Source organism: Nocardioides speluncae (assembly GCF_003121585.1).
Taxonomy (GTDB): Bacteria; Actinomycetota; Actinomycetes; order Propionibacteriales; family Nocardioidaceae; genus Nocardioides; species Nocardioides speluncae.
In genome coordinates this window covers 1-115,343 of record NZ_QEOO01000042.1, presented here as the reverse complement: position 1 = coordinate 115,343, position 115,343 = coordinate 1, and the positions used below count along the sequence as shown (strand labels likewise).

Genomic DNA, 115,343 nt, shown 5'->3' with positions numbered 1-115,343 from the left:
ACACCTTCTCGTCGACGTAGATGCGCTCGACGGACAGACACAGCTGGCCCGTGGTCGAGAAGCAGGCGCGCATCGCGCCCCGCGCTGTCTTGTCGAGGTCGGCGTCGTCGAGCACGAGCATCGGGTTCTTGCCGCCGAGCTCGAGCGTGCAGCCGATCAGCCGACGTGCGGCGGCTTCGCCGATGCGTCGTCCGGCGGCGGTCGAGCCGGTGAAGGTCACGTGCTGGGCATGGTCGAGGAGGGCGTCGCCGATCTCTTCGGGCTCACCGATGAGCAGCTCGAACAGGTCGGCCGGCACGCCTGCCTCGATCAGGAGCTCCCGTGCGTACGCCGCGGTGAGCGCGGTCTGGGTATCGGCCTTGACCACGATCGCGTTGCCGGCCAGGAGCGCCGGAATCGCGTCGCAGACGGATAGCGAGAGCGGGTAGTTCCACGGCGCGATGATCGCCACCACACCCTTGGCCTGACGGTGCTCGAAGGCCTTCGTCGCGACCGGGATCGCGCCCTTGCGGCGTCGGGACTTGAGGAACTTCTCGGCGTTGCGTGCGTAGTAGAGGGAGAGTCCGGCGATGTCCAGAGTCTCCTCGAAGGCGCCGTTGCGTGACTTGCCGTTCTCGACCTGGATCAGGTCGATGAGCTGGCTGTTGTTGATGATCAGGTCGTGGTACCGCACGAACGGCTTCGCCCGCTCCTTGACGGGGGTCTCGGCCCAGGCGAGCTGCGCCACCCGGGCGCGGGCGAAAGCGCTTGCCACGTCCTCGGAGGTGGCGGTCCGCATGGTCGCGATGGGAGCGCCGTCGACGGGTCTGTGGGTCGTGACGGTCGGCCCGCCTCCCGCGAGGGTGCCGGAGAGCCGCTTCACGAGTGTGCTGGGCAGCTCGTGGGAGCCTGTCGAGGAAGGATTCAGCAACTTCGCCATTCCCATACCATAGACCATGTTATGGTGTTGGAGTAGAGAGCCGCACCCGAGGAGACCCGATGCCCACCGTTGTCAGCAAGGAGCAGTACTTCGAGGCCGCTCTGGACGTGCTGGGAGAGTCCGGGTTCAAGGCGCTCAACATCCGTGCCTTGTGCCAGACCCTGGGCGTGACGAGCGGCTCGTTCTACCACTATTTCGGCAGCTGGGACGGTTTCGTCGTCCAGCTCCTCGAGTGGTGGCGCGACCGTCAGTGGGTCGCGCTGCGGGACCTCGCGTTCGGGTCCGGCGAGGCGTTGGACGACATGATGCTGATCCGCAAGCTGACGCTGGAGCTGAACCATCCGGCGGAGGCGGCCATCCGAGCGTGGGGGGCGAACAACGAGGCCGTTCGGCTCGCCCAGGCGAGTGTGGATGACGACCGGTACAAGACCGTTCGGAAGACGATCGGCGCCCTCGTCGACGACAAGCAGAAGCTCGACGTCCTCTCGGAGTTCGGGATGACCATGCTGATCGGCTACCAGCAACGGCTGGCCAGTCCGGAGTGCGCCCGCCTCGAAGAGCTGCTCGACCTCTACTTCGACCTCGTCCGGTCCCCTCAGCGCTGACCTATCAGGAGTTCCGATGCAGATTGGCATTGCCGCGGCCTACGACGGCACCTTCCGCGACACGGTCGAGGAGGTCGTCGAGCTCGAGGCGATCGGGCTGGACGTGGTCTACGTCCCCGAGGCCTACAGCTTCGATGCCGTCAGCCAGCTCGGCTATCTGGCGGCGCGGACCTCGCGGGTGCGGCTCGCGTCGGGCATCCTGCCGATCTACTCGCGCACACCTGCGCTCACCGCCATGACCGCTGCCGGACTCGACTTCGTCTCTGACGGCCGGTTCACCCTGGGCCTGGGGGCCTCGGGTCCGCAGGTCATCGAGGGCTTCCATGGCCTCCCGTACGACGCGCCGCTGCAGCGCACCCGTGAGGTCATCGAGATCTGTCGCAAGGTGTGGGCGCGAGAACGAGTCGAGCACGCCGGCAAGAAGTACACGATCCCGCTCCCCGCGGATCAGGGCACCGGCCTCGGCAAGTCGCTGAAGCTCATCAACACACCCGTGCGCAGCCGCATCCCTGTGCTACTGGCCGCGCTCGGGCCCAAGAATGTCGAGCTGGCAGCCGAGGTGGCCGAGGGTTGGGAGCCCGTGTTCTTCCACCCCGAGCGCGCCCACCTGGTCTGGGGCGAGGCCCTGGCCGCCAGCGCGGCCCGGCGCGACCCGGAGCTCGGGCCGCTCGACGTCGCCGTCAACGTACCCGTCGCGGTGGGAGAGGGCGCGGAGGCGCTGCTCGACCGCGCGCGGCCGAACATGGCGCTCTACATCGGGGGCATGGGAGCTCGGGGCAAGAACTTCTACAACAACCTCGCAACCCGGTACGGCTACGGGGACGAGGCAGCGAAGATCCAGGACCTGTATCTGGCGGGGCGGAAGGCCGAGGCGGAGGCGGCGGTACCGGAGGAGCTGCTGCGGTCCACCACGCTGATCGGTTCGGAGGCCGATGTCTCCGAACGGCTCAGAGCCTTCGCCGCGGCCGGGGTGACCACCATCAACGTGGCTGCGGTTGAGGACTCACGCGAAGGGCGACTCGCCAGCGTCGAGGCGCTGCTGAAGCTCGCTCGCTAGCAGCCTCGGGATCAGCACTCGCAAGGGAGATCTCGTTCGCTATCATAACATGATCTATGTTATGATAGATCGACCGACGGGAAGGAACATCTCGTGAATGCACCTCTGGAGGACCTGGACGCCGAGGGCGACGCACTCGATGCGCTGGTTGACCCCCTGACGGCTGAGCAGCTCGCGTTGCCCACACCGGCAGCTGGTTGGACCATCGGCCACCAGCTCGGTCACCTCGCCTGGACCGACGAGGTGGCGCTGATCGCGCTCCGCGACGCGGACGCGTTCCAGGCGGAGATCGCCGCGGCCATGGCGAATCCCGACACCCACACCGACAGCACCGCTGCCGAGCGGGCCGCCCTCCCGTCTGACGAGCTGCTCGCCCGTTGGCGTGCCGGTCGGGCCGAGCTGTCGGAGGCACTGCGTGCTCTGCCGCGCGGGGCCCGGATCCCGTGGTTCGGACCCTCGATGGGTGCCGCCTCGATGGCCACCGCCCGCCTGATGGAGACCTGGGCCCATGGAGAGGACGTGGCGGAAGCGCTCGGCGTACGCCGGGAGCCGACGGCGCGGCTGAAGAACGTCGTGCACCTCGGCGTGATCACCCTCGGCTTCGCCTACGTCGCCAACGGTCTCGAGCCCCCGACCGTCGACATTCACGTGGAGCTGACCGCACCCGATGGCGACACCTGGACCTGGGGTGACGCCGACGCCGAGCAGCGGGTCACCGGCCCGGCGCTGGACTTCTGTCTCCGCGTCACCCAGCGTCGTCACCTCGACGACCTCAGGCTCGAGGCTGTCGGCCCCGACGCCGAAACTTGGCTCTCGATCGCGCAGGCGTTCGCCGGCCCGCCAGGAGGCGGCCAGCACCCGCGTCGGGAGGTGTCGGCATGACCGGGCGGCCTCCTGCGCCGCTGCGCATCGGCAACGCGTCGGGCTTCTACGGAGACCGGTTCTCCGCGATGCACGAGATGCTGACCCTGGGCGACGTCGACGTCGTCACCGGCGACTACCTGGCCGAGCTGACCATGCTGATCCTGGCCAAGGACCGCGCCAAGGACCCCGCCGGCGGCTACGCCAAGACCTTCGTGCGTCAGCTCGAGCAGTGCCTCGGGCTCGCGATCGAGAAGGGCGTCACGATCGTCGCGAACGCCGGCGGCCTGAATCCCGCGGGGCTTGCCGCCAGGCTGGACGAGCTCGCCGTCGGTCTCGGCATCGATGCCAGGATCGGCTACGTCGAGGGTGACGATCTGTTGCCGCGTGCGGCCGAGCTCGGCTTCGGGACCCCGCTGGCGGCCAACGCCTACCTCGGCGGGTGGGGCATCGCGGAGTGCATCAAGGGTGGTGCCCAGGTCGTGGTGACCGGCCGGGTCACGGACGCCTCGCTCGTGGTCGGCCCGGCTGCCGCGCACTTCGGCTGGGCTCGCGACGACTATGACGCTCTCGCCGGGGCGGTCGTCGCCGGACACATCATCGAGTGTGGTGCCCAGGCCACCGGCGGCAACTTCGCGTTCTTCCAGGAGGTTCCCGACTTCCGTGCAGTCGGCTTTCCGACTGCGGAGATCGGCGTCGACGGGTCGAGCGTGATCACCAAGCCTGCGGGCACGGGCGGCATGGTGACCAAGGAGACCGTTACCGCCCAGCTGCTCTACGAGATCACCGGCGCGCGCTACGCCGGGCCGGACGTCACCACGCGCATCGACTCAGTGCGCCTCGAGGACGACGGCCCGGACCGCGTCCTGGTCCACGGAGTGCGCGGAGAGGCGCCACCGCCCACCCTGAAGGTCGGCCTCAACTCGCTCGGCGGCTTCCGCAACGAGATGGTCTTCGTGCTCACCGGCCTCGCGATCGAGCAGAAGGCCGAGCTGATCAAGAGCCAGCTGGCCGGCTTCGATGCCACGTGGACCCTCGCCCGCACCGACCACGTCGATGCCGATACCGAGCAGACGGCCAGCGCGCTGCTGCAGTGCGTCGTCCGCGGCCCGGACCCGACCAAGATCGGCCGGGCGTTCTCGAGTGCTGCCGTCGAGGTGGGACTGGCAAGCTACCCCGGCTTCCACATCACGGCCCCGCCCGGCGACGCGTCGCCGTACGGCGTCTTCACTGCGGGCTACGTCGCCGCCGCTCTGGTCGACCAGATCGCCGTGTTGCCTTCGGGCGACCGCGTCGCGATCCCGCCCGCCACGGAAACCCAGGTGCTTGCCCCGGCTGACGACCCGGTGATGGTCGAAGCGGCCGTCACCGGACCTACTCGTCGCGTTCCGCTCGGCGAGATCATCGGTGCTCGTAGTGGGGACAAGGGCGGCAGCGCGAACGTCAGCGTGTGGGCCCGCGACGACGAGGGTTGGGGCTGGCTCGCCGAGACGCTCACGGTCGAGGAGCTCCAGCGACTGCTGCCTGAGACCGCCGACCTACAGGTCACGCGCCACGTGTTCCCCCACCTGCGCTCCCTGAACTTCGTCATCGAGGACCTGCTCGGCGAGGGCGTCGCCTCCAACGCGCGCTTCGACGCGCAAGCCAAGGCGGTCGGCGAGTGGCTGCGGGCCCGCCACGTCGACGTACCCAAAGCCCTGCTCCCCCTCAGCAACGGAAAGGAAGACCTGCCATGACCGTCTTGAAGACAGCACTGGACGTTCGCTCGGACGAGTTCGCCTCCAACAGGGACGCGATGCTCGAGAAGCTGGCCGACATCGACTCGTTGCACGCAAAGGCCGTGCTGGGTGGTGGTCAGAAGTACATCGACCGGCACCACCAGCGCGGCAAGCTGCTCGCCCGCGAGCGCATCGAGCTTTTGATCGACGAGGACTCACCTTTCCTGGAGCTGTCGCCGCTGACCGGCTACGGCAGCCAGTTCGCCCTGGGCGGCAGCCTGGTCACCGGCATCGGGGTCATCGAGGGCGTCGAGTGCATGCTCATCGCCAACGACCCCACCGAGAAGGGCGGCGCCAGCAACCCGTGGACCGTGCGCAGGCTGCTGCGAGCGCACACCATCGCCAAGGAGAATCGCTTGCCGCTGGTGGCGCTGGTCGAGTCGGGGGGCGCCGACCTGCCCACGCAGAAGGAGATCTTCGTCCCGGGTGGCGTGATGTTCGCAAACATGACCCGGCTCTCTGCCGCCGGCGTTCCCGTGATCTCGCTGGTCTTCGGCAACTCGACCGCGGGGGGTGCCTATGTGCCAGGCATGTCCGACTACGTGGTGATGATCAAGGACCGCTCGAAGGTCTTCCTGGCTGGGCCACCGCTGGTCAAGATGGCGACGGGCGAGGAGTCCGACGACGAGTCACTGGGTGGTGCCGACATGCATGCCCGGACCTCGGGCCTGGCCGACTTCTACGCGGTCGACGAACCGGACGCGATCCGGATCGGACGCGACATCGTTAAGCGGCTGAACTGGAAGAAGCTCGGTCCGGAGCCTCGGGTCGACGTACGCCCGCCGCGGCTTGACGAGGAGGACCTGCTGGGCATCGTGCAGCCTGACCTCAAGGCACCCTTCGATCCGCATGAGGTGATCGGACGCATCGTCGACGGCTCCGACTTCGACGAGTTCAAGCCTCTCTACGGGTCGTCCCTGGTGACCGGCTGGGCCAGGATCCACGGCTACCCGATCGGCATCCTGGCCAACGCTCGAGGGGTGCTGTTCAGCCCGGAGGCGCACAAGGCCACGCAGTTCATCCAGCTCGCCAACCAGACCAACACCCCGCTGCTCTTCCTGCAGAACACGACCGGCTACATGGTCGGCAAGGAGTACGAGCAGGGCGGCATCATCAAGCACGGCGCGATGATGATCAACGCGGTCTCCAACTCCAGCGTGCCGCACCTGACGGTCACCCTTGGTGGGTCGTACGGCGCCGGCCAGTACGGCATGTGCGGGCGGGCCTACGGTCCGCGCTTCCTCTTCACCTGGCCTACGGCGAAGAACGCGGTGATGGGGCCTGAGCAGATGGCCGGGGTCCTCTCGATCGTCGCGCGCCAGGCCGCCGAGGGCCGAGGTCAGGTGTACGACGAGGCGGCGGACGCCGCGATGCGTGCTGCGGTCGAGGGCCAGATCGATGCGGACCAGGACGTCCGAGTGACCTCGGGCCTGGTGTACGACGACGGCGTCATCGACCCACGGGACACCAGGACCGTGCTCGGGATCTCCTTGTCCGTCATCCACAACGCTCCGGTCGAGAGCACGAGACTGTTCGGTGTGTTCCGGCCATGACGACGTCCAAGCACCTCGCGTCCATCCTGGTCGCCAACCGCGGCGAGATCGCCCGCCGCGTCTTCCGGACCGCCCGCGACCTCGGGCTGTCGACGGTGGCGCTCTACTCAGACGCCGACGAGGCTTCCCCGCATGTCACCGAGGCGGACGCAGCAGTGCACCTGCCCGGCAACGCCCCCTCGGACACCTACCTGCGTTCCGACCTGGTCATCGAGGCCGCGCTCAGGGCCGGCGCCGACGCGATCCACCCCGGCTACGGCTTCCTGTCCGAGAACGCCGCCTTCGCGCGCGCGGTCGAGGCGGCCGGCCTGACCTGGATCGGCCCGCCCCCCGAGTCCATCGACTCGATGGGCTCGAAGATCGAGTCCAAACGGCTCATGGCCGCCGCCGGCGTACCCGTGCTGACCGAGCTCGACCCGGCACAGGTGACCGAGGCCGACCTGCCCGTGCTGATCAAGGCATCGGCCGGCGGTGGCGGTCGCGGCATGCGCATCGTGCGACACCTGGCCGACATCGAGCAGGAAGCCGAGCTGGCGCGAGCCGAAGCCGCCTCCGCGTTCGGCGACCCGACGGTCTTCTGCGAGCCCTACCTCGCCACCGGTCGGCACATCGAGGTCCAGATCATGGCCGACCAACACGGCACCGTGTGGGCCGTCGGGGAACGCGAGTGCTCCATCCAGCGCCGCCACCAGAAGGTCGTCGAGGAGGCCCCGTCGCCGCTCGTCGAGCGCATCGACGGGATGCGGGAGAAGCTGTTCGAGGCATCCCGCGCAGCCGCCTCCGCGATCGGCTACACCGGCGCCGGCACCGTTGAGTTCCTTGCCGACGAGTCGGGCAAGTTCTTCTTCCTGGAGATGAACACGCGCCTCCAGGTCGAGCATCCGGTCACCGAGTGCACCACCGGCCTGGACCTCGTGGCCCTGCAAGTGCTTGTCGCCAACGGGGGCCGGCTAGACCCCGAGCCGCCGCCGTCGGTCGGCCACTCCATCGAGGTGCGCCTGTACGCCGAGGACCCGGCCGCCAACTGGCAGCCACAGAGCGGCCTGGTGCACGCATTCGAGGTGCCCGGTGTCCGCTCGACCTTCGACCTGCTGCCTGCTGGCATCCGGCTGGACAGTGGTATCGAGTCGGGATCCCTGGTCGGAATCCACTACGACCCGATGCTGGCAAAGGTGATCAGCTACGCACCGACGCGCGACGAGGCGTCGCTACGTCTCGCGGCCGCTCTGGAGCGGACCAAGCTGCACGGCCTCGTCACCAACCGCGACCTCCTGGTCCGCGTCCTGCGCCACGAGGCGTTCTTGGCGGGGGACACTGACACGGCCTTCTTCGACCGTCACGGACTCGACGTACTCAGCGAGCCACTGGCCGACAAGGACACCGTCGCCCTGTCAGCCCTCGCGGCGGCGCTCGCGGATGCCGCCAGCAACCGCGCGTCGGCGCGGGTCCAGGGCGGGCTGCCCAGCGGCTGGCGAAGCGTGACCTCGCAGCCGATCCGCAAGCGCTACCTGGCCGGCGATGACGAGCTCGAGGTCGCCTACGCCCTGACCCGCAGCGGGTTGGCCGCAGAAGGATACGAGGACGTCTCGCTGGTCAGCTCAACGCCGAGCCAAGTCGTGCTCACAGTCGACGGCGTCCGGCGCACCTTCGACGTGGCGGCGTACGGCGATGTGGTCGCCGTGGACTCGCCGCTCGGCGCCGTGGCCCTGAAGACCGTGGCCCGCTACCCGGACCCGCTGGGCTCGGCCGCCCCGGGCTCGTTGCTCGCACCGATGCCCGGCTCGGTGGTCCGCATCGCGGCCAAGGTCGGCGACACCGTCACCGAAGGACAGGCGTTGCTCTGGCTCGAGGCGATGAAGATGCAGCACCAGATCAGCGCCCCCACTGACGGGGTGGTCTCCGAGCTGCCAGTCCAGGAAGGACAGCAGGTCGACCTCGGCGCCGTGCTGGCCGTCGTCACCACCCACGAAGAGGAGAACAGCTGATGGACTTCGAGGAATCCCCCGAGCACCGGGCGCTCCGTGCAGCCGTCGCAGAGCTCGGCGCGAAGTACGGCCACGACTACGCAAGTGCGAAGGCGAAGGCCAAAGAACCGATGAGCGAGCTCTGGGACGAGGCCGGCAGTCTCGGCTACCTCGGCGTGAACCTCCCGGAGGAGTACGGCGGCGGGGGCGCGGGGATGTACGAGCTGAGTCTTGTCCTGGAGGAGCTCAGCGCAGTCGGCTGCGGTCTGCTAATGATGGTCGTGTCACCGGCAATCGCGGGCACGATCCTCACGCGCTTCGGCACGGAGCGGCAACAGCAGGCCTGGCTGCCAGGGCTGGCGGACGGGACCAAGAAGATCGCCTTCGGCATCACCGAACCCGACGCCGGCTCCAACTCGCACGAGCTGACCACGACCGCCCGTCGCGATGGTGACGACTATGTCCTCAACGGCCGCAAGACCTTCATCTCCGGCGTCTCCGAGGCTGACGCCGTACTCGTGGTCGGTCGGTTGGAGAGTGCCAAGACCGGCAAGCTGCAGCCGGCTCTCTTCCTCGTCCCGACCGATACCCCCGGCTTCGAGTACCAGCCCATCGAAATGGACCTGGTCATGCCCGAGCACCAGTACCAGGTCTTCCTCGACGATGTCCGAGTGCCCGCAGCGGCACTGGTTGGGGAGTCCGAGGAGGAGACGGCGCTGTGGCAGCTCTTCGCGGGCCTCAACCCCGAGCGCATCATGGGTGCGGCGATGGCGCTGGGCAACGCCCGCTATGCCCTGGACAAGGCCGTCGCCTACGCCAAGGAGCGCAAGGTCTGGGGCGCGCCGATCGGCGCCCACCAAGGCCTGTCGCACCCGCTCGCCCAGATCAAGGTGGAGTACGAATGTGCTCGGCTCATGTACCTCAAGGCCGCGACGATCTACGACAGCGGCGACGACGAGGCAGCGGGCGAGGGGGCCAACATGGCGAAGTACGCCTGCGCCGAGGTCGCCGCCAAGGCAGCCGACCAAGCAGTCCAGACACACGGCGGCAACGGCCTCGCCAGCGAGTACGGCCTCGGCAACCTGCTCGCCATCACCCGCGTGGCGAGGATCGCGCCCGTCAGCCGGGAGATGGTCCTCAACTACGTCGCCCAGAACAGCCTGGGCCTTCCAAAGTCCTACTAGGAGACCGCCATGACCACCCTCGTCAAGTACGCCGTTGAGCGCGGCATCGCTCGGATCACCCTAGACTCGCCGCACAACCGCAATGCGCTCTCCAGCCTGCTGGTGCAACAGCTCATCGACTCGCTGGCAGCGGCCGCGGCCGAGGACGGCGTGCGTGCGGTGGTGCTGACCCACACCGGCACGACGTTCTGTGCCGGCGCCGATCTCGGCGAAGCTGCTGCCGCGGGCGGCCTCAAAAGGGGCACCGCCGAGCTCCTGGCCATCCTCAACGGCATCGTGGAGATGCCCAAGCCGGTCGTCGGCGTCATCGACGGCAATGTCCGAGCCGGCGGGATGGGGCTGGTCGGCGCGTGCGACATTGTGGTGGCCAGCAGCACCTCGTCGTTCGGCTTCACCGAGGTCCGGCTCGGCCTTGCCCCGGCGATCATCTCGCTCACCACGCTGGGCAGGATGACCGAGCGTTCCGCATCGCGGTACTACCTCACGGGTGAGACCTTCTCTGCCGCCACCGCGGAGCGGAACGGCCTGATCAGCGAGGCGGTGCCGGATATCGCGGCCGCCGAAGACGCGCTGCTCGCGGCGCTGCGGCTGTGCTCTCCCCAAGGGCTGGCGGAGAGCAAGCCGATCGTCACCCGTGACACCCGGGCGGCCATCGCGGCGTACGGTGACGAGGTCATGGCGATGTCGGCACGCCTGTTCGGTAGTGACGAGGTGAAGGAGGGGATGGCGTCGTTCCTCGAGAAGCGGCCGCCCCGGTGGGCAGAGGTGTGAGCTACGCCGAGTCGTTCGAGCGCAGCCTGAACTCCCCCGAGGAGTTCTGGCTGGAGGCAGCCGAGTCCGTCGACTGGGTGCAGGCCCCGACGCAGGCCCTCGACGACAGCGGAGGCCCGCTCTACCGCTGGTTCCCCGACGGCGTGCTCAACACGTCGTACAACGCGTTGGACCGGCACGTCGGGGCCGGTCGGGGTGACCAGGTCGCGTTGATCTGGGACTCACCGGTGACCGGGTCACTGCGGACCTACACCTACCGCCAGCTGACCGACGAGGTCTCTCGCTTCGCGGGCGGTCTGGCCAGCCTTGGTGTCGTGAAGGGCGACCGGGTCCTGATCTACCTGCCCATGGTGCCCGAGGCCGCGATCGCGATGCTCGCGTGTGCTCGACTCGGTGCGGTGCACTCGGTAGTCTTCGGCGGCTTCGCCCCCAAGGAGCTGGCGGCCCGTGTCGACGACGCCAAGCCCAAGGTCATCGTGGCCGCCTCGTGCGGCATCGAGCCGACCAGGGTCGTCGACTACAAGGCCATCATCGACGAGGCGCTGGACGAAGCGGAGCACGCACCGTCGCGGCTGGTGATGCTCCAACGGGCGGTCTCTCCTGCCGAGCTGGGTGAGAACGACATCGACTGGGCGGACCTCGTCGCGGATGCCGAGGCTGTCGGCCCCGAGCCCGTGGCGGCCACGGACCCTCTCTACATCCTCTACACCTCTGGCACGACCGGGCGGCCCAAGGGCGTCGTCCGTGACAACGGCGGGCATGCGGTCGCACTGACCTGGTCCATGGCCAACGTGTACGACGTACACGCCGGTGACGTCTGGTGGTCCGCCTCCGACGTCGGCTGGGTCGTCGGGCACACCTACATCGTCTACGCCCCTCTCCTGGTCGGCGCGACAACGGTGATGTACGAAGGCAAGCCGGTCGGCACCCCCGACGCGGGTGCCTTCTGGCGGGTCATCTCCGCCCACGGGGTCAAGGCGCTCTTCACCGCTCCGACCGCCCTGCGCGCGATCAAGAAGGTCGACCCCGAGGGACGCCTGCTCGCCGACTACGACCTGTCCCGCTTCGAGACGCTGTTCCTCGCGGGCGAGCGGCTCGACCCCGAGACGCTCAGCTGGGCGTCGCAGCTCCTGAACGTCCCCGTGGTCGACCACTGGTGGCAGACAGAGACGGGTTGGCCGATCGCGGCGAACCTGCGTGGGCTGGAGCCGATGCCGGTCAAGCCCGGGTCAGCCACCGTCGCGGTGCCGGGCTACGACGTACGCATCCTCGATGCCGACGGCAACGACCTGCCCAAGGGCACCGAGGGCGATATCGCGATCCGGCTTCCGCTGCCGCCGGGCTCGCTGCCGACACTGTGGAACGACGACGAGCGCTACCGCGAGGAGTACCTCACCGCGCACCCCGGGTTCTACGCAACCGGTGACGGCGGGTACCTCGACGAGGATGGCTACCTCTTCGTGCTGGGCCGCACCGATGACGTCATCAACGTGGCGGGTCACCGACTCGCGACGGGAACGATCGAGTCCGTGCTTGCTGCCCATCCGGCCGTTGCCGAATGCGCCGTCATCGGCGTACAGGACAAGCTTAAGGGCCAGCTGCCGCTGGGCCTGGTGGTCCTCAAGGCCGGTGTCGAGATCGCGGGCGAGCAGCTCAGGGACGACCTGGTCGCCGCTGTACGCCGTGACATCGGGCCGGTCGCGGCCTTCCGTGACGTCCTGGTCGTCGCGGCGCTGCCGAAGACCCGGTCCGGCAAGATCCTGCGCAAGGCCATGCGCGGGATCGCCGACGGGCGCGACGTCCCAGCACCATCGACGATCGAGGACTCTCAGGTGCTCGACGACATTGCGCTCCTGTTGCGAGCGGCTCGGTAGTCCCCTCGTTGCGCGACCGCTAGCGTGAGGATCGCCCAACTGTCGAGCAGAGATGGGGATCCGATGCCGAAGTATCTATGGCAGGTCAACTACACCGCTGAAGGTGCCGACGGACTACTCGCCGAAGGCGGATCGGGCCGGCGGGACGCCGTGCAGCGAATGCTCGAGAGCGTCGGCGGCAAGCTCGAAGTCTTCTACTACGCCCTTGGTTCCGATGACCTGGTGGTGATCGGCGAGCTCCCGGACAACGTGTCTGCGGCAGCCCTCAGCCTGGTGACCTCGGCCGGAGGTGCGGCTCGGTCACGGACCACCGTGCTGCTCGCGCCTGAGGACATCGACGAGGCCAGCCGTCGCAGCGTCGAGTATCGCCGCCCCGGGGCTGACGCCTGACAGCAGCCTTGACGGACCTCTCGGGCCTGCTACCGTAACGTAGCGAGTGTTATGGTGCAGGACCTGAAAGGCCGCCACGTGCCAGGAAGTCCACGGACATGGGTCAGGAACGCGCACGACGATCTCGACCTGCTCGCCAGGGCCATCCTCGGCGCACGACAAGTCCAGCGCTCACACCAGCTCAGCGGCCGACTCTCGCTGCCGCACCATGACGTGCTGCTCAGTGATGGCCGTTCCCTATCGGCGCGACGGATCGAGGGTCCCCAGGGGGCGTTGCCAGTCCTCCTGCTCCACGGCTGGACGTTGACGGCGGATGTGAACTTCTCCCGCATCTACGACGACCTCGCGGCCCACCACACCGTCATTGCCTACGACTGTCACAGCCATGGCCAGGGGCTGCGCGGCGGTGCCTTCTCCATCACCGCGATGGCCGACGAAGCCGCGGATGTCCTCGACGCCCTCGGCGTCGACCGCGCGATCGTCGTCGGGTACTCGCTTGGTGGCATGGCCACCATCGAGCTCGCACTGCGCTACCCCCACAGGGTCGCCGGGATGGTCGTTCAAGCCGCCGCCTTGAAGGCCGGCACGATGCCTCGGGACCTCGCCCTCTACTGGGCGCTTCGACTGCTCCGTCCGCTCGCTAGGACGGGCCTGCTGGACTCGCTGCCGTGGCGGTACTGGGTGCGCACAGCTCAGCGGAATCCGGATCTGAGGCACCACTGGCACTGGCTGCGAAGCGAGCTCTCGCAGATGAACGGCGCCGAGGCGATCGGCGTCCTCGATGACGTCTTCCGGCAGGACTACGGTCCCCGCGTGGCGGCCAGCCCGGGCCTACCCCATGCCGCCTACGTCCTGCTGACCGGAGATCGCCTGTGCCGGCCGCCGCTCCAACGGGCAGCTGCCCGGGCGCTCGGCGCCACTGTCGTCGAGGTCGAGGCGGACCACAACCTCCCCTTGGCCGACCCATCGACATACGCCGCTGCCACGTTGGCGGCAATCAAGGCCGTTCAGGCATGACGTCTCAGCGGGGTTCCTGAATTTGTCGCAGCCGAGGTGCCGAGTAGCCGCAGGCTGCTCAGACGCGCGTCGCGACAGGTGCCCGACGCTGCTCGAGTAGCGCGGCCCAGGGCTGGCCAGCCTTGGGTCGTTGCCGGCAACCACCTCGGCTCGCGACGTCCTGCCGTCTGGGCCAGATTGAATGCAAGTCAGTGAAAGCCGGTGATAGACAGTGAACGCTGTTTGGCCAGGTCAGAGGCCCCTTCGGTTTGGCCTGGTACCCGATTCACGTCTCTTTCGAGGCCCGACGACGTCGTGCGTAGATCAGCCCTGCGGCGAGTCCTACGACGACGCCGGCGATCGGTGCGCCGCCGCCGACCAGCGGCATGACGCCCACGGTGATGACCGCAGCGACGAGTAGTCCGAGTCCGAGCGGAGGAAGGGCGGCCGGAACGCGTTCCATGGGATCTCCTGTGAGTAGTTCGGCCCGCCAAGCGGTGTCGGCGGCCAGGCCGCGGACCATCCGCGACAGGATGCTGAGGGCGATGCGCCGATCGCTGACACCTCGGGCGCGTTCGTGCGCGATGTGGTCTTGTAGGTCGGCGCCGAGCTCGTCGGCCCGGCGCTGGGCGACTGACGGCGGCAGCCCCCGGGTATACGCCCGCACCCACCGCTCGACCACCTTGACCACGCGCTCGAGTGTCATGCGGACCCCGGAGCAAGCCTGGGGAACGGCCGCGCGGCTTTGTCTGCGATAGACCGCCTGGCCACTTGGGCACCTTGGCCGGTGAGCTCGTAAAGGCGCCGGCGCGGCCTCCCCTCAACCGCGGCCGGATCCTCCCAGCGGGAGGTGAGCAGTCCGAACTCCTCGAGCCGGCCCAGTGCCTTGTAGAGGGTTCCATGAGCCGTTAGTGAACGTGACCCGGTCTGCTCCCGGATGACCTTGGCAAGACCGAATCCGTGGAAGGTGGTCTCGCCGGAACCGGCCATGGACAGCGCCGCCTCAAGGATCTCGGTCTCGAGAGGGAGCAGGGTTCCGGGCTTGCGTCGTGCCACGAAGCCACTATAGGAAGATATCTTCTTATTAATCAAGGCTGGGGCCAGCCGCGGATTGCAGTCCCTTGACCTGGACGAACGCCCAACTCTACGGTGATGCGACCATGTCGCACGCTCGCCGGGCCTTGCTCGCCCTCATCGCCGCCAGCATCGTCGTACTCGGTATCGCCGCGCCTTCCCTGGCGCACGAGGAGCGGCCGGTGGAGTTCCCCGATGGGTCGGGGAGCGTGCCGAAGTACCGGCAAGGCGACCCCGATCTGATCGTCTGCAAGACCGACCGGGCGGACTTTCAGCAGCGCATCGCCGAGTTTCCGGCCGCGCTGCAGCAGCGAAACCTGGCGCTGTTCGACCGCTGCCAGAAGGATGGCTTCCGCGACCTGCAGGCGGCGGTCGATGCCGTCGACAAGCCCGGGATGAACATCGCGATCCTGCCGGGCCTCTATCTCGAGGAGCCCACGCAGCCGAAGCCGACCGGCGTCTGTGCCAACCTCGACGCGCCCGACTCGTCGTTCGGCTACCAGGTCCTGTCGTGGGAGCAGCAGAACCAGTGCCCGAACAACGACAACCTGGTCGCCATCCTCGACAAGCAGGACCTGCAGATCGAAGGCACCGGCGCCAGCCGCGACGATGTCATCATCGACGGGCAGTACGGCAAGCTGAACGTGATCCGCTCAGACATGTCCGACGGCATCTACTTCCGGAACTTCACCGTCCAGCGGTCCACCTTCAACTCGCTCTACATCCTGGCCACGGACGGGTTCGTGATCGACGACGTCCTGAGCCGCTGGAACGACGAGTACGGCTTCCTCACCTTCGCCAGCGACCACGGGCTCTACACCGACTGCGAGTCCTACGGCAACGGCGACTCCGGGCTCTACCCCGGCAGCGCCTCCGACATCAACAGCGACCGTGAGTACGACGTACCCCGGTATGCCATCGAGATCACCGGCTGCCGCAGCCACCACAACATGGTCGGCTACTCGGGTACGGCGGGGAACTCGGTGTGGGTGCACGACAACGAGTTCGACCACAACATGGCCGGCGCCACCATGGACAGCGCGTTCCCCGACCATCCCGGCCTTCCGCAGGATCACGCGAAGTTCGAGCGGAACCTGGTCCACGACAACAACGCCGACTACTACAAGCACATCAAAGACGGGACCTGCGCCAAGCCGCCCGCCGAACGCGGCTACGAGGATGGCGTGGTCTGCCCGCAGATCTCGGTTCCCGTGGGGTCGGGCTTCATCACCGCCGGCGGCAACTACAACGTCTTCGAGGACAACTGGGTCTACGGCCACGACCGCGCGGCGTTCGTGCTGCATTCGGTCCCGGCGTTCATCCGCAGCGAGAGCTCGCTCGCCAAGCAGGCCGACACCTCTCACCACAACCGGTACGTCGGCAACCACCTGGGCGTGGACCAGGCCGGCAAGTCCCGGCCCAACGAGCTCGACACCTGGTGGGACGGCCAGGGAGAGGGCAACTGCTGGTCTGGCCAGGACGGCCGCAGCAATCCGCCGGTGCTGCCCTCCTGCGGCGACAAGGCCGGCGAGGTCTCGGGCGGCAGCGACCGGGTTGTGGGTGAGCCGGTGAAGCTGGCCGCGCTGATGGTCTGCGCCGAGTACTCCGCGCAGGACCGCAGACTGCCTGCTGGCTGCGACTGGTACGGCGCGACCGGCCTGGAGCGGGTCGAGACCCAGATCAGCCTGGCGGTCGCAGCGGTGCTGGCCCTGGTGGGCGGCGTGCTCTGGTTTCGCACCCTTCGCCGAGTGCCCCTCGGAACCATCGTGTACGCCGCCGGCCTGGCGGGTCTGGTGCTCAGCATCGTCGGCTCGACCACGGCGTACGCCGGCACCGGCGTCCCTGCCGTGAGCCTGCTGCTCCTCGGTGCTTGGTGGGTCGTGACCGGCCTCCTGCTGCGATCTCGGTGGCGGGGCTTTGGCTGGGTCACCATCGTGCTCGGCGTGGTCACGCTGCTCGACGCCTTCGACAAGAGCGTGATGATGCTCCCGTGGACGCCGATCAGCCCTGCGTGGCTGCGGACCCTGCTCGGCATCGTCTGGGTCGTGTGGGCCGTGACCGCCGCAGCCCGCAGCCGCGAGCAGGTTCGCGCCGCCCTCGCATGAGGAGACACGCTCTGGTCGCCCTGGTGCTGCTGGTGGTCGCGACCGGGTGCTCGCGGCCGACCACTCACCACCCGCCGGGTACCTCGCACGACACCGCAACGGGGCCGGTCGCACCGGCGACCCAGCCACCGGACAACGCGGGCAGCGACCTGCCTGACGTGACCCTGCGGATCGCCATCACCGCTGGGAAGGTCAGCCCGCCCGCAGGTCGCGTCGAGGTGGCGGCAGGCGACCGGGTGGCGGTGGTGGTGACCAGCGATGTGGCCGACGAGTTGCGCGCGCCCGGGCTCGTGCGGCCGACCCGGCTCGCGGCCCACCGGGCCACCCAGGTGAGCTTCGTCGTCGCCGGCCCGGGCAGCTTCACCGTGGCGACCGCCCACGCCGGCCAGGTCCTGACCGAGCTCGTCGTCCGGTGATCCGGGTCGAGGACGGGCTGAGCCTCGCCCATGGGATCGGCGGCCGGCAGGACCTGCCGATCCCCGCCCTCTACGCGTACGCCGGTGCCTTCGCCGCGCTGTTCGTCTCCTTCCTCGCGCTGGGCCTGCTGTGGCCGCGATCCCGGTTCTCGGGCGACACCGCCGGGCGGCCGTTGCCCGCGGCCGTTGAGCGGCTCGCGGACGGGCCGGCCGTGCGGCACACGCTCCGCGCTCTGGGCCTGGCGGCCGCGGTGTTCGTGGTCGCCCACCTGATCCTCGGCCCCGACGACCCGGACCGGAACCCGGCGGCGGGCGCCGTCTTCGTCCTGCTCTGGGTCGGCCTGGTGCCGGCGTCCCTGCTGCTCGGCCCGGTCTGGCGCCTGCTCAACCCGCTGCGGACCGTCCATGCGCTGGCCTGCCGGGCGCTGCGCCGGTCGCCGCGGCAGGGCCGTCCGCTGCCCGCCCGGCTCGGCTACTGGCCGGCCGCCCTGGGCCTGTTCGCCTTCACCTGGCTCGAGCTCGCCGCGCCCGAGCCGTCCGCCCGCTCCAGCCTCCTCGCCTTCCTCACGGCGTACGCGGTCGCCCAGCTTGCAGCGGCGGCGGTCTATGGGAGTGCGTGGTTCGAGCGAGGCGACGCCTTCGAGGCCTACTCCGCACTGCTGGGACACCTCTCGCCGCTCGGCCGCAGACCTGCTGACGGGCGCCTGGTCCTGCGCAGCCCACTGAACAGCCTGGACGCTGTGCCGTCGGCGCCTGGCCTGGCGGCCGCCGTCTGCGTCCTACTCGGCAGCACGGCGTACGACGGGCTTTCCAGGTCGCCGGGCTGGATCGAGACCTTGGAGACCTCCACCCTCGGCCGGACGGGCGCCGGAACCCTCGGCCTCACCGCCGCCTGCCTCGTGGTTGCGGGCCTCTACGCGTCATGCGCGGGCCTGTCCCAGGTCATCGCCGGCCGCACCTCACGGGCGCCCGGTCCGGTCACCGCCTTCGCCCACAGCCTGCTGCCGATCGCCGTCGGCTACCTGGTTGCCCACTACTTCTCGCTCTTCACTCTGGAAGCCCCGAGGATCGTCGCCATCGCGCTGGGCGCCGACAACCCGGCCGCGCCGGCCCTGCTCCTCGGCGCGTCCGGTACGGCGACCCTCCAGGTCGGCGCGATCGTGCTCGGCCATGTGCTCGGCGTGGTCGCCGCCCACGACCGCTCGGTCCGGCTGTTCCCGGCAGCCCGGGCCGTCCCGGCTCAGGTGCCGCTGCTGGCCCTGATGGTCGTCTACACCACCGGCGGCCTCGCCATCCTGCTGCGCTCCTGACCCGCCCCGTACGATGACCTGCCGTGCTTGCCAACATCCTGCCGGGCTTTCGGCATACCCGAACACCACTGATCGCTGGATCCCTATGGTTCTTGATCGGTTGGATCGCACTCGGCGAGGATGCGTTGCCCAGCAGCGATGGCGGCCTGGTATCTCGCCGGCTGCACGCCCTGACCGACTTCGCGGGCGTCCACCTGGTGCTGGCTGCCTTGGGGGTCGCAGCCATCTTGCTGGGAAGCCTCGTCCCGTCGGTTCGGCTACGAGCGATCGCGGACCGGCTGAAGATCAACTCGGGACACCGACGGGACCGGTTGTTGAACTCGGCCTTTGGCCTGAGCGGTGAGCTCCAGGCACGGGACGGCGGCTTCGACCACTGGTTGTACCGGGTGACGGCCGCTGTTCCGGAGACCATTGACTGGCAGGTGTTCGATCGTTCCGAGTGTCCGCCGTCGATGCAGACCTGGGCGCGTGATGTACGGGAGGCAACCGATGAGAACTCGTCGCTCGCCGTACCTGTGAAGATCCGCCGCAAGGTCGTCCGCGCCACCGACCTCGCGGACGCGAGCGCACACTCGTGGCTGCTGTTCTATCTGGCGCCGGAGTCGGTCAGGGAGGAGCTGTACTCCGAGCTGCCCATGCGGCTGCAGATCGAGCGGGATGCGCTGTACAACGACTGGGACCGCGTGCAGTCCGAGGGCTCCCTGCGCGCTGCGATCATCGTGCCGACGCTGATCCTGACCGGCCTGCTCGCCACGACGTCGCTGTGGTGGCTGATGGCTGCGGCAGTTCCGGCCTGGATGCTGCGCCAGGGTGTGCGAGCCCGGGTCGAGGCCGACCAGATTCTCCACGATGCGGTGCGGTACGGCGCCATCACATCGTCGACCGTCGAGTTCGTCAGGTCGCTCTACCGGACCCGACGCAGTGACGACCCCACCGACGATTCCACCGACGAGGATTCGCCACGTCGCAGGGTGGACCGGGGCGAAGCACTTGCCGGTCACTGAATCCATCGACCGGTTCTAGGTCGACGGGAACGACAAGGGCCTCTGACCTGCATCGATGCAGGTCAGAGGCCCTTGTTCGTCGTCTGTGTGGTCGACATCGCAGCTGCCGCTGCGACCGCGCACTCATCAGGCCGCGAAGCGCTGAATCAGGCGGGTGCTGGCACGGTGCCGGCGTACCTTCTGCTCGTTGGAACGGCGGTTCGCCTTCACCTCGCGGACCAGGGCCCGCTGGCGGGCCTCGCGGAGGTGGTCCTGCTGGTCGAGGACGGCGCGGTCGGTCAGGGTGATCAGGTTGCTCACTTCAATCTCCTTGTTCTGGCTGTTGGTAAGGAGATTGCTTCTATGAGGTAGGCCCCCACATCGGGCGACTGCCCTATTCCTGGCCGCCTGAGGCGGCCCTAGGTACCTTAGGCGACCCGTCCCGTCTTCACCCGACAGAGCGCTGACCCGGCCGCTCTTCACCTGACAGAGCGCCGAACCGGCCCGTCTTCACCTGACAGAGCGCCGAACCGGCCTGTACTCACGGCACGGATGTCAACAGCGGCCGGGTCACGTGTCGTACAGGTGAAGAGCGGCCGGGTCAGGCGTCGTACGGGTGAAGAGCGGCCGGGTCACGCGTCGTACAGGTGAAGAGCGGCCGGGTCACGCGTCGTACGTGTGAAGACGGGCCGGGTCGGCGGATGCTAGCTGGCGGTCACGGCTGCTCCGAAGCGTGCCGCGACCTCGGGCAGGGGGCGGGTGATGCGTGACGGGACCGGGCGGTCGGGTACGACATCGATGTGCAGCATCACGGGGCCGGCGGGGTCGGGGCCCGCCGCGTGCTTGAGGGCGGCCGACAGGACTGCCGGGAGGTCGTCGCCGACCTCGATACGGCGGACGTCTGGGTAGCCGGCGGCCTCCGCCAGCGCGGGCAGCACGCCCGGTGCGACGCCGGTGGGCTGGCCGCCGGTGGAGTCGTAGGCGGCATCGTCGAGGACGACGTGCACGACGGGGGCGCGTACCTGTGCGGCGGTGACGAGCGCCGCGGGGTTCATGGCGAGCGCGCCGTCGCCGTCGACGACGAGAGTCGGCCGGCCGGTGGCGAGGGCGATGCCCGCACCGAGCGGCAGTGCCATGCCCATCGAGCCCACCATGTAGAAGTGGTGCGGCGGGTCGGCCACGGCGCAGGCGAACCGGGAGATGAACCCGGTGGTGAAGACGGTGGGTACCGCGCCGGCGCGGACGGTGTCGACCAGGACCTCCACGGTCGCGGCCTTGCCGCGGCTCACGGGACCCACGCGAACTGGTCCGGAGCCACGAGCAGGGCGCAGGGTTCTCCGCCGCTGATGACCCGGTCGGCGGCGGCCGCGACCTGCGCTTCCTCCTCGCCGTGCTCGAGCGAAATGTGCGGGACGCCGAGGACGTCTAGAACGGCGGTGGTGAGGTGGCCCATGCCAAGATTCTCGGCCGTCGTATCGGGTGGTGTGCCGCGCATGCTGACGACCATCAGCAGTGGGATGCGGTAGGGGACCACCAGCGAGGCGAGCACGTTGACCGCCTGCCCGAACCCGGAGTTCTGCATCAGCGCGACCGCGCGGCGGCCGGCCAGTGCGGCCCCTGCCGCGAGGGCGAGCGCGTTGTCCTCACGGCTGACGACGTGGTAGTCGTCGCCGTCGGCGAGCCGCGCGAGTAATGGCGCGAGCACACCGCACGGCGTACCGAAGAACGGCCCGAAACCCAGGCCGACCAGTGCCTTGTGGGCAGCGTCGGCCGAGGTGACGGATGGGCTGGAAACGACCATCGCGTGCTCCCTCAAGTCATGCCCGAAACGACGGAGAGCGCGAGCGATCGCCACCCGTGACCGAGTGCCGCGGCGCGGCACGATCCTCCCCCGGGATCGGAGCAGTAGGCACCTGATGGCGGTGCCGAGGCTGCCCAGGATAGCGACTCATGGAAGAGGTGGCCCGCCCTCTTTCTGGACATGGCCAGTGGAACTTTCTGGACGTTTTTGGATGTGTTTTCTCCCCTTGACCCAGGGGGTACTGTGACCCCACCCGCGCGATCCGCGGGCACAGTGGAGGTCTCGGGAGGATCTCGGGAGGGGGGCGCTTGTCGTTGTACGACAGCGTTGATGCTTGGCTTCTGCAGCGCCTTTGGGCTGCGGTCGCAGCTTTTGAATTCAACTCGTGACCGACCTGTTCTGCCTACCGTTCGCAGGTGCCGGTTCGACGATCTTCCGGCCGCTCGCGAGCGCGCTGGGCGAGCGGGTCCGAGTGCGGCCGGTGGCCCTTCCCGGACGCGGCAGCCGGTTCGGCGAGCCGCCGGAGTTCACGCTGGCAGGCGTCGCGGCTGAGGTCGCCGAACAGGTCGACGGCCCTTACGCGCTCTACGGCCACAGCATGGGTGCGCGCCTCGCCTACGAGCTCTGTCACCTGCTGCCGAGGCTCGGTGTCCGTCCGCCGGCCGGCCTCGCCGTGGGTGCCGCTGGCCCGCCCGATGTCACCGACCCGCTCGTCGAGCGGTATCGCTCCGATCCCGACGCCGTGCTCGAGGGACTGCGCGAGATCGGCGGCATGGACGACGGCGTCCTGGACCACCCGGAGCTCGCCGAGCTGCTGCTGCCGATCCTGCACGCGGACCTGGCCTGGCTACGCGACCAGCCACGCACCGCGCGGCCCGCGCTCGACCTGCCGCTGCTGGTCGTGCTCGGTCAGCGGGACCGCAGCGCCGGACCCTGGCGGGGGGCCGGCTGGAGCCGGATGACCACCGGGTCGATGCGCCTTCGGCTCGTCGACGACGACCACTTCTTCGTGCACCGGCCAGGCGGCGGGCTCGCGGGTGCACTCATGGAGTTCCTGGCCCCGCACGCCACCGCCCCCGTTCCCGACCTGCCGCTTGTGCGCGTCGACCCAGCCGGGCTGTGCGAGGTGTACGGCGACCTGGCCGTGACCGTCGAGCCCCTCGACCCCGCCGGTGTGCAGCCGGCCGCCGACCTGACCCGGTTCGCCGCCTCCGAGGCCGCCGAGCTGCGAGCGATGGCCGAGCCCGACCGGACCTGGCACGCCGCCCGGCTGCTGAGCGCCCGGCGGGCGGCCCGGACCGTGGCCGGGCAGGGGACCCCCGACTTCTCGGGCCAGGCGGGGGAGCCGACCTGGCGCGCACGCGGCCCCGGCTACGAGGACGTCGCGGTGTGGCACATACCGGTCAGCGACACGGTCGTGGCGGTGGCCCGGCATGGGAGCGGGCCGCTGGCCCTGGACATTCGACGGAGGGAGAACAGTCGTGTCTGAGCGAACGGCAGTCGTCAGCACTGTCGGCGACGACCCGGGTTTTTCGACAGCCGGCGGGCAGGGGTGGGCAGCCTGGCGCGATGTCGTCGTGCGGAGCACCGGCTTCCCGGTCGAGGGGCTGCTGCGACTCGGGGTGCCCGAGGCGGCGGCGGTCGCGGACGCCTTCCTGGCCGGCAAGGCGAGCCGCGCGGAGGTCGACGCCGCGATCGAGGTCGCGGCGGAGGAGATCCGTGCCAGCCTCGCCGAGATCGCGAGTGACCCCGCCTTCCGTGCTGCCGTCACCTGGCAGAGCCCGGAGGCCCGGATGGTCCTCGACCACGTCGCCGGGCCGGCCCCCGAGGTTCGCCTCAACACCCGCCAGCGCCACAAAGTGCGCCGCCGTCAGGCGCTGGTCGAGCGCTACTGGTACCGCTACTGCGGCAAGAACGACACGATCGGCTTCTTCGGCCCCGCGGTGTGGGCGCGGATCGGCGACGGCGACCAGCCGGTCGACGTACGGCCGGGACCGGTCGTGGCCCGTGACCGTCGCACCTATCTCGAGCACCGCTGCGTCGCACTGCTGGCCGCCGAGGTGGAGCGCGACGAGTCCGTCCGGCTGTGGGCGCCGGTATCCCTGGCTCCGCACGTGACGCTGCGGGACGGCGCGATCGTGCGGCCGCCGCTTCCGCCGCTGAACCTGTCGGAGATCGAGCACGCCGTGCTGCGGCACGCGAGTGGCGCGGTGCCTGCGCACGACCTGCTGCTCGCCGTACGCCGGACTCCGAGCGGGCGCGACCTGGACCGCTCCGGGTTCGTCACCGTCCTCAGCGGGCTGGTGAACAGCGGCCTGGTGCGCTGGGGCTGGGACCCGCCGATGCGGCCCGGCGTCGAGCACTGGCTGCGCGAGCAGGTCGCGGCGATCCCGGAGACCGGGCCGCGCACGCTGGCGCTCGGCGTCCTCGACCCGGTGCTCGAGCTGCTGCGCGAGCTCGACGGGCAGGCACCCGACGCCGACCCGGGCCCGGTCCTCGACCGGCTCGACGAGCTGTTCACCGCACTGCCCGGCGCCCAGCTGCGCAACCGCCCGGGTGAGAACTACGCCGGCCGCACCCTCGCCTACATGGACACGACGCGCGACGTTCAGGTCACCCTCGGCCGCCCGCTGCTCGAGGTCTGCGCCACGCCACTCGAGCTCTTCCTGAACAGCTTGCGGTGGGTGACCTGGCACGCCGCCCGCACGACCCTGCAGGCACTCGAGGAGGTCTACGACCAGCTCGCCGAGGAGCAGGACCACGCCGGGCAGGGGGTGCCGCTGAGCGAGGTCTGGTTCCTGGCGCAGCCGCTGCTCGCGGGCGACGACCGACCGCTCGACGACGTACTCACCAGCTTCACCGAGCGCTGGGAGGCGATGCTCGGGATCGCCGAGGCTGCGGACGTGCCGCGGCTCCGGGTCGACAGCACCGCCCTGGCCGCCGAGGTGGAGCGGGCCTTCGCGGCGCCGGCACCGGGCTGGTCGGCGGCGCGGGTGCACAGTCCCGACCTGCTGCTGTGCGCCGACCCGGCCACGCTGGCCGACCCGGGCGGGGGTGACGCGCTCGTGCTCGGCGACCTGCACGTGGCCTGGTCCACCTTCGACTGCACGGTCTTCCTCGACTCTCATCCCGACCCGGATCGGCTTGCGGGCGAGTTCGAGCGAGTGATCGGCGGCAACCGGGTCCGGCCGCTGCTGCCCGAGGGCTGGCCGTGGTTCACCGCGCGAGTCAGCCCGGTGCTGACCCTCCCGGGTGACAGCCGGCTCGGGTTCACCGACGCGCCCGCCGGCGACACCGCGCTGCTCCGGCTGCCCGATCTGTCGGTCGTCCGCGGCACCGCCGGACTGGTTGTGCACGCCCCCGACGGCCGCACCTGGCCGCTGCTCGAGGTGCTCGCGGACTTCCTCGCCGAGGCGGTGGTGCACGTCCGGCCGGTCGGCGGGACCGGCCGCCCCCACACGCCGCGGGTCAGCATCGACCGGCTCGTGGTCTCGCGCGAGACCTGGGAGCAGCCGGTGGCCGAGAGCGGGCTCGCGACCGCGCTCGGCGGAATCGATCGGCTGGTGGCGACCCGCCGCTGGCGGGCCGCCCTCGGCCTCCCCGAGCGGGCGTTCGTGCGGCTCAGCACCGAGCTCAAGCCGTTCTTCGCCGACTTCACCAACCCGCTGTCGGCGGACTCGCTGTGCACGATGGCGCGCAGCGCGCTGCAGACCGATCCCGGGGCTCGGCTCGTCGTCACCGAGTTGCTGCCCGGGCCCGAGCACGCCTGGCTCACCGACGCCGAGGGCCGGCGGTACGCCGCGGAGCTGCGGCTGCAGTACGTCGACCCGGAGACCGCGATCGAGGGGGTGCTCGATGTCGACCGCTGAGCAGGTCCCCGGTATCGCCCGGGGCACCGTCCTGACCGGTCCCGCCGTCCCATGGCCGGCGTCCACGGTGCCCGAGCAGATTCGGCTGCGGGCGACCGAGCGGCCCGATGCGGTGGCCATCGCCCACGACGACCACGACTTCACCTACGCCGAGCTCGTCGCCACCGCCGACCGGGTGGCCGATGCGTTGCGGCGGATGGGCGTCGCGCCCGGCGACCGGGTCCTCTGCCTGCCCGACCGCACTCCTCGGTCGATCGCCGCGCTGCTCGGCGTGATGACCGCGGGTGCGGCGTACGTCCCGGTCGAGCCCGGTACGCCGGCCGGCCGGCTGCAGCAGGCCGTGGCCGCGTGCGGCGCCCGGGTGGTGCTCGCCGCGGAGCCGACGGCTGCCGACCAGATCTCGCTGGACGACCTCCTCGCCGGGACCTCGGACGCCGAGGTCACGGCCGCCCCGCCGGCGGCCCCGGACGGCCCCGGAGACGCGGCGTACGTCATCTTCACGTCGGGTTCCACCGGCACCCCGCGCGCGGTCATGGTCGAGCACGGCAGCGTGTGTGCTCTCGCCGCCGGCACCGCCCACGACCTGGGCCTGTCGGCCGCCGACGTCGTGCTCGGCTTTGCGTCGTTCGCCTTCGATGTCTCCGTCCTCGACGTCTGGGTGCCGCTCATGCTGGGCGCCCGGGTCGCGGTCGTCGACGAGCGCGACCGGCGGGACGCGGACCGGATGCAGTCCTTCCTCCGCCGGCACGCGGTGACCTTCGGGTCGCTGCCGCGAGTCCTGGTCGCGCTGCTCGATCCCGACCGGCTGCCGGCGTTCACCACCGTCATGACCGGCGACGAAGCCCCCGACCACGAGCAGGTCGAGCGGTGGACGGCCGGATCGGTACGACGCCGCTTCCTCAACTGCTACGGCCCGACCGAGGCCACCGTGCAGGTGCTGGCCTTCGAGGCGGCGGGCCGCTGGACCACTCCGCTGCCGATCGGCCGACCGCTGGCCAACCACCAGGTGGCCGTCGTCGACGAGCAGTTGCTGCCGGTGCCCGACGGCGCCGAGGGCGAGCTCCTTGTGCTCGGCCCCGGCCTGGCCCGCGGCTACCTCGGTGATCCGGAGGCGACCGCGGAGCGATGGGTGGCCGCACCGCTCGGGCTGGAAGGCCGGGCCTATCGGACCGGCGACCTGGTCCGGCTCCAGCCGGACGGCACGCTGATGTTCCTCGGCCGGCTCGACCGGCAGCAGAAGATCCGCGGCCAGCGGGTCGACCTGGACGAGGTGGAGCGCGTCGCCGCCGGAGTGCGCGGTGTCGACGAGGCGCATGCGGTCGTGCTCGACCAGGGTCTGGTCGGGCTTGCGGTGATGCCGGCGACCGCGGCGATCGAGGCCGTGCTCGAGCGCTGCCGGGACCGACTGCCCACCGCCGCCGTACCGGCCGTCGTCTCCGCTCTCGACATCCTCGCCCGCGGGCCCAGCGGCAAGGTGGACACGCCTGCGCTGCGCCGGGCGCTCGCCCCTGCCCGGACGTCGTCCGAGCCGCCGCGCGGGCCTGATGAGGAGGCCCTCGCGCCGCTGTGGGCCGAGGCCCTCGGCACGGCGGCTCCCGGTCGCGACGACGACTTCTTCGACTGTGGCGGCGACTCGATCTCGGCGATGCACCTGGTCGCCACGATCCGGACCCGGCTGCGTCGCGACGTCACCTTCGAGGACGTGCTCAGCCAGCGCACCTTCGCTGCCCTCGCCGCCTGCGTCGCGGGTCGCGGCGAGCCCGAGGCGTGGGACGACGTACCGACCGGCTCGCCGCGCGAGCCCTCGGCCGCCCAGCGGCGGCTCTGGTTCGTCGACCAGCTCTCGGACCAGCCGGGTGCCTACAACATCGCGATCGTCGAGAGGATCGAGGGCGACCTCGATCCCGTGGCGCTGCACGCGGCGCTGCTGCGGGTGCAGCGCGACCACGAGGTGCTGCGCTGGCGCTTCCCCGACGCACACGGCACGCCCACGGTCAGCGTCGGCGCCGCCGACGCCCTCGACTGGCGGCAGGCCGACGCCGTACCCGCTGAGGTCGACGCCCTCGTCGCGGCGTTCTGCGGCGAGCCGTTCCGGCTCGCGGCCGGACCTTTGTGGCGCGCCCTCCTGCTGGCCACGGGCGCGGGGGAGTGGACGCTCGCGCTGTCGGTGCACCACGCGGTGTTCGACGGCTGGTCGCAGGACGTGCTGTACACCGACCTCGCCCGCCACTACGCCGACATCGTGCAGGGAGCCGGCGACCGGGCCGACGCCGAGGCCGTCGAGCACACCTTCGCCGACTACGTGGCCTGGCGGTCCGCCCGTGACGCGCGGCGCGGTGCTGCCGACCAGGAGTGGTGGGACAGCCACCTCGAGGGTGCGCCGTCGATGGTCGACCTGCCCCGCGACCGGGAGCGGGGGCGAGTGCAGAGCTGGACCGGGCAGCGCGCCTCCATCGCGCTGCCCGCCGAGGTGGCGCAGGCGGTCGAGCGCGACTCCCGGCGGCTGGGGGTGACCGAGGCGACGGTCCTGCTCGCGGGCTTCGCCGAGGCGGTCTTCCGGCTGGTGGGCCGCACCGACGTCGTGATCGGTACGCCGGTGGCCGACCGCCGCAACCTCGCCTTCGAGGCGATGGTCGGCTTCTTCGTCGAGATCCTGCCGCTGCGGCTGCGCCGTACCGCCGACACCAGCGTCGACGCGCTGGTCCTCGCCTGCCGCGACGCGCTGGTGTCGTCGGCCGCCCACCCGTCGACCACGCTCGACCAGGTGGTGGCGCGGTTCCGGCCCACCCGCGAGATCGGCACCAGCCCGCTGGTGCAGGTCGTCTTCAACGTCTTCAACTTCCGCCGGCCGAAGCTGGACCTGCTCGGTGTGCGGACCACGACCGTGCGCCCGCCGGTCACCGGGTCGCTCTTCGATCTGACCCTGTACGTCGTCGAGACCGACGCCGGCATCGAGCTGGAGGCCACCTACAACAGCGACCTCTACGAGGCGGACCGGGTGGAGGTGCTGCTCTCGGCGGTCACCCGGCTGCTCGCCGACATGCTGAACCAGCCGGATGCGCCAGCAGCGGCGGCCGTGATGCCCGGCCAGGCCGTGCTCGCCGCCGGCCTGCAGGTCCCCGACCCGGCGCCGCTGCATCTGGCCAGGCCCCGGCGTCCTAGCGTCGGCCAGGCGCCGGGCAGCCGCACCGAGGAGGTGGTCGCCCGGGCGTGGGCGGCCGCCATCGGGTCGGCCGACTTCGGCATCGACGACAACTTCTTCGACGTCGGCGGGTCCTCGCTCGACCTGCTCCGGGTCCGCGCCGACCTGAGCGGCGCCTTCGACCGGCAGATCGCCGTCGTCGACCTGTTCCTCCACCCGACCGTGCGAACCCTGGCTGCCCACCTCGACGGAGGACAGCTCGAGAAACGCGGGTCCGCCCTGGATCGGGCCCAGCGAAGGCGAGCCGCAGCTCGCCAGCGCAGTACTCGAGCACCTCGTCCCGCCGCCCCCACCACAGGAGAACGCTGATGACCGAATCCGCAACCGTCCGCCGGCCCGCTGACGCCGACTCCGCCGACTCCGCCGCGGAGCCCGCCGTCGAGCCGATTGCCATCATCGGAATGGCCTGCCGGGTCCCCGGCGCAGCCGACGTCGAGGAGTTCTGGCGCAACCTCGTTGACGGTGTCGAGTCGATGGTCTTCACCGATAAGGAGGAGCACCGCGCGGCGGGTGCGCCGGACGAGGAGGTTGACGACCCCGGATTCGTCCCGGTCATCGCGGAGGCAGCCGACCTGGACAGCTTCGACGCCGGCTACTTCGGGATGACACCGCGCGAGGCGCAGGTGACCGATCCCCAGCACCGGCTGTTCCTGGAGCTCGCGGCCTCGGCCCTGCAGGACGCCGGCTATGACCCGGAGCGCTACCCCGGCGACATCGGTGTGTACGGCGGGTCGGGGGATCCGCTCTACGCCTACAACTACATCGAGCGGAACAAGCGGATCCTGGAGCTGACGCCCAAAGGCACGATCCACATCGGCAACGGCGCCGACTATCTCGCCACCTCGGCGTCGTACCTGCTCGGGCTGCGCGGCCCGAGCATGAGCGTGTACGCCGCCTGCTCGACCTCGGGCGTCGCGATGCACCTCGCGTGCGAGGCACTGCGGGGCGGGGAGTGCGACATGGCGCTCGCCGGCGGCGCCAGCATGGAGTTCCCACCGCGCACCGGCCATGTCGCCATCGACGGGGCACCGGAGTCCTCCGACGGACACGTGCGCTCCTTCGACGCCGAGGCCTCCGGCACGGTGTGGTCGAGCGGCGGCGGGATGGTGCTGCTCAAGCGGCTGTCCGATGCCCTCGCCGACGGTGACGACGTCCGCGCGGTCGTCGTCGGCAACGCCATCAACAACGACGGCTCGGCGAAGATGTCGTTCACGGCGCCGAGCCCGGAGGGGCAGGTTCACGTCATCCGGCAGGCCCTCGCCGTGGCCGACGTCGACCCCCGCACGATCGGCCTGGTCGAAGCCCACGGGACGGCTACCAAGCTGGGTGACCCGATCGAGGTCTCGGCTCTGATCGAGGCGTTCACCGGCACCAAGGCGTCGGTCGCGCCGACCACCGGCGCGTCGGTCGAGGAGGACGACGAGTCCGCCTGGTGCGCGATCGGATCGGTCAAGAGCAACCTCGGCCACCTCAGCCAGGCGGCAGCCGTGGTCGGCATGATCAAGGCGGTGCTCTGCCTGCAGAACGCCACGATCGTGCAGACCCTGAACTTCAAGCAGCCCAACCCGGAGATCCCGTTCGCCGGCAGCCCGTTCCGGGTGGCCACCGACCTCACCGCGTGGCCGGACCCCGGCCACCCGCGCCGGGCCGGCGTCAGTTCCTTCGGCTTCGGCGGCACCAACGCGCACTTCGTGCTCGAGGCCGCCCCCGCACCCGACGCCGAGCCGGCCGAGGCCGCATCCGAGCCGGCACACCTCTACCTGTCCGCGCGCGACGAGACCGCGCTCGACGAGTCCGCCGCGCGCCTGGCCGACCACCTCGAGGCGTACCCGTCCCTGGCACTAAGCGACGTCGCCCACACCCTGCGTCACGGCCGTCGCGAGCTGCGGCATCGCCGGGTCCTCGAGGCGAGCAGCGTGGAGAGTGCGGTTGCCGCGCTCCGCTCGGGCGAGGGCAGCCGTGCCCAGGTCGACCCGGCCGTCCGGCTCGCCTTCCTCTACCCCGGGCAGGGGTCGCAGCACGTCGGGATGGGTGCCGCGCTCTACGAGCGGGAGCCGGTCTTCCGGTCCGTGATCGACGAGTGCGCCGAGGTGCTACGCCCCGAGCTGGACGCCGATCTGCGTGAGGTGATGTTCCGCGGGGCCGCCGAGGAGATCCGGCAGACCCAGCTCACCCAGCCGCTGCTGTTCGTGGTCGAGCACGCGCTGGCGGAGCAGTGGGCCAGCTGGGGACTGCGCCCGCACGCTGCCATCGGCCACTCGGTGGGGGAGTACGTCGCCGCCGTCCAGGCCGGCGTGTTCGCGCTGCCCGACGCGCTCCGGCTGGTCGCCGCGCGGGGTCGGATGATGCAGGGCCTCCCGCCGGGATCGATGCTCGCCGTTCAGCTTCCCGAAGACGCCGTACGCGAGCACCTCTCCGCGCCCGAGCTGCTCGACCTCGACGTCGCGCCGGAGATCGCGGCGGTCAACGGCGCGAGCTCGTGCGTCGTGTCGGGGCCGACGCCGGCGGTCGACCTGCTGGTGGAGCGGCTCGAGTCGCTCGACGTGCCGCACGTGCCGCTGGCCACCTCGCACGCCTTCCACTCCGCGATGATGGACGACATCGTCGACGAGTTCGCCGAGCTCGTCGAGGGCGTGGACCGGTCGGCCCCGCAGACGCCGTACATCTCCAACGTCTCCGGTGACTGGATCACCTCCGCCGAGGCGACCTCGCCGAGCTACTGGGCCGCACACCTGCGGCGGCCGGTCCGCTTCCACGACTGCCTCACCACGCTGCTCGACGACGGCCCGACGGTCATCCTCGAATGCGGTCCCGGGCAGGCGCTCTCCGGGATGGCCCGCGGCTCCGGCGCGGTCGCCGCGATACCCGGGCTGCGCCGCGACGAGGACGAGCTCGCCGAGCTGCGCTCGGCCGCCGCGCGGCTGTGGACGGTGGGCCTCGGCGATGCCGACGCTGCCCACCCGGCCGGCAGCCGGGTCTCGCTGCCGCACTACCCCTACCAGCGCGCGCGTCACTGGGTCGATCCCGACCCGGAGCCGATTGCCCAGGTCGCGGCGCCGGTCGCCGCGGCGGTCGCGACTCCCGTGGCTGCGCCGGCCGCGCCTTCGCCCATGGTCGACGGATGGTTCTCGGTACCCGGCTGGCGTCAGGCGCCGCGCGGCACCACGCCGCGCTCCACGTCCGGCACCGGCTGGCTGGTGCTCGCGGACGGGCCGTACGGCGAGCGGATGGCCGAGCGGCTGCAGGCGTTCGGCGAGGTCAGCGTGCTGCGCCGCGCCGACGTAGCGGACGCCGCGGCGTTCGCCGCCCACCTTGAGCGACTCGGCGCCGTACCCGAGCGGGTGGTGCACGCCTGGGGGCTGGACGCCTGGGCCGACCCCACCGGCGCCGACGACCTCGCCGGTGTCACCGAGCTCGGCTTCCACGCCCTGCTCGAGCTGTTCCGCCGCCTCGCCGAATACGGCCAGGAGGGCGTGGTCGTCGACGTGGTCACCCGCGGCACCTGGGACGTCACCGGGGAAGGGGTCCACCGGCCCCAGCTCGCGCTGCTCGACGGCATCTCCGCGGTCGCCGCCCACGAGACGGGCGGCGTGCAGGTCCGCCGGATCGACGTCACCGACGAGCCCGACAGCGCCGCTGCCGACGCGCTGCTGGCCGAGCTCCGGACCGCTCCGAGTGAGCCGGTGGTCGCCCTGCGCGGCCGGCTGCGCTGGACCCGCGACGTACAGCCGGTCGAGGTCGCTCCGCTGGCCGACCGGCTGGACGCGGTCCGCTCGCGCGGCGTGTACGTCGTGCTCGGCGGCTCCGGCGGCATCGGCATCTCGCTGGCCGAGGACCTTGCCCGGACCGCGCAGGCCCGGCTGGTGCTGGCGTTCCGTAGTCCGCTGCCGCCGCGTGTCCAGTGGCAGGACGCCGCCGCGCTGAGCGAGCCCCGCGTCGAGCGCACCGTGCGTGCGATCGAGCGGATGGAGGCCGCGGGCGCCGAGGTCCTCGTGGTCCAGGCCGACCTTTCCAGTGAGACGGACCTGCGGCGGGTGCGCGATGTCGGGCTCGACCGGTTCGGCCGCATCGACGGCATCGTCCACGCCGCCGGCGTGCCGGGCGGTGGGCTGATCGAGGTCAAGGACCGCGCCGTCGCCGACGCCGTACTCGCTCCGAAGGTCGCCGGCACGCTCGCGATGTACCGAGCCTTCGGCGACCTCGACCTGGACCTGGTGGTGCTCTGCACCAGCGTCTCGTTCTTCGGTGGCGATGTCGGGCAGGTCGACTACTGCGCGGCGAACGGATACCAGGACGCCTTCGCCCGGTGGGCCGGCGGCTGGGCGCGCAGCGTGCGCAGCATCAGCTGGGGCGCCTGGAACGGCGTCGGCATGGCCGTGGAGACCGAGGATCTCGCGGCCAAGGTTCCGGGCCGGCAGGAGCCGTTCGACCACCCGATCCTCACCTCTAAGCGGGTCACCGTCAACTCCACGACGTACGCCGCCACGGTCGCGCCGGAGACCCACTGGTTCCTGGACGAGCACCGGTCCGGGGGCCGCCCGGTCGTCCCGGGCGCCACCTATCTCGAGCTGGTCAGGGCGGGCTTCGAGGACTCGGTGCCCCGACCGTCCGCGGACGCGGTCGTCGAGCTGTCCGAGGTCTTCTTCACCCGCCCGCTCTCCCTGGACGAGGGAGAGCAGGCCGAGCTGGAGGTGGTGCTGACCCGCGGTGGCGAGGGCCGGGCGTTCGAGACCCGCACCGGTGACACCGTGCACGCCCACGGCCGGGTCGCGTGGGTGAGCGCACCGGCCGAGCCGCCGGTGGATCTCGACCAGGTGCGCGACCGCTGTGGGTCTGAGAAGAACGGCTTCAATGAGGAGGAGCTCGCCGGTGCCGGCTGGTTCCGGCTCGGCGCGCACTGGCGCAGCCTCGCCGGCATCCGGGAAGGCGACGGCGAGCGACTGGGCACCTTCGAGCCGCCCTCTGTCGTCGTCGACGAGCTTGCCGGGCTGCCGCTGCACCCGGCGGTTATCGATGAGATCACCGCCTTCGGCGGCAGCAGCGGCCACGTGCCGGTCGGCTACGGCCGGCTGCGGATCCACGCCCCGCTCGCGCCGCGGATGTTCAGCTACGTCCAGTACGACGGCACCCGTCTCTACAACGCCGACATCCAGCTCTGCGACGAGCAGGGCAAGGTCCTGGTCAGCATCCGTGACTTCGTGATGAGCAGGGTCGACGGCGACACGATGGGCGCCGCCCTGGAGCCGGTGGATGCCGCCGCCGAGCCCGTCCGCCTGAGCACCGGCATGGACCCCGGTGATGCGGTCGACGCGTTCTACCGGGCCGTCGTACTCGACGGTGCGCCGCACGTGATCGTCAGTGCCACGCCGTTGGCACGGATTCTCCGCAGCGGCGCGGACGAGGGTGCCGAGCTGCGCGGCGAACCGGTTCCCGCGCCGGCGCCGATCAGCGTGCCTGCCACCCCGACCGTCGCTGCGCCGGCGCCTGAGCAGGTCGCCGCCCCGGCGCCCGTCAGCGCGGATCCGCCGGCCGCGACCGGTGGCGACGGACTGCTGGTGACCGTCGCCCAGCTGTGGAGCGACGTCCTCGGCGTCGAAGGCATCCAGCCCGACGACGACTTCTTCGAGCTCGGCGGGAACTCCCTGGTCGGCGTGAAGCTGGTCGCCGAGGTCCGCAAGGCAACCGGCGTGAAGCTGCCGATGCGCGCCCTGTTCGAGTCGTCGACCGTGCGGGACATGGTCGCCGCTATCGAGAAGCTGAAGTGAGGAGCCGATGACTGACACCAAGGCCTGGACCTATCTGGTCGTCGTCAACGACGAGGAGCAGTACTCCATCTGGCGTGAGGGTTTCCCGCTGCCCGAGGGGTGGCGCGAGGCCGGGTTCACCGGGTCCGAGCAGGCCTGCATGGATCACATCGACACCGTCTGGACCGACCTGCGCCCGCGCAGCCTGCGCGAGGCCCAGGACGGGTGACCATGCGACAGTACCCGGCCTCGCCGGCCCAGCAGCGCCTCTGGATCGTGCAGCAGGAGGAGCCGGACAGTCCGGCGTACAACCTGTCGATGACGTTCAACGTCGACCCGGCCGTGACTCTGCCTGAGGTCGAGGCCGCGTTCGCCGCGGTCGTCGCGCGGCACGATTCGCTGCGCACGAGCTTCACCGGCGACGGCGATCCGCGGCAGGCCGTGCATCCCGAGGTGCCCGTGCGCCTCGACGACTGGGACCTGCGCGGGCTGCCCGTCGCTGCCCGCTCTGCGGAGCGCGAGAGTCGCCTCGCGGACCAGCGCCGTACGCCGATCCGGCTGGATGCCGCGCCGCTGTGGCGCGCCGCCCTGCTGCGCGAGGACGACGCCACCGCCGTTCTATGCCTGGTGATCCATCACTCCGTCTGCGACGCCTGGTCGCTCGGCGTGATCCAGGAGGAGCTGCTGGCCTGCCTGGCTGGCGACGCTGCCGAGCTACCGGACCCGGTGCCCTACCGGGTCCACGCTCAACGCCAGCTCGAGTGGCTGGCCGGGCCGGAGGGCAAGGAATCGATCGCCTACTGGGCCGACCATCTGGCCGGTGCCCCGGTCGAGACCACGCTGCCCAGCGACCGAGCGCGACCCGAGACCCCGACCGGCCGCGGCGAGGTCCGCACCTTCACGTTCCCGGCGCGCCTGCACGAGCAGGCCCGCGCGCTGGCCCGACAGCATCGCGCCTCGGCCCACCATGTGCTCTTCGCCGGCCTGGCGGCGCTCGTGCACCGCTGCACCGGCGCCGAGGACCTGGTGCTCGGCTCGTCCGTCTCGGGTCGCGGAGTCGACGGCACCGACCGCGCCGTCGGCATGTTCGTCAACGCGCTCGCGGTGCGGCTGCGCCCGACCGCGGCGACGCCGTTCTCGGTGCTCCTCGGGCAGGCCCGTGACGCCGTACTCGACGGGCTCGAGCACCAGCAGGTGCCCTTCGACCGGGTGGTCGCCGAGGTCGCACCGCCGCGCGAGTCCGGGCGCAACCCGCTGTACCAGATCGGCTTCAACCAGGTGCCGGTCTCGGGCGTGCAGGCCTCGACCGGCACCGCGAAGTTCGACCTGCTCTTCGAGGTCGGCGACGACCTGTCCGGTCGCGTCGAGTACTCCGCCGAGCTGTACGACGAGGGCACCGTCGAGGCCTTCGTCGCGGTGTGGTTCGCGGTGCTCGAGGACGCGGTCGCCCACCCCGACCGAGCGCTCGGCGTACTCCGCACCACGACCGGCTCCTCCATCAGCCAGGCCGTGGCCGTCGCCGACCCGGCGCCGTCGGTGCTCGAGCGGGTCCGCCGCTGGGCGGCGCAGACCCCCGACGCCGTCGCGGTCGAGGACCCCGCCGGCAACCAGCTGAGCTACCGCACGCTGTGGCAGCGCGCGGGTGCGCTGGCGGCCGACCTGAAGGCCCGCGGCGCCGGACCTGATGACCGGGTCCTGCTCCTCACCACACCCACCGTCGAGACAGCGGTGGCGGTCCTGGGGGTCCTCCGCGCCGGGGCGGCGTACGTCTGCTTGGACCCGGCCGCGCCGATGGCGCGCCTGAGCACAGTCGCCGAGGACAGCGGCGCCTTCCTCGCGGTCTGCAGCGCCGAGCACCGTCGCCTGGTCGAGGCGCTCGACGTCGCGGTCCTCGACGTGCCGGCCGAGGCCGGCCGGGACGCGGGAGACGCGGTGCCGGCTGGCAGCGCGCTCGCCTACGTCGTCTACACCTCCGGCTCGACCGGCCGGCCCAAGGGGGTCGGCGTCACCCACGCCAACCTCGCGGCCTATCTCCACGGGCTGGAGGAGCTGCTCGACCAGCGGCCGGGGGAGGCGTACCTGCTCGCCCAGCCGCTCACCTTCGACTTCGGGCTCACGATGTTCTTCGGTGCTCTGGCCAGCGGCTCGCGGCTGGTCTTCGCCGACCTGGAGCGGGTGCTCGAGGCCGGCTACCTGGAGGACGTCGTGGCGCGCTGCGCCATCGACCACCTCAAGCTCACCCCGTCCCACCTCGGCTCGCTGATCGCGGAGGAGCCCGAGCGGCTGTCTCGGCTGGCGCCGCGGCGGACGCTGGTGCTCGGCGGCGAGGCTTCGTCGTACGACGACGTGCGGGCCTGGCGGGCCGCGCTGCCCGGCCGCGCGGTCGTCAATCACTACGGCCCGACCGAGACCACCGTCGGCGTCGTCGCCCTTGCCGGCGACTCGTCGCCGGCATCCGGCGGCCGGACCACTCCCATCGGGTACCCCCTCGCCGGGGTCACCGCCGAGGTACTCGACGACGCGCTCAACCCGGTCGCGCCGGGCGTGATCGGCCAGCTCGTCATCGGCGGTCCGCAGGTGGCCCGCGGCTACCTCGGCGACTCCGAGGCAACCGAGGCTGCGTTCGTACCCGACCCCGCCGCCCCCGACGCTCGCCGCTACCTCACCGGAGACCGGGCCCGCCGGCTGCCCGGATCGGGTGCGCTGGAGTTCCTCGGCCGCACCGACGACCAGGTCAAGGTCCGTGGCTACCGCGTCGAGACCAACGAGGTCCGCTCCGCCCTGGTGGCCGCGCCCGAGGTCTCCGATGCCGCCGTCGTGGTCGGTGACGACGGTGCCCTGCACGGCTTCGTCGTCGGCGGCTCGCCCGACAGCGCACCCGACAGCAACCGGCTGAGGAGCCTGCTGCTGCGGTCCCTGCCCGACTACATGGTGCCCACCACGCTCCATGTCATCGCCGCGCTGCCGCTCGCCGGGCACGGAAAGGTCGACCGTCGGGCGCTGCTCGACGGCCTCAACGCCGAGACCGCCTCCGCACCGGTGACGCCCGGGGCCACCGGCGCCGGCGTCATCGACGTGGTGACGGCGGCGTTCGCGCAGATCCTTGAGCGGGACCGGATCGCGCCCGACGACGACTTCTTCGCGGCCGGCGGCCATTCACTGCTGGCGATCCGGCTGGTGGCGCTGCTGCGCAAGTCCCTCGAGGTCGCGCTGCCGGTCCGGGCCGCCTTCGAGCACTCGACGCCGCAGGCCCTTTCCCGGCGGATCTCCGAGCTCCGCGGCGCCGGAGCGATCGAACCGCTTCGGCCACGCGCGGACGACGGCCCGGCGCGGGCGTCGTTCGGGCAGGAGCGGCTGTGGCTCATGGAGCGCACCGAAGGGGGCGACGGCTCCTACAACACCCACTTCCGGCTGACGCTCACCGGCCCGCTCGCGGTCAGCGCCCTGCGCGGCGCGCTCGACGAGGTGGCGGCCCGCCATGACGCCCTCCGCACCGGGCTGGAGCTCACCGACGACGGCATCGTCCAGGTGGTGGCCGGGCGGGTCACCGTGCCCGTCGAGCGCGTCGACCTGCGCGAGATCGATGCTGACGCTCGCGACGAGCACCTCGCCCGCCTGCTCGAGCAGCACGCCCAGGCCCGGTTCGACCTCACTGCGCCGCCGCTGCTGAGGGTGCTGCTCGCCCGGACCGACGACTCCGTCCACGAGGCCCTGTTCAGCGCCCACCACGCCGTCTTCGACGGCTCCTCGGTGGACCGGTTCGTCGACGACCTGCTGACGGCGTACGCCGCGCTGCGCCGCGGTCAGCCGGCGACGCTGGCGCCGTTGCCCGTGCAGTACGCCGACTTCGCCGACTGGCAGCGGACGGTCGTCGGCGACGCCGGCGGCCCGCTGCAGGCCTACTGGCGTGAGCACCTCGACGGGTTCGCCGGCCAGCTGTCCATGCCCACCGACCGGGTGCCGGCGGCCAGGCGTGACTCCGCGGGCGCGCACGCGCTCTTCGACCTCGACAGCGACCTCACCGAGCGGCTGCGCGAGCTTGCCCGCGAGGAGACGGCGACGCTGACGATGGTGCTGCTTGCGGCCTACTACGCCGCGCTGTGGCTGCACTCCGGCGACGACGACCTGGCCGTGGGGCTGCCCCACACCGCCCGCGACGACAGTGACCTCGAGGGGCTCATCGGCTTCTTCGTCAACACCCTCGTCGTCCGCTGTCAGCTGTCGCCGGAGCTGACCTTCCGCTCACTGGTCAGCCAGGTCCGCGGTGCCACCGTGGGCGCCTACGAGCACGCCGCGCTTCCGTTCGAGGCGCTGGTCACCTCCCGCGACGAACGCCGCGACCCGTCCTCGACCGCGCTGGTGCAGGCCACCTTCATGCTGGCCGAGGACGCGCGCGCCGACGCCCGTGAGGTGGAGGGGCTGCGGGTCGAGTTCGCGCCGTACGCGCCGCCGCTCGCACGCTACGACCTCAGCACCTGGATGTGGCTGCGCGACGGCGGCATGCACGGCGCCGTCCAGTACCGCAGCGATCTGTTCGACGCAGCCCGGCTCGAGGCGTTCACGGCGTCGTACGCCGAGGTGCTGGCCGCTGCCGTCGCAGATCCCGATGCGGTACTCGGCTCACTGGTCGCTGTGCCCGCCACGCCGGCGACACCATCCGACGTCGCCGCCATCTCGTGGAAGCCGGGCCCGATTGCCGACGCCACCACCGAGCTCACTGCCGACGACGTGACTGAGCTCCTCGACGAGCTTGCCGCGGCGGCAGCAGCCGGCCCGGCCGAGGTCGTGGTCGACCTCGAGGCCGGGTGGGCCCGCGCCGTGGCGGTGGCGGCCGTGCTGGACGCCGGCCGCTGGGCGCTGCTCGACGGTGCGCCCGCGTCGATCGCAGATCCCGCGCGGATCGGCGCGGACGCGGCCGGTCGGCCGGTCTCGACGCCCTGGTCCGGCGAGGCCGGTGACGGCGGTGACGGCGGTGGGGTGGTCTGGGCCGACGGCACCCGGGTGCCGTCCTCGCTCCTGGCCGCGATGATCGCCGCGGCCGTGGGCCGGCACGCCCACCACGCTGGACCACACGCCGTCGTCGCCTCGACCGGAACGGCCGGCCTGGTGGCGAGCATGTGGCCGCTGACCGCCGGGGTCGCCTCGGTCCACGTGTCGGAGGCGGCGGGACTGGCTGGCATCGGCGCCGCGACGGCGTACCTTCCCGCGACCGTGGCCGAGCGGGTCACCGGCCTCGACAGCGAGCTGCGCAGCCTCGACATCGAGGTCGATCCCGACGGTGCTGGCCTGGGCGACGCCTGGCGCTCGGCGGTGCCGGGAGCGGAGATCCACGAGCTGCTCGGCACCGGCGTACTCACCGGAGTCGTGGCCCGGACCGACCTCGGTCGGCCCACGGCGCCGGCCGAGGTAGCCGGCCCGGAGGGTGCCGTCGGCGAGCTCGTGGTCGGCGGGCTGTCGACCGGGCTGGCCGCCAGCCGACTCGGCGCCGATGTCCGGGTACTCGGTCGAGTCGCGACGGCAGGTCGTCGCGGCGGTCGACGGGTGCACCTCGGTGAGGTGGCGACAGCAGTCGCCAAGTACGTCGGCGCCTGCCGGGTCGAGCTGCGCGGCGCCGAGGTCGTCGCCCACGTCGACGGCGCGCTCGACCTCGTGGCCCTGCGCGCGACCCTGCTCGACAACGTCGCGGCACCCTGGGTGCCCGACGGGTTCGCGCTCACGACCGCGCCGGCGACAGAGGCGCCGACTGCGACCGGCGAATCTGCCAACGACCTCACCGCGCGGCTCCTGGCGATCTGGGCCGAGGTGCTGGAGCGCGACGACATCGGACCCGACGACGACTTCTTCGCGCTCGGCGGACATTCGCTGCTCGCGATCCGGATCGCCTCGCGGGTCGAGACGATGCTCGACGACGAGTTCGACGTCACCTTGGTCTTCGAGCACCCGACGGTCGCCGGGCTGGCCGCGGCACTCGAGTCCGCGGGTCACGGCGACGCGAGCCCGCCCGAGACCCCCCAGCCAGCGACCGAGCTGGAAGGCCCGGCGTCGTTCGGGCAGGCCAGGTTCTGGGTGCTGGACGAGGTCACCCCCAGCAGCGCTCACAACTGCGCGCTGGTGCTCGAGCTGGACCAGGAGCTGGGCGTGGAGGTGCTGCGCGCGGCCCTGGCCGACGTCGTACGCCGCCATCCCGCCCTGCGGACCCGGCTCGAGGTCCGCGCCGGCGAGGTGGTGCAGGTCGTGCAGCCGCACGCCGAGCTGCCGCTGGAGGTGGCCACCGTCGCCTCGTCCGAGGCCAAGGCCGACCTGCTCGACGAGTACCTGGCTCGCCCCGTGCCGTTGAGCCAGGCGCCCCATGGGCGCGCGCTGCTGGTCACCGGTGCCCCGGGTGCCCTGAGTGGCACTGCCGTGCTCGCGCTCTGCATCCATCACGCCGCCACCGATGCGTGGTCGATGAACCTGATCACCAGGGACCTGCTCGCCGCGCTCGACGCGCGCCGGCGCGGCATCGAGCTACCGGCGCGGCTCACCGAGGAGCCACCGACCACCTACCTCCAGCATGCTGCTCGCCAGCGCGCCGAGGCAGGCGACGAGGCCTCCGCGGAAGGCCCCGACTGGAAGTACTGGTCCGAGCGCCTCACCGATGTCGAGCCCGTCAACCTGCCGACGGACCTGACCCGGCCGGAGACGCGCACGACCGCCGGTGATCACGTGCCGCTGGAGGTGCCTGCCGGGCTCACCTCCCGGCTGCGGGCATTTGCTGCCGAGGAGCGGCTCAGTGCGTTCATGGTCGGGCTGGCGGCGTACGCCGTGCTGCTCAGCCGCTGCGGCGGCGGCCGCGAGCTGGTCATCGGGGTGCCTGCCTCCGGCCGCAACCGTCGCGAGCTGGAGGGAGAGGTCGGCTACTACCTCAACACCCTGCCCATCCGCGTCACCTGGCCCGAGGGCGCCGCATTCCGCGACATCGTGACCCTGGTCCGGCGCGAGGTACTGGGCGCCCTCGCGCATGCGCAGCTGCCGTTTGAGGCCCTGGCCGCGCGGTTCGCGCCAAATCGCGAGCTCGGCGTGACGCCGTTGGTGCAGACGCTGTTCTCGCTCGACGAGGACGCGTTCGCTGGCTCGACGAGCGCCGACGGCGGAGTCCGCCGGGTGAGCTGGGCCAACGGTGGCGCGAAGTTCGATCTCAGCATGCTGCTCGCCGCCGACGGCGACGTACTGCGAGGCAGCCTGGAGTACCGAAGCGACATCTGTTCACCGGCGCGCGCCGAGGAGATCGGTGCCTGGTGGCTCAGCCTGCTGGACCACTGCCTCGCAACCCCCGACCGCCCGGTCGAGCTGCTCCCGACCACCACGACCGCCGCCAGCGACCCGACCCTGCCCACCGTGGCGGCTGGGGTGTCGGTAGGTGGTGGGGGTGTGGTGGATGTGGGTGGTTTGGGTGAGGTGGTTGGTCGGGTGTGGGAGCCGGTGCGTGCGGGGTTGGCGGGTCGGTTGCGTGGGGCTGGTGTGGGGCCGGCTGGGGCTGGTTCGGGTGAGTGTGTGGTGGGGGTGTTGATGGAGCGTGGGCCGGGGTTGGTGGAGGCGGTCCATGCGGTGGTGGGCGCCGGTGGCGTGTACCTGCCGTTGGAACCGGACTTCCCCGATGATCACCTGGGCTTCCTCCTGGCGGATGCCGGATGTACGACCCTGGTAACCGAGCCTGGTTTGGAGTCCCGGGTTCGCAACTTGGTGGAGCAGCGTTGTCCGGATGCGGCGGTGGTGGTCCATGCGGCCGGCGAGGTGCCGGGTGATGCCGAGCCGGTGTCGGAACCTGTGGTCGAGCCGGTCTCGGTCGATGGCGAAGAGTTGGCGTATGTGATTCACACGTCGGGGTCGACGGGTCGGCCGAAGGGCGTCGGGGTCAGCCACCGGGCGGTGGCCAACCGGTTGTGGTGGATGCGGGATCTGGTGGGGATCACGGCGGACGATCGGGTCTTGCTGAAGACGCCGTTCTCCTTCGATGTGTCGGTGTGGGAGTTGTTCCTGCCCGCGTATGTGGGCGCGGTGCAGGTGGTTGCTGGTGCGGGGGTGCATCGGGACTCGGCTGCGTTGGTGGAGCTGGTCGCGGCTGAGCGGGTGAGCGTGGTCCACTTCGTGCCCTCGATGCTGGATGCGTTCCTGGCTGAGCCCGCGCTGACCGCAGCTACCGAGCAGGAGCGGTCGGCGCGGTGGGGTGAGCTGCGGGTGGTGGTCTGTTCGGGGGAGGCGCTGACGCCTGGGTTGGTGGCTCGGGTGGCTGAGTTGTTGCCGTGGGTGGAGGTGGTCAATCTCTATGGCCCGACGGAGGCTGCGGTGGATGTGACGTGGCATCGGGTGCGGGCTGGTGAGTCGCCGGTGCCGATCGGGGTGGCGGTGCCGCACACCCGGATCGAGGTGCTGGATGAGGGCTTGCAGCGGGTGCCGGTGGGCGTGGCCGGTGAGCTGTGCATCGCCGGGGTCCAGGTCGCGCGTGGGTACGTCGGGCGGCCGGGGTTGACCGCTCGGTCGTTCGTGCCCGACCCGTACGGAACGACGGGTGCGCGGATGTACCGCACCGGTGACCGGGCCCGGATCACCAGCGTCGGGACCGTGGAGTTCCTTGGTCGTAGCGATGGTCAGGTGAAGGTCCGGGGGGTGCGGGTCGAGCTGGGTGAGGTGCGCGCCGGTCTGGAGCGTGATCCCTGGGTGCGTGCCGCCTGGGTGGTACACCAGTCCGGTGGTGATGGTGGGTCGCTGACCGGATACGTCGTTCCCGATGGTGTCGGGCAGCCGCGGTCACCGCAGGTGTGGCGTGATCATCTGGCCGAGCGGTTGCCGGCGCACATGGTGCCGACCCGAATCGTGGAGCTGGACCAGTTGCCGGTCACGGTGAACGGAAAGCTGGACACCGCAGCGTTGGCCGAACTGGAGACCACCACAGGCGACGGTCCCACCCAGGGTGGGCCGCCACAGACCCCGACCGAGATCGCGGTCGCCACCGTGTGGGCCGACCTGCTCGACCCCGGCCGCCCCCTCACCGTGACCGACAACTTCTTCGACCTCGGCGGCCACTCCATCCTCGCCCTGAAGGTGGTCGCGCGGCTGCGGGCAAGCGGGTACGCGCTCACACTGCGCCAGGTATTCGAGCACCAGCGGCTCGGCGTGCTGGCCGCCCGGCTCGAGCCGGGCGAGTCCCCGGCAGCCAACTCCGCAGCCGCAGTGGCAGGAGCGGCCGACGAGGCGCCGTTCGAGCTGCTGTCGACCGCCGACCGTGACCTCTTGTCCGCCCTGTTCCCGTCCGAGGAGGACACGCAGTGACCACCACCACGACGACTCCCGCCACTGGCAGCACGGGCAGCACCGACAGCACCAGCCGTACGCCGGCGCGCCCGGTCGACGCCTACCCGATGACCTCGCTGCAGGCCGGGATGCTCTACCACTCGTCCCTGCACACGCGCTCGGCGACGTACCACGACCAGGTGACGCTCGAGCTGTCCGGCCACCTCGACGAGCAGGCGCTGCGTGCGGCCGCCGCTGACGTCGTAGCGGCGCACGCCGTACTGCGGACCAGCTTCGACCTACAGCGCTTCAGCGAGCCGATGCAGCTGGTCTGGGACCACGTCGAGGTACCCATCGAGGTCGTGGACCTGGCCGGCCGGGACCTGGTCGTCGCCCGGGCGGGCATCCGTCGCCGGCTGGAGGAGGAGCGCACCGTCGGCTTCGACTGGAGCCGGCCACCCCTGCTGCGCATCCTCGCCTACCGCTTGCCCCGCGCGGCGAACACCTCGGTGACGCTCACCTTCCATCACGCGATCCTCGACGGCTGGAGCCTCTCGCTCCTCCTCGACGAGCTGATGCGGCGCTACCGCGCCGCTGGCGGCGGCGAGCGACTGGACCTCCCGGCGCCGCGCGGCAGCTTCCGCGAGGTCGTCGCGCTCGAGCGGCAGGCGGAGGCGAACCCGGAGAGCCAGGCGTACTGGCGCGAGGCGATGCACGATGCGCCCCTGTGTCGGTTCCCGCGGCACGCCACCGCCGAGAAGGTCGAAGAGGTGGCCGCCGTCCGCGAGTCCCTGCCGGCCGACGTGGTCGAGGGACTGACCGAGCTCGCGCGGGCCGCGTCGGTGCCGCTGCGCACCGTGTTCCTTGCGGTCCACCTGCGTCTGGTCGCGCTGTGGTCGGGTACGCGGGAAGCGGTCTCCGGCGTGGTCACCCACAACCGCACCGAGATCGAGGACTGCGATCGCATCCTCGGCCTCTTTCTTGCCGCGCTCCCGCTGCGGGTGGACGTCTCGCTCGACGACAGCTGGCGGGCGCTGGTGCAGCGGGTCTTCCGGGCCGAGCTGGACCTGATGCCGCACCGCGGCGTACCCCTGGCGACCATCCAGCGCTGGGTCGAGCGCGGCGAGCTGTACGACGTGCTCTTCGACTTCCGGAGCTTCGGCACCTACTACGACTCCGACGAGGGCCTGCCGTCGCTCGGGGTCGACGAGGTTGAGGGGTTCGAGCAGACCAACCTGCCGCTGGCGGTCAATGTCATCGGCGCCGGCAACGACGTCGTGCTCGAGGCCCGCTACGACAGCGCACAGTTCCTGCCCGAGGAGATCGAGGCCCTGCTGGCGACCTACCGCGCCGCGTTGCGCCACTGTGCCATCACCCCGGACGCCGACCCACGCCCCACCACGCACCTCGGTGTGGTGGGTGGGGTTTCGGTGGGTGGTGGGGGTGTGGTGGATGTGGGTGGTTTGGGTGAGGTGGTTGGTCGGGTGTGGGAGCCGGTGCGTGCGGGGTTGGCGGGTCGGTTGCGTGGGGCTGGTGTGGGGCCGGCTGGGGCTGGTTCGGGTGAGTGTGTGGTGGGGGTGTTGATGGAGCGTGGGCCGGGGTTGGTGGAGGCGGTCCATGCGGTGGTGGGCGCCGGTGGCGTGTACCTGCCGTTGGAACCGGACTTCCCCGATGATCACCTGGGCTTCCTCCTGGCGGATGCCGGATGTACGACCCTGGTAACCGAGCCTGGTTTGGAGTCCCGGGTTCGCAACTTGGTGGAGCAGCGTTGTCCGGATGCGGCGGTGGTGGTCCATGCGGCCGGCGAGGTGCCGGGTGATGCCGAGCCGGTGTCGGAACCTGTGGTCGAGCCGGTCTCGGTCGATGGCGAAGAGTTGGCGTATGTGATTCACACGTCGGGGTCGACGGGTCGGCCGAAGGGCGTCGGGGTCAGCCACCGGGCGGTGGCCAACCGGTTGTGGTGGATGCGGGATCTGGTGGGGATCACGGCGGACGATCGGGTCTTGCTGAAGACGCCGTTCTCCTTCGATGTGTCGGTGTGGGAGTTGTTCCTGCCCGCGTATGTGGGCGCGGTGCAGGTGGTTGCTGGTGCGGGGGTGCATCGGGACTCGGCTGCGTTGGTGGAGCTGGTCGCGGCTGAGCGGGTGAGCGTGGTCCACTTCGTGCCCTCGATGCTGGATGCGTTCCTGGCTGAGCCCGCGCTGACCGCAGCTACCGAGCAGGAGCGGTCGGCGCGGTGGGGTGAGCTGCGGGTGGTGGTCTGTTCGGGGGAGGCGCTGACGCCTGCGTTGGTGGCTCGGGCTGGTGAGCTGTTGCCGTGGGTGGAGGTGATCAACCTCTATGGCCCGACGGAGGCTGCGGTGGATGTGACGTGGCATCGGGTGCGGGCTGGTGAGTCGCCGGTGCCGATCGGGGTGGCGGTGCCGCACACCCGGATCGAGGTGCTGGATGAGGGCTTGCAGCGGGTGCCGGTGGGCGTGGCCGGTGAGCTGTGCATCGCCGGGGTCCAGGTCGCGCGTGGGTACGTCGGGCGGCCGGGGTTGACCGCTCGGTCGTTCGTGCCCGACCCGTACGGAACGACGGGTGCGCGGATGTACCGCACCGGTGACCGGGCCCGGATCACCAGCGTCGGGACCGTGGAGTTCCTTGGTCGTAGCGATGGTCAGGTGAAGGTCCGGGGGGTGCGGGTCGAGCTGGGTGAGGTCCGGGCGGGACTGGAGCGCGATCCGTGGGTTCGGGCGGCGTGGGTGACTCATGCGGCTGGGGCTGATGGTGGGTCGCTGACCGGCTACCTCGTCCCCGAGTCAGGTGCGGACAGCGCGGCGCGGTCGCCGCAGGTGTGGCGTGATCACCTGGCCGAGCGGATGCCGGCCCATATGGTGCCGACCCGGATCGTGGAGCTGACCGAGTTGCCGGTCACCGTCAACGGGAAGCTGGACACCACCGCCCTAGCCCAGCTCGAGTCCTCCACGGTGGTCGAGGGTGTGTCCGAAGGTGGGCCGCCACGGACCCCGACCGAGGTCGCGGTCGCCCAGGTGTGGTCCGACCTGCTCGACCCCGGCCGCCCCCTGAGCGTGACCGACAACTTCTTCGACCTGGGCGGCCACTCCATCCTCGCCCTGCGGATGGCTGCGTCACTGCGCACCCGGCTCGAGGTCGAGGTGCCGATCGCAATCCTGCTGTCGGCGCCGACGGTCGGGCAGTTCGCGGCCGAGCTCGACCGCGGGAGCGAGGGCACTCGCGAGGACCGGATCGTTGCTCTACGCCGTACCGGCGACCGCCCGCCGATGATCTTCATGCACGCGCTGGGCGGCCAGATCTTCCGCTACGAGCCGGTGGCTAAGCATCTCGGCGAGGACCAGCCGGTCTGGGCGATCCCGGCGGCCGGGCTCACCAAGGGTGTGGCGCCACAGACCGACCTCGACACCATGGCGAGGGAGTACGCCGAGCTCATCCGCGAGGCCGTGCCGTCGACCGCGTACGTCCTCGGCGGGTTCTGCATCGGCGGCAACATCGCCATGGAGGTGGCGCGGCATCTGACCGCCGCGGGCGCGACCGTCCACGCCGTGCTGCCGGTGTGGTCCTCGATCGACGAGCCCGTCGCGCGGGCCAGCCTGGAGGACGACGTCGTGATGATGAACCATGCGCTGGCCGGTGGCTTCGCCGACGTCGAGCCGGCCGACCTGATCGGGCTCTCGCCGGAGGAGCAGCTGCTCGCCGTGGTCAAGGGGGCCGCCGAGAACAACGCTCTTCAGGTCACCAGCACCGACGTCGACGAGGTACGCAGCTACCTCGACGTCTTCCGGGCCAATGCGCACGCCGTCGGCCACTACCAGCACGCGTCGTGGGCGGGCCGGGTCGTGCTGTTCCTGCCCAAGGACGACGAGTACATCGACCTCGGCGACGACCAGGGCTGGTCCGGGGTGGCTCCGGACACCACCGTCCAGGCGATTCCCGGGTCCCGCCATACCGCCGTACAGGAGCCGCACGCCATCGCGCTCGCCGCACTCATGCGGCAGCGCATCGATGAGGCGATGCGCCTCACAGCTGAGCCTTCGGATGAGGAGAACCAATGAGTGACCAGACAGAAGACAAGCTCGAGGCTTCGGCGGCCGCGGTGGCTGCTGAACAGGAGGCCGAGCAGGAGGCCGAACAGCTAGACCCGAAGGCGGCGAAGAAGGCGGCGAAGAAGGAGTCCAGCCGGTCGCTCAACCGCGACCGTGACTTCATGGCCTTCTGGGCCGGCGAGACGACGGCGCTGATCGGCGCCGAGGTCACGCTGGTCGCCCTGCCGCTGGTGGCGATCACGATGCTGGACGCCTCGGCGTTCCAGCTGGGTCTGCTCGGCGCGATGCTGCGGCTGCCGGCGATCCTCTACCTCGTGGTCGGCGTGCTGCTCGACACCCGCCGGCGCCGGCCGGTGATGATCACCTCCGACCTGGCGCGCGTGGTGGTGCTGCTGGCCATCCCGGTGCTGGCGTTCATGGACGGGCTCAACTTCGCCGCGCTGTGTGTCGCTGCGGTCATCCTGGGTACGGCGACCGTCTTCTTCGACATCGCCTATCAGGCGTACCTGCCCTCCCTCGTGGGACGGGACCGGATCGCGCACGCCAACGGGCGACTGCAGACCTCGCACTCGACGGCGCAGGTCCTCGGGCCGTCGCTGGCCGGTGGCCTGGTCACGATCGTGTCGGCCGCCTCCGCGCTGCTCTTCAGCGCCGTCACCTGCCTGATCTCGGCGCTGTTCTGCCTGAGCATCCGGCGCCCGGAGCCGAAGCCGGTCGCCGACGACCCGGACGCCGGGCTGTGGGTCAGGATGCGCGAGGGGCTGCGCTATGTCACCGGCAACGAGTACCTGCGGCCGATGATCCTCTCGACCGGCTTCTTCATGTTCTTCTGGTCCGGCATCCAGGCCCTCTATGTGCTGTACGTCGTGCGCGTCCTCGACCTCTCGACCGGCGTACTGGGTCTGCTGCTCGCCCTGGGCGGTATCGGCTCGGTGGTCGGGGCGGCGTTCTCGATCAGCATCCTGCTGCGCTTCGGGCCCGGAAGGACCGCGATCGTCTGCACGATCATCTGCAACCCGGCGTTCCTGCTGATCCCGCTGGCCGACGGCCCGAAGCCGCTGGTCATCGCCACCCTTGCCGTCGCGCAGGTGCTGGCCGGGGTCACGATGCCGATCGCCGGAGTCAGCATGGGCTCGGTGCGGCAGGCGCTGACGCCGGGCAACATGCAGTCGCGAGTCGCCTCGGCGTTCCGGGCCCTGTCGCTGGGGCTGGCCCCGGTCGGCGCCCTGCTCGCGGGCGTCCTCGCCGCCACCTTCGACACCCGTACCGCCCTGGTCGTCTTCGGCATCGGTCTGCTCGCGCCGATCTACCTCTACATCGCCTCGCCCATCCGTAACCTCCACTCCGTGCCCGGCTGGGACGACGAGGACGAGGAAGAGGAAGGTGCCACCACCGCCGAGACGCAGGAGGAGACCAGGTGAGCATCACGTTCGAGGAGGTCACCAGCCCGTCCGGTGGCTCCACCGCCGGGCTGGCGACCGTGCCCAGCAACGCCGGGCCGCTGGAGGCTGTCGTCGCCGAGCTTCTCGCTCCGGGCGGGGTGGACGGCGTCGACTTCGACAAGCGGCTGACGACGTACGGCGCGGTGTTCCTCCGCGGGCTGCAGGTCAGCGAGCCGGAGCACTTCCGGGCCGTGGTCGAGGCCGTCGGGACGCCGCTGCCCGACTACCGGCACGGCAACTCCCCGCGCAGTGCCGTGGTCGACGGCGTCTTCACCTCGACCGACTATCCGCCGGAGTACGAGATCTCGCTCCACAATGAGCTCTCGTACGCCGCGTCCTGGCCGAGCCGGCTGTTCTTCTCCTGCCTGCAGGAGCCGGCCGAGGGCGGGCAGACCCACCTGTGCGACGGCCGCGCGATCGTCGAGGACCTGGACGCCGGCCTGCTCGAGAAGTTCGACCGCGCCGGGGTGACCTACCGGCAGACCCTCCACGGCGGGTTCGGCATCGGCAAGTCGTGGCAGCAGACCTACGCCACCGACGACCGCGCCGAGGTCGAGGAGCTCTTGGTGGAGGCCGGCGTCGACTTCGAGTGGGACGCCGACGACGGGCTGCGCACCAGCCAGACCCGGGCCGGCCTGCACACCCACCCGGACACCGGCGAGAGGCACTGGTTCAACCAGGCCGAGCAGTGGCACCACAGCAGCCTCCCGGAGCAGGAGCGCGAGGCGCTCCTGGCGGTGGTCGACAGCCCCGACGACCTGCCGCTGTCGGTCGCGTTCGGCGACGGCACCCCGATCGAGCAGGACGCACTCGACCACGTCCGCGAGATCTCCCGGCGGCACGCCCTCGACGTCGACTGGCGGCTCGGTGACGTCCTGGTCGTCGACAACATCCGGATGCAGCACGGCCGACGGGCCTTCCGGGGCGAACGCCGCATTGTCGTGGGCATGACATGAGTGCTCACCGGAACCTGATCGAGGCATTCGACGCCCAGGTCGCCGCCCGGCCCGATGCGGTTGCGGTGTCCACGAAGGCGGGGGACACGACGTACGGCGTGCTCGCGGAGCGGAGCCGTCGGGTCGCGGCCCACCTGTACGCCGCGGGCGTCCGCCCCGGTGACCGGGTGGGCGTGCTGACCGCGGACCTCGATGCCCATGCGGTGGCGGTGCTCGCCGTACTCCGCAACGGCGCCGCCTACGTCCCGCTGCTGCCGACCGACCCGGCCCAGCGCCGCGAGCAGCTGCTGTCCCTTGCCGATATCCGCCTGGTGGTCGTCGGGCTGGGTGTCGACGCCGAGCTGCCCGTGCCGACAGTGGTGCTCGCCGACTGTTACGGAGCCGTTGCCGACGCGCCGCTAGCGCAGGTAGGGCCCGACGATCCGGCGTACGTGATGTTCACGTCGGGCTCGACCGGTCAGCCCAAGGGGGTTGTGGTCCCGCATCGGGGCGTTCTGCACCTGGTGGTGCCCGGCCAGACCTACATCCCGTTCGGTCCGGAGCTGACCTTCCTCCAGATTGCTCCGATCACCTTCGACGTGTCGACCTTCGAGCTGTGGGGTGCGTTCGTGCATGGCGCGCGGTGCGTCGACTTCCCGCACCGCCGCCCGACTCCTACCTCGCTGCGACGCACCATCGCGGCCCACGGCATCGACACGATGGTCCTGACGGTCGCGCTGTTCAACCTGATCGTCGATGACGATGTGCAGGCGCTCGCGGGGCTTCGGTACCTGATCATCGGCGGCGAGGCGGTGTCGGTGCCGCATGCGCGCGCGTTCCTCGCTGCTCATCCTGGCTGCGCCCTCATCAACGGCTACGGCCCGACCGAGTGCACCACCCACACCTGCTCCCACCTGCTCGTCGAGTCCGAGCTCGCCACGCTCAGCCAGGCGCCGATCGGCCGCCCGCTGACCGGTACGTCGGTGCTGGTCGTCGACGAGGACGGTCGGCCGGTCCCGGCCGGGGTCAAAGGCGAGCTCCTCGTGGGCGGGCCCGGCGTGGCGCTCGGGTACTGCGACCCCGTCCAGACCAAGGCTGCGTTCATGCCGGCGCCGGACGGCGGCCTGCTCTACCGGACCGGAGACGTGGTGAGCGACCGGGGCGACGGCGTCCTGGAGTTCCACGGCCGCCGTGACGGCCAGATCAAGCTGCGCGGGTACCGCATCGAGCCGGCCGAGGTCGAGGCCGCACTGCTCGCCGATCCGCTCATTGCCCGCTGCTCGGTCGGCGTGGTCGGTGAGGCCCACCAGCGCAGCCTGGTTGCCCGTGCCGTGCTGCGGCCCGAGGCCGGGCCGGACGCCGCTGCGGAGATCCTGGCCCGGCAGCGTGAACGGGTGCCGGCGTACCTGGTGCCCGACCGGCTCGAGGTCGTCAATGAGCTACCCCTGACCACGAGTGGCAAGGCCAGCCGCCGGTGGGAGAGCGAGAGCGTGTGACGACGCCGTCTGTAGCACTGGTCGGTACCGGGTCCCTGGCGCTGGAGACCGCCTGCGCCCTCGCCGACCTACCGGGGGAGAGCTCGGTGACCGTGGTCGGCCGGGACGCCGATGCGGCGGCCGGGGTGGCCACGGTCGCGTCGGTGCGGGCCCGGGCGGCCGGGTCGCCGCGCGGGTTCACGGGTGCGGCCGGCTCCGACCTGGCGGCCGTGGTCGAGTCGATCGCGCCGGACGTCGTGGTGCTGCTGGCATCGCGCCAGTCGCCCTGGGAGGGGCAGGACCTGCCCTCGGCGTGGACCGACGCGATGGCCGACTGCGGAGTCGCGCTCACGCTTCCGCTCCAGGCGACGCTGGCGGTCGAGGTCGGCAGGGCCGCCGCGCGTTCGGGGGCGGGCTTCGTCAACGGCTGCCTGCCCGACCTGGTCAACCCGCTGCTCGCGGCCCTCGGTGTCCCGGTCCTCACCGGGGTCGGCAATGCCGGCGTACTCGCCCTGGCCGCCGCCACCGAGCTGGGCGTGCCTCCGGAGTCGCTGCGGGTACTGGCGCACCATCTGCACATCGGCCCTGCCGGCCCCGACGAGGCGCTCATCTGGACCGCCGACGGGCAGCCGGTCGACGCGGCCGCGGCACTCGCGCCGCTGCGCGCCGTACCCCGCAGGCTGCGCAACGCGATCACCGGACGGGTCAGCGCCCAGGTGGTGGCTGCCCTCGCGGACGGTACGCCGCTCGACACCGCCGCGCCGGGTCCGCTGGGGCTCCCCGGCGGCTACCCGGTCCGGATCCGCGACGGTGCTGTGGAGCCGGTCCCGCCGCCGGGTTGGACCCTCGAGCGCTGTGTGGCCGCCAATGAGGCGTGGAGCCGCGCGGACGGCGTTGTCGTCGCCGACGGGTCGGTCGTCATCAGCGACCACGTGCGCCCCTCCCTCAAGAGCGTCGCGGCATATCTCGCCGACGGGTTCTCCGTCGCCGACCTCGACCGAGCCGTCGCCGAGCTCGCCCGAACCAGGGATCACCTCCGCCAGCAGCCCGGAAGGGGCAGTTCATGACCGACATGACCGACATGACCGAACAGCAGACCGCGCAGTCCGTGACCGAGGCGAACGTGCTGGTCGACAACTGGCCGCTGCTGCCCGAGGTGGTCGACCTCGTGGCCGAGGACCAGGAGCCGCGGCTGGAGGCTGACGGCTTCTCGCCCGGGTTCGCGCTGCCAGTGCTCGACGACCGGCTGCGCGAGTACCTCGCACCCGCTCGGGCGCGCTGGCTCGACCTCGGACAGTACGCCGGCCGCGAGTTGCGGCTGCTCGACCTCGCCACCAACCCGGCCACGCACACCACCAAGACCTTCGCCTCCCTGGTGATCGTGGCCCGGGCGATCGAGTTCAGCCGCCGTACCGGGCACGGCGTCTACATCGTCTCGCCGACCTCGGCCAACAAGGGCACCGCGCTCCGCGACGCCGTACTGCGTGCGTACGACGCCGGCCTGGCCACGCCGGAGACGCTGCGGGTCGCGGTGATCGCGCCGCACTCCTGCGTCGGCAAGCTGCGGGCGAGCCGGCTGACCGACGACCCTGAGCTGCGGCGCCTCAACCCGCTGCTGGTGAACACCGGCAAGGCCGACGAGGACGTGAAAGCGATCGCTCGCGAGTTCGCTGAGCAGCACGCCCACGACGTACGCGACCGCACCGGGATGTTCCCGTGGTTCTCCCTCGACCTGCGCAACTACCTGATCGCCGACACCGCTCGGGCGTTCTTCGAGAACGACGTGAGCCCGTCCCACGCGGGCCGGGTGCATGCGCACGCCGTCTCCAGCGCCTTCGGCCTGCTCGGCTACCACGAGGGGCGCCGGCTGCTCGAGACCACCGGCCGTGCCGATGCCGGTGACCGGGCCGCCAGCCTCCTGGTGCAGCACCTCGCGACGCCCGACATGGTCCTGCACCTGCTGCACGGCTCGCATGACCGCACCGGCCTCCCGCCGTACGCCGAACGGGACGGGCTCTGGCACCAGGACACCTCGCCGAACTTCCCGGCGGTCGCGGACGCGCTCGACGAGGCGATCGAGCCGACCTTCTACACCCACCGGCCCACGACCTCGCCGGCGATGGACGCGATCATCGGACAGCACGGCGGATCGGGTGTCGTGGTCTCGCGGCGCGAGTGCCTCGAGCGGTACGACGTCGTCAGTGACCTGGTGGCCGCGACCGGCCGCGGGCTGCCGGCCGACCCTGCCGAGCTGCGTGAGTGGTCGCTGCTGATGGCGCTGACCGGCACCTTCAACGCGCTCGACCGCGGACTGCTGCCCGAGGCCTCCGAGGTCGTGGTCCACGGCTCCGGGTGGTACGCCGCGTCGGAGTTCGACGCCCCCGCCCCCGACGTATTGACCGCCGTAGACCCGGCCGACCCGATCGGCAGCGTGCTGAAAGCCGTGGCCGGATGACCTCAGCCCGGTCCCTCTCCCACGGCTTCGCCGATCAGGTCGCGGCCACCCCGTCGGCTCCGGCGCTGGTCGAGCACGTCGGCAACGCCGTCCGCGAGACCAGCTACGAGGCCCTCGCCGCCAAGGCGGGCGGGGTCGCCGAGCGGGTCGCCGACCTGGCCGGGCCGGGGAGCGACGGCGTCGTCGGGCTGGTCCTGGACCACGGCGCCGAGATGGTTGCCGGGATGCTCGGCACGCTGGCCTCCGGCCGCGCGTACGCTCCGCTCGACCCGACCTACCCCGCTCAGCGGCTCGGCCAGATGATCGAGCGCGCCGGCATCGAGGTGCTGCTCTGTTCCGACGGCGTCGACCTTCCGCCCGAGATCCAGGACCGCTGCCGCGTGCAGCGGCTCGGCGCCGTCCCGGTGGCGGACTACCGGCCCACCGACGTGGCGCCGACCGACCCGGCGTACGCGCTGTTCACCTCGGGCTCCACCGGCCGGCCCAAGGGCGTGCTGCACACCCACGCCACTGTCCTGCACGGCCTCGGCAACCACCGCACCAACTTCGCGCTCACCGCCGCGGATCGCACCAGCGTGCTGACGTCGTTCTCCTTCGACATGTCGGTGACCGACCTCTACTCGGCCCTGCTCACCGGCGCGGCCGCCTGCCCCCACGACATCCGCGCTCACGGGGTCGCGGGCCTCGCCCAGGTGCTGGCGGCGACCGGCGTGACCGTCTACCACTCCACGCCCACGGTGTTCCGGCTGCTGGTCTCGACCCTCGGTGAGCGAGTGCTCGAGACGGTTCGAGCCGTCGTACTGGGCGGCGAGCCGGTCACCGGGGCGGATCTCGCCGCTGCCGCGGCGCACCTCGCGCCGGGGTCGGTCTTCGTGAACGGGTACGGCGCCACCGAGGCCAGCTTCGTCGTCCAGGACCACCTGCGCCTCGACGGTCCCGTGGCTGCCACGCCCGGGGCGCTGCCGGTCGGCCGGCCGCTGGCGGGCTACGACATCGAGCTCGACCGGGCCGGAGCCGACGGCGTCGGCGAGGTGATCGTGGTGAGCGAGCACCTCGCCCGTGGCTACGTCGGGGATCCGGAGGAGACCGCGGCCCGGTTCAGCCCCGACGGTCGCCGCTACCGCACCGGCGACCTCGCGCGTTGGCTGCCCGACGGGCGGCTGGCGCTGCACGGCCGGGCCGACGACCAGCTCAAGGTCAGGGGGAATCGGCTGGAGCCGGCCGAGGTCGAGGCGGTCCTCGAGCAGCATCCCGGCGTACGGCACGCAGTTGTCTGTCTCGACGATCCGACCGGCCGGCTGCTGGGACTGGTCCAGCCGGATCCGGCAGCAGCCGCGCCCGACCCCGCGGCGCTGCGGGACTGGGTGGGGGAGCGGCTGCCCGCGTTCGCCGTACCCGACCTCGTTCACCTGCTCCCCGAGCTCCCGCTGACCTCGACCGGCAAGCTGGACCGCCGGGCCGCCCGGCTGCTCGTGCCGGCCCCGGTCGAGCCCGGCCCCGTCCCCGTCGAGCGCGGTAGTGAGAGCCATGAAGTGGTGCGCCGGGCCTGGGCCAAGGTCCTGGGCGTCGAGACCGTGCCGGACGACGCTCACTTCTTCGACATCGGCGGTACGTCGGTCCGCCTGATGGCGCTGCAGGCCGCGCTCGCCGAGGCCACCGGCCGGCCGGTGAACCTCGCCGCCCTGCTCGCGACCCCGACCCTCGAGGGCCACGTCGCGCTCCTCGCGCCGCCGGCGCCCCGCCTGGAGGTCGAGACTCGTGATCCGGAGGCGCCAGCGAGCCAGAGCGACGCCATCGCCGTTGTCGGCATGGCCGGCCTGCTGCCCGGCTGCGCCGACCTCGGGGAGTTCTGGACCGCGCTCGCCGACAGCCGTGACCTCACGGGCCGGACGGTCCCGGGTGTTGCCGAGTTCGATGCCGGCTTCTTCGGCCTCGAGGTCGAGGAGGCGCGCCAGCTCGACCCGCAGCAGCGGATGTTCCTCACCACCTGCTGGCGCGCGCTCGAGGATGCCGGCCTGCGGACCGACGACCTCGACGGGCTCGTCGGCGTCTTCGGGGCGTCGTCACCGAGCCAGTACGCACGAGCACAGCTCCGCCACGCCTGGACACGCGGTGACGACGGCGCGACCGTTCCCTTCCACGGACCGGAGCAGGTGCCGGCCCAGGCGGCGTACCGGCTCGCCCTCCAGGGTCCGATCCTGGCGGCCCAGGCCTCCTGCGCCGGCGGTCTCGCAGCTGTAGCGGAAGCGGCGAGCAGCCTGCTCAACGGGGAGTGCGACACGGCGCTCGCCGGTGGCGTCAACCTCACCCTGCCCGGCCACCGCTACGCCGACGGGCTGCAGTCTCCGGACGGCCGGTGCCGGGCCTTCGACGCGCGAGCCGACGGTGCCGGGTTCGCCAGCGGCGCTGGTGTCGTCGTACTGCGGCGCCTCGACGACGCACTTGCCGACGGCGACCGGATCCGCGCCGTCGTCCACGGCTGGGCCAACTCCGGCGACGGCGCCGAGCGAGCCGGGTTCGCCGTACCCGGAGTCACGGGCCTGGCCACGGCGATCGCCGAGGCGCTGGTCATGGCCGGCGTCGCTCCCGAGGAGGTAGGGCTGGTCGAGGCCCACGGCAGCGGCACCCTGCTCGGCGATGCCTTGGAGCTGCGAGCACTGGGCGAGGTGTTCGGCGACGTCCGCGGACCGGTCTGGCTCGGGGCCCTCAAGTCGGGCCTCGGCCACCTCGACGCCGCGGCCGGCGTCGCCGGGCTGATCAAGGCGGTGCTGGCGCTCGAGCACGCCAAGATCCCCGCGACTCTCGGGTATGCCGAACCGAACCCGCACACCGACTTCGCGCCGTTCGAGGTGCCCGACACCGCCCGCGCCTGGCCCGACGCCGCGCCGTACGCCGGGGTCAGCGCGCTCGGCCTCGGCGGGTTCAACGTGCATGTCGTTCTCGGTCCGGCGCCGGCCGGTCACCTCTCGAGCCGGACCCCGCTGCCGCCCGCGGAGCTCGACGAGCAGCGGCTCTGGTTCGACGACATCTCCGAGCTTCGCTAGGTGTTCAACTCGGAGTTCTGCGCTGCCCGCGGTGACGCCACCGGTCGGTGGTCAAGGTGGCCGAGCTGGGACCAGCCGGTTTGGTGATCCACGTGTGTCAGAAAACCGAGGTTAGTGACACAGCTGGATCACCAACGGCGGACCCCTGCCGGTCGCGGCGGCGGCCCAGGCAGGTACACCTAGGCACCCGATGACGAAACCGACCGTGACACCCCGAGCCGAGTGGACGAGCGCGGTCACGGCGCACGTGGACGAGGCGATCGTGCTGATCACCGAGCTCGCCGCGCGAGGCTAGCGGCCGTCGTCGTACTCCCAGCGGATGCCATGGATGCCGCGCGGCGGATCCAGACGCACGAACTGATACGTCGTCCGCTCCGCATTGCCGGTCAGCTCGGCGAGCCGGATCTCCTCCGCCTGGGCGTCGGGCTTGCGATAGGCCCAGCAGCGCTTCGGCCGGCGCGCCGGGTCGAAGGTCGCGGACAGCACCAGCTCCCGGCAGGTGGGGCCGGTGCGCACCTCGAGGAAGGTCGTGTTCAGCCGCGGTGGGTGGACCACGGTGTACTCGACGAACGCCGCGGCGCGGGCCGGCAGGGGAGGGTCGAAGAGCAGCTCGAAGGCGCCAAGGCCGTTGGCGTGGTCGCCCTTGAACCGGTTGAAGACCAGCCCGTGCGGGGCCACGATCGTGGGCAGCTCGGCGATCCAGGGGAACTGGTGCAGGTAGAGCAGCCGGGTCGCCGGCTCCGATCCAGCCTGGACCAGTGACCCGATGGTGAGGTGCCTGTGGTTGCCTTCGGCGTCGACGGTGAGCCGGAGCCGCCGGAACAGCTTCTCGGGCTCCGCGAGATCCTCGGTAACCGCGCCGAGGCGGGACAGCAGGCGGCTGACGGCGTCCCGGTTGGACCACATCGCGGATGCATCCACGGCGGGGTCGGCGCTCCGAGCATGAGTACGACGTCGGCTGGTGCTGCCGGGGACCAGCCCGACGAGCTCGCCGGCCTTGGTGCCGAGCACCCGCTCGAGCTCACCGAGCGCACGCAGCGAGGCAGTGCGAGCGGGCACCGAGATGCCGGACTGCCAGGCGCTGATCGTGCTCGTGCTCACTCGATGCCCGCTCGCGGCGACGCGTCGGGCGATCTCGTCCAGGCTCAGGCCGCTTGAGGCGATCGCCGTACGTAGGCCGTCACCGAAGTTCACAGACGGGAAGTCTAGGCCCGGCCCGCTCCGACGTCAGCGCACGAAGCTGTTGTTGTGCTCGAGGGAGAGCCGGGACCGCACGCTGAGGAGGGTCTCGATGATGTGCGCCTCGCGGTCCTCGGTGAGCCGGCTCATCGGGACGGCGACGCTGATGCCGTCCATCGCGGGGCGGCCGAAGGGAAGTGCGACGCCGAAGCAGCGGACGCCGACGCAGGACTCGTCGCTCTCGGCGGCGTACCCGAGCCGCTCGGCGTCGTCGATCATGGTCAGCACCACGCCACGGTCGGTCACGGTGTGCGTGGTGAGTGCCTGGATGGCTTCCGGGACCAGCTCGGCGCGCGCCTCGGCCGGCCGTTCGGCGAGGATCGCGCGGCCCAGCGCGGTGGAGTACGCCGGCAGCCGGCGCCCCACGGGCGTGTGCATCCGCAGCGGGTGCACCGACTCGCGCTTGGCGGTGTAGATGACGTCGGTCCCGGCCAGCCGGCCGAGGTTGACGGTCTCCTCGGTCGCCGCGCTGATCTCGTCCATGACGGCCGCGGCGCGGGCGAGCACCGGGTCACCGGCCAGGTAGGCGGAGCTGACGATCAGCGAGCGGATGCCGAGCTGGTAGACGCTGCCGGTCGGGTCGGTCTGCAGCCACTCCCGGTCAGTCATCGTCCGTAGCAGCGCGTGCAGGCTGCTCTTGGGGATGCTCAGCCGGGTCGAGAGCTGGAGCTGGGTGCCGGGGCCGTTGGCCGCGATCTCGTCGAGGAGATCCAGTGCGCGGGCGGCCGACTTGACCGGCCCTGCGGCGGCGGCGCCGTTCATCGTCTTCTGGGTTGGCATCGCTCGACTCTCCTGATCCCCGTGTCCGGCCAGCAGTCCTGGTCCGGCGCGGACTCTATTGCACTCGACTGTACCGAACGTCCACATATATGGACCAGTTTCAACTCCTTGACCAGTGATGGCGGTCACGGCTAAGGTCTGGTTCACACATACGAACGTAGTTCACGAATCCAAGGAGTCCTAGTGGTCACTCCCGGAAGTTCATCGGTGCCTGAGCGGCCAGGGCACGCACATCGCTGCGTTGTCGTCGGTCGACGGGCCACCGGCCCGCCTCCCTCCGACGCCTTGCGCTGCACGCACCCTGACCACTCAGACCCTCGACGAACTTCCAGGAGTGACCACTCGTGATCCAGGTCCGATACTCGACATCACCGACCAGCGTGGAGACCGCCCGCGCTGAGGACCTGCGCCAGAACTTCCTGATCGAGGACCTGTTCGTCGAGGGCGAGGTGCACGGCGTGTACACCCACGACGACCGGATGCTGGTCGGTGGCGCGGTGCCGGCAGGGGACCGGCTGGACCTGCCCGCGTGGGACGTGCTGGCCACGGACTCGCACCTGGCTCGCCGAGAGCTCGGCGTCATCAACGTCGCGGAGACCGGACAGGTCGTCGTCGACGGTGAGAAGTTCGAGCTCGGCCACCTCGACGGGCTCTACGTCGGCCGCGGCCGGGAGGTGGCGTTCGAAGGCGACGGCGCCTCCTTCTACTTCGTGTCGGTGCCGGCGGGGGAGAGCTACCCGACCACCGCGCTGAGCCGCGGCTCGATCGAGCCGATCGCGATCGGCTCGCCGGAAGGCGCGAGTGTGCGGCAGCTGTACCGCTACGCGCACGGCGCCGAGCTGCAGACCTACGGCCTCCAGTTCGGCGTGACCGTGATCGCCGACGGGTCGGTGTGGAACACGATGCCGCCGCACCTGCACGACCGCCGTACCGAGATCTACCTGTACGTCGACCTCGCCGAGGACGACCGGGTGTTCCACTTCCTCGGCCGCCCCGGAGCCACCCGGCACATGGTCGTGTCGAACCGGCAGGCGGTGATCTCACCGCCGTGGTCGATCCACTCCGGCGCCGGCACCGGCCCCTACGCCTTCATCTGGGCGATGACGGGCGAGAACAACACCTACACCGACCTCGCCCCGGTTGCGCTGGGGGAGCTGTGAGCGCCACGCCGTTCGACCTGGGCGGCAGGCGCGCGGCGGTGACCGGCGCCGGACGCGGCCTCGGCCAGGGCGTGGCCCTCGGCCTCGCCGAGGCGGGGGCCGACCTGGTCCTGCTCGGCCTCCCCGGCAGCCAGGCCGAGACCGAGAAGGCGATCCGGGAGCTCGGTCGCGACGTCGAGGTGGTCGACCTGGACGTCTCCGACCTGGACGCCGTAGAGCGGGTCAGCGCCGAGGTCACCTCCCGCGGCCAGGTCGACATCCTGGTGAACAACGCCGGGATCATCGACCGCGAGGACTCCGTCGACGTCGACACCGACGCCTGGCGCCGGGTCATCGACATCAACCTCACCGGCCTGTTCTTCCTGTGCCAGCAGTTCGGCCGGCCCATGGTCGACCGCGGCTACGGCAAGATCGTCAGCATCGCCAGCCTGTTGTCCTTCCAAGGCGGCCTGCGGGTCGCGTCGTACGCCGCCAGCAAGCACGGCGTCGCCGGTGTCACCAAGGCCCTCGCCAACGAGTGGGCCGGGTACGGCGTGCAGGTGAACGCTATCGCCCCCGGCTACATGGCCACCGACAACACCGCGCCGCTGCGGGCGGACCCGGTCCGCTCCCAAGCGATCCTGGAGCGGATCCCGGCCGGTCGCTGGGGCTCCGCGCGAGACATCGCCGGCGCCGCCGTCTTCCTCAGCTCCTCCGCCTCGGACTACGTCAACGGGCACGTCCTCGTCGTCGACGGGGGCTGGATGGCCCGCTGACTCTCCTCAACCGCCGCTCGGGACGCAGACCTCCACCAGTTCCAAACCGCTAGCCCGGCATCATGAATCGAGGAATCATCCATGACCCGCATCTCCCGCCCCCTCGCCGCCGTGTTCGGCCTCAGCCTCGCGGCCACCGCCCTGACCGCATGCAGCGAAGGCAGCTCGACCGCCTCCGGTGACGCCGGCTCCTGCGATCCCGGCGACGTCAAGCTCGTCGGCCAGGTCCGCAACGAGTCCAACCCGTACGAGGCATCCTGGCTCGACGGCGGCGACGCGTTCGCGGAGTCGGTCGACCTGAAGCAGGAGCGGCTCACCTACGACGGCGACTCCACCAAGCAGCAGGAGCAGATCCGCCAGCTGCTGGCCGGGGACACCGAGTGCCTGGTGATGAACGTGCTGCCCAACGGCGACTCCGACACCACCCCGATCGTCAAGGGCGCCGACCAGGCCGGCGCCTACCTGGTGACCCAGTGGAACAAGCCGGCCGACCTGAAGCCGACCGACTACGACCGCTGGATCAGCCACATCACCTACAACGGCATCGAGTCCGGCCAGCAGATCGGCGACGCGCTCTTCCAGGCCATCGGCGGCTCCGGCGGGATCATTGCCCTCCAGGGCGTCCTCGACACCGCGGCGGCCAAGGACCGGTTCGCCGGGCTCGAGGCGGCACTCGCCGAGAACCCGGAGGTCACACTGCTCGACCAGCAGGCGGCGAACTTCTCCCGGGCCGAGGCGCTTGATGTCACCAAGACGCTGCTGACCAAGCACGGTGACAGCATCAAGGGGATCTGGGCGGCCAACGACGATATGGCGCTCGGCGCGCTCGAGGCGCTCAAGCAGGCGGGCATGAAGGGCGAGGTGGCCGTGGTCGGCATCGACGCCGTACCGGATGCGCTGACCGCCATCGAGGACGGCACGATGACCGCCACCGTCTCCAGCGACGGCGCCTGGCAGGGCGGCATCGGCCTGGCCATCGGCTACTGCGTCGCGACCGGCGAGCTGGACATGGCCGACGTCTCCGACGAGGACCGGGCGTTCTACGCCGAGCAGTTCCTGATCACCGACGAGAACGTCGGCGACTTCCTCACTCCGAAGACCGACCCGTCGGAGTTCGAGTGCGACAAGGTCTTCGACCGCGTGGCGGGTCCGCTGTCGTGACGATGACGCCACCTGCCGAGGACACCGAGGACACTGCGGTCGTCGCGGCGCGCCCCCGTCCTCGGCGGGCGGTGTCGTTCCGGGACGCTGGTCCCACGGCCGCGCTGCTGGTCATCTTCGTCGGCTTCGCGGCCTGGAGCTCGCAGTTCCGTAGCATCGACAACGTCCAGAACATCATGGACGCCGCCGCGGTCCTCGCCGTCGTCACCTGCGGCATCACGTTCGTGCTGATGATGGGGTCGATCGACCTCTCCGCCGCCGGGGTCATGGGGGCCTCGGCGCTTGCGGTGGCACTGCTGGTGGAGAACAACCGCAACGGCAACGACCTCGGGCTCCTCGGCATCGCGCTCGCGGTGCTGCTGGGCGCCGCGCTCGGCGCGGTCAGCGGCCTCGCTCTGGTGCTGCTCAAGGTGCCGTCGTTCATGACCACGCTCGGGGTGTCGGCGATCGGGCTCGGGCTCGCCACGCTGATGTTCGGCGGCGTCCAGCCCAACATCTCCGACAAGATGCTGGAGAGCTGGGCCACCGAGCGGATCCTTGGCTTCACCTACCTGACCTGGATCGCCGCCGGCTGCGTGCTGGTGGGCTGGCTGATCCAGCGCTACACCCGGCTCGGCCGATACGCGTTCGCGATCGGCGGCGCCGAGGAGGTGCTGGCGCTGTCCGGCGTGAAGGTGGCGCCGTACAAGGTCGCGGTCTTCACCTTCGCCGGCGCGTTCTACGGGCTGGGCGGGGTGATGGTGACCAGCCAGCTCGGCGCCGGGCTGGTGCAGGCCGGTGAGGGCTACGACTTCTCCGCGATCACCGCGGCCGTGGTCGGCGGCACGCTGCTCACCGGCGGCCGGGGCGGCGTACTCCACTCCGCGATCGGCGTCCTGCTGATCATGGTGCTGACCAACGGCCTGGTGCAGGTCGGGGTCAGCCCGTACTGGCAGGGCGGCGTCCAGGGCCTGATCGTCGTCGCCGCGGTGGCCGCCGCGGTGATCCCGCAGCGCCGAAGGAACCAGGTGGTCAAGTGAGCATCGACTTCGACAAGCAGGTCGAGCGGACGGCGCCGGCGCGGGTGCCCGCGCTCGAGGTCCGCGGCCTGGTCAAGCACTATCCGGGCGTCAAGGCGCTCGACGGGGTCGACCTCGTCGTCCACCAGCACGAGGTGCTCGGCCTGGCCGGCGAGAACGGCGCCGGCAAGTCCACGCTGCTGAAGACGCTGGTCGGCCTGGTCAAGCCCGACCACGGCGAGATCTACGTCCGGGGCGAACGGGTGCGGCTGCGCAGCATCGTCGAGGCCGCCGACCACGGCATCGGCATGGTCTTCCAGGAGCAGTCCCTGGTCCCCAACCTCACCGCCGCCGAGAACATCGTGCTCGGCTCGGAAGGACCTGGTGTACGACGCGGCATCTACCGCTGGGACGCGATGCGCCGGCTCGCCCAGGAGCAGCTCGACAAGATTGCTTCCCACATCGACCCGCTCGCCCGTACCGACACGCTGTCCTTCGCCGACCGGCAGATGGTCGAGATCGCGAAAGTGCTGCGGATCGAGCAGCGCAGCCAGCATCCGCCGGTGGTCATCCTCGACGAGCCCACGTCGGTGCTGGAGTCGAAGGAGATCGAGACCCTCTTCACCCAGGTGCGCCGGCTGCGCGAGTTCGCCTCGGTGGTGTTCGTCTCGCACCGCCTCGACGAGATCCTCGACGTGTGCGACCGGGTTGCGGTGCTCCGCAACGGCGAGTCGGTCGGTGAGGTGCAGGTGGCCGGCACGGTTCCGGCCGATCTGCACCGGATGATGATCGGCTCCACCGGGTCCGACGACCACTACCACGACAACGTCGTTGAGCGCTCCGACGAGGCGCCGGCGCCGCGGCTGACGGTACGCCGGCTGTCGGGCAGGACGTTCCGCGACGTCGACCTCGACGTCCACGCGGGCGAGATCGTCGCCGTGGTCGGCGTACACGGGTCGGGCCGTGAGGACCTCTGCCGCGCGCTCTTCGGCGCCGAGCCGACCACCGCCGGCGAGGTCACCCTTGACGGCAAGCCGCTCGACCTCTCCGGGACCCGCGCCGCCTGCGCCGCGGGCGTCGGCTACGTGCCCGCCGAGCGCAAGGTCGAGGGCATGGTCGGGCCGATGTCGGTCGCCGACAACATGACGCTGACCAAGCAGAAGGCACGCTGCTCGGGACCGCTGGTCTCGCCTCGCAAGCAGGCCTCCCTGGTCGACCGGTGGATCGACCGGCTCTCGATCCGGACGCCGAACCGGGGGACCGCCATCCAGCGGCTCTCGGGCGGCAACCAGCAGAAGGTCGTGCTGGCCCGTTGGCTGGTCGGCGGCGACATCCGGCTGCTGCTGCTCGACCACCCGACCCGCGGCCTGGACATCGGCGCGCGGTCGGAGGTCTATCGGCTGATGCGCGAGCTGAGCAACAACGGCGTCGCCACCGTGCTGCTCGCCGACAGCCTCGAGGAGGCGATCGGTCTGGCCGACCGGATCGTGGTGATGAGCGACGGCCGGGTCGCGACCGAGGTCGCCTGTCCGGCAGGCGCCAAGCCGACCCCACTCGACCTGGTGAAGGAGATGGTGTGAGTACGCCCGTCACGGTCAAGCCGATGGCCGAGCCCGTCGTGGTGGGGCGCGGCCCCAGCCTCGCCGACCGGCTCACGTCGTTCATGCCGGTCATCGCGCTGCTGGCGCTGCTGACCGCGCTCACGATCGCCGACCCGGACTTCCTGACCCGGCGCAGCCTCACCGCGGCGGCGTTCACCGCGGCGCCGTTGATCGTGCTGGCGGCGGGCGCGACGCTGGTGGTGCTCTGCGGCGGCATCGACCTGTCGATTGCCGCGATGGCCTCGCTGTCCACGGTCTTCCTCGCGTTGTGGCTCCCGGACCTCGGCGCGTTCGCCACCCCGGCCGTTATCGGTGTCGCGGCGCTGTTCGGCGCCGTACAGGGAGCGGCGCATGTGCTGCTCCGGATCCCGTCGTTCATCGTCACGCTCGGCGGGATGAGCATCTTCTCCGCGGTCGCCCTGGTGGTCTCCGATGCCGGCACGGTGCCGGTTGTCGACGACTCCGCGATCAGCTGGCTGAACCTGTACGTCGCCACCTACATCCCGATGTCGGTCGCGGTCGCGGTCATCGTGGTGGTCGCGATCTCACTGGTCATCAAGGCGACCCCGCTCCAGAGCTGGGTCCGGGCCACCGGCTACTCCGAGTCGGCCGCGAGGCTGGCCGGCATCCCGGTCGACCTGGTCAAGATCGGCGCCTTCTGTGTCTCGGGCGCCTGCGCCGGCCTGGCCGCGGTGATGCTGGTCTCGCGCAACTTCAGCGGCAACCCGTCGATGGCCGACAACCTGCTGCTGCCGGCGGTCGCCGCGATCGTGGTCGGCGGCACCGCCATCACCGGCGGGCACGGCAGCCTGTGGCGGAGCCTGACCGGCGCCCTGGTCGTCACCCTGCTCCGGGTCGGGCTGCCGATCGTCGGAGTGCCGTCGGCCTGGGAGCAGATCCTGTACGGCGCGATCATCGTCGCCGCCGTCGCCCTCACCCTCGACCGCTCGAAGGTGCTGATCATCAAGTAGCCCCGGCCCGAGACCCAGAACCACGACCGACCTCGCACCCTGACCCACGGAAGGCTCCCCATGTCCGAGAACTCCCACCTCCTGCCCGCCGTCTCCTCGTTCCTCTCGTCTCCCAAGCAGCTGCTGATCGACGGCGAGTGGGTGGACGCCAAGGACGGCCAGACCTTCGCGACGGTGAATCCCGCGACCGAGGAGGTGCTCGTTCAGGTCGCCCAGGCGTCCGCGGTCGACGCCGACCGTGCGGTCGTGGCCGCCCGGACCGCGTTCGAGGCCGGCTCGCCGTGGTCGAGGATGACTCCGCGCGATCGCTCGCACCTGCTGTGGCGGATCGGCGACCTGATCGACGAGCGCGGCGAGGAGTTCGCACAGCTCGAGTCCCTGGACAACGGCAAGAGCGTTGCGTCCGCCCGGGGTGACGTCGGTGTGGCCGCCGAGCTGTTCCGCTACTTCGCCGGCTGGGCCACCAAGATGGAGGGCACGACCATTCCGATGTCGGTGCCCGGCCGGGACTTCCACGCCTACACCCGCCGCGAGGCCATCGGCGTCGTCGCCGGCATCGTGCCGTGGAACTTCCCCCTGACCATGGCCGCCTTCAAGGTGATCCCGTCGATCACGGCGGGCAACACCGTCGTACTCAAGCCTGCCGAGCAGACTCCGCTCACCGCGCTCCGTCTCGGCGAGCTGCTGCTGGAAGCCGGTCTCCCGGCCGGCGTCGTCAACGTCCTGCCCGGGTTCGGGGACGCGGGTGCTGCTCTGGTCGACCATGCGGGCGTGGACAAGGTCGCCTTCACCGGCAGCACCGAGGTTGGCAAGAAGATCGCCGCCGGTGCCTCGAAGAACCTCAAGAAGGTCTCGCTCGAGCTCGGCGGCAAGGCGCCCAACATCGTCTTCGCCGACGCCGACCTCGACGCCGCGATCGCCGGCGCCACCCTGGCGGGCTACTTCAACGAGGGCCAGTGCTGCGTCAACGGATCGCGCCTCTACGTCCAGCGCGAGGTGTTCGACCAGGTGATCGAGGGCGTGGCCGCGGCGGCGAAGGCCATCAAGATCGGCGACGCATTCGACCCGGCGACCACGATGGGGCCGCTTGTCTCGCAGGAGCAGCACGAGAAGGTCATGGGCTATGTCCGTGGCGCGGTCTCCGACGGCGCCACGCTCGCCGCGGGCAGCGCCGGGCCGGCCGCGGACCGCGGCTACTTCTTCTCGCCGACGCTCATCACGGACGTGACCGAGCAGATGGCGGTCCAGACCGACGAGATCTTCGGACCCGTCATCACCGCGATTCCCTTCGATTCCGAGGACGAGGTCGTCGCGGCGGCCAACAACACGGTCTACGGCCTGGCCGCCGGCGTCTGGTCGCGCGACGTCAGCACCGCCCACCGGGTCGGGAGCAAGCTGCGGGCAGGCACGGTCTGGCTGAACACCTGGCACGCCGACGACGTCACCCTGCCGCGGGGCGGGTTCAAGCAGTCCGGCTGGGGCCGCGAGCTCGGCTCGTTCGGGCTCGACGACTACACCGAGCTCAAGACGGTCATCGCCGAGCTGCGATGAGACCGTCCCAGGTTCTGGGGCCGCACCGAGTCGTCCCGGCCGTCGTCCTGGACGATGTCGCCCGGGCCGACGACCTCGGTGCGGCCCTGGTCGCCGGCGGCCTCCCGGTCGCCGAGGTGACCTTCCGGACGCCGTACGCCGCCGACGTCCTGCGCCGGCTGGCCGGCAACGGCGAGCTGCTCGTGGGCGCGGGCACGGTGCTCACCGCCCGCCAGGTCGATCAGGCCCATGATGCCGGCGCCCGGTTCGTGGTCTCGCCGGGACTGAGCGTGGAGGTGGTCGAGCGCTGCGCGGACCTCGGCCTGCCGGTGGTGCCCGGTGTGACCACCGCATCGGAGATCATGCGTGCGATGGACCTCGGCCTCGACCTGCTGAAGTTCTTCCCCGCCGAGCCGAGCGGAGGACTGCCGGCGATCCGGGCGCTGGCGGCGGTGTTCCCACACCTGCGGTTCGTCCCCACTGGCGGGATCACGGCCGAGAGCGCGCCGGCGTACCTCGCCCACCCCGCGGTCGCCGCGGTCGGCGGCAGCTGGATGGTCGCGGCTGCGCTGCTGGACGCCGGGCGGTGGGACGAGGTGGCGGCGCTGTGCGCGGCCGCGGTAGGAGCGTCACGGTGATTGAGCTCCGTCCGTCCGCCGAGTGCGAGTACGACCTGGTCGCCCTCGGCGAGGTGATGCTCCGGCTGGATCCGGGGGAGAGCCGGATCCGCGCTGCGCGCCGCTTCGAGGTCTGGGAAGGCGGTGGCGAGTACAACGTCGCCCGCGCGCTCAGCAGCGTCTTCGGGCGCCGTACCGGGGTCGTCACCGCCCTCGTCGACAACGAGATCGGCCGGCTGGTCGAGAGCCTGGTCCGGCAGGGCGGCGTCGATACCTCGCTGATCCGCTGGGCGGAGTTCGACGGCATCGGCCGGCGGGCGCGCAACGGGCTGAACTTCACCGAGCGCGGGTACGGCGTGCGGCCGGCGCTCGGCGTCTCCGACCGCGCCGGTACGGCGGTCAGCCAGCTCGCCCCCGGCGTCGTTGACTGGGCCGATCTCTTCGGCCGGCGCGGGGTGCGCTGGCTGCATACCGGCGGCATCTTCGCGGGCCTGTCGGATACGACCGCCGAGGTGGCCGAGGAGGCGCTGGCCGCCGCCCGCGCCCATGGCACCGTGGTCTCCTACGACACCAACTACCGCCCGAGCCTGTGGGCAGACAGCGGCGGGCCGGACCGGGCCCGCGAGGTCAACTCGCGGCTGGCCCGCTACGTCGACGTGATGGTCGGCAACCGGTCCGATTTCACCGACGAGATCGCCGACGGCCTGCCGCAGCTGCGGCTCATCGCGACCACCCGCCGTACCGTGCACACCGCCAGCGCGAACGACTGGCAGGGCGTGGCCTGGTCCCAGGAGACCGGAGATGTGGCCTCGGTCGCGCGGGACCGCCTGGACATCCTCGACCGGGTCGGTGGCGGCGACGGGTTCGTCGCCGGGCTGGTGCACGGCCTGCTCGCGGGGGAGGACCTCCAGCGCTGCGTCGAGCTCGGCGCGGCTCACGGCGCACTCGCGATGACCACGCCGGGCGACACCTCGATGGCCAGCCTGGCCGAGGTCGAGGCACTCGCCGACGGCGGCAGTGCCCGGTCGCAACGCTGACCTGGTCGTCTTCCCGGAGGCCTATCTCGAGCTGCTGGCGCCGTGCGTCGCACCAATCAAACGTCGGCCCAAGCGGTTGGCTGCACGTCGCACCGCCAGTGACCCTCGACGCTTGCCCAACTGTCGAGGCGTCGATAGCCGAGGCCGCGAAGTTCGTGGTCGGCGTCGCTGGGCAGGCTGCTGCCGAACGGCAGCGGCCTGCCGGCGATACGGAGACCTCGATCCAGCGCGACGACGTACGCGAGTCGTCGCATGGGTAGCGGCGGCAACAGGTTCGCGGTCAGGGGCACGGCTCGACAATCTGTTGGTGGACGGCCCAGTGGCGCAGGGACTCGGTCACCCCACGCCACCGGCGCCGGTGGCCGTATGGCTACAGATCGGCACGCTAGGAAGCGTTGGACCGAGTTCGGAAGGAGGTTGCGACGCCTTGCCAATCCAGTCCGGTTAGGCAGTCGCTGGAGCAAACTTGAGCAAACTTCTTCCTGGTGGAGCAACGTTTGTCTAGGCTCGGGCGGCCACGCCGATACACGGGTTCAAGATGTTCGACCGCCGACTGGTGCGCGTGGAGACCTTCACCGCCGAGCTCCACATCTCCGACCCGAGCGAGCTTGACACTTACGCGCGCGTCTTCGACGACCTCGCTCGCGCCGCCGTCTACGGCGCGGACGCACGCTCGCTCATTCTGCAGGTACTGGCCGCCGCCAGACCTGATGACCACTAGTGACCCTCGGCTACTAGAAGTCGGTCATGGCGACGGCCGGGCGCGCCGCCAGCGCCGGCGAGGCTGTTGCCCCTTTGGGGGTTGCGACGTGGCCGGTTCTGTACGTACAGGCCTGTACGTACAAATCGGTATCCGCGGACCAACCGGCCTCGATGTCGACGCCCATGGCATACGCTGTCCGGCCGCTCACCGAGACCATGGCCCGGACGCGCCCGGCCGGAGACCCGACGGTCAGAGGCGAAGCCTCACTAGATGACTGGCACTACTCAAGCCACCGGAAGTTCGAGTCGACCAGGGGATCTGACCGCGGGTGGTCGCGCCGACAGTCGGTTCATGAACATGAACTGAACATCCTAGTTGTTCATGAATCTGTTCTGAGTTCTTGTATTCGTGTGACAGGCGCCATACCGTACGAGGGTCGGGGGCCCAACTGCGTCAGCTCAGCAGTCCCGCCCAGCACCCACCCGAGACAGGTGATCGACCAGATGAAAGTGCATCGCAGGTCCGTCCGCTCGCGCCTGATCAGAGGCTCCCACCGCCTCAGTGCGCGTCTCCGCCGCCTGACCACGCACGTCTTCGCGGCCGTTATCGCGCTCGCCGTAGCGCTGCCGCTCGCAGCCGCCGCGTCGCTCGCGCCGGCGGCGGCGACCGCCGCCGCCGAGGACGACGTGCTCCGCATCCTGCTGTTCTACAAGCCGAACTTTCACGCGTCGCACGTGCAGGCGCGCGAGGCGGTCCGCAACCTCGCGGCCGAGCTCGGGAACCAGTACAGCCAGACCGTCGAGATCGAGGAGACCGAGGACGCCGCGGCGTTCAACACCGCGAACCTCGAGACCAAGGACGCGGTCGTCTTTGCCCAGACCGGCGGCGTGCTCTTCAACACCGAGCAGCGGGCCGCCCTGGAGGCCTACATCCGCGGCGGTGGCGGCTACTTCGGTCTGCACTACGCGGCGTGGTCGGCAAACACCCAGAGTGAACACGACGTCAGCCCGTTCTACGCCCGCCTGGTCGGCGCGGTCTCCGAGGGACACCCGGAGAACCCCGCGATCCGGCCCGGCCGGGTCGTCGTGAAGGACGCCGGCCACCCGCTGACCCAGGGCCTGCCGGCCGAGTTCACCCGCAGCGACGAGTGGTACGACTGGAACGTCAACCCGGCGGCGAACGTGCGGACGCTGCTGGAGGCCGACGAGTCCTCCTACGGCGGTGGCCACCAGGGCACCTCCCACCCGATCACCTGGTGTCAGGAGATCGACGCCGGCCGGTCCTGGTACAGCGCGATGGGCCACGAGGGTACGGCGTACTCCGAGCCGGTCATCCGCACCCAGATGCGCAACGGCCTCGCCTACGCCTCCGGGCTGCTGCCGGCCGACTGCTCGCCGCCGTCGAAGTCCGAGGCCGGCTCGTGGAGCGGCGTGACGCCGTGGCCGCTGATGCCGATCAATATGGCGCTGACCTCCGACGGCAAGGTGCAGTCCTTCGGCAGCGTGTCGACCGGCTGCACCGACACCACGCCGTACGACTGGAGCGGCAACAGTTGCATCACCCAGGGCGGCCAGTTCGAGATCGACGTGTGGGACCCGGCAGAGCCACGAACGCTCGCCAACGTGAACAACGGCGTGATGCCGAACAACACCTACACCGACCTGTTCTGCTCGATGCAGGTGCAGAACCCACACAAGCACTCAACGATGACCGTCGGCGGTGACGACAGCCTGGGCGGCAACGCCCCCAACGACGCCGCGATCGGCGTGACCAGCTACTCCACCAACTCCGGGCTGCGCAACGAAGCGCCGATGAACTACCCGCGCTGGTATCCGACCGGGACCACGACACCCGACGGCAGCATCGTCGTCCAGGGCGGCAGCCTCCGCGGTGGCCCGGGCGGACCCGGCGTCCACACCCCGGAGATCTACACCCCGGACGAGGGCTCCGGCTGGAAGCTGCTCGAGGGCGCCACCAGTGCGGTCGCGTACGGCGACGGCGGCAGTGACCACGAGGGCCAGGACGAGAACCGCTGGTGGTACCCGCGCGCCTTCGTGGCGCCGGGCAGCGGCAACCTCTTCAACATCAGCGGCACCCAGATGTTCGAGCTCGACCCGAGCGGTGATGGCGAGCTGACCCTGCGCGGCAAGCTCCCCTCCGACGTGGCCAACCAGGGCACGCTGGGCAACCCGGTCGGCGCCACGTCGACGGCCGCGATGTACCGGCCCGGCAAGATCCTGCAGGTCGGTGGCGGCTGGTGGGGCAACGGCGGTGGCCCGGACGGCGCCCGCGCCGCCTTCACCGTCGACATCACCGGCGGTACGGCGAACCCGGTCGTCGAGGCGACCAACCCGATGCAGTTCAAGCGGCACTGGGCGACCGCGACCGTGCTGCCCGACGGCGACGTGCTGGTCACCGGCGGCAGCCGCGAGAACAACGGCAACGGCGGCTACGTCACCAACGCCGAGATCTGGGACCCGGACACCGGTGAGTGGACGACGCTCGAGGCGCCGTACGAGCACGCGCGGCTGTACCACTCGACCGCGCTGCTGCTGCCCGACGGCCGGATCATGATCGGTGGCGGCGGCGCCCCTGGTCCGCGCAACTACACCGACGTCGAGTACTACTCCCCGTCGTACCTGTTCGACGGCGAGCAGCCCGCCGTCCGCCCGGAGATCACCAAGGCGCCCAAGAAGATCGGGTACGACGGCGCGTTCGACATCCAGGCCAGCGGCCCGGTCTCCCGGGTCACCCTGGTCCGCAACGGCTCGGTCACTCACGGGTTCAACAACGACCAGAACTTCCAGGACCTGGAGTTCAGCCAGACCGGTGACGCGGTCTCGATCACCGCGCCGAGCGACGGGACCTACGCCCCTCCGGGCTCCTACATGCTGTTCGTCTTCGACGCGGACGGGACGCCGTCGGTCGCCAAGATCGTCGACATCGACCCGCAGGTGAAGATGGACCAGCGCACCCCGAAGATCGTCGACCAGTTCGAGTACCCGCGGGTCCCGGCGGAGTGGCGCTCGGCCAACCCGCCGATGGTTGTCGACGTCGCCCCCGGCAACGGCCGGATGGCTCCGTGGGCGGTGGACAGCCAGGTGCAGCTGATGCGTGGCGCAGCGCCCACCAACGGCGGACTCGGGCTCACCGGGTACCACGTGGCGCTCGGCAAGTCCGGGAGCCTCGAGCGGCGGATCAGCGGGCTCGACCCTGGCCGCGAGTACCGGGTGTCGCTGCGCTACGCCCGCGACAGCAGATCGCCAGCAGCTGACGGGCCCGCGACCGCGGACCTGAGCATCGGCTCGCTGGATACCACGATCACCGCCGACGCCGACAGACCCTCGCAGAGTGGCCGGGCGATCACGTTCGGGACCTTCGTCGGGACGTTCACCGCCTCGGCGCGCTCGGAGACACTCAGACTGGCAGGACCCGGCTCCGGCGGCGGACTGGTCGTGGACGACCTGGTCGTCATTGCCAGCGACCCGAGCCTGGAGGACGTGCCCGTCCACTACGAGTTCTCCGAGGGTGAGGGGACCTCGGCCGCCAACACCGGCACCGAGTCCGCGGTCGGCGCGGCCTCTCTCACCGGTGGCACCGGCTGGACCGACGACGGTGTGTACGGCAAGGGCCTCAACCTGCCGGGCGGCGACCGGGCGAACGCGGTCGACCTGCCGGACGACCTGCTCAAGGACGAGACCGACTTCTCCACCTCGTTCTGGGTGCGGCCGGACGCGCTGACCAACTGGGCCGGGCTGTTCCACATCGGCAACGGCGAAAGCGGCTTCTTCCAGCTGCAGACCCGCACCCAGACGGCCGGCAACACCGGGCTCGCGGCGACGTTCAAGGCACCCGGGGCCGCGCTCCAGGAACGGGTCTACGGAAGCGGCAGCACCGACCTGACCGTCAGCGAGTGGAACCACGTCGTGTTCACCCGGACCGGCGCGACCGGGACGCTCTACCTCAACGGCGAGCAGACCGCGTCGCGGACCGACCTGACCATCGACATGTCCGACATCGGCACCACCGTCGACAACTGGCTGGGGCGCAACGGCTTCCCCGACGCCGCGTTCGACGGGCTGATGGACGACGTCCGGGTCTACCGTTCGGCGATCAGTGCGGACAACGTGTCGGCGCTGTACGACGAGGGCTCGGCGCTGCGCACCACCACGACCGTCACGGTCGACCCGGCCTCGCCGTCTCCGTTCGCGGAGCCGGTGACGGTCTCGGCCACGGTGGCGGCAGCGTCGGGTACGGCGCCCGCCGGCACCGCCGAGTTGTGGGTCGACGGCGCCCGGTCCGGTGACGGCGTACCGCTGGCGGCCGGTCAGGCATCGTTCCCGGAGCTGACCCTCAGCCCAGGGCCGCACCAGATCGAGGTCCGCTATCTCGCTGCTGACGGCTGGCGCGACTCGCAAGCGAGCCTCACGCATACCGTCCAGCGACCACCGCCGGGGGAGGGGGTGCCGATCCACTACACCCTCGACGAGGGCCAGGGATCGACCGCGGCGAACACCGGCACCGACAGCTCGGTCGGACCGGCCACGCTGACCGGCGCGACCACCTGGACCGCGAGCGGCCAGTACGACGGCGGCATCTCGCTGCCCGGCGGCAGCTCCGGCTCCGGCAACCAGGTGGAGCTTCCGGACAACATCCAGGCCGGCATGGACGAGGAGTTCTCCGTGTCGATCTGGGCCAGGCCGGACGCGCTGCCCAACTGGGTGCCGCTGCTGCAGATCGGCAGCAGCACCGACACGTTCTTCCTGCTGCAGTCCTCCACTCAGGCGAGCGGCGCCACCGGCTTCGCGGCGACGTTCAAGGCGCCCGGCACGCCGGGCAGCGCCCAGGAGCGACTGGTGCTCGGGCAGGGCAACGACCTGCCGCTCAACGAGTGGACGCACGTGGTCTTCACCATGAGCGGCGGCACCGGGAAGATCTACTTCGACGGCGAGCTCCAGGCCACCCGGAATGACTTCAGCATCGGGATCGGAGACGTCGGGGTCGACGGCAACACCACCGCGAACCTGATCGGCGGCACCAGCTGGCCCGATCCGCGGTTCGACGGCCTGGTCGACGACTTCCGGATGTACGGCTACGAGCTGACCGCCGAGCAGGTGACCGAGCTGCACGAGAACCCGTTCCCGAACGCCGCTCCGGCGGGTGGCGCGGACTCGTACAGCACCGACGAGGGCCAGGAGCTGACGGTCCCGGCGCCCGGCGTCCTGGACAACGACACCGACGCCGACGGCGACGGCCTGACCGCCACCGGTGCCACCCAGCCCGCCCACGGCCAGGTGGAGCTCGGCGCGGACGGGTCGTTCAGCTACACGCCCGATGCCGGCTTCTCCGGGACCGACACCTTCACCTACAAGGCCAGCGACGGCACCGCGGAGTCGCCACCGGTCACGGTGACCATCACCGTGGAAGCGGCTCCGGAGCCGACCCCGACCACGCTGTCCGGAACGGCCCCGTCGTTCAGGTACGGCGAGCGCGGCAAGGTCTCGGTGTCGATCAGGCCCACCACCGCGACGGGGAAGGTCGAGGTCCGTAAGGGCACCAAGCTGCTGGCCTCGGGGACCCTGGCGGCCGGCAAGGTGACCATCACCCTCCCGCCGAGGTCGCTGGCGCCGGGGTCGCACCTGCTGACCCTTCGGTACGGCGGCGACGCGAGCCACGCGGCGTCGACGAAGACCGTGCGGGTGACAGTCCGGAAGGCCAGGCCGACGCTGAGCGCCGCCGTACCCAAGGAGGTGCAACGCGGTCAGCGGGCGACGGTCAAGGTCGCCGTGCGGGCGCCGTACGGGGTGCCGGTGAGCGGCAAGGTCCGGGTGAGCTTCGCCGGGCGGGCGGTCACGGGCTGGCTCGGGGCGACTGACAGGGTGACGCTCCGGCTGCCGCGGGCGACTCGAGCCGGGTACTTCCAGGTCCGGATCGCCTACCTCGGCAGCGGCTACCTGGAGCCGGCGTCGAAGAGCGTCTACCTCAGGGTCCGGCGCTAGCCACAGGAAGAGGACGGGCCCGGAGGAGCGATCCTCCGGGCCCGTCCTCGTGGACTGCTCAGTCCTTCGCGAGGGCGGCCAGCACGCCGGCCCGGGTCTCGTCCTCGCTGGCGAGGATGCCGCCGTTGGCGACGATGTCCGCCGTGAAGTCCCGGAAGACCATCCACACGTCCTCGCGGCGGGCGCCGAGGATGTCCACGGCGTTGTCGGCGACGGCCTTCGCGAAGTCACGACGCTGCTCGAGGGTGCGTCCGGATAGCAGTTCGACGGTGATGCGGGGCATGGCGGTCCCTTCGTATCTTGCCGCCGCGCGTCCACGTCAGCGACCTCGGTTCGATATGGTGAACCGAGTCTAGCCTTGAATCAGCCGCACACCGAGGAGCAACCGTGAACCGAGACCATCTCGCGCGGCACACACTCCTGCTCCTCTTCGCACTCGTCGCGCTGCTGATCGGTACGGCGAGTCCGGCCAGCGCACACGCGACTCTGATCAGCTCCGACCCGGCCGAGGGCGCCGTCCTGGAGACCCAGCCGGAGCAGATCCGGTTCACGTTCAGCGAGTCGGTCTCGCTGGTGCCGGACGGCGTCCAGGTCTTCGACGCCCGCGGCGGCTCGGTCGCGTCGTCGGCGACCGCGCGCGGACCCGAGCTGACCGCCGAGCTGCCCGACGAGGTCGGCGAGGGCACGCTCGTGGTGGTCTGGCGAGTCGTGTCCGAGGACGGCCACCCGATCAGCGGCTCGCTCAGGTTCTCGGTCGGCGCGCCGAGTGCGGAGGTGGCGGCGCCGCCGGTCGAGACGGCCGTCCCGGCGAAGCCGCCGTGGACGCTGAGCGTGACCGAGTGGGTCGGGTACGTCGGCCTGCTGATGGCAGCGGGCATGGTCGCGTTCACCGTGCTCTTCCTGCCCGCGAGCCACCTTGCGAACAAGTCGCGCCGCCGGCTGGTGGTGGCTGCGCGCGGCGGTGCGGTGGCCGCGGTGCTGGCCTGGCTGCTCGGCGTACCGCTGACGGCGATGTACCAGCTCGGCGGCGGGCTCGGGGTGCTGGCCGAGCGGACAACCTGGTCGACCCTGGCGGTCATGGAGTACGTGACGGCCGGGGTCGTCGCCGGCGGGGTCGTCGCGTCCGTCGTACTGCTGGGCGACGGCGTGAACGGCGTCCGGCAGAACGTCGCGGCGATGGTCGCCGGCGCAGCGGCGCTGAGCGCACCCGCACTCACCGGCCACACCCGCGCCGTCACGCCCGAGGTGCTGGTCGTCGGCGCCGACATGCTGCACCTGCTGACCGGCAGCGTCTGGCTCGGCGGGCTGCTGGCGCTGCTGCTGGTCCTCCCCGACCTGGCAGGCCGCGGCACGCTGGCCGTCGAGACGCTGGCGAGGTTCTCGGTGGTCGCGGCCGGTGTGCTGGTCGCGCTCGTGCTCACCGGCTCGCTTCTGGCCTGGCGGATCACCGGCTCCTGGGCGGTGCTGTTCGACAGTGCCTACGGCCGGCTGCTGCTGGTCAAGGTCGCCGCCGCGCTCGTCGCCGTACTCATCGCCGCGGCGAACCGGTTCGTGCTGCTGCCGCGGCTGCAGCAGGCCACCCACCGCCGGGACCGGCGCGCGGGTGCGGGCCTGCTGGTGCGCGCCACCGCGGCCGAGACGGCCGTGCTGGTCGGCGTACTGCTGGTGACCGGGTTCCTCGTCGACAAGAGCCCCGAGCGCGACCGGGCGGAGCCCGCGGCCGCGACGCCGGCCGAGCCGGTGACCAAGACGGCGTCCCTGGGTGACATCGAGGTCCGAGCAACGATGGCCTCGCCCGTGCCCGGGCCGAGCGCGATCACCGTCGAGCTGTTGGATGCGAACGGCGAGCCCACCGAGGGACTGAAGGCGCCCAGCATTCGGCTCGCGTCCGACAAGGTCAACCTCGGCACGCTGCCGGCCCAGTCGGTGGCTCCGGGCACCTACGAGGCGCAGGCCGTGCTGCCCACGCCCGGCAGCTGGCGGCTCCAGGTGTCGCTGCGGGTCGGCGAGTTCGACAACCCCGTGGCGACCCTCGAGTTCACCGTCGGCCAGAATTGAGGAGGAGGTTGCCCGTGTCCCCTTCCATTTCCCCCGACGAGGGCCTGGAGCCGGTCGAGCTGCTCTCGGTCGACGAGCTCAGGGCGCTGCAGCTCGAGCGCCTGCACTGGTCGGTCCGCCACGCCTACGACAACGTCGCCCACTACCGGCGTTCGTTCGAGGCGGCCGGCGCCCACCCCGACGACGTCCGCTCGCTGGAGGACCTCGCCCGGCTGCCGTTCACGACCAAGGCCGACCTGCGCGACAATTACCCGTTCGAGATGTTCGCGGTGCCGCGCGAGCAAGTGGTCCGGGTCCACGCGTCCTCCGGTACGACGGGCAAGCCGACCGTGGTCGGCTACACCCGGGACGACCTCGACATGTGGTCGACAGTGATGGCGCGCAGCATCCGCGCGGCCGGCGGGCGGCCGGGGGACATCCTGCACAACGCCTACGGTTACGGCCTGTTCACCGGCGGCCTCGGCGCCCACGGCGGTGCGGAGAAGCTGGGCTGCACGGTGGTCCCCGTCTCGGGCGGCATGACCGAGCGCCAGGTGCAGCTGATCACCGACTTCCGGCCGAGCATCATCATGGTCACGCCTTCGTACATGCTGAGCATCATCGACGAGCTGGAGCGGGCCGGGATCGACCCGCGCAGCACCTCGCTCCGGGTGGGCATCTTCGGCGCCGAGCCGTGGACCAACCAGATGCGGCGCACGATCGAGGAGCGGCTCGACATGCACGCGGTCGACATCTACGGGCTGTCGGAGGTGATCGGCCCGGGTGTGGCGCAGGAGTGCGTCGAGACCAAGGACGGACTGCACGTCTGGGAGGACCACTTCTACCCGGAGATCATCGACCCGATCACCGGAGCGGTGCTGCCCGACGGGGAGAAGGGCGAGCTGGTCTTCACCTCGCTGACCAAGCAGGCGATGCCGGTGATCCGGTACCGCACCCGCGACCTGACCCGGCTGCTGCCCGGCACCGCCCGGCGGATGCGGCGGATCGAGAAGATCACCGGCCGCTCCGACGACATGATGATCCTGCGCGGGGTCAACCTGTTCCCGACCCAGATCGAGGAGCTGGTGCTGAACGTGCCCGAGCTGAGCCCGCACTTCCAGTGCGTGCTGACCCGCGAGGGCAACCTCGACGAGCTCACGGTCCGCATCGAGCGCGCCGAGCACGCGACCGCCGACGCCGCCCAGGACGCCGGGCGGCACGTCGCCGGGCTGGTCAAGCGCACCATCGGCGTCACCGTCGCCGTCGAGGTGACCGAGCCCGGCAGCATCGAGCGCTCGGTCGGCAAGATGCGGCGGATCGTCGACCAGCGTCCCGAGCGATAGGCAGGTGGTGACCATGACCGACCCCGACCAGCTCGCCCGCGCCTGCGCCGAGGCCATGTGGGCCGGCGACCAGGCCAGCAAGGCGCTCGGGATGGTGCTCGAAGAGGTGGCGCCCGGCCGCGCTCGGCTGTCGATGGTGGTCCGCGCCGACATGGTCAATGGCCACGACCTCTGCCACGGCGGCCTGATCTCGACGCTCGCCGACAGCGCGTTCGCGTTCGCCTGCAACAGCCACGGCACGGTCACCGTCGCCACCGGCTTCCAGGTGGACTTCCTCGAGTCGGCCCGGATCGACGACGTACTCGTCGCCGACGCTCAGGAGGTGGCGCTGCGCGGCCGGTCCGGCGTGTACGACGTCACCGTCCGCTGCGGCGAGACCGTGATCGCGACCTTCCGCGGCCGCAGCCGCTCACTCGGTCGGCCCATCCTGGACTCGGCCGGAGACTGACCCGCAGAACCACGGGCGGCGGTCGCCGCGCCGGCCAGCCATCCAGCAACCGTGGCATAGCCAAACTGGGCAGTCGGGCGTTGTCTGTGGAGAGGGCAAGGAGATGAGGTGACCGGCATGGCGGAGGTCCCCGTTGTCCCCATGGGAACGCTGGAGGTCGAGCGGCCGAGCCGCTCGGGGCTGCTGAAGCAGCTGGTCGACGAGCTGCTCGCCGACATCGACCCGCTCCAGGCGAGGGTCGAGGCGGTGATCGTCGACGACCCGTCGTACCGCACCGTGAGCGCGCCGTCGCACGACGACCTGTCGCACTCCATCCGCGCGAACATCCTTCGGATCACCGAGGCGTTCCTGACCGAGGGCCCGCTCGACGACGCGCTGTACGACGCTCCCCTCGAGACCGGGCGACGCCGTGCCGCGCAGGGCGTCCCGCTGGAGGCGGTGCTGCGGTCCTTCCGGCTCGGGATCGAGCTGATCTGGGAGGAGCTGCTGGCCTGCGCCAAGCAGTGCGGACCGGAGGCGAGCCGAGCGATGCTCGACGAGGTCGCCCGGCTGTGGCACCTGATGGACGTGTTCTCGATGAAGACCGTCGAGGGCTACCGGCAGGAGGAGGAGCGGCTGCGGGAGCGCGACCGTGCGGGCCGGGAGCAGCTGCTTCGTGAGCTGCTCGAGGGCCGGGGGGCCGATACCGACATCGCCGCGGCCGCGCAACGGCTGCTGGCCCTGCCGCCCACCGCGCGGTACGTCGTCGTGGTCGCCGCGGGTGTGCCGGAGCGGCCCGTGGTCGGCAGCCAGCGCGATCAGCTCGCGGTCCACGCCGTCGAGTCGGTGTGGGGCGCGCAGGCCGGCAACGAGGTCGGCGTCCTGCAGCTGCCTGAGGCGACCGGGACGCCACGGGTCCAGCAGGTTCTCGGCGCGGTGCTCGCCGGTCGCCGGGTCGGCGTCAGCCCTGAGGCACCGACGCTGGCCGAGCTGGGCCGTGCCTATCGACAGGCGCTGCTCGCGCTGGCCACGCTCCCGCCGGACCAACCTGTCGTCGCCGCCCTGGACGACCGGCTGCCGGAGGCACTGCTGGCGTCCGCTCCGGAGGTTGCCGACCGGCTGGTACGCCGTGCACTCGGCCGGGTCCTGGAGCTGCCGCCCGACGAACGCGACGCACTGCTGGAGACCCTGGAGACCTGGTTCGCCCACAACCAGTCGACGACCGCTGCGGCCCGGGCCCTCTACTGCCATCGCAACACCGTGTTGAACCGGCTGGCCAGGCTGGAGCAGGTCGTGGGCTGGTCGCTGACCGACGAGCGCGGCCGGCTGCTGCTGCGGCTGGCGCTGCTCGCTCCGGTAGGCGACTTGCACAACGAGGACTGAGCCCCGTAGTGGCCCGCTTCCTCCGCTGACAGAGGAAGCGGGCCACACGTTCAACCGCTCACCACACGATCGTCGCGGCGGCGGGTGCGGACCGGTTGCCGTGCGGGTCGACGGCGCGGACCGCGTAGGTGACCGTTCCGTGGTCGCCCGTTCCGACCACGCCGTACCTCGAGGTGAACAGGCCGCCGGGCCACGCCTGGAGCATGTCGTAGGTGAGGCTCGACGACGAGTCGACGGCGTCGGTGGAGGCCGTCCAGGTGGTGTCGAACTCGTAGGTCTCGATCTCCTCGACCGACACCGGATTGCCTGGCGGGCTCGGTGCCATCAGGTCGGTGCCGCGCGGGGCGACGGTCACGGTCACCGGGTCGCTGGGTGGGGTCAGGGTGCCCGAGACATGCCACCCGCGGACCGTGAAGGAGTGCGTCCCGGGGGCCAGGTTCCTCATGGTCAGCCGCTCCCAGTTGATGACGGCCTCCGGCTGGCCACCGTCGTAGATCAGGTAGCGATACGGGTCCATCCCGGACGGTCGGCCCCACGACAGCGAGACGTCGCCGCCGACAACGCTGGTGACCTGGACGTTCGGCACGGCCGGCCAGGGGTCGGTGGTGAACGTGACCGGCGTACTCGGCGCGGACACGTTGCCGGCCTTGTCGACGGCTCGGACGGTCAGCGAGTACGTCGTACCCGCGCGCAGGCCGCCGAAGTCGGTCCGGCTCGGCGAGGTGGTTGCCTGGGTGCGGGTGCCGGCGTGCACCGTGTACCACTTGAGCCCACCCTTGTCGGTGGACGGGTTGAACGCGATCGTGACGACGTCCGCGGTGACATCGAGCACGCGGACGTTGGTGGGTGCGGTCGGTGGTGTGGTGTCGGCGGCGGTGGCGGTGGGTGCCACCGCCACGGCGAGTGCCATCGCGGCCAGTCCCGCGAGGACGGTTCGAGCGGCAAGCCTCATTGGTCGGTCCTCCTCAAGCGGCGGTCCCCCTGACTCGCTGTACGGCGAGTCAGGGGGACCGGTTCAAGACCTAGAGACAATTTACGAAATCAGGACTCCTCGTCCGTCGGCTCCTCGGCCGGCCCGTCCGTCGGCTCGTCGGGCTTGTCGAAGCCGCACTCCCTTGTCTCCTGTGCGATCTTCTTGGTGAGCCGGTCCTTGCCGGCCTCGTGTGCCTGGGCGACGGTGCCTTCGTAGATCTTGCCGTCCTTGGACTCCCGGTTGACGTCCGAGGCCTCCGCGCACAGGTGGAAGACGTTGCCCTCCTTGGTCCAGTACACGAGGTTCTCGCCCACGATGTCCTCGACCGTGTTGGTCTCCTCGGTGTACTGCTCGACCGAGGACGGGTTCAGCTCGGTGCCGAAGTAGCCGGCGACGAGCATCACCACGACGCCGAGGCCACCGGCGAGCGCCTTCTCCCGGCCACTCATGTCCTTGTTCAGCAGGATCAGCACGATCAGCGGCAGGAACGCGATCACCGTGATGATGGCGCCGAGCTGGTTCTGGATGAAGAACCGGGTCGGCTCGCTGCGGCGCGCCGGGTCCAGCCTGTTGGCCTGCTTCCACAGGAGCGAGCCCGCCACGGCAAGGATGCCGATGACCACGATCAGCCCGATCAGCAGCACCATGTTGACGTCGTCAGCGTTGAGTACGCCGAAGATCGCGTAGACCTCGCCGGCGATCGCCAGCAGCCACAGCACGGCCGCGGCAAGCCGCAGCTTGGTGGCCTTGCTCTTCGCCTCCGCGGTCGGCGTCCAGGTGGGTTCGGCTTCCTGGCTGTCGCCACGGGTCTCACCGCGGGTCTCACCGCGGGGCTCGGGGTCGCTCTCGACCCGGACTACCTTCTTCTTGGCCATGAATCCTCTTCCCGAGGGGCGAATTGTCGGCACGAGCGTACGCCAGCGAGACCGCGATCGGCGTCCATCACCACGCACGATCATGCGCGGGCCGCCACCCGGTAGGGCATCCTGCTTGGCGTGAATGCTGAGGAGATCGAGGCCGCACTCGACGACGTCTTCGACCAAGCGCTGGTCTTTCACGGCTACGCGGACTACATGCGTGACTACGACCTCTACGTGTACGCCGTCGCGCACCCGTCTACCGGAGTCGCGCCCGAGCACCTGCGCTACCGATTCACCCAGTGCGTACGGGCGTCGGTGGCGTCGGCGGTCCGGCGCGAGATATGGCGAGGCTCCCTTGACGAGCAGCTCAAGGACGTCGACCTCGACGTCGCGAACCAGGTTGACGGCTTCGTGTGGGGCGTCCGCTGGCAGAGCCTCTCTACCCGGGAATGACACTGGTCGCAAAGTCGGCGGAGGCATCCGCTTGGTCGCGCGACCTCGGCATCCCCTTCCACGAGGTGACGATCGAGACCAACGCCCACCAGATCTCGTTGGTCTTCTCCGACCTCATCGTCACCACCACCGAGCTGGGCGACACACCCTTCGTCGTGAGGCCGTAGTGCGTGGATTCCGAGTCGAATGCTGCCCCGGAATCCACGCACTCTTGCTCAGGCAGGCTCAGCCACCCGCTCGTCAGCAGGCGACTCCGAGATGTGCAGCCGGCGCAGCGGTTTCGGCGACCACCAGGCGGCCCTGCCCATCAGCCGGAGGAACGCCGGCACCAGCAGCCCGCGGACCACAGTGGCGTCGAGCAGGATCGCCAGCCCGGTGCCGAGACCGAACAGCTGCAGGAAGCTGACGCTCGCCGTACCGAACGCGAAGAAGCTGACCGCCATCAGCGCCGCGGCGGTGGACACGATCCGGCCCGAGCGGGCCATGCCCTCGACGACGGCACGTGTGTTGTCGAGGCCGGCGTCGTGGAACTCCTTGATCCGGCTGAGCACGAACACTTCGTAGTCCATCGACAGCCCGAACGCGATGCAGAACAGCAGCACCAGCATGCTGGTGTCCAGCGGCATCGGGGTGAAGCCCAGCGCCGAGGACAGCGCGCCGTCCTGGAAGATCAGCACCATCACGCCGAGCACGGCGGACATGCTGACCAGGTTCAGAACCAGCGCCCGCAGCGGCTGCAGCACGCTGCCGGTGAACAGGAACAGCAGGACGAAGGTGCTCACCCCGATCAGCAGCGCGGCCATCGGCAGCCGCGAGGAGATCGCGTGCTTGCTGTCGACCAGGGCAGCGGTCTCGCCGCCGACGTACACCTTGGCGCCGGCCGGGTCAGCGGTCTCGCGCACGTCGCGGACCAGTGACTCCGCCTCGGCCGAACGCGGGTCGAGTGCGGTGACGACGGTGAGCCGCTGCGCGTCCGGCCGGCTCAACGCCTCGGCCGCTGGGTTGGCCGCGGCCCTGGCTCCGCCGGCAAAGATGCCTGCGCTCGACTCGACCCGCTCGACGTCGCCGAGCCGGGAGAGCTCGGTTGCGTGGCTGCTGACCTCGGCGCTCGACATCGCGCCGTCGGTCACGACCTCGATACCGGTGGTGGCGTTGTCGAACTCCTCGCGGAGTACGTCGCCGACCTGCCGGCTCGACACCGAGGTGTGCAGCACCCGGTCGTCCGGCGTACCGAACTCAACGTGCAGCAGGGGAGCGGCCAGTGCCAGCAGTGCCGCGATCGCGGGTACGGCGACGATCACCGGGCGCCGCATCGCGAACGACCCGATCCGGGCCCAGGCCGTCGACGCGGCCGCCTGCTCACCACGGAACCAGGGCAGGCGACCCTTGTTGACGCGCGGGCCGAGGACGGCGAGCAGCGCGGGCAGCACGACCAGCGCGGCGACGCAGGAGATGATCACCACGCCGATGCCGGCGTACGCGAAGGACCGCAGGAAGTAGAGCGGGAACAGCAGCAGCACAGATAGCGCGGCCACGACCGTCGTCGCAGAGAACAGGATGGTCCGGCCCGCGGTCTGCACCGAGCGGATCACCGCGTGCTGGGTGTCGGCACCGCCGGCCAGCTCCTCGCGGAAGCGGTTGACCATCAGCAGCGCGTAGTCGACCGCGAGCGCCAGGCCGAGGGCGGTGGTGAGGTTGATCGCGTAGATCGCGACGTCGGTGAGCCGGCCGAGGATAGCCAGCTCGGCGAAGGTGCCCATGATCGAGATCAGCCCGATCGCCAACGGCAGCAGACCCGCGACCAGGCCGCGGAAGGCGATCACGAGCAGTAGCAGTGTGATCGGTACGGCGATCGCCTCGGCGATGGCCAGGCTCTCGCCGACCTCGGCGCCGACGTCGGACCTGACCCCGGCCTCGCCGCCGGCGGCGACTGTGATGTCGGGTCCGTCGGAGGTGTAGCGCTCGATCACCTCCTCGTTGTCACCGGCGTGAGCGAGGACCAGGGCGTACTCGCCGTCCGGCGACTTCAGCGCCGGCGACTTGGTCTGCCAGTAGGACACGACGTTGGACAGGTCGGGGTCGGCTGCCGCCTTCTTGGCGAGGGCGGTGCCGGCGGCCACCGCGGCCGGGTCGTCGACGGTGCCGCTCTCGGGCCGGACCAGGAGGATCAGGTCGGCCTCACCGCCGAACCGCTCCTCGACGAGTGTGGCGGCCTTGGTCGAGTCGGCGTTGGGGTCGTCGAACCCCTCGGTCTTGAGCTGGGCGAAGGCGCCGGCGCCGATCACACCGGCGGCGACCAGCGTGAGCGTGGCGGCCACCAGGATCAGGCGGGCCCGCCGTACGGCGAGGCGGCCGAGCGAGTGCAACATGAGTGCTCCCCAGAAAGTTAACAGGCGAAAAGTTGACGTCTGTAAACATGGCACTGATGTTGGCGAGTGTCAACATGATTCCGGGGTTCCGGGCAGAAATGTTGTCTTCTGTTAACATTCCGGTATGTCGACCAGCTCTCGGACCCGCCCCAGCTACCACCACGGGGACCTGCGCAACGCCCTGATCGAGGCTGGCAAGGAGCTGGCCGCCAGCGGTGGACCGGAGGCGGTGACCGTCCGCGCAGTCGCCAAGGCGGTCGGCGTCACGCCGACAGCGGCGTACCGGCACTTCGCCTCGCACGCCGACCTGGTCGACGCGGTCAAGGGTGCCGCGCTGGCCCGGCTCGCAGAACGGGTCGGCGCCGCGACAGCCGCCGTCTCGGGGCCGGATCCGGTCACCACGGCCACCATGCGGCTCAAGGCGACGGGGGAGGCCTACCTCAAGTTCGCCACCGAGGACACCGGGTCGTTCATGGTCGCCTTCGACCGCGGAGTCGACCACCAGCCCGGCGGCGACCTTGCACTATTCCTGGCCAACAGCGACACCGCGTTCGGCCAGCTCAGGGAGTCACTCGACGAGCTGGTTCGGGTCGGCTACCTGACGACCGAGGCGCGAGTGAACGCCGAGTTCGTCGCCTGGTCGGTGGTGCACGGGCTCGCCCACCTGACCCTGTCCGGACCGCTGAGCGCGATGCCCGCCGCCGACTACGACGCCCTGGTCGACAAGGCGCTGTGCGCGATCATCGACGGCCTGCACGCCCGCTCCGACGCTGACCCGGCCCGTGTTGACGTGGTGGAGCCCTGACCCGGCCCGTATTGACGTGGTGGAGCCCTGACCCGGCCCGTATTGACGTGGTGGAGCGCTGACCCGGCCCGTGTGCACATGAGGCATGTCAACACGGGCCGGGTCGACGTGATCTGACGTCAAGAAGAGCCGGGTCGGCGTGCTGAGGGGTGAAGACGGGCCGGGTCGGCGTGCTTTGGTCAGTCGCCCCAGCCCATGGGGAAGACCTCGAACGGGGCGGCCAGCGCCACTCCGAGCCGCTGCCCGGCCTGCCGGCCGAAGCCCTCGAGGAACTCCCGGGGGTCCCAGTGCTCCCAGCCGAGACCGTCGATGTAGGCGGCGTGGGCCTTGAGGGACTCGACTCCGGCGTCGAAGGTGGCGGTGGTGTCGACGGCATGCCCGGCACTCGGTGACCCGAACGCCCACACCGCACGTACGCCGCCCCACTTCTCGACCCCGTCGACGAGCTGCTCGGGGAAGATCCAGCGGTTGCCGGCATCGCGCACCGCATCGACGACCGCCTTGCCGACCGCGATGTGGTCGGCCTGGTTGAGGTTGGTGCCGCTCCAGGTGTCCCGGAAGTTGCCGGTGATCACGATGTCCGGCCGGTGCCGGCGTACGACGGCAGCCAGCTCGCGGCGCAGCGGTACGCCGTACTCGATGATGCCGTCGTGCTGGCCCAGGAACTCGACGACGTCGACCCCGACGATCCGCGCCGACTCGATCTGCTCGGCCTCGCGGACCCGCCGTGCCTCGTCCGGCTCCATGCCGTCGATGCCGGCCTCACCGCTGGTCACCATGCAGTAGACGACCTTCTTGCCCTGGCCCGTCCAGCGGGCGACGGCCGCGGCGGCGCCGAACTCCATGTCGTCCGGATGCGCCACGATCGCGAGCGCGGTGGACCAGTCCTCGGGCAGAGACTCGAGCGGCGGTGGGGGTGTTTCGGTCATGGCGCCGAGCATGTCACCTCGACCAAGGTTGAAGGCAAGGCCGAAGCACGGTTGGGTGGTGTCCCATGACAGACCGTTTGACCCGGATCGTGGAGATTGGTCCGGACGACGACGACGCACTGCGGCGCTGGCATGCCGTCGAGGTCCAGGTGATCGAGGCGGATCGCCCGTACGGCGTCGCCGAGACCTGGCTGGAGCGCAGCCAACAGGTGCAGCGCCCGGACCCGTACCGCCGCAACATGCTCTTCGCCGCGGAGTCCAACGGTGTGTTCCTGGGCGTCGGCTCGGTCGGGCTGTCGATGAACGACAACAAGCACCTCGCCGAGGTCGAGCTCTTCGTGCGGCCGGCGGTGCGAAAGCTCGGGGTCGGCGCCACCCTGCTGGAGTACGCCGATGTGATGCGGCAGAACGCTGGTCGGACCACCGTGGTCTGCGAGCTCTACCTCGGGACGGACTCGTCGAGGTGCCCGGGCCTGGACTTCGCGTTCTCGCACGGCTTCACGACCGTCCACGAGGAGGACCACCTGGTCCTCGACCTGCCGGTCCCGGCCGAGCGGCTCGAGCAGCTCCGCGAGTCGGTCGACGACGAGTACGACGTGATCACGTGGGGTGACCACTGTCCCGACAAGCACCTGGACGCCTATCTCGAGCTGCGCACCCAGATGGACAGCGACGTCCCGATCGGCGAGGTCGACTACGAGCCGGTCGTGTACGACGAGGACCGCCAGCGCGCCGAGGAGGAGCGGCTGGCCGCGGCGTACTGGGCGATCACGGCAGCCGTCCGGCGCCGGAAGGACGGGCTGATGTGCGGCTACTCGACGCTGCTGGTGCCTCTCGACACCGGCGACACCGACGCCTTCCAGTGGGACACGCTGGTGATGCCTGAGCACCGCGGCCACCGGCTCGGCACCGCCCTCAAGCTCGCCACCCTGGAGATCCTGCAGCGCGACCACCCCGAGCGCACCCAGCTGCACACCTGGACCGACCCCGAGAGCAAGGCGATGCACCGCACCAACCTCGACTTCGGCTACGCGCCGCGTGAGCGGATGCTCGAGGTGCAGCGCCAGGACCCGGAGCCGCCCGCTGAGCCGACCGGCGACTAGCTGGTCCACTGGGCGCGGACGCCGTACAGGTGCGGTGCCACGCCGTCGACGATCACCGCGAGGTTCGCGCCGGTGGTCACGGGCTTGCGGACCGGAATGGCCAGGCAGGATCCGCCCGGGCTGTACCGGTTGGTGCTGTCGGCCCGCAGCGCGGTACCCGGCAGGGTGGGGTTCGAGTCGTAGACGTAGATCGCGTCGAGCTTGCCGCTGCCGACGGTCTCGAAGCACAGCTCGACCTTTGCGAGGACGTACAACTGCGCGCCCCACTGACGGGGTGACTGGAGGGGCATCACCATGAAGCCGTTTCCGGAGGTGACCACGGCGTTACCGGTCCGCTGAACCGTCATCGGCTCGGTGCTGGTCAGCCAGCCCGTCCCGGCATGCATGGTGACGATGGTGGCCGGCTTGCCGACGAACTTGTCCGGCAGCATCCCCCGGGCGTCGTGGGCGACCAGCTTCTGCCGCGCAGCCGACAGGCTGGCGCCCGGACCGACCGCGTGCCGGCCGTCCACCTTGTCGGCGTTGTGCGCGAACTGCGCATGTACGCCGTGAGCGACGCTCGGCCCCGTCCAGGCGATGAGCAGGCAGCCGACCGCGACGACGACGAGCTTGACGTTCTCGCGGGTCAGCACCTGCTTGAGGGCAGCGGTGATCATTGCCGCTTCACTCTCCATACGTACTTGGCCGGTGTGAGGTCGGCAACGACGGCGGCGCCCGGCTTCACGATCAGGCCACGGACCCGGAAGACGTGCCGGCCGGGCCGCAGGTTCTTGTAGGTGCTGCCGCCCGCAGCGCACGGACGCCATGGACGCTGGTCGAGCTTGCACTGTCGGCGCACGTTCGGGTCAATGATCGTGCGGTACTCGAAGTGGGCGCGTCGCTTCGTGGTCCTCTTCTTGGGCCGCTGGGTGATCTTGGTGTCGGGCCGCAGATCGAGGTGGAGCCGTACCTTCTCGATGAAGCCGCCAGCGCTATTGGCCTGGTCATCGGTGATGAGGATCCGCCACGTTCCGTTGGGGTTCGTGCCGTCGAAGACCGACAAGGGACGTGTCGGATACGGGCCGGGTGGTCCTCCCGGGAAGGCGTCGACAGTCGGGTCGCCAGGGCCGTGCGCCGTGGTGGCGTTGGTGGGCCTGGCGGCAATGCTGCCCGAGCAGTCGTCGGCGGGTACCGGACCGGGGGCGTCGTCGTCGAAGAGGAAGTCGGCTTCGGAGAGATTGGAGCCACAGACGTCCGACATCAGCATGACCTTCTGCCCGCGCGGCCCGACCAGCAGTACGTCGAGGTCGGGCACGTAGTTGTGCTGGACTCCCAGGAGACCGACCCTGACCTCGCGGACCGTCGAGGGGCCACGCGCCACGGTCTTCCGCCAGGGGTATGGCGCCGCTGTGCCCGTGCCGGATTCGTGCGGCAGTCGCACCTCCGCCGGGATGTACTCGATCTCAAGGCGCCAGCCTGACGCGATGTTGGTGATGCCGGCGTTCTCGTCCTGGGTGACATAGAGATTCCAGGGCCCAACCGGGTTCTTGCCGTCGAAGTCGTTGAGACTGAGGAAGCCGGTGTTGGGATCGGGATCGCTGGCGACTGGGTCGTAGTCGTGGGTCCGGTAAGCGCCGGTATCGCAAGGTCCGTGGTCGGGAATCGCGTTCGCGGGATTGTCCTCGTCGAAGCGGAGGACGATGTCCGACACGTCGGCGGACCCACAGGCGTCGGACATGATCGGCGCGGCGCCGCTGCCCGGCCCTCGAAGCGCGATGTCGATACCCTCGAGGTTCGTACTGGACACGCCGACCAGCACCACGTTCACGTCGGTGATCCGGCCGCCGATGCCGTCGACCACGATGCTCGACGAGGAAGGTACGGCCGGACCCTTGGCAGAGGCCAGGATGCTCTCGCCGTTCTCGAAGTGCCGGGACGCCCCGGCTGCCGGTGGCGCCACTCCTCCGGTCAGGCCGAGGGTGATCACGGCCGCCATCGCGGCTCCTAGCGCAGGGCGTCGACGCTTCATGACGGACAGCATCCGCGCTGGCGTTCGGGTTTGGTTCGGGGTGAGCGTCATCGAGGCGGGAGTTCGGCCGGGCTGGAGCGGTCCCGATAGGCTCACCTGCCGAGGGGCGGTAGCTCAGCTGGTTAGAGCAGGGGACTCATAATCCCTGGGTCGCGGGTTCGAGCCCCGCCCGCCCTACAGGATCGTCACGTCACTTCGCTTTGAGGTCACTTCAACGGCCATTCCCGGAACGATCACGGCGTCACTGCGGCCGAGGAGCCGCAGGGTGTAGGCGTGCTCAAAGCGGGCGCCGATTCGTTCCCAGCTGGCGAGGGACCTGGTCAAGGCGTCCGGATCGCATTCGAGCCGGCCGCGGGCTCGGGCGAGGCAGGCGGTCGCCCAGTCGTTCTCGATTGCGGTGGCTGAGGCTGTCGCGAGTCGCTCGGCCGCGTCGGGCAGTCCCGTTGCGACCGCGAGCTCGGCGCCGGCGGCGTGGGCGAAGGCGCGATGCCAGTCGTGCGGCGGAAAGTCGGCGAAGGCGCGCTCGGTCAGCACGTCGGCGTTGTCTGTCCGGCCGGTGTGCAGAGCTACCCGAGCGTCGACAAACGCCGCGTATGAATCCAGGTAGGGGGACCGGGCGTTGCCTGCGACCTGCTCGGCCCTGGTCCGCCACAGCCGGAAACCGTCCTCGTCGTCGAGGAGCCCGTGAGCAAGCGCGACCGATGCGATCGCCGGTGAGATCCACGCGAGAGGGTTGTCCGCTCGGATGCAGACGTTCCAGATGCCCGGTGCGCGGCGCAGTGCCTCGTCGAACTCACCCATCAGCACCAGTGCCGGCAGCATGCAGCCCATCCCGACGGTCGACTGGTTGCCGACCAGGTCGTCGGCCGCGGCCAGCCTGGCCACGGACAGCGCGGTGCGCAGGGCGCCGACCGCGACGGCGCAGGTGGCCGCCATGTGAAACGTGTCGGTGATCTCAGGTGCGGTGTACGGATCGTCCCGGGACATGCGGTCGAGCAGTTCCATCCGCTCGACGGCGATCCGGTGCGCTTCCCCGGGCCGCCCCGTGGAGAGTGCGGCGCTGCCGATCGCGTCGAGACCCGCGCTGATCAGCACCGGATCGCCGGTCGCGCGTGCGGTGGCCGCGGCAGCTTCCACCAGAGTGGGCGCGGGAACGACCCTCTCCCGCTGGGCGTTCCATGCGTTCGCCGCGGCAAGATGGGCGGCCACGAACAGGTCCTGATGGTCACCCACGGTGGTGGCTCGGTCGAGCAGGTCGCGCAGATGCTCGTGGGGTACCTCCACGGTGAACCCGGCCGGGTGCCGGTTGGCCGTGGTGACTGCGAATGCCAGGGCAATCGACTCGGCGTTGGCGTCATCGGCCGCTCGCGACCGCTCGGCCGAGGCGAGCAGCAGGTCGAAGGATCGGCGTGTGTCGAAGAAGGCGTGCGCACAGTCGGCGGCGCTGCGCAGGTCCCGTGCCGCCTCCTGCGGATCGGGCGCCCTCCTGGCGGCCTCCTCGTAGTGGCCGGGAGCCTCGTGCAGAAACCGGCGGGCATACGTCAGGTGCCCCAGCGACCGAGCCAGCCGGTGCGGCAATTGCGCCCGGCCGGGCGCGGCAGCGGCGAGAGCTGAGCGCAGGTCGTCGGCGACAGCGTCGAAGTCACCCCGCCACTCGCCGTCCAGCCGGCTCTCGAGCTCGGTGCCGGCATCTGCGGCCCACCGCAGATGCCCCTGCTGGATCTCGGCCCGCTCGCCGCTTGCCTCGAGCTGCTCCGCGGCGAAGGCTCGCACCGTCTCCAGCAGCCGCCATCTGCTCCGCGTGCCTCCCTGGTGCACGACGAGGCTCTTGTCGACCAGACGGCCGAGTACGTCGGCGACCGCGCCGCGGGTGGAGCCTGACGCGACAGTGGCGACGGCGTCGAGATCGAATCCGCCGACGAAGATCGAGAGACGACGGAACAGATCCCGTTCATCCTCGGCGAGCAGGTCGTGGCTCCAGCCGATCACCGCATGCAGGGACCGATGCCGCTCGACGGGTCCCCGGCCACCAGACAACAGCCGCAGTCCGTCGTCGACGGCGGCCAGCAGACCGTCGGCGCCGAGCGAAGCGCTCCGCGCGGCGGCGAGTTCGATCGCCAGTGGCATCCCGTCCAGTCGGCCGCAGAGTTCGGCGACGACGTCCTGGCTGGCGCTGAAGTCGGGGTCGGCCGAGGTGGCCCGGTCGCGGAACAACCGCTCGGCATCCGAGGTCAGCGGCAACGGCTCGATGGGCACGCTCCGTTCACCCGGTACGCCGATCCGCTCCCTGCTGGTGACCAGAATCGTCACCTCGGGACAGGTCGACAGCAGCCGCTCGACGAAACCTGCCACCACGTCGAGGAGGTGCTCACAGTTGTCCAGGACGAGCAATGACCTGCCACGACCGAGTCGCTGGGCGATGCTGTCCTCCAAGGCCTGGCCTGGCCGTTCGGTGACGCCGAGGGCAGCGGCCACCGCCTGTGCGACGAACCCGTCGCGCACCGGCACCAGGTCGACGAACGCGCCGCCCAGCGGAAACGACCGCCCCGCTGCGTCGGCCACCGCCGCGGCCAGCCGGGTCTTGCCGATCCCGCCGGGTCCCAGAAGCGTCACCAATCGCATGTCCGCGAGCAAGCCGAGGACCAGGTCCCGCTCGCGAGAACGCCCGACGAACGTCGTGCGCGACGCCGGCAACCCGACCAGCTGACCAGACGGTGGACCGCCGTACTGGGCTTGTTCGGTGAGCGCCCACCTGTCGGTGACGCCGTACTTACGCAGCAGCGACGACACGTGGCTCTCCACCGTACGGACCGAGATGTGCAGTCGGTTGGCGATCTGGGCGTTGGACAGCCGAGCGCCGATAGCTGCGAGTACCTCCGCCTCCCGCTCGGAGACCTCGATCGAATGCACGACGACAGTGTGACCGATCCGACCCAGTGGCGCCTCCGTGGCGTCTCCGTGGTCATTCCGTACTGACACCGATGTGGGCGCGCTGTGGCTTGAGCCACGCTGTCTTGGCATTCACCAGGGTCCGGTCCTGTTGGTGCGGTGGCCGTCGGATGTTCGAGGTGTTGCCGTCCCGTCGAGCCGGAGATCGCTCGGGTGGGTGCCCGGCGGTGAGGTCGGCTGTTACCCAGCGAAAGGAAGCTCATGTTGAACCAATCCCCACTTGGCCATCGCGCGGCGCGACCGACACCCCACAGGGGCGGTGCAATCATGAGATTCGACGCCGAACTTCGCCTCAACGGGAAGACGGCGACGGGAATCCCCGTCCCGGAGCGAGTCATCGAAGGGCTAGCTGGAGGACGCAGGCCACGAGTGACGGTCTCGCTCAACGGTTACACGTTTCAGACCAGCCTGGGCACCATGTCCGGCCAGGTACTGATCCCGGTCAGCGGCGTCGTCCGGGGCGCAGCAGGTATCGAAGCCGGTGATCGGCTCGACATCGAGATCGAGTTGGCGACAAAGCCTGCACCGGACTGATCGTGACCATCGAAGGATTGTCGATCCGGGTACCAACCGTTCGGCATAGGGACAGAGTCCCGCCCAGCCATGAACCCAATTGAAAGGCAGAATCCGTGCGCAAGATCATTAACTCCACCTATATCACCCTCGACGGAGTCATTCAGAACCCGCAGGACTGGCCCGCGATGGGCGGTTTCGGCGAGGCAGGGAACAAGGTTCAGATCGAGCTTCTGGAACGATGCGATGCCGTGCTGATGGGAAGGCACACCTACGATCTGTTCGCGCCGGTGTGGTCCGCGATGTCAGGCAACCCTCTCGCCGATCGCATGAATGCCCTGCCGAAGCACGTCGTGTCCACAACGCTTGTCGACCCGCAGTGGAACAACACCATTGTGATGGACCGCGATCCCATCCGCGCCATCCGCAGCCTCAAGGAGCAGCCGGGGGCCGACATTGTGCAGTACGGATTCGGGCCGCTGTCCCGTGCGCTTCTGGCGGAAGGACTCCTCGACGAGCTGCGCCTGTGGGTGCACCCGTGCCTCCTCGGCACCGGCACGTCTGACGACCTGCTCTACTTCCCCGGTTCGTCGGGTTCGTTCACGCTGGCGGAGTCGACAACGCTACCGAGCGGAGTCGTCATCCTGACCCTCGCCGCAAAGACAGAACAGGACGGACAGTGAACTACGCCGGACTCATCAAGCGGCTACGTACCCCGCCCGGCTGGGCCGCGCCAACGGTGCTTACCTACGGGGGGATCAGGGCCGAAGCGATCACCCGACAGCACGTCGCCGATGACGTGCGGGGGATCAACGCCAGCATCGAGCTGATCCGCCGAACCCGAGGCGGGAAGTGGCCGAGCGAGCCCGTGACCGAGGACTTCAACTACGTCGATCTCATCTGGCACGAATGCGAGTTCCGGGAGAACGACTCGTTCACCTACGCCGTCTACGCGGACGAGCAGTACTTGGGCTGCTGCTACCTCTACCCACTCGGCCGCCGAATGCCTCTCACCGAGGAACTGCTGGATCACGATGTCGATGTCAGCTGGTGGGTGACGCCCGAGGCGTATGCCGACGGCCAGTACGCCAACGTCTACCGCGCACTTCGCCACTGGACCGCCAGGGACTTTCCCTTCGACAAGGTCCACTACTCCAATGCCCTGATTCCGAACCTATGACCAATCGTGACGTTTCCGAGGAGGCGAGGAATGCGACTTGGTGGTTTCCGCTAGTCACGACCCACTGGAGGATGGAATGACGGATCTAGAGTCTTCGACTGGTTTCGATCATGGCGCCGCCGTCACCCGCTCGATGCTGGGATGGGGAGTTGTCGCTGGCCCCTTCTATCTCAGCTTCGGTCTCATCCTCGCGCTCACCCGTCCAGGATTCGACCTGGCCCGGGATGCGCTGAGCCTGCTGCTTATCGGAGACCTCGGCTGGTTGCAGTGGCTGAACCTGGTTCTCTCGGGGCTGATGACGATCGTGGCGGCGATCGGGCTGCTCCGGACGCCGGGATGGTCACGCAGGGCGGCGGCATTGGTGGGGATGTACGGCCTGTGCCTTGTGCTCAGTGCGATTTTCCCGCCGGACCCAACCGGCAAGTTCCCGCCAGGTGTGGGAGGCGGAGAGTTCACAGCGCAGGGGGTGCTCCACCTCGTGTTCGGCGGTCTCGGATTCGTCTGCGTCGGTGTGGCCGCAACCCTTGCCGGCTCCTGGCTAGGTAGACGCTGGGCGCGCGGTGCGCTGTGGTCGAGGATCGCAGGGGTCGCGATAGTCCTGACGTTCATCGCAGGCGGTGCGCTGGCGGCACTGCCCGGCGGCGTCGGACTTATCTGGATCACGGTACTTTCGACCTGGCTATGGCTGGCCATCGTCTCGATCGCCGCCTATCGTGCCATACCTCATCCGGTCATGGCCCGGCGCTGACGCGGCCGCACGAGCACTGGGGGTCGGCGCCTCGGTCAGGGGCGGCAGCCTCTGCTTGACAGCGATGACCTATGCGAGGAACGTCTTAATTGTCTGATATGTCCGGTCAAAATCTAGACACCTCCATATGAGCAAAGGGGAATCGCTATGACTAGCAGTACCCGGCTTACCGCAGCTCTCTGCGGTGTCGCCCTCGCAACAGGTGCCTTGGCAGTCTCCACAGCGGCGCCAGCGAACGCGACGGCCGCATCATGCAGCAGCTACCTCTCCTCGATCGACGACCTTGCCGCGTTCACCGGCGGCACGGTCTGTGTGGCGGCGGAGATAGCCTCCGACCTTCTCGGCCAAGAGCCAGCGCAGTCGGTGTGCGAGGTCGCCATGGCCGTCGCAACGGTGCTGTCCGGACTGACGGCCGACCAGGTTGAAGAGGCCTGCGCCCTCGCAGTCCAACCCTGAGATGTCGTCGATCCGAAGATCTTCGTCCTGCGGGCTCCCGGCTACCCGGCCGGGGGCCCGCGGTCTTGGTGCCGTGAGACGAGAAGCAGTCAGCTGCCCATCCGGCCGGTCTCGTACGCCCACATCGCGATCTCGACCCGGTTGCGGACGCCCAGCTTGGTCATCAGTGCGGTCAGGTGGGTCTTGACCGTGCTGAGGCTGATGTGGAGCTCGTCGGCGATCTCGGCGTTGGTGCGGCCGCGGGCGACGGTCAGCAGCACCTCCTCCTCGCGGTCGGTGAGCGGCTCGACGGGCTGGGTGCGCGGCCGGGTCCGGGTCCGGGCGAACGTCGCCAGCAGTCGCGCGGTGATGTTGGGAGCGATCAGCGCGTCGCCGCTGGCGGCGGCCCGGATCGCCTGGACCAGCAGCTCCGGACCGGCGTCCTTGAGCAGGAAGCCGCGAGCGCCGGCCTCGAGGGCGCCGTACACGTAGTCGTCGAGGTCGAACGTCGTGATCACGACGATCGCGAGCGGGTCGGCGACCTCCGGCCCGGCGAGCCGGCGCGTCGCCTCCAGCCCGTCCATGCCGGGCATCCGGATGTCGACGAGGCAGACATCGGGCCGCAGCTCGTGTGCGAGCGCGACGAGCGCGGCGCCGTCGGCCGCTTCGCCGACCACGGTCAGGTCCGGCTGCGCGTCGAGGATCATCCGGAGGCCGGTACGCACGATCTCCTGGTCGTCGGCGACCACCACCCGGATGCTCACCGGTCGCGTCCGCTCTTCGGGAGTACGGCGCGCACCGTCCAGCCGCCGGCCGGGTCGGGCCCGGCGTCGAGCGTGCCGCCGAGGAGCGCGGCGCGCTCGGTCATGCCGATCAGCCCGTAGCCCGTGAGGTACGACGCAGCCGCGTCGACGCCGTCGTCCCGCACTGTCAGCAGCACCTCGTCCCCGGACTCGGTGACCGCCACGTCGACGCGGGTGGCCTGTCGCGCGTGCCGGACCGCGTTGGTGACCGACTCCTGGGCGATCCGGAAGAGCGCGGTGCCGACCGCGGCTCCCAGCGTGCCCAGCTCGCCGGACACGTCGACGTACACCGCCGGACGGCCGTCTGCACGCGCCAGCCCCCGCAGCTCGACAAGTCCGGGCTGCGGCGCCAGCTCGGCGCTGGCCTCGTCCCGGAGGCTGCCGACCACCAGCCGCATCTCGGCCAGAGTGCGCGACGCCTCGTCCTCGATCACCGCCAGTGCCTCCGCGGCCGCCTCGGGCCGGGACGCGGCGACCACCTGACCCGCCTGCGCACGGATGGCGATGGCCGAGACATGGTGGGCAACGGTGTCGTGCAGCTCGCGGGCCAGCTGCTGGCGCTCGAGGAGCTTCACCTGGTCGAGCTCGCGCGACCGGGAGGTCACCGCGAACCGGACCGCCGCACCCAGCACCGCGGGAATGAACAGGAAGATCAGCCCCGCGACCGCCTCGCCCAGGCCGTTGTAGTCCTCGGCGGTCCCGACCACGCCCGCGACCAGGATCACCGGCACGCCGATGGCCACCTCCCGTCCGGATCCCCACCGCAGCAGCGCGTAAGGAAGGAGCAGGGTCAGGATGCTGGCGTAGACGCCGACCGCACCCACCCCGGCGATCGCCGCCGCGACGAAGGTGACGAAGTGGGTGCCGAACACGGCGAGCACCACCTGCAGCGGATGAGTACGCCGCCACAGCAGCGCGTACGCCAGCCCGAGCGCGACGATGATGGACACCGCGGGCCAGACGACGTGATCGCCGAGGACCCCCTCGAGCACCGCCGCCGGCACCAGGACGGCAACCAGCAGCCAGTCCCGCCAGACCCGCCGGGGCGCGCCCGGGGCCCGCGGTTCGGCCAGCAGCGAGCGCACGATGTCAGGGATCACCAGGCAAGCGTAGAGATCCCGCGACGCCGGCGTATCGGCCCAAAGTACGACGCCGTACCCGGCCGGTCGGCCGGTCCGATCCGGACCCTTCGCCCGAGGCGGAGCAGCCGCCGCCGACGCCACGCTGGAGCGTCCCCGCAGTTCAAACCAGGAGGAAGATCATGCTCTCGCGTGCCCTGTACCGTCTCGGCCGACTGGCCGCGCGCCGACCCTGGGCGGTGCTCGCGGCCTGGCTCGTGGCCGCGGTGATCGTCGTCGGCACCTCGAACGTCGCGGGGGAGGAGCTCGAGGAGCAGTTCGGCGCCCCGGGCCTGGACTCCCAGCGGGCTGCGGACCTGCTCGAGGCCAAGGGTTCGGACCAGGCCGGGCCCACCGCCCAGATCGTGCTGACGCCGCAGGCATCGGACGCTACCTTCGACCGGCCGGGCGCTCCGGCCACGGCACTGGCCGACGTCCGCGCCGAGGCCGAGCAGCTCCCGAACGTGCTCGGCGCCTCCGAGCCCAGCATCTCCCCGGACGGCCGGGTCGCGCTGGTCCGGCTGCAGTACGCCGCGCTCGACCAGCTCAGTCCGGACGATCTCCACAATCTCAAGGAGCTCCAGGGTGACCAGGCGGGGCTGACCGTCGAGCTGAACGGCGACCTCTTCTTCGCGTTCGACGAGGCGGAGACCGGCATCGGCGAGATGCTCGGCCTCGGCGTCGCGGTGGTGCTGCTGCTGTGGACCTTCGGGTCGTTCGTCGCCGCCGGCCTGCCGCTCGGCACCGCCCTGGTCGGCCTCGCTGTCGGGGTCAGCGCGCTGCCCCTGCTCTCGCGGCTGGTCGACATCCCGCTCTGGGCGCCCCAGCTCGGAGCCATGGTCGGCCTCGGAATCGGCCTCGACTATGCGCTCTTCCTGCTGACCCGGCACCGCGAGAACCTCGCCCACGGCCTGGACGTCGAGGAGTCGCTCGCGCGCGCGGTCGCCACCGCCGGCCGGACCGTGGTCTTCGCCGGCGGCATCGTGGTGGTGGCGATCCTCGGGCTGGCAGTGTCCGGGATCCCGTTCGTGACCGCCGCCGGGATCGCGCTGTCGCTCGTCGTACTCGTGATGATGCTGGCGTCGGTGACGCTGTTGCCCGCCCTGATCCGGCTCGCCGGCCGACGGCTGCAGCCGAAGCGGCACACCGACCGAACCCAGCGGCCTGCGAACGCGGCCTGGTCGCGCTGGGGCCGGCACGTGACCCGGCACCCGTGGGCCTACGCCCTGGCCGGCACCGCCGTACTGCTCGCGATGGCCGCCCCGGCGCTCGCGCTGCGGGTCGGCATGCCCGACGAGGGCACCTTCCCCGAGCACCGGACCGAGCGGCGGGCGTATGACCTGGTCGCCCAGGGCTTCGGGCCCGGCTTCAACGGGCCGCTGGTCGTCGCCGTCGACACGGCCGGCGACCCCGGCGTACTGCCGCCGCTGCGCGCCGCCCTCGCGGCGGACAAGGGGGTCAGCACGGTGACCTCGCCGGCGTATGACGACGCGACCGGCCTGGCGACGATCGTCGCCTACCCGACTACCGGTCCCCAGGACTACGCCACCGTCGACACCCTGCGCCGGCTGCGCGCGGACGCGATCCCGACATCCCTTACCGACAGCCCGGCCAGAGCCCATGTCGGCGGGCAGACGGCCACCGTGGTCGACGTCGGCGAGCGGGTCCGGCAGCGGCTGCCGTGGCTGGTCACGGCCGTGATCGTGCTGTCCGCGCTGCTGCTGGTCGTGGTGTTCCGCTCGGTCGTGGTCCCGCTCAAGGCGGCGCTGCTCAACCTGCTCGGCATCGGCGCGTCGTACGGCGTGATCGTGATGGTCTTCCAGTGGGGCTGGGGCGCCGGGCTGATCGGGCTGGAGTCGACGGTGCCAATCGTGTCGTTCATCCCGATGTTCATGTTCGCGATCCTGTTCGGGCTGTCCATGGACTACGAGGTCTTCCTGCTCTCCCGGATCCGCGAGGAGTACGACGCCGCCGGCGACACCGTGGCCGCCGTCGTCGACGGCATCGCGCGCACCGCCCGGGTGATCACCTCGGCCGCCGCGATCATGATCGTGGTCTTCTTCGGCTTCGTGTTCGGCGCCCATCCGGCCATCAAGATGTTCGGGCTCGGGCTGTCCACCGCGATCCTGATCGACGCCACCATCGTGCGGATGGTGCTGGTGCCGTCCCTGATGACGCTGCTCGGCCGCGCCAACTGGTGGCTGCCGGCCTGGCTCGCGCGGCTGCTGCCGCCCGCCGCGCACTCATCCCAGGCGTCGCCGGGGCGGGCGGCCGACCAGCCGGCGCTGACCGGCTGAGTCGGAGGGGGTCTGTCGGTTGGTGATACGGCTGCGCTACCAAGGCCGTTTGGTAGCGCACCTGTATCACCAACCGCGAACCCCTTGTGGCAAATGGCGGGCCGATCGTTGCGAAGCCTCGCGCGGCTGCTGCCGCCGGCTACGTCGTCGCCGCGCGGTGAACGCGTCGAGCCGCCCGCCCTACAGCCTCGTTAGGCAGCCGATCCTCGAGACCGCTCGGGTCTGCGGTCGAGACGGTCGTGTAGTGACCGCCGCTGCAGATCTGGGCGGTCACGGCCTTTGGCTTGTCGGTGTTCGGAATCACCGTCACGATCGACTGCGAGCCGGGTGGACGTCCCTGCACCTCGAGCATCTCGGAGAAGACCGAGCACGCCTCGTCCGATTCGAGATCCTGTCCAGACTCGACCAGCGCCGCACCCTTCCGGAGCTTCTTGAGGTTGGTCTTGTCCGTGACGAGGCCGGATGCCTCGATCTGCTTGAGGATCTCCGGTAGGGACCGGGACCAGACCGATGCGTCGGTGCTGGCTGCCTGCACCCACTGGGTTCCGGCCTTGGCGCGCCATAGGCACTGCGGAACTCCCGCAAGATCACCGGGTTCCGGTGCCGTCGCAGGCCCGCCGACGATCTCCTTGATCTCCGCCGCGGTGAGCAGGGTGCAGGCATCATCGCTCTCGGACGACGGGCTCTCCGAGGCCGAGCTCTCCGGCGCCGACTGTGACTGCGATGTCGACGTCGACGGCGTTGCCGGATCGTCGGTCGACTCTGCGTCGTCCGAGCCGGAGCAGGCAGTCAGCAGGAGGAGGCCGAGGAGGAGCGAGAGCATACGCACGCCGGATTGTTGCATGGCCTCGCCAACGACGCCGCGAGTTCAGGAACGCGGTGGGAGCGGGAAGAAGCCGGAGGTACGGCGCCGGTAGTCGTCCCAGCCAGCTCGGCCGGCTAGCTGGCGCTCGAGGAGCCGCTTCCCGGAGCCGAAGACCAGGAGGTAGACCATCACCACCGGCGACACGATGGTGAGTACGCCGGGCCACCGCTCGGCGGCGACCAGGAAGATGCCGACCCAGACACACGCGTCGCCGAAGTAGTTCGGGTGCCGGGTGTAGCGCCACAGACCGCGGTCCATCACTGGGCCGCGGTCTGGGTCGGCCTTGTACCGCTCCAGCTGCCAGTCGCCGATCGCCTCGAAGGCCAGGCCGTACGCCCACAGCGCCACTCCCGCCCACGCCAGCCAGGTCACGCCGCCGCTCGTGGTCATCCCGACCACGAGCGGCTGCGCGATCACCAGGGCCAACGCACCCTGCAGCCCGTATACCATCAGCGCGGTGTAGACCGGTCCGCGGGAGGCGAGCAGCTTGGCGTAGCGCGGGTCCTCGGGCTTGCCGCGGCTGCGCCAGCCGATGTGCAGTGCCAGCCGCCCGCCCCACAGCACCGCCATCGCCACCAGCAGGCCTCGTCGCAGCTCGTCGCCGGAGCCCGGCGTGACGACGTACGCCGCGACCGCGGCCGCGCCGAACAGCACGCCCCACGCGATGTCGATGACGCTGTGCTTGCCGGCAACGCGGGACGCGGCGTAGGTCACGGCCAGGACGGCGATCACGGCGATGGCCGCCCAGCCCAGCGCCGTGAGGTACGCCGTCATGCCGGCCGCCCTGCCGGTCGCCGCGCCAGGATCTGGTCCACGCCCATCCGTCCCTCCTCGAAGGCCAGCCCGCCGCCGACCAGGTACAGCCGCCACACCCGGGCCAGCTCCTCGCCGACCAGCGCGACCGCGTCGTCGTACCGCGCCTCAAGCTTCGCGAGCCAGTCCGCCGCGGTCCGCACATAGTGCTCGCGCAGCGCCTGCACCCCGCGCACCTCGAAGCCGGCCGCCTCCACGAAGGACAGTGTCTCCGGCAGCGGCCGCATGTGCATGTCCGGCGCGATGTAGCTCTCGATGAACGGGCCGCCTCCCGGCGCGGTGCCTGCGTGCCGAGACATCTGCTGGAGCAGCAGGTGGCCGCCGGGTGCGAGGTGCCGGTGCAGCGTCGCGACGTAGGTCGGGTAGTTCTGCTGGCCGACGTGCTCGCCCATCTCGATCGAGGCGACCGCGTCGTAACTCGCGGGGGAGAGCGCGCGGTAGTCCCGCAGCAGCACCTCCGCCCGGTCGCCCAGACCGCCCTCTGCGATCGCGTCGCTCACCCAGCGGTGCTGCTGCGCGGAGATGGTGACGCCGGTGACCCGGACGCCGTACCGCTCGGCGGCGTGCAGGCTCAGCGAGCCCCAGCCGCAGCCGACATCGAGCAGCGTCATGCCGGGCTCCAGCCCGAGCTTGGTGCAGATCAGGTCGAGCTTGGCCGGCTGCGCCTGCGCCAGCGTGGTGGCCGGCGTCGGGTAGTAGCCGCACGAGTAGGCCATCGTGTCGTCCAGGACCAGCGCGTAGAACTCGTTGGAGAGGTCGTAGTGGTGGCTGATCGCACGCCGGTCCCGGTCCCGGGTGTGCAGGTCGCCTGACAGCCGGGCCTCGCAGGCGGGCGCCGCCGGCCGCGGCCCGAGTACGCCGAGCTGTACGGCGCGCCCGGCCGACAGCACGGTCCGGGCCAGCCGGGCCGGCGCGGGCCGGGCCCTGTCCACGCTGTGCGCCAGCCGCCACATCGCCCGCAGCCCGGCATCGAGATCCGCCGCGCCCCGCGGAGCGTCGAGGTCGCCGGTTACGTAGGCCCGCGCCAGCCCGAGCTCGCCGGGCTGCCACAGCAGCCGGCGCAGCGCCCGGCGGGACCGAACGTGCACCAGTGGCGCGTCGGCAGGCCCGGCCTCGGAGCCGTCCCACGCCCGGATCCGCAGCGGCAGCGGCACCCCGAGCGCCGACTCGCCGAGTGCGGCCAGGCCGCTCGCCGCGGTCATGCCTTCTCCATGCCGAGCTGGACGACGTCGAGGTAGCCGGACCGGAAGCCGGCCTCGGAGTAGGCGAGGTACAGCGACCACATCCGGCGGAACGTCTCGTCGAAGCCGAGCCGGTCCACGGCCTCCGCCTTGCTCAGGAACGCGCGTCGCCAGCGCCGCAGCGTCTCCGCGTAGTGGGCGCCGAACGCGAGCTGGTCGGTGATCTCGAGCGAGGTCCGGCCGACCTGGTCGTGGATCGCGGTCAGCGACGGCAGATGCCCGCCGGGGAAGATGTACTTCACGATCCAGGTGTAGGTGTCCCGGGTGGCGAGCATCCGGTCGTGCGGCATCGTGATCGCCTGCAGCCCGACCCGGCCGCCGGGCGCGAGCAGCCGATCGAGCGTCGAGAAGTACTCCGGCCAGTGCTGCCAGCCGACCGCCTCGATCATCTCCACGCTGACGATCGCGTCGTACTCGCCCTCGACCTGGCGGTAGTCCTGCAGCCGCACCTCTACGGCGTCTGACAGTCCCGCCGCCGCCATCCGGCGCCGGGCCAGCTCGGCCTGCTCGCCCGAGATCGTCACCGTGGTCACCCGCGCGCCGCGGCCGGCGGCGCGGATCGCCAGCTCTCCCCAGCCGGTGCCGATCTCCAGCAGCCGCGTGCCGGGCCTTACCTTCGCCACATCGAGCAGCCGGTCGATCTTGCGACGCTGGGCGTCGGCCAGCTCCTCGCCGTCAGACGCAGCCGGTTCGCCGGCGAAGTGGGCCGAGGAGTAGGTCAGCGACTCGTCCAGGAACAGCGCGAACAGCTCGTTGGACAGGTCGTAGTGGCGCTGGATGTTCTGGCGGGCGCCGGCGATCGTGTTGACCTCGCGCCGCGGCCGCCGCCGTACCGCAGCCCGGCGCAGCCGCTGAAGTGGGGCGGGGATCAGCGTCGACAGCCGAGACGCGAGCACGGTCAGCACCCCCGCCAGGTCGTCGGTCTCCCAGTCGCCCGCCTGATAGGCCTCGCCGAAGCCGATCAGCGCGCCAGCTCCCAGACGCTGGAAGAACGCGTCCGGGCGGACCAGCCGCAGCGTGGGGTCGTCCTGCCCGCCGGCTCCCCAGCTGGTTCCGTCAGGCAGGACGACGCGGAGGGGCAGCCCGGTGACGGCGCGCCGGGCCAGCCGCCGGGCGACCGCCGCGCGCACCGGGCGCTGCGGCACGCGGGCGACGTCGGGCCAGCGGGCCGGGTCAATCGTGCGGGTAGGTGGTGACGCGGTGGTGGTCATCGGTGCTCCCTTCTGAGTCGGGTACGGCGGATCGCGAGTACGGCCTGAGCCCGCGGAGGTAGAGGGCGATGCCGTGCCGGCGGATGCCGGCCATCACCGCCCGGTTCTCGAGCGGACGGCGCAGGGTCGCGGCGAGCGAGGTGCCGGGCCGTCGGGTGCCGGTCATGGTGGCCACGAACGGCCGCTGGCCCGCGCGATGCAGGGTGACCGAGACGGCCAGCCGGTCGCCCGGCAGGGGCAGCCGCATCGTGTAGCTGCCGTCGACAGGGTGGAACGGCGAGACGTAGAACGCCTTCTCGGTCTCGAGTGCGTCGAAGCGCATCACGTAGCAGTGCCGGCCGCCGTAGGTGTTGCGGACCTCGGCGACGGCGTACTCCGGGGAGCCGTCGGCGGCTAGGCAGTAGAACACCGTCAGCGGGTTGAACACGTGGCCGTAGACCCGCGGCTGGGCCAGCATCAGCACCCGGTCGGGCCGCCGCACGCCGTGCTCGGCGAGCAGCCGGTCGACGTTGGCCCGGATCGACGGCAGCCCGCCGGGATGGTCCCGGGCGTCGAACCGGGCCAGCCGGTGCCACGGCGCCGGCAGCCGCGGCAGGTCGTCGAGGTCGACCAGCCAGGTGCGGATCCGGTTCCGGAACGCGTAGGGGAGCGGGTCGCGACGCCGGTGCCCGATCTCGACGTCGTAGCACCACGGCAGCCCCGCGAATGCCGCGCTCACCACGTCACCCCGAGGGGTGTGTCTCCTGGCCCCGCGCCTGCTGCGCGGCGTTTCGGACTCGATCTGGCTGCGTTGGCGCCGCTCGACGGGCCACCGGCCCGCCTTCGCGTCGCCGCCTTGCCAGATCGGCCCGAAACACCGCTCGCGACGGCGCCGGGCCAGGAGACACACCCCAGGCTCTCCGCGGCGCGGACGCCGGCGCGACAGCCGTCCTCGTGGAATCCCCAGCCGTGGTAGGCGCCGGCGAACGCCAGGACCCCGTCGTTGAGCTCCGGCAGTCGGCGCTGAGCGGCGACCGAGGCCGGCGTGAACACCGGGTGCGCGTAGCTCATCCGCGCGATCACCTCCTGGTCCGGCACCGACCCGTCGTCGTTCAGCGTGACCAGGAACCGGTCCTCGGTCACCAGCCGCTGCAGCCGGTTGAGGTCGTAGCTGACCCGGACCGGCGTGGCGCCCGGGTCGCACGCCGGCAGCAGGTAGTTCCACGAGGCTTGCGCGCGGGGTGCGGTCGGCAGCACCGAGGTGTCCCCGTGGAGGACGGTCGGGTTGGCCGAGTATTCAAAGGCGCCGAGCACGTCGCGCTCGGCGTCGGTCGGCTCGGCGAGCAGGGCCAACGCCTGGTCGGGGTGGGTGGCCACCACGACCGCGTCGTACGCCGTCACTCGGCCGCCGTCGTCGGTCACCTCGACGCCCTGCGTCACCCTCCGGATCTGCCGGACCGGGGTGGAGGTGTGGACGGCGGTGAGGTTCTTGGCGGCGCGCTCGACGTACCTGGCCGAGCCGCCGGTCACGGTCCGCCACTGCGGCGATCCGGTCACGGTCAGCATCCCGTGGTTGGCCAGGAACCCGAACAGGTAGCGGGCCGGGTACTCGTCGACCAGGTGCGGGCCGCAGGACCAGACGGCGGAGACCAGCGGAGTCACGAAGTGGCTGCGGAAGTAGCGGCTGAACCGGCCACGGTCGAGGAAGGCACCCAGGGTCTCGAGGTCGTCGTCAGCAGCGGGCTCGGCCGCGAGGAGAGCCCGCGCCTGCCGGTGGAACCTCGGCACCTCGGCGAGCATCGCGAGATAGCGGGCTCGGGTCGCGGTCCTCAACGTCGGCAGGATGCCGCTCGGGCCGCGGCCGCCGGCGTACTCCAGGCCGCACCCGCCGCAGCAGACCGACATGCTCATCTCGGATGGCTGGGTGCGCACGCCGAGCTCGGCGAAGAGCCGGAGCAGGTTCGGGTAGGTCACCTGGTTGTGCACCAGGAAGCCGGTGTCGACGGTCAGCGGCCGGCCACGCGCGTCGGTGAGGTCGTGGCTGTGGGCGTGGCCGCCGAGGCGCTCGTCGGCCTCGTAGAGCGTGACCTCGGCGTCTCGCTGCAGCAGGTAGGCCGTAGTCAGGCCGGCCACCCCGGCGCCCACCACAGCAATGCGTCGTCGGCTCAACGATCATCCTTTCGCGCGGACCATCGCTAAGGATTCGGAGTAGTCGGGCGAACGGATTTGGGCGCAGTTCAACGGCGCCGAAAAGTGTGCTGGCCGTCCCTGACCTTCTCGGGTAGGCCAGGGACGGCCGCAAGGAGACGGGGACCCCCGGCCAATTTACTGGGCGCCTCCCCGCCTGGCCGATTCTGGCACGGTCGGGCGTGCGTGTGAATGGCTTAATACAACGAATCGATCAGAAATCACCAATTCAGCGCTCGGATGCGATGCGATACGCGCCGTCTTTATAGATCAGTTCCAGTTGCACCTCGTCGCTCCAGGTCGTCCCATTCGTCCTCCGGTAGTCGACGGCGTACCTGATCGTCAGACTCTCGGGGTCGGCCTGGACGTCGCGCGCCTGCGCGGTCTCCTGCTCGTTCCAGAACGCCTCGTAGCTGTCGAACCCGTTGCTGGCGTCCCGGAACTCGCGGGTCAGCAGCAACCAGGAGTCACTCGGGTCGTCGGTCGCGTCGGCGAGATAGCCGTTGATGAACTCGGTCATCGTCGCCGCGGTCGGGTTCCCGGCAACCTGCGCGGTGTTGACGTTGGTGTCGGACGAGTTGTCATCGGCGGAGGCGTTGTCTGGTGTCTGGTCGCGGAATATCAACCAACCGGCGAGCACCATCAGGATCCCGGCGAGTACGGCGGCGGCGAAGATCAGTGCCTGCCTGGTTTGTCGCGGAGTTTGTGGCGGATTTTGTCGCGGTGCCTGTCGAAGAGCCTGTGGCCCCGGCGGTGGCTGCTGCGGCGGGGGTTGGGACACCGGTCCCAGGACCTGCGTGCCCTCCGCAGCGGGCTCGGTGACGGTGAGCTGCACGTCGGGCTCGATGGCCGGGCCGGGAGGGCCGGACGCGGTCCCACGGCTCAGCGAGACCCGAGCGGTCTGACCGGCCGCCAGGAAGCTGACCACCCGGCGCATCGGCCACCGCCGGGCCGGGTCCTTGGTCATCGTGCCTTCGAGCAGCGGCTGCAGCCAGCCGGCGGTCGGGGTCCGCGGCGGCTCCTCGTGCACGATCCGGTACAGCGCGCCCAGCACGTTGTTCTCCTGGACGTCGTACGGCGGTCGGCCGGCGAGCGTGTGGAAGACCGTGGCGCCCAGCGCCCAGACATCGCTGGCCGGACTCGCCGGGTGACCGGACGCGATCTCCGGTGCGAGGTAGGCGGGGGAGCCGGTGAGCAGGCCGGTCTTGGTGATGGTCGCGTCGGTGTCGGCGCGGGCGATGCCGAAGTCGGTCAGCCTCACCTCGCCGTCGGGTGTGACCATGATGTTGCCGGGCTTTACGTCGCGGTGCACGATCCCCTCTGCGTGCGCGGCGGCCAGTCCGGAGGCGGCCTGGATCGCGACCGAGGCCGCCTCGTCGACCGCCAACCGGCCCTGGTCGCGGACCAGCCGGCCGAGGGTCACGCCCTCGACGTACTCCATCACCAGCCAGTACCGGCCGCCTTCCTCGACGAGGTCGAAGACCGCGACCACGTTCGGGTGGCTCAGGCTCGCGGCATGCCGCGCCTCACGGCGTACCCGGACCACGTTGACGTCCTCGGCGCCGGGCAGCAGCCCGATCTGCTTGAGCGCAACCTGCCGGCCCAGGACCTTGTCCTGGCCCAGCCATACGCTGCCCATGCCGCCGCGCCCGATCTCCCGGACCGGCGAGTACCTGCCTGCGATCAAAACCGTGGTCGTCCCTTCGTGTGCCGACAATCAGGGTAGGCAGACGAGATGAGAAACCCGGCGTGACGACGGTCTCAGCCAGAGCTGAGCCGGCTCATGCGACCTCGGAGTAGCTGCCCAGCCAGGCGTCGAAGTCGTCGTCCCGGCCGGCCCACCGGGCCAGCCCGCGGGCGAGCTCGGCCTCGGACATCAGCACGTCCTCGACCGCACGGGCCACTGCGTCGCGGCCGTCGCCGAGGCCGGTGATCAGGATCCGGGTCCGGGGCTCGCGCTCCTGCCAGAGCCCTGACGTGCCGATCGCGAGTGCGCCGCCGGCGCCGTCCCACGCGTTCAGGGCGAGCGGCCGGGTCGGCAGCCAGAAGCAGCCGCGGCTGCGGACGCCGTGCCCGCCGATGTCCTCGATCCGGTCCAGCAGGCGCCGCGGGTGGAACGGGCGCCAGGTGTCGACGGCGAGGGTCCACATCCCACCGTCCGGGTCGCGGGTGACGTCCACGATCTCGCCGTTCGGGCGCTCGCCGCCCGGCACCCGGCCGGTCAGCTCGACCGCCGCATCCGCGGCGTCGTGGTCGCGTACGGCGAGCAGCCGGGCGGCGGCGAGATCACCGGGCTCGGCGGTGACCTGCACGCCCGGCCGGCACAGCTCGCCCAGCAGCGCGGCCGCATCGTCGGGGAGCGCCTCGTCGGTGCAGAGAACGATGTCGGCGTACTCCAGCTGGTCGCAGATCACCCCGCCGACCGTCCGGTCGTCGTACTCCGGCCCACCGCGCTCGCGCACCAGGTCATCGCCGAATACATCGCCGACCAAGGTCTCACCCGTGACCGCCGCCAGCACCGACCGGACGTCGACGTACCGGCCCGCCGGCCGGCCGCGGACGACCATGTGCCGCAGCGCGCGCACCACGGGGACCACCTCGGCCGAATCCGGCAGGTCGAGCACGGCCGAGGACCACCGGCCCCCGGCCTCCTCGGCGAGCCGGACCATCGTCGGCACGATCTCGTAGCGCAGCGCGCAGGTGAGGCAGGCGTGCTCGACCGGGACCCTGACGTCCTCGACCACGCCGGTGCCGTCGCTGACCACCCGCCGGATGAAGCCGACCTCGAGCTCGATCTCGTGGCGGACGACGACCGGCTGCGGGAGCTCGAGAGCCAGGCTCATCGCGGCGACGGCCTGGCTCTCACGGTTCGAGCCGCAGAGGACGACGAGGGGGAGTCGAGTGGTCGTGTCAGTCATGCCCTAGATGATAACGGTTCTCATCTGTGTCGTTGCAAGGCACATCTCGCCAACGCGGTCGCCGTACCGAAGAGTAGGACGGTTTCAGCAGCCGCAGAGCGTCGTACTCTTCGGTACCGCAGCAGCCCGGATCGGCCCTCAGTCCTCGTTCGATTGCTAAGAGCGGGCAAAGCGTCCAAGCGGCACACGCACGACCCCGAAGACGACCATCGCGAGGATCGGGATCAGCGGCAGGTACCACCGCAGGGTGCCGTCCTTGGTGGCGATGCCGAGCGCGGCCATCAGCCCGAGGCCAGCGCAGATGGTGACCATCGCCAGCACCGGCAGCAGCAGGTGCGGGGCCGGCCGGTCGTCGCGCGCCGGCTGCTCGAACCGGCCGAGTACGACGACCAGCAGGGCCGTGGCCAGCGCCAGGATCCCGAACCACGCCGGCCGGAACGCCCACCAGCCGGCCGTGTTCGGCTCCAGCCCGAGGCCCGCGCCACCGAGCGACATCGAGATCGCGACCACGATGCCGAGCGCGGTCAGGTGCCAGAGGTAGATGGTCATGATCCGGGCATTGACGAAAATGGTTGTCATCCAGACCCGGCGCCGCGCGACCAGCCGGGCCAGCGCCGGCTCCAGTGCCAGCACGACGCCGGCCTGCATCAGGCCGAGGAAGCCGAGGGTGATCCGGGTCGGGTAGGAGTTGTTCACGCCGTGCCCGGAGACGCCGACCATCGACACGCCGTACGGCCCGTAGTGGACCAGCGCCAGCAGCCCGGCCAGGCCGACCGCCGCCAGCAGCAGCCGGCGGCCGGTGCCGGCAAGCGCGCCGTCGCGCCAGGCGTAGCCGAGCTGGTGGACCGTGCCCCAGACGATCGCGTAGTTCAGGAAGCCGACCAGCAGCTGGTCGGTCGAGATCGACACGTAGTCGACCAGCGCGCCGGCCGCGAGCCCGCCGCCGATCGACCACCAGCCGAACCGGTCCCACAGCTTCAGGGTCAGCGGCGCGAGCGAGACCACCACGACGTACGCCGCGAGGAACCAGGTCGGCACCAGCGAGGCGCGGCTGGCGATGTTGAGGGTGGCGGTGTCGGCGCCGAGCGCGTGCGCCGCGGGCGCCAGGATCGTCCAGAAGACCATCAGCGGCAGCACCGGGATCACCAGCCGGCGGAGCCGGGTGCGAAGCCAGCCGCCGTACGTCGTGCCGCGGGAGCTGGCCGCCCGCCAGGAGATCGCGTTCGCGTAGCCACCGACCAGGAAGAACACTGGCATCACCTGCAGCACCCAGGTCAGCGGGTGCGTCCACAGGGCCATCCCGAGCAGGTCACCGCGGTGCAGGTCGCCGCCGTTGTCGACGTACACGGCAGCCATCAGCCAGTGGCCGAGAACGACGACCAGGATGGCGGCGCCCCGGAGCAGGTCGACCACGCGGTTGCGGTCGTCGGGCGTGGCGTCGGCCATGGCGGCGAGACGCGACGGGGTGGAGGTGGCAGTCAGGCTCATGGGCATCAGACTTCCCGAGCCCTGACGAAACCGCTTGAGTACGAGTACCCGACGTGCGGCAGACTGACACCCAGCCTGCGTCGATGCAGTACCCACGCGAGAGGAAGCACCTTGTCCACCGAATCCAACGTTCTCGACGAGCTCGAGTGGCGCGGCCTGATCGCCCACTCGACCGACCGCGACGCGCTGCGCGCCGCGCTCGCCGAGGGGAGCGTTCGGTTCTATGTGGGCTTCGACCCGACCGCGCCGAGCCTGCACATGGGCAACCTGGTCCAGATCCTGACCGCCAAGCGGCTGCAGGACGCCGGGCACACGCCGTACGCACTGGTCGGCGGCGCTACTGGCATGATCGGTGACCCCAAGGAGTCGGGGGAGCGGACCCTGAACTCGCTGGACACGGTCAAAGACTGGGTGGAGCGAGTACGCCGTCAGATCGAGCCGTTCCTCAGCTTCGAGGGCGAGCACGCGGCGACGATGGTCAACAACTACGACTGGACCGCCTCGATGTCGACCATCGACTTCCTGCGCGACATCGGCAAGCACTTCCCGGTCAACCGGATGCTGGCCCGCGACGTCGTGAAGTCGCGGCTCGAGGCCGGGATCAGCTACACCGAGTTCAGCTACGTGCTGCTGCAGTCGATGGACTACCTCCAGCTCCACCGCGACTACGGCGTGTGCCTGCAGTTCGGTGGCAGCGACCAGTGGGGCAACCTCACCGGCGGCGTCGAGCTGATCCGGCGCGCCGACGGCGGCAAGGCACACGCCTTCGCCACCCCGCTGGTGACCAAGGCCGACGGCACCAAGTACGGCAAGACCGAGGGCGGTGCCCTCTGGCTCGACCCGGAGATGATGTCGCCGTACGCCTTCTACCAGTTCTGGCTCAACGCCGAGGACGAGAAGGTCAGCGAGCTGCTGCGGATCTTCACCTTCCTGTCCCGCGAGGAGATCGGGGAGCTGGACCGGCAGACCGCCGAGAAACCGTTCCTGCGGGCCGGCCAGAAGGCGCTCGCCGAGCAGGTCACCACGCTGGTGCACGGCGCCGAGGAGACCGAGCGGATCAAGGCCGCCTCGGCCGCGCTGTTCGGCGGCGGCGACCTGCACGATCTGGCTGTGCCGACGCTGGCCGCGGCGCTGCGCGAGGCCGGTGCGGCCACCATCGAGGGCAAGGAGGCGATCCCGACGATCGTCGACCTGTTCGTGCTTGCCGGGCTCGCGAAGAGCAAGGGCGAAGCCCGCCGTACGGTCGCCGAGGGCGGTGCCTACCTCAACAACGAGCGGGTCGAGGACGCCGAGTACGTCCCCGGCGGCCAGGACCTGCTCGGCGGCAGCTGGCTGGTGCTGCGCCGCGGCAAGAAGAACCTCGCCGGCGTCGAAATCGTGTGACGCGAGAACGGTTCGGCGGCCGCCGAACCGTTCTCGCCGTACCGTCGAGGCATGGCTCTTGGTGCGGAGATCCTGGACGACCCGTCGTACGTCGTACCGCCGGTTCCGGCGGGCGCGCGTGGCGTGGCCTGGCTGCGCTCGCAGGTGGTCAGATTCAGCGAAGGTACGGCGCACAGGCGGCGCCGCGCGCTGACCGAGCGGCTGCTCGACGAGCTGCTCGTCAACCCGGCCTGGCATGACTCGCCCACTGTGGTGCTGGCGGTGAGCCTCGGGCTGCCGCCCGCTGTGGTCGACGACGTCGGTCTGGTGGCGGCGTCGTACCAGCCGCACCTGCCGGTCACGGCCGAGGCCGACGAGGCGGTGGAGCGGCTGGTCGAGCAGTGCGGCGGCCGGGACGAGCGCACGGCGGCCGTGATCTGCCTGCTCGTGCAGGCCCACGACGCTACCCGTGCCCTGATCGAGGTCCGCGCTGGCAACAGGCCGGCGCCGCCGGTGCCGGTCACCCGGCGGGTTTCGCCGGACGGCGAGCTGGTCGAGGTGGACCTCACCGAGGCGCCGTTCGGCCGCGGCCGGCATGCCTGCCCGGCCGCGGGGCTGGCGACCGTGCTCGCGGACGCCGCGACCGGCGCGGGGGAGCGGTGATGGCGGTCTCGCCCACGTCGCTTGCCGCCTTCGCGGCACTGCTCGCCGACCCGACCCGGAGCGCGATCTGCCTCGCGCTCCTGGACGGCCGGGCCTGGACCGCCGGCGAGATCGCGGCGGAGGTCGGTGTCGCGCGGTCGACCGCCAGCGAGCAGCTGACGACGCTGGTCGGCGCCGGTCTGCTCGCGGAGGAGCGACAGAGACGGCACCGCTACGTCCGGCTGAGCGGCCACCAGATCGCGACCGTGATCGAGGACCTTGCCGGCCTGGCGGGCGCACCGGAGGTTCCACGCTCACTGCGTGAGTCGCACCGCGCTCGGGATCTCGCCGCGGCTCGTACCTGCTACGACCATCTGGCCGGCGCCCTCGGCGTCGGGTTGTACGACGCCTTCGTCGACCGTGGCCTGCTCACGACCGCCGACGGCACCGCGCTGACCGCCGCCGGGAGGTCCTGGTTCACCGAGCTGCTCGGCGAGCCGGCGCTGACCGCCCGCGGGCGGCCGCTGATCCGGACCTGCCTGGACTGGACCGAGCGACGGCCGCATCTCGCCGGCGCCCTGGGCGCCGCGCTCCACCACGGCCTGCGCGAGCGCGGTTGGGTGGTGGCCGGCCCGCGGCCGCGCGCGGTTCGACTCACCGAGGCCGGTGCACACGGCCTCGAGGAGCTCCTCGGCCGCCCTATGCTTCCGAGCACCGGCGATCGAGGAGTCGAAGGAGACGGGCATGCGGGAGCGCTGGCTGGATGGGGTCGAGAAGCGAGCGCGTGACAGCCTGCCGGCCGCCGTCTACCGGTACCTGATGCAGGGCGCCCGCGAGGGGGTGTCCGCGGCCGAGGCGGTCTCGGCGTGGCAGTCAGTGCGGTTCGTGCCGCACGTGCTGCGCGATGTCACCGAGGTCGACACCGCCACCACGCTGCTCGGGACGCCGGTCGCCACGCCGGTCGGGATCGCACCGACAACCCTGCAGCGCGCCGTACACCCCGAGGGTGAGTTGGCCATGGCCCGCGCCACGGCCGCCGCCGGGTCGCTCATGGTCGTGTCCAGCAACGCCGGCACCCGGTTCGCCGAGATCGGCGCTACCGGCGTCAGCTGGTGGCTGCAGGCCTACGTGCCCGCGGACCGCAGCCTCGCCGAGCCGCTGCTCGCGCGTGCCGTGGAAGCGGGCGCGAAGGCGGTGGTGCTCACCGTCGACACGCCGGTCGTCGGCACCAAGTACGACGGTGACAACGAGACCATCTGGGACCTGCTGCCGGGCGACGTGCTCCGGGTCAACTTCGACGACGGGTACGACGACCGGCCCGGCGCTGCGAAGGCGACCGACCTCGGTGTCGGTGACATCGCCTGGCTGGGCGAGATCACCGGGCTGCCGGTGGTCGCCAAGGGCGTCGTCCGGCCGGACGACGCCCGCCGCTGCGTCCAGGCGGGCTGTGCCGCCATCTGGGTGTCGAACCATGGCGGCCGTCAGCTCGACCGCACCATCAGCACCGCGGCCGCACTGCCCGCGATCGCGAGCGCCATCGGTCCGACCGCCGAGCTGTACGTCGACGGCGGCATCCGGTCCGGCCTGGATGTGATGGCCGCAACAGCGCTCGGTGCCCGAGGTGTCTTCCTGGGCCGGCTGCCGGTTCTCAGCCTCGCTGGAGGGGAGCAGTCGGTGCGTCGGCTGCACGCCGAGCTCGCCGACGAGCTGGTCGAGGCGATGCGGCTGGGCGGCTGCACTCGCCTGTCCGACACGCCGGCGATCGTGTCGCACGATCCCGGAAACCGCCTCTGACCTGCGGAAACAAGATTGTGGCCGCTGACACGCCACTCTGATTTGACGTGCCGTTGGCTCTCGCATAATGTTCTCGCCTGTCGCCAGGGAGCGGCGGGAAGCAAGGCCGAGAGGCCGGGTTTCCGGCCCCGGGCGGAACCCTTTCTCACTCACCTCAACCGGGTGATTCGGGTGCGCGCAATAGCGGCCCCGGATCGGTTCGGATGAGTAGACGTGTGTCTGGGGCCCGAAAGGGTCAGGCTGGTTTGCGAAGTCTGACCTAACCGGGTAAGTTTAACGAGTCGCCCCAAAGCCGGTCCGAAAGGACAGGATTGGTGTGTGTCTGATGTTTGAGAACTCAACAGTGTGTCATTTAGTCGATGAATTAGTTTGTAGATGTTGCCTGCCTGTGCCCTTTGGGTGTGGGTGGGTGTCC

General features: G+C 70.7%; 84 protein-coding genes and 1 tRNA gene (1 of these 85 running past the window's edge). 57 read left to right on the top strand and 28 right to left on the bottom strand.

Features of this window, described 5'->3' with window-relative positions; genetic code table 11:
- Positions 1-919 carry the 5' portion of a succinic semialdehyde dehydrogenase gene (locus tag DDV73_RS23335; RefSeq protein ID WP_109509666.1) on the bottom strand. It extends 653 nt beyond the left edge of the window, so only the first 919 of its 1,572 coding nucleotides appear in the window; the start codon lies at positions 917-919; the stop codon falls past the left edge of the window.
- Positions 920-978: 59 nt separating this feature from the next.
- Between DDV73_RS23335 and DDV73_RS23330 the strand changes: the two genes are divergently transcribed.
- The 11 genes from DDV73_RS23330 to DDV73_RS23280 all read left to right on the top strand — a co-directional run bounded on the left by DDV73_RS23330 (position 979) and on the right by DDV73_RS23280 (position 13,973).
- Positions 979-1,524 (top strand): TetR/AcrR family transcriptional regulator, encoded by a 546-nt coding sequence (locus DDV73_RS23330; RefSeq protein WP_109509665.1) that lies wholly within the window; start codon positions 979-981, stop codon positions 1,522-1,524.
- A 16-nt stretch (positions 1,525-1,540) separates the two neighbouring features.
- The gene (locus tag DDV73_RS23325) at positions 1,541-2,581 is read left to right on the top strand and encodes an LLM class F420-dependent oxidoreductase (protein ID WP_109509664.1); all 1,041 of its coding nucleotides are present in this window, start codon (positions 1,541-1,543) and stop codon (positions 2,579-2,581) included.
- 93 nt (positions 2,582-2,674) lie between these two features.
- Positions 2,675-3,463, top strand: coding sequence for a TIGR03084 family metal-binding protein (locus tag DDV73_RS23320; RefSeq protein WP_109509663.1), 789 nt, complete (start codon positions 2,675-2,677; stop codon positions 3,461-3,463).
- Positions 3,460-5,178, top strand: a complete 1,719-nt coding sequence (locus tag DDV73_RS23315) for an acyclic terpene utilization AtuA family protein (protein WP_109509662.1) — start codon at positions 3,460-3,462, stop codon at positions 5,176-5,178. The genes DDV73_RS23320 and DDV73_RS23315 overlap by 4 nt, the downstream gene beginning before the upstream one ends.
- Complete coding sequence (locus DDV73_RS23310; protein WP_109509661.1) at positions 5,175-6,773, top strand: acyl-CoA carboxylase subunit beta; 1,599 nt, start codon at positions 5,175-5,177, stop codon at positions 6,771-6,773. Before DDV73_RS23315 ends, DDV73_RS23310 begins: the two co-directional genes overlap by 4 nt.
- Positions 6,770-8,758 (top strand): ATP-binding protein, encoded by a 1,989-nt coding sequence (locus DDV73_RS23305; RefSeq protein WP_109509660.1) that lies wholly within the window; start codon positions 6,770-6,772, stop codon positions 8,756-8,758. The genes DDV73_RS23310 and DDV73_RS23305 overlap by 4 nt, the downstream gene beginning before the upstream one ends.
- Positions 8,758-9,921 (top strand): acyl-CoA dehydrogenase family protein, encoded by a 1,164-nt coding sequence (locus tag DDV73_RS23300; RefSeq protein WP_109509659.1) that lies wholly within the window; start codon positions 8,758-8,760, stop codon positions 9,919-9,921. The genes DDV73_RS23305 and DDV73_RS23300 overlap by 1 nt, the downstream gene beginning before the upstream one ends.
- A gap of 9 nt (positions 9,922-9,930) precedes the next feature.
- Entirely contained in the window at positions 9,931-10,692 is a 762-nt protein-coding gene (locus DDV73_RS23295; RefSeq protein ID WP_109509658.1) for an enoyl-CoA hydratase family protein, read from the top strand.
- Positions 10,689-12,566, top strand: coding sequence for a propionyl-CoA synthetase (locus DDV73_RS23290; protein WP_206051061.1), 1,878 nt, complete (start codon positions 10,689-10,691; stop codon positions 12,564-12,566). Before DDV73_RS23295 ends, DDV73_RS23290 begins: the two co-directional genes overlap by 4 nt.
- Positions 12,567-12,629: 63 nt before the next feature.
- Positions 12,630-12,956 (top strand): GYD domain-containing protein, encoded by a 327-nt coding sequence (locus tag DDV73_RS23285; RefSeq protein ID WP_109509656.1) that lies wholly within the window; start codon positions 12,630-12,632, stop codon positions 12,954-12,956.
- A 51-nt stretch (positions 12,957-13,007) separates the two neighbouring features.
- Positions 13,008-13,973 carry an alpha/beta fold hydrolase gene (locus tag DDV73_RS23280; protein ID WP_109509655.1) on the top strand — a complete coding sequence of 322 codons (966 nt, stop codon included), beginning with the start codon at positions 13,008-13,010 and terminating at the stop codon, positions 13,971-13,973.
- A gap of 265 nt (positions 13,974-14,238) precedes the next feature.
- On the opposite strand, the gene DDV73_RS23275 is transcribed toward DDV73_RS23280, so the two are convergent.
- Together DDV73_RS23275 and DDV73_RS23270 are read right to left on the bottom strand one after the other, a co-directional pair.
- Entirely contained in the window at positions 14,239-14,658 is a 420-nt protein-coding gene (locus tag DDV73_RS23275; RefSeq protein WP_154402878.1) for a hypothetical protein, read from the bottom strand.
- Positions 14,655-15,008 carry a PadR family transcriptional regulator gene (locus DDV73_RS23270; protein WP_206051060.1) on the bottom strand — a complete coding sequence of 118 codons (354 nt, stop codon included), beginning with the start codon at positions 15,006-15,008 and terminating at the stop codon, positions 14,655-14,657. Before DDV73_RS23270 ends, DDV73_RS23275 begins: the two co-directional genes overlap by 4 nt.
- A 104-nt stretch (positions 15,009-15,112) precedes the next feature.
- On the opposite strand from DDV73_RS23270, the gene DDV73_RS23265 reads away from it, so the two are divergent.
- From DDV73_RS23265 to DDV73_RS23250, 4 genes are read left to right on the top strand one after another with little or no spacing between them, the layout of a single operon-like run.
- Positions 15,113-17,131, top strand: a complete 2,019-nt coding sequence (locus DDV73_RS23265; RefSeq protein WP_109509653.1) for a right-handed parallel beta-helix repeat-containing protein — start codon at positions 15,113-15,115, stop codon at positions 17,129-17,131.
- Positions 17,128-17,547, top strand: a complete 420-nt coding sequence (locus DDV73_RS23260) for a hypothetical protein (RefSeq protein ID WP_154402877.1) — start codon at positions 17,128-17,130, stop codon at positions 17,545-17,547. The genes DDV73_RS23265 and DDV73_RS23260 overlap by 4 nt, the downstream gene beginning before the upstream one ends.
- Complete coding sequence (locus tag DDV73_RS23255; RefSeq protein WP_206051059.1) at positions 17,544-18,857, top strand: hypothetical protein; 1,314 nt, start codon at positions 17,544-17,546, stop codon at positions 18,855-18,857. The genes DDV73_RS23260 and DDV73_RS23255 overlap by 4 nt, the downstream gene beginning before the upstream one ends.
- A gap of 23 nt (positions 18,858-18,880) precedes the next feature.
- On the top strand, positions 18,881-19,861 hold the full coding sequence (locus DDV73_RS23250; RefSeq protein ID WP_154402876.1) for a hypothetical protein: 981 nt from the start codon (positions 18,881-18,883) through the stop codon (positions 19,859-19,861).
- Positions 19,862-19,987: 126 nt separating this feature from the next.
- On the opposite strand, the gene DDV73_RS28100 is transcribed toward DDV73_RS23250, so the two are convergent.
- The 3 genes from DDV73_RS28100 to DDV73_RS23240 all read right to left on the bottom strand — a co-directional run bounded on the left by DDV73_RS28100 (position 19,988) and on the right by DDV73_RS23240 (position 21,641).
- Positions 19,988-20,161 (bottom strand): hypothetical protein, encoded by a 174-nt coding sequence (locus DDV73_RS28100; RefSeq protein WP_154402875.1) that lies wholly within the window; start codon positions 20,159-20,161, stop codon positions 19,988-19,990.
- 383 nt (positions 20,162-20,544) lie between these two features.
- Positions 20,545-21,129 (bottom strand): thiamine pyrophosphate-dependent enzyme, encoded by a 585-nt coding sequence (locus DDV73_RS23245; RefSeq protein ID WP_154402874.1) that lies wholly within the window; start codon positions 21,127-21,129, stop codon positions 20,545-20,547.
- A complete protein-coding gene (locus tag DDV73_RS23240) occupies positions 21,126-21,641 on the bottom strand; it encodes a thiamine pyrophosphate-binding protein (protein ID WP_109509649.1) in 516 nt (171 codons plus the stop codon). The genes DDV73_RS23245 and DDV73_RS23240 overlap by 4 nt, the downstream gene beginning before the upstream one ends.
- A gap of 385 nt (positions 21,642-22,026) precedes the next feature.
- Between DDV73_RS23240 and DDV73_RS23235 the strand changes: the two genes are divergently transcribed.
- From DDV73_RS23235 to DDV73_RS23175, 13 genes are read left to right on the top strand one after another with little or no spacing between them, the layout of a single operon-like run.
- The gene (locus tag DDV73_RS23235; protein WP_109509648.1) at positions 22,027-23,130 is read left to right on the top strand and encodes a thioesterase II family protein; all 1,104 of its coding nucleotides are present in this window, start codon (positions 22,027-22,029) and stop codon (positions 23,128-23,130) included.
- The gene (locus DDV73_RS23230) at positions 23,123-25,510 is read left to right on the top strand and encodes a lantibiotic dehydratase (RefSeq protein ID WP_154402873.1); all 2,388 of its coding nucleotides are present in this window, start codon (positions 23,123-23,125) and stop codon (positions 25,508-25,510) included. The genes DDV73_RS23235 and DDV73_RS23230 overlap by 8 nt, the downstream gene beginning before the upstream one ends.
- Positions 25,497-29,021, top strand: a complete 3,525-nt coding sequence (locus DDV73_RS23225; RefSeq protein WP_109509646.1) for a non-ribosomal peptide synthetase — start codon at positions 25,497-25,499, stop codon at positions 29,019-29,021. Before DDV73_RS23230 ends, DDV73_RS23225 begins: the two co-directional genes overlap by 14 nt.
- Entirely contained in the window at positions 29,021-34,477 is a 5,457-nt protein-coding gene (locus tag DDV73_RS23220) for a type I polyketide synthase (protein WP_109509645.1), read from the top strand. The genes DDV73_RS23225 and DDV73_RS23220 overlap by 1 nt, the downstream gene beginning before the upstream one ends.
- A gap of 7 nt (positions 34,478-34,484) precedes the next feature.
- Complete coding sequence (locus DDV73_RS23215) at positions 34,485-34,685, top strand: MbtH family protein (RefSeq protein WP_109509644.1); 201 nt, start codon at positions 34,485-34,487, stop codon at positions 34,683-34,685.
- A 2-nt stretch (positions 34,686-34,687) separates the two neighbouring features.
- The gene (locus DDV73_RS23210; RefSeq protein ID WP_109509643.1) at positions 34,688-43,765 is read left to right on the top strand and encodes a non-ribosomal peptide synthetase; all 9,078 of its coding nucleotides are present in this window, start codon (positions 34,688-34,690) and stop codon (positions 43,763-43,765) included.
- Positions 43,762-47,802 (top strand): non-ribosomal peptide synthetase, encoded by a 4,041-nt coding sequence (locus DDV73_RS23205; RefSeq protein WP_109509642.1) that lies wholly within the window; start codon positions 43,762-43,764, stop codon positions 47,800-47,802. The genes DDV73_RS23210 and DDV73_RS23205 overlap by 4 nt, the downstream gene beginning before the upstream one ends.
- Positions 47,799-49,214 carry an MFS transporter gene (locus DDV73_RS23200; RefSeq protein ID WP_109509641.1) on the top strand — a complete coding sequence of 472 codons (1,416 nt, stop codon included), beginning with the start codon at positions 47,799-47,801 and terminating at the stop codon, positions 49,212-49,214. Before DDV73_RS23205 ends, DDV73_RS23200 begins: the two co-directional genes overlap by 4 nt.
- Entirely contained in the window at positions 49,211-50,191 is a 981-nt protein-coding gene (locus DDV73_RS23195) for a TauD/TfdA family dioxygenase (protein WP_161962510.1), read from the top strand. The genes DDV73_RS23200 and DDV73_RS23195 overlap by 4 nt, the downstream gene beginning before the upstream one ends.
- Entirely contained in the window at positions 50,188-51,666 is a 1,479-nt protein-coding gene (locus tag DDV73_RS23190) for an amino acid adenylation domain-containing protein (RefSeq protein WP_109509639.1), read from the top strand. The genes DDV73_RS23195 and DDV73_RS23190 overlap by 4 nt, the downstream gene beginning before the upstream one ends.
- Entirely contained in the window at positions 51,663-52,712 is a 1,050-nt protein-coding gene (locus DDV73_RS23185; RefSeq protein WP_109509638.1) for a potassium transporter TrkA, read from the top strand. The genes DDV73_RS23190 and DDV73_RS23185 overlap by 4 nt, the downstream gene beginning before the upstream one ends.
- Complete coding sequence (locus DDV73_RS23180; RefSeq protein ID WP_109509637.1) at positions 52,709-54,100, top strand: DUF6002 family protein; 1,392 nt, start codon at positions 52,709-52,711, stop codon at positions 54,098-54,100. Before DDV73_RS23185 ends, DDV73_RS23180 begins: the two co-directional genes overlap by 4 nt.
- Positions 54,097-57,144: an amino acid adenylation domain-containing protein gene (locus tag DDV73_RS23175; RefSeq protein ID WP_109509636.1), complete on the top strand. Its 3,048-nt coding sequence runs from the start codon at positions 54,097-54,099 to the stop codon at positions 57,142-57,144. The genes DDV73_RS23180 and DDV73_RS23175 overlap by 4 nt, the downstream gene beginning before the upstream one ends.
- Before the next feature lie 291 nt (positions 57,145-57,435).
- Here DDV73_RS23175 and DDV73_RS23170 read toward each other — a convergent pair whose 3' ends face one another.
- Both DDV73_RS23170 and DDV73_RS23165 read right to left on the bottom strand, forming a co-directional pair.
- Positions 57,436-58,338: a helix-turn-helix domain-containing protein gene (locus tag DDV73_RS23170; RefSeq protein ID WP_109509635.1), complete on the bottom strand. Its 903-nt coding sequence runs from the start codon at positions 58,336-58,338 to the stop codon at positions 57,436-57,438.
- Positions 58,339-58,371: 33 nt separating this feature from the next.
- Positions 58,372-59,163, bottom strand: a complete 792-nt coding sequence (locus DDV73_RS23165; protein WP_109509634.1) for an IclR family transcriptional regulator — start codon at positions 59,161-59,163, stop codon at positions 58,372-58,374.
- Between the two features lie 344 nt (positions 59,164-59,507).
- Between DDV73_RS23165 and kduI the strand changes: the two genes are divergently transcribed.
- The 9 genes from kduI (at position 59,508) to DDV73_RS23120 (ending at position 68,993) form a co-directional block, all read left to right on the top strand.
- Positions 59,508-60,323, top strand: a complete 816-nt coding sequence (kduI, locus tag DDV73_RS23160) for a 5-dehydro-4-deoxy-D-glucuronate isomerase (protein WP_109509633.1) — start codon at positions 59,508-59,510, stop codon at positions 60,321-60,323.
- On the top strand, positions 60,320-61,078 hold the full coding sequence (gene kduD / locus DDV73_RS23155; protein WP_109509632.1) for a 2-dehydro-3-deoxy-D-gluconate 5-dehydrogenase KduD: 759 nt from the start codon (positions 60,320-60,322) through the stop codon (positions 61,076-61,078). The genes kduI and kduD overlap by 4 nt, the downstream gene beginning before the upstream one ends.
- Positions 61,079-61,159: 81 nt before the next feature.
- Complete coding sequence (locus DDV73_RS23150) at positions 61,160-62,239, top strand: sugar ABC transporter substrate-binding protein (RefSeq protein WP_109509631.1); 1,080 nt, start codon at positions 61,160-61,162, stop codon at positions 62,237-62,239.
- Positions 62,240-62,241: 2 nt separating this feature from the next.
- Complete coding sequence (locus DDV73_RS23145; RefSeq protein WP_240617438.1) at positions 62,242-63,258, top strand: ABC transporter permease; 1,017 nt, start codon at positions 62,242-62,244, stop codon at positions 63,256-63,258.
- On the top strand, positions 63,255-64,817 hold the full coding sequence (locus DDV73_RS23140) for a sugar ABC transporter ATP-binding protein (protein ID WP_109509630.1): 1,563 nt from the start codon (positions 63,255-63,257) through the stop codon (positions 64,815-64,817). The genes DDV73_RS23145 and DDV73_RS23140 overlap by 4 nt, the downstream gene beginning before the upstream one ends.
- Positions 64,814-65,809 carry an ABC transporter permease gene (locus DDV73_RS23135; RefSeq protein ID WP_109509629.1) on the top strand — a complete coding sequence of 332 codons (996 nt, stop codon included), beginning with the start codon at positions 64,814-64,816 and terminating at the stop codon, positions 65,807-65,809. Before DDV73_RS23140 ends, DDV73_RS23135 begins: the two co-directional genes overlap by 4 nt.
- A 60-nt stretch (positions 65,810-65,869) precedes the next feature.
- Positions 65,870-67,360 carry an aldehyde dehydrogenase family protein gene (locus DDV73_RS23130; RefSeq protein ID WP_109509628.1) on the top strand — a complete coding sequence of 497 codons (1,491 nt, stop codon included), beginning with the start codon at positions 65,870-65,872 and terminating at the stop codon, positions 67,358-67,360.
- On the top strand, positions 67,357-67,977 hold the full coding sequence (gene eda, locus DDV73_RS23125; RefSeq protein WP_109509627.1) for a bifunctional 4-hydroxy-2-oxoglutarate aldolase/2-dehydro-3-deoxy-phosphogluconate aldolase: 621 nt from the start codon (positions 67,357-67,359) through the stop codon (positions 67,975-67,977). The genes DDV73_RS23130 and eda overlap by 4 nt, the downstream gene beginning before the upstream one ends.
- Positions 67,974-68,993, top strand: coding sequence for a sugar kinase (locus DDV73_RS23120; protein WP_240617437.1), 1,020 nt, complete (start codon positions 67,974-67,976; stop codon positions 68,991-68,993). The genes eda and DDV73_RS23120 overlap by 4 nt, the downstream gene beginning before the upstream one ends.
- 56 nt (positions 68,994-69,049) lie before the next feature.
- Here DDV73_RS23120 and DDV73_RS28095 read toward each other — a convergent pair whose 3' ends face one another.
- Complete coding sequence (locus DDV73_RS28095; RefSeq protein ID WP_154402872.1) at positions 69,050-69,283, bottom strand: hypothetical protein; 234 nt, start codon at positions 69,281-69,283, stop codon at positions 69,050-69,052.
- A gap of 248 nt (positions 69,284-69,531) precedes the next feature.
- On the opposite strand from DDV73_RS28095, the gene DDV73_RS23115 reads away from it, so the two are divergent.
- Both DDV73_RS23115 and DDV73_RS23105 read left to right on the top strand, forming a co-directional pair.
- Positions 69,532-69,714, top strand: a complete 183-nt coding sequence (locus DDV73_RS23115) for a Scr1 family TA system antitoxin-like transcriptional regulator (protein ID WP_109509626.1) — start codon at positions 69,532-69,534, stop codon at positions 69,712-69,714.
- 485 nt (positions 69,715-70,199) lie between these two features.
- Positions 70,200-75,695 carry a LamG-like jellyroll fold domain-containing protein gene (locus tag DDV73_RS23105; protein WP_109509787.1) on the top strand — a complete coding sequence of 1,832 codons (5,496 nt, stop codon included), beginning with the start codon at positions 70,200-70,202 and terminating at the stop codon, positions 75,693-75,695.
- A gap of 58 nt (positions 75,696-75,753) precedes the next feature.
- On the opposite strand, the gene DDV73_RS23100 is transcribed toward DDV73_RS23105, so the two are convergent.
- Positions 75,754-75,978 carry a tautomerase family protein gene (locus tag DDV73_RS23100; protein WP_109509624.1) on the bottom strand — a complete coding sequence of 75 codons (225 nt, stop codon included), beginning with the start codon at positions 75,976-75,978 and terminating at the stop codon, positions 75,754-75,756.
- A gap of 104 nt (positions 75,979-76,082) precedes the next feature.
- On the opposite strand from DDV73_RS23100, the gene DDV73_RS23095 reads away from it, so the two are divergent.
- The 4 genes from DDV73_RS23095 (at position 76,083) to DDV73_RS23080 (ending at position 80,885) form a co-directional block, all read left to right on the top strand.
- On the top strand, positions 76,083-77,753 hold the full coding sequence (locus tag DDV73_RS23095; protein WP_240617436.1) for a copper resistance CopC/CopD family protein: 1,671 nt from the start codon (positions 76,083-76,085) through the stop codon (positions 77,751-77,753).
- Positions 77,754-77,767: 14 nt separating this feature from the next.
- The gene (paaK, locus tag DDV73_RS23090; RefSeq protein WP_109509623.1) at positions 77,768-79,075 is read left to right on the top strand and encodes a phenylacetate--CoA ligase PaaK; all 1,308 of its coding nucleotides are present in this window, start codon (positions 77,768-77,770) and stop codon (positions 79,073-79,075) included.
- 13 nt (positions 79,076-79,088) lie between these two features.
- On the top strand, positions 79,089-79,523 hold the full coding sequence (gene paaI / locus DDV73_RS23085) for a hydroxyphenylacetyl-CoA thioesterase PaaI (RefSeq protein ID WP_109509622.1): 435 nt from the start codon (positions 79,089-79,091) through the stop codon (positions 79,521-79,523).
- 117 nt (positions 79,524-79,640) lie between these two features.
- Positions 79,641-80,885: a PucR family transcriptional regulator gene (locus DDV73_RS23080; RefSeq protein ID WP_240617445.1), complete on the top strand. Its 1,245-nt coding sequence runs from the start codon at positions 79,641-79,643 to the stop codon at positions 80,883-80,885.
- Between the two features lie 58 nt (positions 80,886-80,943).
- Here the strand turns inward: DDV73_RS23080 and DDV73_RS23075 are convergent, their stop codons facing one another.
- Both DDV73_RS23075 and DDV73_RS23070 read right to left on the bottom strand, forming a co-directional pair.
- Positions 80,944-81,837, bottom strand: a complete 894-nt coding sequence (locus tag DDV73_RS23075; RefSeq protein WP_109509620.1) for a fibronectin type III domain-containing protein — start codon at positions 81,835-81,837, stop codon at positions 80,944-80,946.
- 89 nt (positions 81,838-81,926) lie between these two features.
- Entirely contained in the window at positions 81,927-82,733 is an 807-nt protein-coding gene (locus DDV73_RS23070) for a mechanosensitive ion channel family protein (protein WP_109509619.1), read from the bottom strand.
- Positions 82,734-82,853: 120 nt separating this feature from the next.
- Between DDV73_RS23070 and DDV73_RS23065 the strand changes: the two genes are divergently transcribed.
- Both DDV73_RS23065 and DDV73_RS28925 read left to right on the top strand, forming a co-directional pair.
- Entirely contained in the window at positions 82,854-83,171 is a 318-nt protein-coding gene (locus DDV73_RS23065; RefSeq protein ID WP_206051057.1) for a YxiG-like protein, read from the top strand.
- On the top strand, positions 83,168-83,338 hold the full coding sequence (locus DDV73_RS28925) for a YxiG-like protein (protein WP_206051056.1): 171 nt from the start codon (positions 83,168-83,170) through the stop codon (positions 83,336-83,338). Before DDV73_RS23065 ends, DDV73_RS28925 begins: the two co-directional genes overlap by 4 nt.
- A 48-nt stretch (positions 83,339-83,386) precedes the next feature.
- On the opposite strand, the gene DDV73_RS23060 is transcribed toward DDV73_RS28925, so the two are convergent.
- Positions 83,387-85,540: an MMPL family transporter gene (locus DDV73_RS23060; RefSeq protein ID WP_109509618.1), complete on the bottom strand. Its 2,154-nt coding sequence runs from the start codon at positions 85,538-85,540 to the stop codon at positions 83,387-83,389.
- 124 nt (positions 85,541-85,664) lie between these two features.
- Here DDV73_RS23060 and DDV73_RS23055 point away from each other — a divergent pair, with 124 nt between their 5' ends.
- Positions 85,665-86,345 carry a TetR/AcrR family transcriptional regulator gene (locus DDV73_RS23055; RefSeq protein ID WP_109509617.1) on the top strand — a complete coding sequence of 227 codons (681 nt, stop codon included), beginning with the start codon at positions 85,665-85,667 and terminating at the stop codon, positions 86,343-86,345.
- Positions 86,346-86,524: 179 nt separating this feature from the next.
- Here DDV73_RS23055 and DDV73_RS23050 read toward each other — a convergent pair whose 3' ends face one another.
- Positions 86,525-87,274, bottom strand: a complete 750-nt coding sequence (locus DDV73_RS23050) for a PIG-L deacetylase family protein (RefSeq protein ID WP_109509785.1) — start codon at positions 87,272-87,274, stop codon at positions 86,525-86,527.
- A 65-nt stretch (positions 87,275-87,339) separates the two neighbouring features.
- On the opposite strand from DDV73_RS23050, the gene DDV73_RS23045 reads away from it, so the two are divergent.
- Positions 87,340-88,377 (top strand): GNAT family N-acetyltransferase, encoded by a 1,038-nt coding sequence (locus tag DDV73_RS23045; RefSeq protein ID WP_109509616.1) that lies wholly within the window; start codon positions 87,340-87,342, stop codon positions 88,375-88,377.
- On the opposite strand, the gene DDV73_RS23040 is transcribed toward DDV73_RS23045, so the two are convergent.
- Both DDV73_RS23040 and DDV73_RS23035 read right to left on the bottom strand, forming a co-directional pair.
- Positions 88,374-89,033: a hypothetical protein gene (locus DDV73_RS23040; RefSeq protein WP_109509615.1), complete on the bottom strand. Its 660-nt coding sequence runs from the start codon at positions 89,031-89,033 to the stop codon at positions 88,374-88,376. The two genes, DDV73_RS23045 and DDV73_RS23040, sit on opposite strands and share 4 nt — an antisense overlap.
- A complete protein-coding gene (locus tag DDV73_RS23035) occupies positions 89,030-90,352 on the bottom strand; it encodes a hypothetical protein (RefSeq protein ID WP_109509614.1) in 1,323 nt (440 codons plus the stop codon). The genes DDV73_RS23040 and DDV73_RS23035 overlap by 4 nt, the downstream gene beginning before the upstream one ends.
- 136 nt (positions 90,353-90,488) lie before the next feature.
- Here DDV73_RS23035 and DDV73_RS23030 point away from each other — a divergent pair.
- Positions 90,489-90,562: transfer RNA gene (locus tag DDV73_RS23030), tRNA-Ile, on the top strand.
- On the opposite strand, the gene DDV73_RS23025 is transcribed toward DDV73_RS23030, so the two are convergent.
- Positions 90,560-93,295, bottom strand: coding sequence for an ATP-binding protein (locus tag DDV73_RS23025; RefSeq protein WP_161962509.1), 2,736 nt, complete (start codon positions 93,293-93,295; stop codon positions 90,560-90,562). The genes DDV73_RS23030 and DDV73_RS23025 overlap by 3 nt on opposite strands.
- 240 nt (positions 93,296-93,535) lie before the next feature.
- Here DDV73_RS23025 and DDV73_RS23020 point away from each other — a divergent pair, with 240 nt between their 5' ends.
- The 4 genes from DDV73_RS23020 to DDV73_RS23005 all read left to right on the top strand — a co-directional run bounded on the left by DDV73_RS23020 (position 93,536) and on the right by DDV73_RS23005 (position 95,775).
- Positions 93,536-93,868: a DUF1905 domain-containing protein gene (locus tag DDV73_RS23020; RefSeq protein WP_338066407.1), complete on the top strand. Its 333-nt coding sequence runs from the start codon at positions 93,536-93,538 to the stop codon at positions 93,866-93,868.
- A gap of 95 nt (positions 93,869-93,963) precedes the next feature.
- Positions 93,964-94,530, top strand: a complete 567-nt coding sequence (locus tag DDV73_RS23015; protein WP_109509611.1) for a dihydrofolate reductase family protein — start codon at positions 93,964-93,966, stop codon at positions 94,528-94,530.
- Positions 94,527-95,027, top strand: a complete 501-nt coding sequence (locus DDV73_RS23010; protein ID WP_109509610.1) for a GNAT family N-acetyltransferase — start codon at positions 94,527-94,529, stop codon at positions 95,025-95,027. Before DDV73_RS23015 ends, DDV73_RS23010 begins: the two co-directional genes overlap by 4 nt.
- Positions 95,028-95,103: 76 nt before the next feature.
- Positions 95,104-95,775 (top strand): DUF998 domain-containing protein, encoded by a 672-nt coding sequence (locus DDV73_RS23005; protein ID WP_240617435.1) that lies wholly within the window; start codon positions 95,104-95,106, stop codon positions 95,773-95,775.
- A 545-nt stretch (positions 95,776-96,320) separates the two neighbouring features.
- Here the strand turns inward: DDV73_RS23005 and DDV73_RS23000 are convergent.
- Both DDV73_RS23000 and DDV73_RS22995 read right to left on the bottom strand, forming a co-directional pair.
- The gene (locus DDV73_RS23000; protein WP_109509609.1) at positions 96,321-96,974 is read right to left on the bottom strand and encodes a response regulator; all 654 of its coding nucleotides are present in this window, start codon (positions 96,972-96,974) and stop codon (positions 96,321-96,323) included.
- Complete coding sequence (locus DDV73_RS22995; RefSeq protein ID WP_240617434.1) at positions 96,971-98,113, bottom strand: sensor histidine kinase; 1,143 nt, start codon at positions 98,111-98,113, stop codon at positions 96,971-96,973. The genes DDV73_RS23000 and DDV73_RS22995 overlap by 4 nt, the downstream gene beginning before the upstream one ends.
- Before the next feature lie 161 nt (positions 98,114-98,274).
- Here DDV73_RS22995 and DDV73_RS22990 point away from each other — a divergent pair, with 161 nt between their 5' ends.
- On the top strand, positions 98,275-100,428 hold the full coding sequence (locus DDV73_RS22990) for an MMPL family transporter (protein WP_109509608.1): 2,154 nt from the start codon (positions 98,275-98,277) through the stop codon (positions 100,426-100,428).
- A 139-nt stretch (positions 100,429-100,567) separates the two neighbouring features.
- On the opposite strand, the gene DDV73_RS22985 is transcribed toward DDV73_RS22990, so the two are convergent.
- From DDV73_RS22985 to DDV73_RS22945, 9 genes are all read right to left on the bottom strand, one after another.
- The gene (locus DDV73_RS22985; protein ID WP_161962508.1) at positions 100,568-101,251 is read right to left on the bottom strand and encodes a DUF3558 family protein; all 684 of its coding nucleotides are present in this window, start codon (positions 101,249-101,251) and stop codon (positions 100,568-100,570) included.
- Between the two features lie 45 nt (positions 101,252-101,296).
- Positions 101,297-102,067: a DUF1295 domain-containing protein gene (locus DDV73_RS22980; protein ID WP_109509606.1), complete on the bottom strand. Its 771-nt coding sequence runs from the start codon at positions 102,065-102,067 to the stop codon at positions 101,297-101,299.
- Positions 102,064-103,308, bottom strand: coding sequence for an SAM-dependent methyltransferase (locus DDV73_RS22975; RefSeq protein ID WP_109509605.1), 1,245 nt, complete (start codon positions 103,306-103,308; stop codon positions 102,064-102,066). The genes DDV73_RS22980 and DDV73_RS22975 overlap by 4 nt, the downstream gene beginning before the upstream one ends.
- Positions 103,305-104,558 carry an SAM-dependent methyltransferase gene (locus DDV73_RS22970; protein ID WP_109509604.1) on the bottom strand — a complete coding sequence of 418 codons (1,254 nt, stop codon included), beginning with the start codon at positions 104,556-104,558 and terminating at the stop codon, positions 103,305-103,307. Before DDV73_RS22970 ends, DDV73_RS22975 begins: the two co-directional genes overlap by 4 nt.
- Complete coding sequence (locus DDV73_RS22965; RefSeq protein ID WP_206051054.1) at positions 104,521-105,276, bottom strand: DUF1365 domain-containing protein; 756 nt, start codon at positions 105,274-105,276, stop codon at positions 104,521-104,523. The genes DDV73_RS22970 and DDV73_RS22965 overlap by 38 nt, the downstream gene beginning before the upstream one ends.
- Positions 105,273-106,706, bottom strand: a complete 1,434-nt coding sequence (locus tag DDV73_RS22960) for an NAD(P)/FAD-dependent oxidoreductase (protein WP_206051053.1) — start codon at positions 106,704-106,706, stop codon at positions 105,273-105,275. Before DDV73_RS22960 ends, DDV73_RS22965 begins: the two co-directional genes overlap by 4 nt.
- Positions 106,707-106,953: 247 nt before the next feature.
- Complete coding sequence (locus tag DDV73_RS22955) at positions 106,954-108,411, bottom strand: serine/threonine-protein kinase (RefSeq protein WP_109509603.1); 1,458 nt, start codon at positions 108,409-108,411, stop codon at positions 106,954-106,956.
- Between the two features lie 94 nt (positions 108,412-108,505).
- A complete protein-coding gene (locus DDV73_RS22950; RefSeq protein WP_109509602.1) occupies positions 108,506-109,642 on the bottom strand; it encodes a GTP-binding protein in 1,137 nt (378 codons plus the stop codon).
- A gap of 156 nt (positions 109,643-109,798) precedes the next feature.
- On the bottom strand, positions 109,799-111,130 hold the full coding sequence (locus DDV73_RS22945; RefSeq protein ID WP_206051052.1) for an acyltransferase family protein: 1,332 nt from the start codon (positions 111,128-111,130) through the stop codon (positions 109,799-109,801).
- A gap of 111 nt (positions 111,131-111,241) precedes the next feature.
- Between DDV73_RS22945 and tyrS the strand changes: the two genes are divergently transcribed.
- Genes tyrS through DDV73_RS22925 form a run of 4 tightly spaced genes read left to right on the top strand, consistent with a single transcriptional unit; the run spans position 111,242 to position 114,928 of the window.
- The gene (tyrS, locus tag DDV73_RS22940) at positions 111,242-112,513 is read left to right on the top strand and encodes a tyrosine--tRNA ligase (protein ID WP_109509600.1); all 1,272 of its coding nucleotides are present in this window, start codon (positions 111,242-111,244) and stop codon (positions 112,511-112,513) included.
- 51 nt (positions 112,514-112,564) lie between these two features.
- Positions 112,565-113,155: a hypothetical protein gene (locus DDV73_RS22935; RefSeq protein WP_109509599.1), complete on the top strand. Its 591-nt coding sequence runs from the start codon at positions 112,565-112,567 to the stop codon at positions 113,153-113,155.
- Complete coding sequence (locus DDV73_RS22930) at positions 113,155-113,922, top strand: ArsR/SmtB family transcription factor (protein WP_109509598.1); 768 nt, start codon at positions 113,155-113,157, stop codon at positions 113,920-113,922. The genes DDV73_RS22935 and DDV73_RS22930 overlap by 1 nt, the downstream gene beginning before the upstream one ends.
- Positions 113,879-114,928, top strand: a complete 1,050-nt coding sequence (locus DDV73_RS22925) for an alpha-hydroxy acid oxidase (RefSeq protein WP_109509597.1) — start codon at positions 113,879-113,881, stop codon at positions 114,926-114,928. Before DDV73_RS22930 ends, DDV73_RS22925 begins: the two co-directional genes overlap by 44 nt.
- The last annotated feature ends 415 nt before the right edge of the window (positions 114,929-115,343 follow it).

Coding starts and splice junctions, on each gene's coding strand:
- DDV73_RS23215 (WP_109509644.1), top strand. CDS start 34,485: ATGACTGACACCAAGGCCTGGACCTATCTGGTCGTCGTCAACGACGAG.
- DDV73_RS23005 (WP_240617435.1), top strand. CDS start 95,104: ATGACGGATCTAGAGTCTTCGACTGGTTTCGATCATGGCGCCGCCGTC.
- DDV73_RS23040 (WP_109509615.1), bottom strand. CDS start 89,033: ATGATCACCGCTGCCCTCAAGCAGGTGCTGACCCGCGAGAACGTCAAG.
- DDV73_RS23310 (WP_109509661.1), top strand. CDS start 5,175: ATGACCGTCTTGAAGACAGCACTGGACGTTCGCTCGGACGAGTTCGCC.
- DDV73_RS23190 (WP_109509639.1), top strand. CDS start 50,188: ATGAGTGCTCACCGGAACCTGATCGAGGCATTCGACGCCCAGGTCGCC.
- DDV73_RS23050 (WP_109509785.1), bottom strand. CDS start 87,274: ATGACCGAAACACCCCCACCGCCGCTCGAGTCTCTGCCCGAGGACTGG.
- DDV73_RS23275 (WP_154402878.1), bottom strand. CDS start 14,658: ATGACACTCGAGCGCGTGGTCAAGGTGGTCGAGCGGTGGGTGCGGGCG.
- DDV73_RS23175 (WP_109509636.1), top strand. CDS start 54,097: ATGACCTCAGCCCGGTCCCTCTCCCACGGCTTCGCCGATCAGGTCGCG.
- DDV73_RS23165 (WP_109509634.1), bottom strand. CDS start 59,163: ATGCCAACCCAGAAGACGATGAACGGCGCCGCCGCCGCAGGGCCGGTC.
- eda (WP_109509627.1), top strand. CDS start 67,357: ATGAGACCGTCCCAGGTTCTGGGGCCGCACCGAGTCGTCCCGGCCGTC.
- DDV73_RS22985 (WP_161962508.1), bottom strand. CDS start 101,251: ATGCTCTCGCTCCTCCTCGGCCTCCTCCTGCTGACTGCCTGCTCCGGC.
- DDV73_RS23020 (WP_338066407.1), top strand. CDS start 93,536: ATGTTGAACCAATCCCCACTTGGCCATCGCGCGGCGCGACCGACACCC.
- DDV73_RS23070 (WP_109509619.1), bottom strand. CDS start 82,733: ATGGCCAAGAAGAAGGTAGTCCGGGTCGAGAGCGACCCCGAGCCCCGC.
- DDV73_RS23315 (WP_109509662.1), top strand. CDS start 3,460: ATGACCGGGCGGCCTCCTGCGCCGCTGCGCATCGGCAACGCGTCGGGC.
- DDV73_RS23220 (WP_109509645.1), top strand. CDS start 29,021: ATGACCGAATCCGCAACCGTCCGCCGGCCCGCTGACGCCGACTCCGCC.
- DDV73_RS22925 (WP_109509597.1), top strand. CDS start 113,879: ATGCGGGAGCGCTGGCTGGATGGGGTCGAGAAGCGAGCGCGTGACAGC.
- DDV73_RS22975 (WP_109509605.1), bottom strand. CDS start 103,308: ATGACCGCGGCGAGCGGCCTGGCCGCACTCGGCGAGTCGGCGCTCGGG.
- DDV73_RS23300 (WP_109509659.1), top strand. CDS start 8,758: ATGGACTTCGAGGAATCCCCCGAGCACCGGGCGCTCCGTGCAGCCGTC.
- DDV73_RS23260 (WP_154402877.1), top strand. CDS start 17,128: ATGAGGAGACACGCTCTGGTCGCCCTGGTGCTGCTGGTGGTCGCGACC.
- DDV73_RS28925 (WP_206051056.1), top strand. CDS start 83,168: ATGACACTGGTCGCAAAGTCGGCGGAGGCATCCGCTTGGTCGCGCGAC.
- DDV73_RS23240 (WP_109509649.1), bottom strand. CDS start 21,641: ATGGTCGTTTCCAGCCCATCCGTCACCTCGGCCGACGCTGCCCACAAG.
- DDV73_RS23115 (WP_109509626.1), top strand. CDS start 69,532: ATGTTCGACCGCCGACTGGTGCGCGTGGAGACCTTCACCGCCGAGCTC.
- DDV73_RS23060 (WP_109509618.1), bottom strand. CDS start 85,540: ATGTTGCACTCGCTCGGCCGCCTCGCCGTACGGCGGGCCCGCCTGATC.
- DDV73_RS23295 (WP_109509658.1), top strand. CDS start 9,931: ATGACCACCCTCGTCAAGTACGCCGTTGAGCGCGGCATCGCTCGGATC.
- paaI (WP_109509622.1), top strand. CDS start 79,089: ATGACCGACCCCGACCAGCTCGCCCGCGCCTGCGCCGAGGCCATGTGG.
- DDV73_RS22990 (WP_109509608.1), top strand. CDS start 98,275: ATGCTCTCGCGTGCCCTGTACCGTCTCGGCCGACTGGCCGCGCGCCGA.
- DDV73_RS23180 (WP_109509637.1), top strand. CDS start 52,709: ATGACCGACATGACCGACATGACCGAACAGCAGACCGCGCAGTCCGTG.
- DDV73_RS23330 (WP_109509665.1), top strand. CDS start 979: ATGCCCACCGTTGTCAGCAAGGAGCAGTACTTCGAGGCCGCTCTGGAC.
- DDV73_RS23130 (WP_109509628.1), top strand. CDS start 65,870: ATGTCCGAGAACTCCCACCTCCTGCCCGCCGTCTCCTCGTTCCTCTCG.
- DDV73_RS22935 (WP_109509599.1), top strand. CDS start 112,565: ATGGCTCTTGGTGCGGAGATCCTGGACGACCCGTCGTACGTCGTACCG.
- DDV73_RS23105 (WP_109509787.1), top strand. CDS start 70,200: ATGAAAGTGCATCGCAGGTCCGTCCGCTCGCGCCTGATCAGAGGCTCC.
- DDV73_RS23265 (WP_109509653.1), top strand. CDS start 15,113: ATGTCGCACGCTCGCCGGGCCTTGCTCGCCCTCATCGCCGCCAGCATC.
- DDV73_RS23285 (WP_109509656.1), top strand. CDS start 12,630: ATGCCGAAGTATCTATGGCAGGTCAACTACACCGCTGAAGGTGCCGAC.
- DDV73_RS23305 (WP_109509660.1), top strand. CDS start 6,770: ATGACGACGTCCAAGCACCTCGCGTCCATCCTGGTCGCCAACCGCGGC.
- DDV73_RS23325 (WP_109509664.1), top strand. CDS start 1,541: ATGCAGATTGGCATTGCCGCGGCCTACGACGGCACCTTCCGCGACACG.
- DDV73_RS23150 (WP_109509631.1), top strand. CDS start 61,160: ATGACCCGCATCTCCCGCCCCCTCGCCGCCGTGTTCGGCCTCAGCCTC.
- DDV73_RS22950 (WP_109509602.1), bottom strand. CDS start 109,642: ATGACTGACACGACCACTCGACTCCCCCTCGTCGTCCTCTGCGGCTCG.
- DDV73_RS23280 (WP_109509655.1), top strand. CDS start 13,008: ATGGTGCAGGACCTGAAAGGCCGCCACGTGCCAGGAAGTCCACGGACA.
- DDV73_RS22970 (WP_109509604.1), bottom strand. CDS start 104,558: ATGACCACCACCGCGTCACCACCTACCCGCACGATTGACCCGGCCCGC.
- DDV73_RS23210 (WP_109509643.1), top strand. CDS start 34,688: ATGCGACAGTACCCGGCCTCGCCGGCCCAGCAGCGCCTCTGGATCGTG.
- DDV73_RS23075 (WP_109509620.1), bottom strand. CDS start 81,837: ATGAGGCTTGCCGCTCGAACCGTCCTCGCGGGACTGGCCGCGATGGCA.
- DDV73_RS22945 (WP_206051052.1), bottom strand. CDS start 111,130: ATGAGCCTGACTGCCACCTCCACCCCGTCGCGTCTCGCCGCCATGGCC.
- DDV73_RS22930 (WP_109509598.1), top strand. CDS start 113,155: ATGGCGGTCTCGCCCACGTCGCTTGCCGCCTTCGCGGCACTGCTCGCC.
- DDV73_RS23080 (WP_240617445.1), top strand. CDS start 79,641: ATGGCGGAGGTCCCCGTTGTCCCCATGGGAACGCTGGAGGTCGAGCGG.
- DDV73_RS23055 (WP_109509617.1), top strand. CDS start 85,665: ATGTCGACCAGCTCTCGGACCCGCCCCAGCTACCACCACGGGGACCTG.
- DDV73_RS23045 (WP_109509616.1), top strand. CDS start 87,340: ATGACAGACCGTTTGACCCGGATCGTGGAGATTGGTCCGGACGACGAC.
- DDV73_RS23225 (WP_109509646.1), top strand. CDS start 25,497: ATGTCGACCGCTGAGCAGGTCCCCGGTATCGCCCGGGGCACCGTCCTG.
- DDV73_RS23100 (WP_109509624.1), bottom strand. CDS start 75,978: ATGCCCCGCATCACCGTCGAACTGCTATCCGGACGCACCCTCGAGCAG.
- DDV73_RS23200 (WP_109509641.1), top strand. CDS start 47,799: ATGAGTGACCAGACAGAAGACAAGCTCGAGGCTTCGGCGGCCGCGGTG.
- DDV73_RS23145 (WP_240617438.1), top strand. CDS start 62,242: ATGACGCCACCTGCCGAGGACACCGAGGACACTGCGGTCGTCGCGGCG.
- DDV73_RS23035 (WP_109509614.1), bottom strand. CDS start 90,352: ATGGCGGCCGTGATCACCCTCGGCCTGACCGGAGGAGTGGCGCCACCG.
- DDV73_RS22980 (WP_109509606.1), bottom strand. CDS start 102,067: ATGACGGCGTACCTCACGGCGCTGGGCTGGGCGGCCATCGCCGTGATC.